Annotated in this window: 101 protein-coding genes (1 of these 101 only partly in view); 69 read left to right on the forward strand and 32 right to left on the reverse strand. The window is 31.1% G+C overall.

The genetic code is table 11. The features are described from left to right. From J8L88_RS18735 to J8L88_RS18750, 4 genes are all read left to right on the forward strand, one after another. Positions 1–839, forward strand: the 3' portion of a protein-coding gene (locus J8L88_RS18735) for a serine hydrolase (RefSeq protein WP_211061537.1). Its footprint begins 262 nt before the window's first position; 839 of the gene's 1,101 nt are visible here — the last part of the coding sequence; its start codon lies beyond the left edge, outside the window; it ends in the stop codon at positions 837–839. A 139-nt stretch (positions 840–978) separates the two neighbouring features. After that, positions 979–1,776 carry an alpha/beta hydrolase gene (locus tag J8L88_RS18740; protein ID WP_027395730.1) on the forward strand — a complete coding sequence of 266 codons (798 nt, stop codon included), beginning with the start codon at positions 979–981 and terminating at the stop codon, positions 1,774–1,776. 126 nt (positions 1,777–1,902) lie between these two features. Beyond that, a complete protein-coding gene (ubiE, locus tag J8L88_RS18745) occupies positions 1,903–2,631 on the forward strand; it encodes a bifunctional demethylmenaquinone methyltransferase/2-methoxy-6-polyprenyl-1,4-benzoquinol methylase UbiE (protein ID WP_027395731.1) in 729 nt (242 codons plus the stop codon). Between the two features lies 1 nt (position 2,632). Then, on the forward strand, positions 2,633–3,355 hold the full coding sequence (locus J8L88_RS18750; protein ID WP_027395732.1) for a porin family protein: 723 nt from the start codon (positions 2,633–2,635) through the stop codon (positions 3,353–3,355). A gap of 3 nt (positions 3,356–3,358) precedes the next feature. Here J8L88_RS18750 and J8L88_RS18755 read toward each other — a convergent pair whose 3' ends face one another. Further along, positions 3,359–4,090: an RNA methyltransferase gene (locus tag J8L88_RS18755; RefSeq protein WP_211061538.1), complete on the reverse strand. Its 732-nt coding sequence runs from the start codon at positions 4,088–4,090 to the stop codon at positions 3,359–3,361. Between the two features lie 115 nt (positions 4,091–4,205). On the opposite strand from J8L88_RS18755, the gene J8L88_RS18760 reads away from it, so the two are divergent. The 3 genes from J8L88_RS18760 (at position 4,206) to accD (ending at position 8,776) form a co-directional block, all read left to right on the forward strand. Further along, a complete protein-coding gene (locus J8L88_RS18760; RefSeq protein ID WP_371813701.1) occupies positions 4,206–6,692 on the forward strand; it encodes an outer membrane protein assembly factor in 2,487 nt (828 codons plus the stop codon). Between the two features lie 87 nt (positions 6,693–6,779). After that, positions 6,780–7,847, forward strand: a complete 1,068-nt coding sequence (gene fbaA / locus J8L88_RS18765) for a class II fructose-bisphosphate aldolase (RefSeq protein WP_027395735.1) — start codon at positions 6,780–6,782, stop codon at positions 7,845–7,847. Between the two features lie 68 nt (positions 7,848–7,915). After that, a complete protein-coding gene (gene accD / locus J8L88_RS18770; protein WP_027395736.1) occupies positions 7,916–8,776 on the forward strand; it encodes an acetyl-CoA carboxylase, carboxyltransferase subunit beta in 861 nt (286 codons plus the stop codon). Between the two features lie 136 nt (positions 8,777–8,912). Here the strand turns inward: accD and J8L88_RS18775 are convergent, their stop codons facing one another. Further along, positions 8,913–9,743 (reverse strand): hypothetical protein, encoded by an 831-nt coding sequence (locus J8L88_RS18775; RefSeq protein ID WP_051336380.1) that lies wholly within the window; start codon positions 9,741–9,743, stop codon positions 8,913–8,915. Between the two features lie 165 nt (positions 9,744–9,908). Between J8L88_RS18775 and rpsO the strand changes: the two genes are divergently transcribed. The 3 genes from rpsO to J8L88_RS18790 all read left to right on the forward strand — a co-directional run bounded on the left by rpsO (position 9,909) and on the right by J8L88_RS18790 (position 15,287). Beyond that, on the forward strand, positions 9,909–10,178 hold the full coding sequence (rpsO, locus tag J8L88_RS18780) for a 30S ribosomal protein S15 (RefSeq protein ID WP_027395738.1): 270 nt from the start codon (positions 9,909–9,911) through the stop codon (positions 10,176–10,178). Between the two features lie 249 nt (positions 10,179–10,427). Continuing rightward, positions 10,428–12,617, forward strand: a complete 2,190-nt coding sequence (locus J8L88_RS18785; protein ID WP_211061540.1) for a polyribonucleotide nucleotidyltransferase — start codon at positions 10,428–10,430, stop codon at positions 12,615–12,617. A 159-nt stretch (positions 12,618–12,776) separates the two neighbouring features. Continuing rightward, positions 12,777–15,287, forward strand: a complete 2,511-nt coding sequence (locus J8L88_RS18790; RefSeq protein ID WP_211061541.1) for a chondroitinase-B domain-containing protein — start codon at positions 12,777–12,779, stop codon at positions 15,285–15,287. Between the two features lie 74 nt (positions 15,288–15,361). Here J8L88_RS18790 and J8L88_RS18795 read toward each other — a convergent pair whose 3' ends face one another. The 6 genes from J8L88_RS18795 to J8L88_RS18820 form a co-directional block, all read right to left on the reverse strand. Then, positions 15,362–15,949: a hypothetical protein gene (locus tag J8L88_RS18795; protein ID WP_211061542.1), complete on the reverse strand. Its 588-nt coding sequence runs from the start codon at positions 15,947–15,949 to the stop codon at positions 15,362–15,364. 177 nt (positions 15,950–16,126) lie between these two features. Beyond that, positions 16,127–16,825, reverse strand: coding sequence for a hypothetical protein (locus J8L88_RS18800; RefSeq protein ID WP_211061543.1), 699 nt, complete (start codon positions 16,823–16,825; stop codon positions 16,127–16,129). A 430-nt stretch (positions 16,826–17,255) separates the two neighbouring features. After that, on the reverse strand, positions 17,256–18,311 hold the full coding sequence (locus J8L88_RS18805) for a fatty acid desaturase (RefSeq protein ID WP_211061544.1): 1,056 nt from the start codon (positions 18,309–18,311) through the stop codon (positions 17,256–17,258). Next, on the reverse strand, positions 18,301–19,398 hold the full coding sequence (locus J8L88_RS18810) for an acyl-CoA desaturase (RefSeq protein WP_211061545.1): 1,098 nt from the start codon (positions 19,396–19,398) through the stop codon (positions 18,301–18,303). Before J8L88_RS18810 ends, J8L88_RS18805 begins: the two co-directional genes overlap by 11 nt. A 154-nt stretch (positions 19,399–19,552) precedes the next feature. After that, a complete protein-coding gene (locus J8L88_RS18815; protein ID WP_211061546.1) occupies positions 19,553–19,939 on the reverse strand; it encodes a hypothetical protein in 387 nt (128 codons plus the stop codon). Between the two features lie 2 nt (positions 19,940–19,941). Further along, positions 19,942–20,733, reverse strand: coding sequence for an LA_2272 family surface repeat-containing protein (locus tag J8L88_RS18820; RefSeq protein ID WP_211061547.1), 792 nt, complete (start codon positions 20,731–20,733; stop codon positions 19,942–19,944). Between the two features lie 248 nt (positions 20,734–20,981). On the opposite strand from J8L88_RS18820, the gene J8L88_RS18825 reads away from it, so the two are divergent. The 8 genes from J8L88_RS18825 (at position 20,982) to J8L88_RS18860 (ending at position 26,855) form a co-directional block, all read left to right on the forward strand. Beyond that, positions 20,982–21,950 (forward strand): hypothetical protein, encoded by a 969-nt coding sequence (locus J8L88_RS18825; RefSeq protein WP_211061548.1) that lies wholly within the window; start codon positions 20,982–20,984, stop codon positions 21,948–21,950. A gap of 175 nt (positions 21,951–22,125) precedes the next feature. Continuing rightward, positions 22,126–22,989 (forward strand): RNA polymerase sigma factor RpoD/SigA, encoded by an 864-nt coding sequence (locus J8L88_RS18830; protein ID WP_027395748.1) that lies wholly within the window; start codon positions 22,126–22,128, stop codon positions 22,987–22,989. A 188-nt stretch (positions 22,990–23,177) separates the two neighbouring features. Beyond that, positions 23,178–23,585: a BLUF domain-containing protein gene (locus J8L88_RS18835; protein ID WP_211061549.1), complete on the forward strand. Its 408-nt coding sequence runs from the start codon at positions 23,178–23,180 to the stop codon at positions 23,583–23,585. 124 nt (positions 23,586–23,709) lie between these two features. Next, positions 23,710–24,114 (forward strand): BLUF domain-containing protein, encoded by a 405-nt coding sequence (locus J8L88_RS18840; RefSeq protein WP_211061550.1) that lies wholly within the window; start codon positions 23,710–23,712, stop codon positions 24,112–24,114. 81 nt (positions 24,115–24,195) lie between these two features. Next, positions 24,196–24,633 (forward strand): BLUF domain-containing protein, encoded by a 438-nt coding sequence (locus J8L88_RS18845; RefSeq protein WP_211061551.1) that lies wholly within the window; start codon positions 24,196–24,198, stop codon positions 24,631–24,633. A gap of 50 nt (positions 24,634–24,683) precedes the next feature. After that, positions 24,684–25,343: a ribulose-phosphate 3-epimerase gene (gene rpe / locus J8L88_RS18850; RefSeq protein ID WP_027395749.1), complete on the forward strand. Its 660-nt coding sequence runs from the start codon at positions 24,684–24,686 to the stop codon at positions 25,341–25,343. Then, a complete protein-coding gene (locus tag J8L88_RS18855; RefSeq protein WP_211061552.1) occupies positions 25,343–26,320 on the forward strand; it encodes a YpdA family putative bacillithiol disulfide reductase in 978 nt (325 codons plus the stop codon). The genes rpe and J8L88_RS18855 overlap by 1 nt, the downstream gene beginning before the upstream one ends. Next, a complete protein-coding gene (locus J8L88_RS18860; protein ID WP_211061553.1) occupies positions 26,310–26,855 on the forward strand; it encodes a hypothetical protein in 546 nt (181 codons plus the stop codon). Before J8L88_RS18855 ends, J8L88_RS18860 begins: the two co-directional genes overlap by 11 nt. A gap of 46 nt (positions 26,856–26,901) precedes the next feature. On the opposite strand, the gene J8L88_RS18865 is transcribed toward J8L88_RS18860, so the two are convergent. The 3 genes from J8L88_RS18865 to J8L88_RS18875 all read right to left on the reverse strand — a co-directional run bounded on the left by J8L88_RS18865 (position 26,902) and on the right by J8L88_RS18875 (position 30,184). After that, positions 26,902–27,606, reverse strand: coding sequence for a Bax inhibitor-1 family protein (locus tag J8L88_RS18865; RefSeq protein ID WP_027395752.1), 705 nt, complete (start codon positions 27,604–27,606; stop codon positions 26,902–26,904). A gap of 185 nt (positions 27,607–27,791) precedes the next feature. Next, entirely contained in the window at positions 27,792–28,529 is a 738-nt protein-coding gene (locus J8L88_RS18870; RefSeq protein WP_211061554.1) for a zinc-dependent peptidase, read from the reverse strand. 269 nt (positions 28,530–28,798) lie between these two features. Further along, positions 28,799–30,184, reverse strand: coding sequence for a rhodanese-like domain-containing protein (locus J8L88_RS18875; protein ID WP_211061555.1), 1,386 nt, complete (start codon positions 30,182–30,184; stop codon positions 28,799–28,801). Positions 30,185–30,373: 189 nt separating this feature from the next. Here J8L88_RS18875 and J8L88_RS18880 point away from each other — a divergent pair, with 189 nt between their 5' ends. Continuing rightward, a complete protein-coding gene (locus J8L88_RS18880) occupies positions 30,374–31,102 on the forward strand; it encodes a sulfite exporter TauE/SafE family protein (protein WP_211061556.1) in 729 nt (242 codons plus the stop codon). On the opposite strand, the gene J8L88_RS18885 is transcribed toward J8L88_RS18880, so the two are convergent. From J8L88_RS18885 to J8L88_RS18895, 3 genes are read right to left on the reverse strand one after another with little or no spacing between them, the layout of a single operon-like run. After that, entirely contained in the window at positions 31,097–31,852 is a 756-nt protein-coding gene (locus J8L88_RS18885; RefSeq protein ID WP_027395756.1) for a Bro-N domain-containing protein, read from the reverse strand. The genes J8L88_RS18880 and J8L88_RS18885 overlap by 6 nt on opposite strands. Before the next feature lie 27 nt (positions 31,853–31,879). Then, complete coding sequence (locus J8L88_RS18890) at positions 31,880–32,065, reverse strand: hypothetical protein (protein WP_027395757.1); 186 nt, start codon at positions 32,063–32,065, stop codon at positions 31,880–31,882. Between the two features lie 19 nt (positions 32,066–32,084). After that, complete coding sequence (locus J8L88_RS18895) at positions 32,085–32,357, reverse strand: heavy-metal-associated domain-containing protein (RefSeq protein WP_027395758.1); 273 nt, start codon at positions 32,355–32,357, stop codon at positions 32,085–32,087. Positions 32,358–32,503: 146 nt separating this feature from the next. Between J8L88_RS18895 and J8L88_RS18900 the strand changes: the two genes are divergently transcribed. Genes J8L88_RS18900 through J8L88_RS18915 form a run of 4 tightly spaced genes read left to right on the forward strand, consistent with a single transcriptional unit; the run spans position 32,504 to position 35,547 of the window. Next, positions 32,504–33,286 carry an ABC transporter permease gene (locus tag J8L88_RS18900; RefSeq protein ID WP_211061557.1) on the forward strand — a complete coding sequence of 261 codons (783 nt, stop codon included), beginning with the start codon at positions 32,504–32,506 and terminating at the stop codon, positions 33,284–33,286. A 4-nt stretch (positions 33,287–33,290) separates the two neighbouring features. After that, complete coding sequence (locus J8L88_RS18905) at positions 33,291–34,043, forward strand: ABC transporter ATP-binding protein (RefSeq protein ID WP_211061558.1); 753 nt, start codon at positions 33,291–33,293, stop codon at positions 34,041–34,043. 21 nt (positions 34,044–34,064) lie between these two features. Then, on the forward strand, positions 34,065–35,042 hold the full coding sequence (locus tag J8L88_RS18910; protein ID WP_211061559.1) for an MlaD family protein: 978 nt from the start codon (positions 34,065–34,067) through the stop codon (positions 35,040–35,042). Between the two features lie 16 nt (positions 35,043–35,058). Further along, positions 35,059–35,547, forward strand: a complete 489-nt coding sequence (locus J8L88_RS18915; RefSeq protein ID WP_027395762.1) for a hypothetical protein — start codon at positions 35,059–35,061, stop codon at positions 35,545–35,547. Positions 35,548–35,627: 80 nt separating this feature from the next. On the opposite strand, the gene J8L88_RS18920 is transcribed toward J8L88_RS18915, so the two are convergent. Further along, positions 35,628–36,425 carry a DUF6544 family protein gene (locus tag J8L88_RS18920; protein WP_211061560.1) on the reverse strand — a complete coding sequence of 266 codons (798 nt, stop codon included), beginning with the start codon at positions 36,423–36,425 and terminating at the stop codon, positions 35,628–35,630. A gap of 254 nt (positions 36,426–36,679) precedes the next feature. Between J8L88_RS18920 and J8L88_RS18925 the strand changes: the two genes are divergently transcribed. The 3 genes from J8L88_RS18925 to hpf all read left to right on the forward strand — a co-directional run bounded on the left by J8L88_RS18925 (position 36,680) and on the right by hpf (position 38,090). Beyond that, positions 36,680–37,066 (forward strand): hypothetical protein, encoded by a 387-nt coding sequence (locus J8L88_RS18925; RefSeq protein WP_211061561.1) that lies wholly within the window; start codon positions 36,680–36,682, stop codon positions 37,064–37,066. A gap of 112 nt (positions 37,067–37,178) precedes the next feature. Further along, on the forward strand, positions 37,179–37,775 hold the full coding sequence (locus J8L88_RS18930) for a hypothetical protein (protein ID WP_027395765.1): 597 nt from the start codon (positions 37,179–37,181) through the stop codon (positions 37,773–37,775). Between the two features lie 12 nt (positions 37,776–37,787). Beyond that, the gene (gene hpf / locus J8L88_RS18935; protein ID WP_027395766.1) at positions 37,788–38,090 is read left to right on the forward strand and encodes a ribosome hibernation-promoting factor, HPF/YfiA family; all 303 of its coding nucleotides are present in this window, start codon (positions 37,788–37,790) and stop codon (positions 38,088–38,090) included. 120 nt (positions 38,091–38,210) lie between these two features. Here the strand turns inward: hpf and J8L88_RS18940 are convergent, their stop codons facing one another. Beyond that, positions 38,211–39,089 carry a sterol desaturase family protein gene (locus J8L88_RS18940; RefSeq protein ID WP_027395767.1) on the reverse strand — a complete coding sequence of 293 codons (879 nt, stop codon included), beginning with the start codon at positions 39,087–39,089 and terminating at the stop codon, positions 38,211–38,213. A gap of 179 nt (positions 39,090–39,268) precedes the next feature. Continuing rightward, positions 39,269–39,541, reverse strand: a complete 273-nt coding sequence (locus J8L88_RS18945) for an acylphosphatase (protein WP_027395768.1) — start codon at positions 39,539–39,541, stop codon at positions 39,269–39,271. A gap of 182 nt (positions 39,542–39,723) precedes the next feature. On the opposite strand from J8L88_RS18945, the gene J8L88_RS18950 reads away from it, so the two are divergent. Next, entirely contained in the window at positions 39,724–40,560 is an 837-nt protein-coding gene (locus J8L88_RS18950; protein ID WP_027395769.1) for a universal stress protein, read from the forward strand. Between the two features lie 71 nt (positions 40,561–40,631). Here J8L88_RS18950 and deoD read toward each other — a convergent pair whose 3' ends face one another. From deoD to J8L88_RS18990, 8 genes are all read right to left on the reverse strand, one after another. Beyond that, on the reverse strand, positions 40,632–41,330 hold the full coding sequence (gene deoD, locus J8L88_RS18955; RefSeq protein WP_211061562.1) for a purine-nucleoside phosphorylase: 699 nt from the start codon (positions 41,328–41,330) through the stop codon (positions 40,632–40,634). 6 nt (positions 41,331–41,336) lie between these two features. Beyond that, a complete protein-coding gene (deoC, locus tag J8L88_RS18960) occupies positions 41,337–41,981 on the reverse strand; it encodes a deoxyribose-phosphate aldolase (protein WP_118389362.1) in 645 nt (214 codons plus the stop codon). Positions 41,982–41,984: 3 nt separating this feature from the next. Then, positions 41,985–42,284, reverse strand: a complete 300-nt coding sequence (trxA, locus tag J8L88_RS18965; protein ID WP_027395772.1) for a thioredoxin — start codon at positions 42,282–42,284, stop codon at positions 41,985–41,987. Next, complete coding sequence (locus J8L88_RS18970) at positions 42,281–42,916, reverse strand: DUF998 domain-containing protein (RefSeq protein ID WP_027395773.1); 636 nt, start codon at positions 42,914–42,916, stop codon at positions 42,281–42,283. Before J8L88_RS18970 ends, trxA begins: the two co-directional genes overlap by 4 nt. Next, a complete protein-coding gene (locus J8L88_RS18975) occupies positions 42,913–43,800 on the reverse strand; it encodes an RsiV family protein (protein WP_211061563.1) in 888 nt (295 codons plus the stop codon). The genes J8L88_RS18970 and J8L88_RS18975 overlap by 4 nt, the downstream gene beginning before the upstream one ends. 134 nt (positions 43,801–43,934) lie before the next feature. Further along, positions 43,935–44,219, reverse strand: coding sequence for a hypothetical protein (locus J8L88_RS18980; RefSeq protein WP_027395775.1), 285 nt, complete (start codon positions 44,217–44,219; stop codon positions 43,935–43,937). A gap of 65 nt (positions 44,220–44,284) precedes the next feature. Then, positions 44,285–44,689 carry a hypothetical protein gene (locus tag J8L88_RS18985; protein WP_027395776.1) on the reverse strand — a complete coding sequence of 135 codons (405 nt, stop codon included), beginning with the start codon at positions 44,687–44,689 and terminating at the stop codon, positions 44,285–44,287. A 75-nt stretch (positions 44,690–44,764) separates the two neighbouring features. Then, on the reverse strand, positions 44,765–45,856 hold the full coding sequence (locus J8L88_RS18990; RefSeq protein WP_118389358.1) for a site-2 protease family protein: 1,092 nt from the start codon (positions 45,854–45,856) through the stop codon (positions 44,765–44,767). Between the two features lie 168 nt (positions 45,857–46,024). On the opposite strand from J8L88_RS18990, the gene J8L88_RS18995 reads away from it, so the two are divergent. The 4 genes from J8L88_RS18995 to hemN all read left to right on the forward strand — a co-directional run bounded on the left by J8L88_RS18995 (position 46,025) and on the right by hemN (position 50,892). Continuing rightward, positions 46,025–47,530 carry a PAS domain-containing sensor histidine kinase gene (locus J8L88_RS18995; protein WP_118389356.1) on the forward strand — a complete coding sequence of 502 codons (1,506 nt, stop codon included), beginning with the start codon at positions 46,025–46,027 and terminating at the stop codon, positions 47,528–47,530. Positions 47,531–47,532: 2 nt separating this feature from the next. Further along, positions 47,533–48,588, forward strand: a complete 1,056-nt coding sequence (locus tag J8L88_RS19000) for a response regulator (protein ID WP_118389354.1) — start codon at positions 47,533–47,535, stop codon at positions 48,586–48,588. A gap of 78 nt (positions 48,589–48,666) precedes the next feature. Beyond that, on the forward strand, positions 48,667–49,506 hold the full coding sequence (locus J8L88_RS19005) for a universal stress protein (protein WP_118389352.1): 840 nt from the start codon (positions 48,667–48,669) through the stop codon (positions 49,504–49,506). A gap of 21 nt (positions 49,507–49,527) precedes the next feature. Beyond that, positions 49,528–50,892, forward strand: a complete 1,365-nt coding sequence (gene hemN / locus J8L88_RS19010) for an oxygen-independent coproporphyrinogen III oxidase (protein WP_211061564.1) — start codon at positions 49,528–49,530, stop codon at positions 50,890–50,892. Between the two features lie 40 nt (positions 50,893–50,932). On the opposite strand, the gene J8L88_RS19015 is transcribed toward hemN, so the two are convergent. The 7 genes from J8L88_RS19015 to ccoS all read right to left on the reverse strand — a co-directional run bounded on the left by J8L88_RS19015 (position 50,933) and on the right by ccoS (position 57,279). After that, positions 50,933–51,637: a sulfite exporter TauE/SafE family protein gene (locus J8L88_RS19015; protein WP_211061565.1), complete on the reverse strand. Its 705-nt coding sequence runs from the start codon at positions 51,635–51,637 to the stop codon at positions 50,933–50,935. Next, the gene (locus J8L88_RS19020) at positions 51,638–52,084 is read right to left on the reverse strand and encodes a FixH family protein (RefSeq protein ID WP_118389346.1); all 447 of its coding nucleotides are present in this window, start codon (positions 52,082–52,084) and stop codon (positions 51,638–51,640) included. Positions 52,085–52,243: 159 nt separating this feature from the next. Further along, positions 52,244–53,671, reverse strand: a complete 1,428-nt coding sequence (gene ccoG / locus J8L88_RS19025) for a cytochrome c oxidase accessory protein CcoG (protein ID WP_118389344.1) — start codon at positions 53,669–53,671, stop codon at positions 52,244–52,246. 54 nt (positions 53,672–53,725) lie between these two features. Then, positions 53,726–54,691 carry a cbb3-type cytochrome c oxidase N-terminal domain-containing protein gene (locus J8L88_RS19030; protein WP_211061566.1) on the reverse strand — a complete coding sequence of 322 codons (966 nt, stop codon included), beginning with the start codon at positions 54,689–54,691 and terminating at the stop codon, positions 53,726–53,728. Next, a complete protein-coding gene (locus tag J8L88_RS19035; protein WP_027395786.1) occupies positions 54,688–54,879 on the reverse strand; it encodes a cytochrome c oxidase subunit IV in 192 nt (63 codons plus the stop codon). Before J8L88_RS19035 ends, J8L88_RS19030 begins: the two co-directional genes overlap by 4 nt. An 11-nt stretch (positions 54,880–54,890) precedes the next feature. Further along, positions 54,891–57,083: a cytochrome-c oxidase, cbb3-type subunit I gene (gene ccoN, locus J8L88_RS19040; protein ID WP_211061567.1), complete on the reverse strand. Its 2,193-nt coding sequence runs from the start codon at positions 57,081–57,083 to the stop codon at positions 54,891–54,893. A gap of 1 nt (position 57,084) precedes the next feature. Then, positions 57,085–57,279 (reverse strand): cbb3-type cytochrome oxidase assembly protein CcoS, encoded by a 195-nt coding sequence (gene ccoS / locus J8L88_RS19045; protein ID WP_027395788.1) that lies wholly within the window; start codon positions 57,277–57,279, stop codon positions 57,085–57,087. Positions 57,280–57,579: 300 nt separating this feature from the next. On the opposite strand from ccoS, the gene J8L88_RS19050 reads away from it, so the two are divergent. From J8L88_RS19050 to J8L88_RS19225, 38 genes are all read left to right on the forward strand, one after another. Then, the gene (locus J8L88_RS19050; RefSeq protein WP_211061568.1) at positions 57,580–58,416 is read left to right on the forward strand and encodes a DUF1963 domain-containing protein; all 837 of its coding nucleotides are present in this window, start codon (positions 57,580–57,582) and stop codon (positions 58,414–58,416) included. 37 nt (positions 58,417–58,453) lie between these two features. Continuing rightward, positions 58,454–60,580: a hypothetical protein gene (locus tag J8L88_RS19055; protein ID WP_211061569.1), complete on the forward strand. Its 2,127-nt coding sequence runs from the start codon at positions 58,454–58,456 to the stop codon at positions 60,578–60,580. 132 nt (positions 60,581–60,712) lie between these two features. Beyond that, entirely contained in the window at positions 60,713–61,615 is a 903-nt protein-coding gene (locus tag J8L88_RS19060; RefSeq protein WP_211061570.1) for a helix-turn-helix domain-containing protein, read from the forward strand. Between the two features lie 137 nt (positions 61,616–61,752). Continuing rightward, positions 61,753–62,130, forward strand: a complete 378-nt coding sequence (locus tag J8L88_RS19065; RefSeq protein ID WP_027395797.1) for a VOC family protein — start codon at positions 61,753–61,755, stop codon at positions 62,128–62,130. A 241-nt stretch (positions 62,131–62,371) separates the two neighbouring features. After that, a complete protein-coding gene (locus J8L88_RS19070; RefSeq protein ID WP_211061571.1) occupies positions 62,372–63,007 on the forward strand; it encodes a transglutaminase family protein in 636 nt (211 codons plus the stop codon). A gap of 251 nt (positions 63,008–63,258) precedes the next feature. Next, complete coding sequence (amrB, locus tag J8L88_RS19075) at positions 63,259–64,338, forward strand: AmmeMemoRadiSam system protein B (protein ID WP_211061572.1); 1,080 nt, start codon at positions 63,259–63,261, stop codon at positions 64,336–64,338. Positions 64,339–64,858: 520 nt separating this feature from the next. Next, a complete protein-coding gene (locus tag J8L88_RS19080; protein WP_211061573.1) occupies positions 64,859–66,286 on the forward strand; it encodes a S41 family peptidase in 1,428 nt (475 codons plus the stop codon). A 160-nt stretch (positions 66,287–66,446) separates the two neighbouring features. Beyond that, positions 66,447–66,974 (forward strand): sigma-70 family RNA polymerase sigma factor, encoded by a 528-nt coding sequence (locus tag J8L88_RS19085; RefSeq protein ID WP_027395802.1) that lies wholly within the window; start codon positions 66,447–66,449, stop codon positions 66,972–66,974. A 67-nt stretch (positions 66,975–67,041) separates the two neighbouring features. After that, on the forward strand, positions 67,042–67,800 hold the full coding sequence (locus J8L88_RS19090; RefSeq protein WP_247666513.1) for a PhzF family phenazine biosynthesis protein: 759 nt from the start codon (positions 67,042–67,044) through the stop codon (positions 67,798–67,800). Continuing rightward, positions 67,797–67,922, forward strand: a complete 126-nt coding sequence (locus J8L88_RS23700) for a hypothetical protein (RefSeq protein WP_256439434.1) — start codon at positions 67,797–67,799, stop codon at positions 67,920–67,922. The genes J8L88_RS19090 and J8L88_RS23700 overlap by 4 nt, the downstream gene beginning before the upstream one ends. 44 nt (positions 67,923–67,966) lie before the next feature. Further along, positions 67,967–68,488 (forward strand): hypothetical protein, encoded by a 522-nt coding sequence (locus J8L88_RS19095; protein WP_211061574.1) that lies wholly within the window; start codon positions 67,967–67,969, stop codon positions 68,486–68,488. A gap of 333 nt (positions 68,489–68,821) precedes the next feature. Next, complete coding sequence (locus tag J8L88_RS19100; protein WP_211061575.1) at positions 68,822–69,295, forward strand: GNAT family N-acetyltransferase; 474 nt, start codon at positions 68,822–68,824, stop codon at positions 69,293–69,295. 292 nt (positions 69,296–69,587) lie between these two features. Then, on the forward strand, positions 69,588–70,004 hold the full coding sequence (locus J8L88_RS19105) for a DUF6326 family protein (protein ID WP_027395805.1): 417 nt from the start codon (positions 69,588–69,590) through the stop codon (positions 70,002–70,004). Positions 70,005–70,247: 243 nt separating this feature from the next. Next, a complete protein-coding gene (locus J8L88_RS19110) occupies positions 70,248–71,060 on the forward strand; it encodes a helix-turn-helix domain-containing protein (RefSeq protein WP_211061576.1) in 813 nt (270 codons plus the stop codon). A 63-nt stretch (positions 71,061–71,123) separates the two neighbouring features. Then, complete coding sequence (locus J8L88_RS19115; protein ID WP_211061577.1) at positions 71,124–71,624, forward strand: GNAT family N-acetyltransferase; 501 nt, start codon at positions 71,124–71,126, stop codon at positions 71,622–71,624. A gap of 208 nt (positions 71,625–71,832) precedes the next feature. Continuing rightward, on the forward strand, positions 71,833–72,531 hold the full coding sequence (locus J8L88_RS19120) for a hypothetical protein (RefSeq protein WP_211061578.1): 699 nt from the start codon (positions 71,833–71,835) through the stop codon (positions 72,529–72,531). A 35-nt stretch (positions 72,532–72,566) separates the two neighbouring features. Continuing rightward, positions 72,567–73,262: a cyclase family protein gene (locus J8L88_RS19125; RefSeq protein WP_027395809.1), complete on the forward strand. Its 696-nt coding sequence runs from the start codon at positions 72,567–72,569 to the stop codon at positions 73,260–73,262. 126 nt (positions 73,263–73,388) lie between these two features. After that, entirely contained in the window at positions 73,389–73,946 is a 558-nt protein-coding gene (locus J8L88_RS19130; protein ID WP_211061579.1) for a hypothetical protein, read from the forward strand. A gap of 223 nt (positions 73,947–74,169) precedes the next feature. Next, the gene (locus J8L88_RS19135) at positions 74,170–74,979 is read left to right on the forward strand and encodes a LytTR family DNA-binding domain-containing protein (protein ID WP_211061580.1); all 810 of its coding nucleotides are present in this window, start codon (positions 74,170–74,172) and stop codon (positions 74,977–74,979) included. A 123-nt stretch (positions 74,980–75,102) separates the two neighbouring features. Continuing rightward, on the forward strand, positions 75,103–75,762 hold the full coding sequence (locus tag J8L88_RS19140; RefSeq protein ID WP_211061581.1) for a CPBP family intramembrane glutamic endopeptidase: 660 nt from the start codon (positions 75,103–75,105) through the stop codon (positions 75,760–75,762). 88 nt (positions 75,763–75,850) lie between these two features. Continuing rightward, positions 75,851–76,825, forward strand: coding sequence for a polysaccharide deacetylase family protein (locus J8L88_RS19145; RefSeq protein ID WP_211061582.1), 975 nt, complete (start codon positions 75,851–75,853; stop codon positions 76,823–76,825). 138 nt (positions 76,826–76,963) lie between these two features. After that, the gene (locus J8L88_RS19150) at positions 76,964–77,635 is read left to right on the forward strand and encodes a hypothetical protein (protein ID WP_211061583.1); all 672 of its coding nucleotides are present in this window, start codon (positions 76,964–76,966) and stop codon (positions 77,633–77,635) included. A gap of 38 nt (positions 77,636–77,673) precedes the next feature. Further along, positions 77,674–77,901: a hypothetical protein gene (locus tag J8L88_RS19155; RefSeq protein ID WP_118389299.1), complete on the forward strand. Its 228-nt coding sequence runs from the start codon at positions 77,674–77,676 to the stop codon at positions 77,899–77,901. A 15-nt stretch (positions 77,902–77,916) separates the two neighbouring features. Next, positions 77,917–78,141 carry a hypothetical protein gene (locus J8L88_RS19160; protein WP_211061584.1) on the forward strand — a complete coding sequence of 75 codons (225 nt, stop codon included), beginning with the start codon at positions 77,917–77,919 and terminating at the stop codon, positions 78,139–78,141. 20 nt (positions 78,142–78,161) lie between these two features. Further along, positions 78,162–78,290, forward strand: a complete 129-nt coding sequence (locus J8L88_RS23705) for a hypothetical protein (RefSeq protein ID WP_256439435.1) — start codon at positions 78,162–78,164, stop codon at positions 78,288–78,290. A gap of 164 nt (positions 78,291–78,454) precedes the next feature. Then, positions 78,455–79,522 carry a polysaccharide lyase family 7 protein gene (locus J8L88_RS19165; RefSeq protein ID WP_211061585.1) on the forward strand — a complete coding sequence of 356 codons (1,068 nt, stop codon included), beginning with the start codon at positions 78,455–78,457 and terminating at the stop codon, positions 79,520–79,522. A gap of 7 nt (positions 79,523–79,529) precedes the next feature. Beyond that, positions 79,530–80,666, forward strand: a complete 1,137-nt coding sequence (locus tag J8L88_RS19170) for a helix-turn-helix domain-containing protein (RefSeq protein WP_211061586.1) — start codon at positions 79,530–79,532, stop codon at positions 80,664–80,666. Between the two features lie 102 nt (positions 80,667–80,768). Beyond that, on the forward strand, positions 80,769–81,359 hold the full coding sequence (locus J8L88_RS19175) for a hypothetical protein (protein ID WP_245591244.1): 591 nt from the start codon (positions 80,769–80,771) through the stop codon (positions 81,357–81,359). A gap of 94 nt (positions 81,360–81,453) precedes the next feature. Next, positions 81,454–82,182 carry an SDR family NAD(P)-dependent oxidoreductase gene (locus tag J8L88_RS19180; protein ID WP_211061587.1) on the forward strand — a complete coding sequence of 243 codons (729 nt, stop codon included), beginning with the start codon at positions 81,454–81,456 and terminating at the stop codon, positions 82,180–82,182. Positions 82,183–82,333: 151 nt separating this feature from the next. Then, a complete protein-coding gene (mog, locus tag J8L88_RS19185) occupies positions 82,334–82,867 on the forward strand; it encodes a molybdopterin adenylyltransferase (RefSeq protein ID WP_027395820.1) in 534 nt (177 codons plus the stop codon). A 134-nt stretch (positions 82,868–83,001) separates the two neighbouring features. Next, positions 83,002–83,577, forward strand: coding sequence for a sigma-70 family RNA polymerase sigma factor (locus tag J8L88_RS19190; RefSeq protein WP_118389284.1), 576 nt, complete (start codon positions 83,002–83,004; stop codon positions 83,575–83,577). Positions 83,578–83,627: 50 nt separating this feature from the next. Further along, positions 83,628–84,527: a sterol desaturase family protein gene (locus J8L88_RS19195; RefSeq protein WP_118389282.1), complete on the forward strand. Its 900-nt coding sequence runs from the start codon at positions 83,628–83,630 to the stop codon at positions 84,525–84,527. Between the two features lie 108 nt (positions 84,528–84,635). Beyond that, positions 84,636–85,199 (forward strand): TetR/AcrR family transcriptional regulator, encoded by a 564-nt coding sequence (locus J8L88_RS19200; RefSeq protein WP_027395823.1) that lies wholly within the window; start codon positions 84,636–84,638, stop codon positions 85,197–85,199. 75 nt (positions 85,200–85,274) lie between these two features. Continuing rightward, positions 85,275–85,832, forward strand: coding sequence for a carboxymuconolactone decarboxylase family protein (locus J8L88_RS19205; RefSeq protein WP_118389279.1), 558 nt, complete (start codon positions 85,275–85,277; stop codon positions 85,830–85,832). Between the two features lie 187 nt (positions 85,833–86,019). After that, the gene (locus tag J8L88_RS19210; protein ID WP_118389277.1) at positions 86,020–86,499 is read left to right on the forward strand and encodes a hypothetical protein; all 480 of its coding nucleotides are present in this window, start codon (positions 86,020–86,022) and stop codon (positions 86,497–86,499) included. 117 nt (positions 86,500–86,616) lie between these two features. Continuing rightward, on the forward strand, positions 86,617–87,486 hold the full coding sequence (locus J8L88_RS19215; protein ID WP_027395826.1) for an AraC family transcriptional regulator: 870 nt from the start codon (positions 86,617–86,619) through the stop codon (positions 87,484–87,486). Between the two features lie 138 nt (positions 87,487–87,624). Beyond that, on the forward strand, positions 87,625–88,617 hold the full coding sequence (locus tag J8L88_RS19220; protein ID WP_247666514.1) for a family 16 glycoside hydrolase: 993 nt from the start codon (positions 87,625–87,627) through the stop codon (positions 88,615–88,617). Positions 88,618–88,793: 176 nt separating this feature from the next. Next, positions 88,794–90,071 (forward strand): DoxX family protein, encoded by a 1,278-nt coding sequence (locus tag J8L88_RS19225; protein WP_211061589.1) that lies wholly within the window; start codon positions 88,794–88,796, stop codon positions 90,069–90,071. Positions 90,072–90,419: the final 348 nt, after the last annotated feature.

Raw genomic sequence — 90,419 nt, forward strand, 5'->3', positions numbered from 1 at the left:
AGACTGACAGATTTAATATTGGTTCTATTTACAAGGAAATTCCCGCAATTGCAATTATGCAATTAGAAGAAAAAGGTCTTTTACAATTAAACGACCCCATTAAAAAACACCTTAGTTACTTACCGGATTGGTCTAACAATATTAAGATTATTAATCTTTTACAATACACAAGCGGATTACCTAAAATTGATTGGAGAAAACATAAAATAATAAATGATCAAAACCTCATAAATGATTTATCAGAAATATCTAATTTAGAATTTACACCTGGAGAAGATTACATATACACAAATTTCAGCCCTTTCTTACTTTCTAAAATAGTAGAAAGTATCACAGATACAACCTTCTCTTCTTATGTAAACCAAAACATAATAAAACCTCTACATTTAGAACAAAGTACATTTAACACCTCATTTCCATACAAGAATAGGGATTCCACGGCCCTTCCATTTAACAACAAATTTGAAGAAGACAAACTTCCATTCATTATAAAATCTCCTATATTTCTATTTTCCACTACAACTAATGACCTTTTTCAACTTATAAAAAACCTGCATTCTGGTAATATCATCAATAAAAATTCATTACTCAAGATTAGCAAAACTGCAAATTTAGATAGGAATAACATGCAATCCGCGTTAGGAAATATCACCTATGAAAAAGAAAAAATAATAGAACACACACATCATGGAACTAGTGGTAACTATGAATCTATCATAAGTAAAAATAAACTAAACAGTACTACCATTATTATTTTAACAAACAACAAAAGTGGAAACATTCACGCTTTAAGAAATACTATTATTGAATTAATAAAAACTAATAACGAAGTAAAATAACAATTTCGTAATCTCCTTTTTTTTAAAAGAAATATTTCTAAACACAATTCATAAGCTAAAAACTACAACTCAGTAATTATTCTTTTTAGGATTTCTGCAATAGCAACATCTTAGCAGTATAAATACTAACTTTTTACTTATGAAAACGAAACTTATATTACTCGCATTATTTATTACTAAATTTATTTTTGTCCAAGCACAAATGGACGATAAATTCTATTTCCCAAAAAAAGATTTAAGCCAGATAACATGGAAAAATCATGAAGAATTAATGATCAAGACAGAAACTGATACAATTTCTGTATTAATTCTAAAACCAAAAGAAACACCAAAAGCAACTATATTTTATTTTCACGGAGCTGGGGGGAATATAACATACTACCTCCCCTTAACACAAATATTAGCAGAAAACAACTTTCAGGTAGTTATGATTGATTTTCGAGGGTACGGAAAATCAACAGGAACTCCTACACACAATAACATAGCTAAAGACGGTGAATTATTCTTCGAAACCCTTCTTAAGAAAAAAGGAATAAAAGAAACTCCAAAAATAATATATGGAGTCTCTATTGGAACTCAAATCGCTACTTTACTAGCCAAAAATCATCAAGATAAAATTGAAGGATTAGTGCTAGAAGGAACTATAGCATCCTTTACAGATATCGCTATGTATCATGTACCTGAGTACAAAGATTTTTTAGAAAAAAACTATATCTCTCCCTACGCGGCAAAAGAAGATATAAAAACCATTAATAAAATTTCTAAACTCTTCTTGCATAGCAAAGAAGATAAAGATGTACCATTTACACAAGGCGAAACCGTATACAACAATGCATCGGAGCCAAAAGAGTTTCTAGAATTTAAAGGAGAACACCTACACGCACTTAAATACAAAAAGGAACAAATACTACAAAAAATCAATGAAATGATAGAATAAATTTTATAAACAAACATTAATTACAAAATTGATAAATAGAAGTAAAACAATAAGCTAATAACAACTTAATGACATTCTTTTCCTACGATCCATATCAAAAATGTATATTTGCCTAAATTTTTTTGAATGTCAGAAAAAATAACGCCATACAAAGATAAAAACACGACCAAAAAACAACAGGTTACAGAAATGTTTGATACTATTTCTGGTAATTATGATGGTCTTAATAGAGTGATTTCTTTTGGAATTGATGTAAAGTGGCGTAAAAAGGTTGTAAAAATAGTTGCAGACACAAAACCGAATAGCATTCTAGATGTTGCGACCGGAACCGGAGATTTGGCTATAAACTTAGCTAAAACAGGTGCTTCAGAAATTATCGGATTAGACATCTCCGCAGGAATGCTGGAAGTTGGAAAAGATAAAATAAAGGCAAAAAAATTAGATAAGACAATCTCTATGGTCAAAGGAGATGGAGAGAGCTTACCGTATGATAATGATTATTTCGATGCAATTACTGTAGCTTTTGGCGTAAGAAATTTTGAAGATTTAGATCAAGGTCTATCAGAGATATACAGAGTTTTAAAACCTGGAGGAATTTTCGTTGTTTTAGAAACCTCTGTACCCACCAAAACACCTTATAAACAAGGATATAAACTACATACTTCTTTAATTTTACCATTAATTGGGAAGATCTTTTCTAAAGACAGATCTGCATATTCATATCTTAGCGAAAGTGCGGCAGCTTTTCCTTATGGAGATGCTTTCAACAATATTTTGAGAAAAATTGGGTTTATAGAAGTCGAGGATAATCCGCAAACTTTTGGTGTTGCCACAATTTATACAGCCACAAAATAATATGAAAAGAGTTTTTATAGCAATAGCTGTTATCGTTTGTACTCAGAATGTGAGTGCACAATTGTTTTCTAAAGAACGAGTTAGAAATCTTCAAAATTATGATAAACCTAGATTAAGTTGGGGGTATATCCTTGGGTTTAATAGTTATGATTTTAATTTTGATTATAAAGCTACGCCAGAAGGAGAAGAACCTTTATTGGATGGTGATATTCAGGTAGCAAAATCTATAGGTTTTAATGTAGGATTATTAGGTAATATGAGAATCAATGATTACCTAGATCTTAGACTAGAACCCCAGGTATCTTTTGTACGAAGAGACCTTACCTTTACCGGACCAGATTTTGAAGATTCTCAAAGGTTTAGAGAAGTAACATCAACCTATGTACACATTCCTCTTTTATTAAAAATATCTACCAAAAGACTTAATAATTTTAAACCTTTTATTGTTGGAGGAGTATCTACTTCTATAAACTTATCTAGTAATGAAGATAACCCCGACGATAATAGTGTAGGACAATTTAGAACTAAAACGAATACTAATTATTTCGAACTTGGATTTGGAATAGACTTTTACATGTTCTATTTCAAATTTACACCTTCTATTAGAGGAGTATTCGCTATGTCTGATGAGTTAGTAGCTGATAACGACCCTAATAGCCCTTACACTGCTGCTATTGATAAAATGTCGTCAAGAGGACTTTTTATTAATTTCACTTTCCAGTAGTTTTTAAATTCGTCTAAATTCATTTAGAATAATTGCAGTTGCAGTAGCTACATTAAGACTCTCTGTTACTGGAGTAGTTCCAAATCTCGGTATTGAAATCCTTTCGTTCACTAATTGTTCTATATCAGAAGAAATACCGTTCGCTTCATTTCCCATAACAATAATTCCTTTTTCAGGTAATTGTTGACTATAAATAGTATCGCCATCCATAAAAGTACCGTACACCGGTATTTCTCCTCTTCTAGAAATCAAAAAATGCTCCAGATTCGTATAAACAATATTAACTCTTGTTACAGATCCCATTGTTGCCTGAATGACCTTTGGATTAAAACAGTCAACTGTTTGCTCTGAACAAACTAAATCTGTTATACCAAACCAATCACACAGCCTTATAATTGTTCCTAAATTTCCTGGATCTCTAACATCATCTAATGCTAAAACTAGCCCATTGTTCGTCACCGATTGAGCTTCTGGAATATAAAATATAGCTACTGCAAATTGCGGAGTCGTCAGAAAGCTGATGCTTTTAAGCTCAGTTTCTGTAACTATGAAAACTTTTTCTGAATTTAATTTAAAATAAGAAGCATCTAAAGCAAAAAGCGAATGAAGCTTTAAATCAGCTTCTAACAACTCATTAATTACCTTTTTACCTTCTGCAACAAATAATCCATGTTGTTTTCGGTACTTTTTTTGATGTAAACTATTTATTAATTTCTTTTGGTTTTTGCTAACCATACAAATAATGTATTTTTGACACAATAATGAATCTCGATTGAAACACCTGCTCACAAAAATAGTATTTGTTGTAATATCTACAATTTTTTTAATTTCTTGTAATGCGATTAAAAGAGTGCCAGAGGAAGAATACCTGTTGACTAAAAATGAAATTTTTGTTGACAGCACTAAAACCAACGACTCTAAATTATACAATCAGCTTTATCAAAAACCTAATTCTAAACTTGCTTGGACTCCTTTTAGACTTCATCTTTATAATCTTGCCAAGGTAAACCCTGACTCTTCATATCAAAATTGGTTACATAATAAACCAAATAGAGAACGAAGATTAAATAACTTTTTATCTAAAAAACAAGTTAATCGACTGGGTGTGGCATATACAGGAATTAATAACTGGCTAAAAAAAGCAGGAGAGACTCCAACTATAATCGATGAATCTAAAGCAAAACGATCTGTAAAAAGACTACAATCTTATTACTGGAATAATGGTTGGTTTAATGTAAAAACAGACTACAAAATAAACTTGAACGAAGATCAAAGAGCCTCTGTATCATATTACATCCAACCTTCTAAGCCCTATTTTATTGATTCTCTAAACACTAAAATAGAGTCTAAAGCTGCTGATTCTATATATAAACTACATCAAAACAAATCTAACATAGTAACCGGAAAACAATACAGAACTTTAGACATCGAATCAGAAAGAGAAAGACTTACTAATTTATATAGAAATTCTGGATTGTATAATTTCGAAAAAGAATACATCAAATTCGATGCAGACACTGTCAATACTGACCAAAAAATACAACTTAATTTACTGATCAAAAACAGACAAATTAAAGAAGGCGAAGAAACTAAGAGACTGCCTTTTAAAGTTCACAAAATAAGCAAAGTAAACGTATTCACAGACTATTCTTATCAAAACAGAAACGCAATACCTAAAGACAGTGTTTCTTATAACGGATATAATATTTACAGTTATGACAAACTTAGATATACGCGTAAAGCAATAACAAATTCTATTTTAATTACACCTGGAGAGATTTTTAAAGATAAAGACAGAACTCTTACTTATAACCAGATCAACAATCTTAAAACTTTTAAATACCCAAATATAAGATACAGTATTGACCCCGATAACCCCGAAGGAACTGACCTTATCGCAAGTGTTTTACTTACACCAAGAAAAAAATATAGTACCAATGTAGAATTTGATGTATCTACTTCTAATATCCAAGTGTTTGGAATTGGATTTAGCGGTTCTTTCTTAATACGGAACGTATTTGGAGGAGCAGAAATTTTTGAAATCTCTGCAAGAGGTAGTGTCGGTTCTTCTAAGGATCCAGTAGATCCAAATGGGCAATTTTTTGATATCTCAGAGATTGGAGTAGATCTTAAACTATCATTTCCTAAAATAATTTTTCCTATCCAAACAAGAAAAATTATTCCAAAATACATGTCGCCGACTACGAACTTGATTTTTGGTATCAATTCACAACAAAACATTGGACTTGACAAACAAAATGCTTCTGGTATATTTAACTATCAATGGAAACCTAGCACCAAGCTTACTAATCAAATTGACTTAGTAAACGTTCAATATGTTCGTAACCTTAATACGGGTAATTATTTTAATGTATACTCTAATTCTTTTAACAGACTTAATAATATTGCAACAGAAGTATTAGATTCTAATTCACCCTTCTTCGATCCAGATAACACAAGTGAAAACATCTTATCAATTCCATCTGGGGCAAATAGTTTTATAGCACAATCGCTAGGAACAGCACCTGATAGTGATTTAACTACAGATCAATTACAAGAAATTAGTAATATTAATGAACGAAAAGAGCGATTAACCGAGGATAACCTAATTTTTGCATCTAGTTATACATATTTAAAAAATAACAGAGAAAATCTTTATGATGAAAACTTTTCAAGATTCAGAGCAAAAATAGAATTCGCTGGTAATGTCCTAAACACTGTTTCTAATCTAGCTGGTCTAAAAGAAAATTCACGTGATCGTTTTGAAGTATTTGGTGTTGAATTTTCACAGTATGCTAAGACAGAACTAGATTATATCAAACATTGGGATCTTGGAAGAAAAAGAGTATTAGCTTTTAGAGCATTCGGTGGAATTGCATTACCCTTTGGCAATGCAAATAGCATCCCTTTTGCTCGAAGTTTTTTTGGCGGTGGTCCTAATGATAATAGAGCTTGGCTTCCATATGACCTAGGCCCAGGAAGTAGTGGTGGCAGAAATGAGTTTAACGAAGCTAATATGAAAATTGCGTTAAATTTAGAATACAGATATAATATTTTAGGTTCTCTTAACGGAGCATTTTTTGTAGATGCTGGTAATATCTGGAATGTTTTAGACAGTGTAGAAGAAGAAGATGCTGTATTTTCTAGTTGGGATGATATTCAAGAAATCTCTGTGGGTAGTGGCTTAGGACTTCGATATGATTTTGACTTCTTTGTAGTTAGATTGGATTTAGGTTTCAAAACATTTAATCCTGCTAGAATAGAGGATCGACGATGGTTTAAAGGATATAATTTTTCGGAAGGTGTATACAATGTTGGAATCAATTATCCTTTCTAAAAACAATCATCGTTTTTCATTCTTAAATATAAAATTCATTCCGTATTATTTTACTATTTTTGTAGGCTTATTAACTAAAAGTAAATTATGAGTCACAACATCAAACCAGGAGTTGCAACAGGAGACGAAGTACAGGCTATTTTCAATTATGCCAAAGAAAAAGCATTTGCCTTACCAGCAGTAAACGTAATTGGATCCAATTCTATTAATGCAGTATTAGAAACTGCTGCAGAATTAAACTCGCCTGTAATTATTCAGTTCTCCAATGGAGGAGCTCAATTTAACGCAGGAAAAGGACTTTCTAATGAAGACCAAAAAGCTGCAATTGCAGGAGCAACTGCAGGAGCCAGACATGTGCACCTAATGGCAGAAGCTTATGGAGTACCTGTTATTTTGCATACTGACCACTGTGCAAAAAAACTACTTCCTTGGATAGACGGATTATTAGATGCCGGAGAAGCATTTTATAAAGAAACAGGAAAACCTCTTTATAGTTCTCATATGATAGATTTATCAGAAGAACCTATTGAAGAAAATATAGAAATCTGTAAGGAATACCTTGCTCGAATGAGTAAAATAGGTATGACTCTAGAAATAGAACTGGGTATTACAGGAGGAGAAGAAGATGGTGTTGACAATAGTGATGTAGATGATTCTAAATTATATACACAACCAGAAGAAGTTGCTTATGCTTATGAAGAATTAAGTAAAGTAAGTGATAAATTTACAGTGGCAGCAGCTTTTGGTAACGTACACGGAGTATACAAACCTGGTAATGTGAAATTAACTCCAAAAATCCTTAAAAATTCTCAAGAGTTTATTTCAGAAAAATATGGTGTAGAACATAACCACATTGACTTTGTATTTCACGGAGGAAGCGGTTCTACTCTAGAAGAAATTAGAGAATCTATAGGATATGGAGTTATCAAAATGAATATTGACACTGATCTTCAATTTGCATTTTGCGAAGGTATTAGAGATTATATGACTGGTAAGATCGATTATCTTAAGACTCAGATTGGTAATCCTGATGGAGCTGATGAGCCGAATAAGAAATATTATGATCCTAGAAAATGGTTAAGAGAAGGAGAAATCACTTTTAAAAACCGACTTAAAAAGGCTTTTGAAGATTTAAATAATGTAAACACATTATAATTAAGATAGAAAACCAAGCTGAAACTCTAAACAAGAAAGAGTTTCAGCTTTTTTAATACAAATAATTTATGGCTTGGTTTAAGAGAACTCAAAAAGGTATACAGACTGCTACTGAGGATAAAAAGGATGTTCCAAAAGGACTCTGGTATAAATCTCCTACAGGAAAAATAGTAGATGCAGAACAACTAGAGAAAAACTTTTATGTAAGTCCGGAAGACGGATATCACGTAAGAATAGGTAGTAAAGAATATTTCGAAATTCTATTTGACGACAACAAGTTTAAAGAATTAGACAAAAATCTAACCTCTAAAGACCCTCTTAAATTCGAAGACAAAAAGAAATACACCGATCGTCTTAAGGATGCTCAAGAAAAAACAAGTTTAAAAGATGCTGTAAGAACTGCCGTTGGAAAATCAAATGGTAATGATTTAGTAATCGCTTGTATGGATTTTTCATTCATCGGAGGTTCTATGGGTAGTGTAGTTGGAGAAAAAATAGCAAGAGCCGCTGATTATGCACTTAAGCATAAAATTCCGTTTATGATTATTTCTAAATCTGGAGGAGCTCGTATGATGGAAGCTGCATTATCATTAATGCAGTTAGCAAAGACTTCTGCTAGACTTGCCCAATTAGCTGATGCAGGAATCCCATACATATCACTGTGTACAGACCCAACAACTGGAGGTACTACCGCATCCTTTGCAATGCTTGGTGACATTAACATTGCAGAACCAGGTGCATTGATTGGTTTTGCAGGACCAAGAGTAGTTAGAGACACTACAGGAAAAGAACTTCCTGAAGGTTTCCAAACTGCAGAGTTCTTAAAAGAACACGGATTTCTAGATTTCATTAGTCCTAGACAAAATCTAAAAGAAAAAATCAACTTATATCTAGATTTAATTCTAAATAGACCTTTATCTTCTAATTAGATATCAGATTTTTAAAAAAAAGTATTAAAAAACCCGGTTATACCGGGTTTTTTAATACTTTTTTAGATTATAAGACAACATCAAAAAAAGCGTCTTCTAAATAGAAAACGCTTCTTTAACTGCCTAAAACAAATATTTACAATAATATTTCCCTTTCTTCACCTTCAGAATTTGTAAATACTGCAGCGTTATCACAAGATCCATCACCGTAATTCAAAGATCCATTATATGTAGTCCTTACCAATTCCACTACTCCACTTACCAAAAACCTACAACTAGCTTCTCTTCTTAACGGAGTAGAAATGGTTGTACTATGAACATTACCATTTGCTAAATTAGTCTGCCAATCACCAGTAATTAAGAAAACGTTATCTCCCCAGTTACCATTAAAAGCACCTTCGATCCATTCACGAGTTTTCGACCCGGTCCTAGATGCCTGAGTACCATCCACAAAAGTTACCGTAAAATCAAAACTCATTGTATATTGTGGATTACCATTCTCATTAGATTTAAGTCTAGTAATTGTTCTAGATCCTGCAAATTGCACATTATCAATGAAGAAATCCTCCAAGCTGTAATTAATCAATAAAGACATGGCATCTGTATCTAGTTCATATGACATCAAAATCTTTCCTTTTACAATATGACCACTTCTTACCTCACATCCTTCCGTTCCAAAATCTATTGTCACATTTTTTGTAGTATCCGTTAATTCTATGGTCACCGTAGCACAATCAGGTAAAAAACGATTTATATTACTTTTTGCTAAACTCTCCTCATCTTCAAAACCTTGTAATGTGAGATCACTAAGTACCTCAGAACCATCATCAATTGTTGCTGTTAATGTAGCCTCTTCACGATCGATTTCATCTACAGATAATTGATCCGTTGCTTCTTCATTATTACACCCTACTAAAACCACCGTAAAGAATGCAATAAAACCAAATTTTAAAATGTTGTTCTTCATTATCTTAATTTTTAATGTTACCCCTCTAGGACTTAATTATTTACAAAAGGTTTAATCAAACATGTTTTTTTTCATAAGAAGCAATTCTAATATAAAAAATACTATATTTGCACGCTGATAGCAGAATGCTATTTATACATAAAAATCATTTAAAATAATATTGGAATGTATTTAACAAAAGAAACAAAAGAAGAAATCTTCGCAAAACACGGAAAAGGTAAAAATGACACCGGTTCTGCAGAAGGACAAATTGCATTATTTACGCACAGAATTACTCATTTAACTGAGCACTTAAAAAACAACCGTAAGGATTTTAACACTGAACGTTCGTTAGTAAAGTTAGTAGGTAAGCGTAGAGATCTTTTAGACTATCTTGTTAAGAAAGATATTATGAGATATCGTGCAATTGTAAAAGAATTAGGATTAAGAAAATAATCAAAAAAGAGAGGCAGTACGCCTCTCTTTTTAATTATATTCATTTCTAATAGAATACGTTTAAATTAAAAAACGTTTTGATCAAGAGATGATCAAAACGATGCCTTAGTTTTTCATTGGTCGCGCAACTACACAACAACAACACAACCTTGTCCGTCCGAGTAAGACGGAAACCAATGTTTAATGAAACCTTTGATATTTGAAGTATCTAATTAACTGACGATATATAGGGTTAGAATCAAAAAAAATATGATTCCAAAAGTTTATAGAGAGGTCATTGATCTAGGAGATGGAAGAGAAATTAGCCTAGAGACCGGAAAATTAGCAAAACAGGCGCACGGATCTGTAGTTGTTCAATCAGGAAAATGTATGTTATTGTGTACTGTAGTTTCTAACTACAAAGCTGCAGATGTAGATTTCCTTCCTTTAACAGTAGATTATAGAGAAAAATTTGCTGCTGCAGGTCGTTATCCAGGTGGCTTTTTCAAAAGAGAAGCTAGACCAAGTGACGGAGAAGTGTTAACAATGAGATTAGTTGACCGTGTATTACGCCCTTTATTCCCTAAAGATTATCATTCTGAAACTCAGGTAATGATCCAATTAATGTCTCATGACGAAGATGTTATGCCAGATGCCATGGCAGGATTAGCAGCCTCTGCTGCAATACAGTTATCAGATTTTCCTTTTGAATGTGCTATTTCTGAAGCAAGAGTAGGACGTATTAACGGTGAGTTTATTATCAACCCAACAAGAGCTCAATTAGAAGAATCCGATATTGATATGATGATCGGTGCATCAGCTGACTCTGTAATGATGGTTGAAGGAGAGATGGATGAAATCTCTGAAGAAGAAATGACTGAGGCTATTAAATTTGCTCATGAAGCCATAAAAGTTCAATGTGCTGCTCAAGAAAGATTAGCAGAAGCTTTCGGAAAGAAAGAAGTTCGCGAATACGAGCCAGAAAGAAATGATGAAGATTTAGCTAAGAAAATTCATGATATGGCATATGATAAAGTATATGCTGTAGCAAAACAAGGTTCTTCTAAACATGAAAGAGGAGCTGCTTTTGCTGAAATCAAAGAAGAGATAAAAGCAACTTTCTCTGAAGAAGAGTTAGAAGATTTTGGAGATTTAGTATCCAAATATTATTCGAAAGCAGAAAAAGCTGCTGTTCGTGATTTAACACTTAATGAAGGATTACGTCTTGATGGTAGAAAAACTACTGAGATTAGACCTATTTGGTGTGAGGTAGATTATTTACCTTCTACACATGGATCGTCTATATTTACAAGAGGAGAAACTCAAGCACTGGCAACAGTAACTTTAGGAACATCTAGAGAAGCTAATCAAATAGATATGCCATCGTACGAAGGAGAAGAAACATTCTATCTTCATTATAACTTTCCTCCTTTCTCAACTGGTGAGGCAAGACCTATACGAGGTACTTCTAGAAGAGAAGTTGGACATGGTAATTTAGCGCAACGAGCTCTTAAAGGTATGATTCCTAATGATTGCCCTTATACAGTTCGAGTTGTTTCTGAAGTATTAGAATCTAACGGTTCTTCTTCTATGGCAACTGTGTGTTCTGGTACAATGGCATTAATGGATGCTGGTGTACAACTTAAAAAACCAGTTTCTGGTATTGCAATGGGACTAATATCTGATGCTGATTCAGGAAATTACGCAGTATTATCAGATATCTTAGGTGATGAAGATCATTTAGGGGATATGGACTTTAAAGTTACAGGAACAGCTGATGGTATTACGGCTTGTCAAATGGATATTAAAGTTAAAGGTTTAAGTTATGAAATCTTAGTAAATGCTTTAAATCAAGCACGTGATGGACGTCTTCATATACTTGAAAAACTTACCGATACGATCGAGACACCAAATAACGATGTTAAGGCACACGCACCAAAAATGGTTACCAGAACAATCCCTGGAGAATACATTGGAGCACTTATCGGACCTGGTGGAAAAGTAATTCAAGAATTACAAAAAACTACAGGTACTACTATTGTAATCAATGAAGATCCTGTTACAGAAGAAGGAATTGTAGAAATTCTAGGAACTGGACAAGAAGGAATTGAAGCAGTATTAGCTAAAATTGATTCTATTACTTTTAAGCCACAAGTTGGAAGTGTATACGAAGTAAAAGTAGTTAAAATGCTAGATTTTGGTGCTGTTGTAGAATATACAGAAGCTCCTGGTAACGAAGTATTACTTCATGTTTCTGAATTAGCTTGGGAACGAACTGAAAATGTAAGTGATGTAGTAAACATGGGGGACGTTATGGATGTAAAATACTTCGGTATTGATTCCAGAACGCGTAAAGAAAAAGTTTCTAGAAAAGCCCTATTACCTAGACCTCCTAGAAAAGAAGGTGACAAACCAAGAGGTGATAGAAAACCAAGAAATAATGACCAAAAAGAGAATTAATATACTCTCTTTATGATACTTAAAAAACGCCTTCATATTTTGAAGGCGTTTTTGTTTTCTTATAAAATATATTGATTTTACGAAAATGAACAGTATATTTGTACTGGTTGACCAAATTGGTTGACCAATTTTAAACAAAAAAAAGTAAAGCCCTAAATTATGAAAAACAATTATTTGAAGGTGTTTACCTTCTTATTAGTATTAGTCACTTCTTACAGTCATACCTACTCTCAGATTGTAAACAATAATTCAGAATTACAAACAGCTATTACCAATGCTAATGCCGGAACTACTATCACATTAGCAAATGGTACTTGGACTGATGTACAAATCAACATCAATAAAAACGGTACCGAAACAAATCCTGTTACCATCAAAGCACAAACTCCAGGATCAGTTTTTTTTGAAGGCAACTCACGAGTTAGTATGGGTGGTTCATATATCATTTTGGAAGGTGTAGTTTTTCAAAACCCATCCAACCTGGAGGTAAGTGGTAGTATTATTGAGCCTGTAATAGAGCTCCGAGATACTAGCAACAATGAATGTGATCATTGTACAATTACAAACATTAAAATAGACACTTACAATGGAACTGCAGCTCAAGAGCTATTGACGTTTAAATGGATCATTGTTTATGGGCAATACAATGAAATAAGCTTTTGCTCATTCGAAGGAAAATATGGTATAGGAAGTATAATAAATGATAATAGAAATGCCACTTCTACCGAATTTGCGGAGCCAGATTTTACAAAAATACATCATAATTACTTTGCTGATCGAACGCCTGTTGGTGTGGTAAATGATCTAAATGATCAGGATGCTATTAGAATAGGAAATAGTAGTACTTCATTACATCCTTCAAATACTGAAGTATATGATAATCTATTTTACAATTGGTCTGGAGAAGTCGAAATCATTTCTAATAAAAGTGGTGAGAATAAGTACTACAACAATACTTTTAGAGATTATCAGGGAACTCTAACACTACGACACGGCGATGATTGCGAAGTTTATAACAATTTCTTTTTTGCCGAAAACAATCTTTTTTCAGGTGGTATTCGTGTAATCGGAGAAGGACATAAAGTATACAACAATTATATTGAAGGAGTAAATTCCGAAAAACCTGACGGAGGGAATACCAAAACTGCAGGAGCTATTAATGTCAGTAATGGACAAGAAAATTCACCGCTTAATCGTTATTTCCAAGTTAAAGATGCAATTATAGTAAATAATACTTTTGTTAATTGTGATTATGGGTTTAGAATTGGGACTAGCGTAAGTAGCAATCCAGTGTTAACCTTAGCACCAGAAAATTTAGTGATTGCTAACAATATTATGATTAATACAGAAGAAAGTGCGGTTGATGAACAAACAGTCCCAATAGGTACTTCTATCTATCAAGGGAATATTACTCAAAATGGAGCTTGGGATCTTACTACAGGAACTAATAACAATCAAGTTGTTACTAATGGACTTTTAGAAAATGGGACTTTGTATTATGAATTAGGAAGTAATAGTCCAGCTATTGACGCTGCTGTTGGAAGCTATCCTTTTGTGACTACCGATATCTTAGGCGGAAATCGATCCGGAAATCTTGATGCAGGTGCTGAAGAATTCAATTCAGGTGGTTCTCGTATTCCATATACCACTGCCGATGTAGGTGTTTCAATTGGTTTTGGTGGAACCGGTATTGACACTCCTAGATTAACCACAAATACTACATCTATAAATGTAGCAAGAAGTTCAGGAAATACTTTGTTTGATATTGATGCTAATGTAGATTGGACAATTACCGATAATGTGGATTGGTTAACTCTTGACATAACCTCCGGAAGCAACTCGGCAATAATTACAGCTAATTTCACAGAAAACACCTCATCCTCTCAACGTACGGCTACTATTACTATTAGTGAGGTAGCTGGAGGAAGTGATTTAACTACTATGTTGACCATAACACAGTCTAATATATTTTCGGAAGAAATTACAATTGTTGATGCAACTGCTATAGGAACCGAACCAGGAAAACCAAATGTAGGACCTCAATTTGCTTGGGATGATAATGTAACCGACGTAGAATACTGGACAGGAGATGCCAATACTGAACCAGAGGTTTCTATAACGTTTGATCTATCTTGTATCAGAGTTTTAAGTGAAATAGGAATTCATGTACTTAAAGCTGATGAAAGAACTATTAATTTTGACATTGCAGTATCGGATGATCAAACAGGCCCTTTTACAGGCGTATTAACGGGTCAAGATAGTACGATTGAAACAGGTGCGGAAAATACAGAACAATTTTTTAACCTTAATAATGCAATAGGGAGATATGTAAAATTTACTTCTAATGGAAATAGCACCGGTTCTGGATTTGCAAGTATTGTAGAAGTTAACATCTATGGTGATACCACCTGTGATGCTACACTAGGAGTAGATGACAATCTTCTTTCTTCTAAAGGTATTTTATTATACCCTATTCCTGCAAAAAACCAACCTATTGTAATCGAATCCAACACGATAATTGGAAAAGTAGAAGTATTTGACTTACACGGAAGGTTAATGTTGAAAAAAGAAATTGACAGTAGTATTGGTCAATTAGAAATTAGTAATTTTAGCACAGGGACTTACATTGCTAAAATACAAGGAGCTTACGGTCGTTTTATAGTCCAGTAAACTACAAAATATTAGAAAAAAACGCTTATAACTAATGTTACTATAAGCGTTTTTTTTGATTAATAAAGTTAGGTTTAATTAAACCGATACTGAAATACCATACTTCCCATATATGTAGTATTTATAGTATTAAAATTCACCTCTGGATTGATCCCGAACGAAAATCCTCTGGAAGAATCAATCATTAACCTTAGATCTACGGGGATTCCAATGATCTCTTTTGTATCATATCTTCCATCAGAAGCTAACCAATCCTTATATAGATACACCCCTAAACCGGTATGAGCTTCTATTCTAAACCATTTAAAGATAGAAAACTCTCTACCATATAGTATATCATAACTATTAAAAAAAGTCTCTTCATTATCGCCTCCACCAATAGCTTCAAATATGATATCAGGATACAGGTCAAGCCCTAAATCTACATCTAGCGAAAAAATATGTTTTTTATACGCCAGAGATAACCCAACTGACAAAGTGGGACCATTTTGATTCGATCCAAAAGGATCATCAGTACCTCTAAGATCTGCATGGTAAACCCCAAAACCAGCAGTTATAGACTTAACCTTTAATTTATGCTCTTTTTTAAGGCTTTCTTGCCCAAATACATAATTCATAGTTAATAAAAGAATCATACCAAGTGTTACTAATCTGTTCATCATAATATTACTTTAAATTTGTTTAGTTATTCAAACATAAAAGCTATTTATCTACTACAGTTGTCAAAAACACAAGGGTAAAAACATATCTTTGTGATTAACACAACCAAAACATTACATCATAAAAAAACCTTCTAAAAATTATTAAAAGGTCTTTTAATACTAGTTAAATAGATTAATTCAAAAGAGTCTTCCCAAAACAACTCCAAACTGTAATCCATATACACTTTTTACTCCATTTAGATTACCATATGCAGAAAGTTCTACACCTACTACCCTAGTAAAGGTATATCTTAAAGATATTTTAGAAAATCCTCCAAAAATTATTTTCTTATTCTCCTTACTTCTCATATAATCCAGTGATGGACCTGACCCACCACCGGGAAAACAAAAACCAAAACCACAAGATGACGCTGGAGAATACTTAGCAGTATATTCATAATCCTCACTATATATAATAGAAGGACCACCCATTATAAATATGCTAAGGGATCTTGTTTTATTAAGGGCAAAAGACTTAAACACGTTAGGTGATAAAGAATATAATCTATTATCTCTTTTACTATTATAAGTAAATCTTTTTTCAATTCCGGAGGGTAATTCAGTACCTTCAAAATTTTCAATTTCTGTAACTGGAGGAATTCCTTTAGTACTTTCTGCTGTATAAGCTGATCTTGTAAAATCAAAGCCATAACCCCATCCATTGTTCCGCTCGAACAATACACCTGCATAAATATCTAATTCATTACTCTCGTCACTTACAATCGTACTGAACCCATTTGTGAAAGCAATCGGCTTTTTATCAGTTCTTATATCTTGACCATGGCAATATTTAGAGATACACAGTAGCAAAAGGAATAATTTAATTAATCTTTTCATTATAAAAATTTTATTGTTTAGTGATTCAAACATATTATTTATCAATCAACTGCTATTGTCAATAACACAAGCCCAAAATTTTGTTTTTGCGATAATCACAATGCAAGAGTCATTCACTCATCAGGACTAAGTAAAATTATGTATGCAAATGCAACATGCTTTTGAGGGGAAACAGTCTTATTTTGTGGATACAAGTCAAATCCATAAGGAGGAAGTGACTAAAAATTATATTTCATTCTAGCAATTTGTATTATTTCTGTATCCAAAATAGCTTCAAACATTTCAAGTAAGTCATTTTACAATCAATATCCAGTGGCTTAGATCATTAAAAAACACTAGTATTTTTGTGGTAATCGCAATAATACATCACTAAATAAAAACAAGCACCTTCTGTATGAAGGTGCCTGTTCTTTATTATAATTATCAGTTCCTATAAACTTCCCAAATACTTTAAATGAGACAAATGGGATTTTACACCTCCCAGATATGTTGTCTGATTAGGAATGATATTATTAGTAATCAAAATATTATATAAAACCTTATTTAGTTCTGGATAATAGACATGATGAATATGAGGAAATAGATGATGTGCAATATGATTATTAAATCCTCCAAATATGAAATTCGCTATTTTACTAAAAGGATAAAAGTCGTTAGAACTTTTTATCTGATTCATTAACCAAGATGTTTTTATAAAACCAAAGTTATCCGTTTTAGGATACATCACTCCTTTAATATGATGTGTCATAAAAAAGGTAAATAATAAAAATAAAGACTGTATCAAATGCATCATCATAAACCCCAAAAGAATCACATACCATTCGTGGTCAGCCAAAAACAATGGTAGTACAACTAAGTACGATATATAAAAAAGCTTTTGACACCAAAAAGAAATTTTATAGCGTTGAGTTCTTCTCTTTCCTGTGATAGTTTTTCTAAAAAATATTTTAAAATCTTTTATAAATATCCAGAATAATGAATAGGTAGTATATAAAATTGGAGCATACCAATGCTGATACTTATGAAACCATCTCAAAGAACTTCCGGGAACCACCCTAATAAGATCAGTTATCTCCAAATCTGTATCATATCCTTCTACATTTGGTGCATGATGATGCGAATGCACATGTCTATCTTTCCAAGCTTCTGCATGAGCACCAACCATTGTATAAAGCAATACAAAACAACTATGATTTAGTTTTTTACTTTTAAAAATTGTATTGTGAGAAAAATCATGAGCAAAATTAAAAGCGAATAACAATGCAACTAAACCAAATAACACATAAGTCGCTATTAATAGAGATGGATTACTTATAGCATAAAGACTTATATATACCATAATAGTTAGAATCATATAAACAAAACCTTTAAAGATGATCCTTTTTTTAAATCGATTCGGGCAGAAATTTAATTTCCTATCAATCTCCTTCTGAATGAAGAGAAATAGTTCTTTGTGAGACGGATTATATACATGTTTAGATTTCATAAGACATAGTTTTAAATTCTAATTGTGTTCCCATTTTCTTCAGGAATCTAAAATGTGATCGCAACGCTTGACTATATGACATTTCCATATATACGATACCATACTTCTTTGCAACCTCTCTAAATATTGGCAGTAATTTTATGTAATGTATGTGACATATATTAGGCAATAGATGATGTAATGCATGTGCATTAAAACCACCTAACGTCCAATTTAAAAAAGTACTATTTACATTATAATCAACAGAAGTACACATCTGTAACTTGGGCCAACTCATAGCAAGTCTCCCTTTAGAATCAGGTTGTGGATGTACTACATAATCCGACAAATGCGATACTCCTAACACTCCGGTAAATAGTATAGATACTAAGAAATGATTTAATAAAAAAGCTACAAAAATATATTCCCATGCAAACGGTAATACAATCCCTGGAATGATAATCATATACGTGATATAAGCAATCTTAAAAAATATAAGTTTAAAAATCTCCCAAGTAGGAATCTTGATCTTTATCGTTCTACTCGATCTATTAAAAATCATTAAGAATTCTCTAAACAAAAACCAATTCAAAGAATAAAACAGATACAAAAAAGGAACATATAAATACTGAAATCTATGATACCATTGTAAATTTTGCTCCGTTGTCATTCGTACTAAAGGATTATTGAGAACATCAATGTCGCTTCCTTCTATATTGGTATACAAATGATGAGACTCATTATGGTTTTTACCCCATACATATGCATTGTTCCCTTGCAGGTTAAAACTTAATTGAAATAGAAGTTTATTCCAGAATTTACTTTTTACAGCTACTCCGTGCGCAGCATCATGAGAGACATTAAATGCATTTAATAATACTGATATTCCCAAACCAATGTAAAACACAAAGAATGCCGCTAAATCAGATGAAATGAGCATCAAAAAATAAAACAAAAATACTAGCGAAAAATACATCACTATCTTAAAAACCATCTTTCTGTTTCCTGTTTTATCGATCTGGTTACTTTCAAAATAATTTCTAATTCGTTCATTGAGTTCCTTATAAAAATCAGAACCCTCATCTTTAGAAAACTTTATTTTTTTCATAATTATTTCTTTAAAAATTAGACATACCAATAGTAGCGTGATGGTCAAAGGCTATCGCTTTGATATCTCGATTATATTATAGATATGATATTAATTACTCAGAATTCACACAGAACTAAAGACTTGTCCTGTGCTCATATTATAAATTTAAATCTTACTTTTTCTTTCTAGAAGTAAGATCTTTAAAAACTCCTAGTTGTACTTTTCCTGTTTTTGACAAAAAAATTAATAATTGTTGCTTACTAGAACACACATTTATTTTTTGAGTTCGCCAATGCTTAATAAACGAAAATATTGAAGTAACTCTATTACAAGATGAAACACTAAAAATCCCATCTCTTTGCGTGCCTTTTATATACTTATTAATCTTTTGAGTTTCTGATTTCATTAAACTAATCTTCAGGGTTCTATCATCCAATAGTCTAATGCGTGTATATAATTTTTCTTTTACTGGAATAAGACCAACCAAGTCTCCAGTAAGTACATAAAAAGCTTCGAATCCATAATCCCCTTCGATGCTTAAGTTGCTAGTGATATTCATAATTAAGATGTTTTTGTTTTCACTTTTTTCTTAGAGAATTGCCAGTTGATAAAAGGTAGAGAACGTCTTTCATTTTTGTTCCACAATCCTATTTGAATTCCTCTTAAATTGTCTGCTTTATTTAAAATTCCGATCTGGATCCCTTCATATTTAGAATGAGTAGTAGTATCATGATTTGATAAACCAATCTGGATTCCCTTATAATCATTAGAAGTATTAAATATGCCTAATTGCATTCCTCTACCAAAACGCTCAATATCATTAAACGCTCCTATTTGAAGGCCTAAATAACTATAAGCATAGTTCCCTGATAAAGCTATCGATGCTCCTAATCCGTGATAAACTTCATTTCCTAATAACGCAATCGATATCCCATTTTGTTCTTCTATAGAATTTGCAATTCCACCAATTGCTATTCCATTCATAACCTGTAAATATTGACCTATAAAAGCGCCAGATATCCCATGAACGGCAATCTCTCCAAGACTGCCTCCAGAAAAATTAATCCCATATACCTTTTCTAAAAGATCGTCATCATTAGGTCCTCCAGAAAGATATGATTTTGGTGCAATTGGATAAAAAATTCCTAAACCAGGTGCTTCCAATTTCATACCATATGTTCTTGTTAAGGTAGTATCTCCTAGCAAGTCTTTTGGAGCAACTCCTAGTGAAAGTCCTATTATATCTGTGTTTTTAGAATGATAGGTCCAAGCTCCAACATATTTCTTACGTTGCTGACTAAAAGAAGACAGAGAAATCAATAATACTAATGTTATTACAATGCTATTCTTCATTTTTCTTGTTTTTAAAAATTCAACAAGTCAAAACTATTGTGATAATTACAAGACCAAAAGTGATAAATGCGAATAGAAATTTATTTTTTTGCGATTATCACAAAACATAAAGAGCTTATTTTCTTATTTGTGAAAAACGTAATAATCACAAGCAACTTTTTTATTATTTGCGAAAAACGCAAAATTAACTTATTTTTCTACGTTATTTTTCCACTTCGGAACATCATCAATCTTATTAAAATCAAAAAATGATACAGGAAAACTTCTTAGAACTTATAAAAAAACAAATCAATTCTAAAAATTCTCTTATTGATGAAGTAGCTACCGCATTAGACATTAGTTATGATGCTGCTCACAGAAGAATCAGTAAAAAAAGTAAATTATCATTAGAAGAAGGAGTTACATTAGCTAAATACTTTAGTTTATCAATAGATCAGCTATTCTCTAGTGAAGATGAACATATAGTCGCTGTAAAGAAGACAGCTCCCGTTCAGGATATGGAAAGTCTTCTTGCCTATTATGAAAATTCATATAACTCCTTATCACCTCTTATAAACAATAAGGATGTAGAAATGATTTATTCTGCTAAGGATTTGCCTATTTTTTATACATCTGACGACAATTTACTTTCTAAATTTAAAATGTACGTCTGGTTAAAAATAATGGATTCTGATCTTGGTGATGTTAGATTTACGGGGTTTAATCCGTCTTTATCACTTTTAGAAGCTGCAAAACGCTTAGGTAATATGTACAACGACCTAAACTCTGTAGAGATATGGGATATTACCACTATAAATAGTACATTAAAACAAATACACTTTTATTTTGAATCGAATTCACTTACTTCCAAGGATGCTTTAGAAATATGTGATGATCTTCAGAAATTGATTCAAAGAATTTCTAAAAAAATAATTGATCAAAAAGATAACTTTAAATTCTATTATAATGAGTTATTACTAATGAACAACCGTGTATTAGTAAAAACACCTACCGAAACATCATTATATGTTCCTTTCACTATCCTTTCATACTATAGAACCAATGATGTGATTACCTGTAATCAAGCAGAACATTTTTTGAATATACAAATGGATGGTTCTAAACTATTAAGCACGGCTGGCGAAAAGGAAAGAAATCTATTTTTTAATAAAATGTATAAAAAAATAGATGCACTCCGATCCCTTATAGCAGCTAAAAATGTATTAGAATTCGAATAAAACTGTAAATATTTAGATTCTCATACGACCAAAAATTAAAGTCATTTTATATAATACAAAAAGACTATGAAAAAATAATTTTACTTTTTTGTAACATTTTCGTAACAACTTACGTATAATAAATAAAAAGCAAAGCCCTAAAGTATTCACTAATAAAATTTCAAGGATAACATAGATGAGACAACTTAAGATTACGAAGCAGGTAACGAATCGTGAGACTGCATCGCTGGACAAGTATTTGCAAGAAATAGGAAAAGTAGATCTTATTACTGCAGATGAAGAGGTAGAATTAGCTCAGCGAATAAAAGCTGGAGATGAGAGAGCCCTTGAAAAATTAACTAAAGCGAATTTACGATTTGTTGTATCTGTTGCAAAACAATATCAAAATCAAGGACTTACTTTACCAGATTTAATTAATGAAGGTAATTTAGGATTGATTAAAGCGGCTAAACGTTTTGATGAAACAAGAGGTTTTAAGTTCATTTCGTATGCAGTATGGTGGATTCGTCAATCTATCTTACAAGCTTTAGCCGAACAGTCTCGTATCGTTCGTTTACCATTGAACAAGATTGGTTCTATTAACAAAATTAATAAAACATACGCTTTTCTAGAGCAATCTCACGAACGTCCGCCAAGTGCCGAAGAGATTGCCAAAGAACTTGATATGACTATTAATGACGTAAAAGAGTCTATGAAAAATTCTGGCCGTCATGTAAGTATGGATGCTCCTTTAGTAGAAGGAGAAGATTCTAATCTTTATGATGTATTAAATTCTGGAGAATCTCCAAATCCTGATAGATCACTATTACACGAATCACTTCGTACAGAGATTGAAAGAGCTCTAGAAACCCTTACACCAAGGGAAGCTGATGTAATCCGTTTATACTTCGGTCTTGGAGATCAACATCCTATGACACTAGAAGAAATTGGAGAAACTTTTGACCTAACACGTGAGCGTGTTCGTCAAATTAAAGAAAAAGCTATTCGTAGATTAAAACATACATCTCGTAGTAAAATATTAAAAACTTATTTAGGATAACTTTTTATTTCCTAAATTGCGATTACAAACAGTTTATAACATAACTGTTCGTTTTTTGATTGATGAATGACCTCCGGCTGATTACCGGAGGTTTTTTCATGTAAATATCTTATTGAAAATTTAAAAAAAATATTTCCCCACTTTCTTAAAATTAAAAAAAGAGTATCTTTAAGAAAGATTCGTAACAAATGTGGCAAACTATTAGTTATGTAAGTACTGTTGATCCTTCATTAAATGATGATGATATGGAAAAATTATTTGAGTTTGTTAAATTGAAAAACAATGATCTAAAAATTACTGGCATTCTAATGTATTCTGACGGAAATTTTCTACAAGTTCTAGAAGGAAAGAAAGATGTAATTGACTCTTTATTCAATAAAATAAAACAGGATTCTAGACATTATAATATCATAAAAATCTTTGATCGAGCTATTGTTAATCCTTGTTTTTCTAAGTATCATTCTAATTTCACAGTTGTAGGGGAATCCTATGATCACAGTGAACTTCAGACTTTTCTAAGAGTAGAGAAATCTTATAACCCAGATAATTATAAAAGTATTTCTTATCTAGCTAACAAATTTATGAAACTTTCTTAAACAATTTCTATTACTTAAGGATCGTATAAGAAAAATAGCAAGTTTTATAAACAAAAGTTAAAAAATAAATTTAACAGAAAAATTCCCTTTAAAAAATGTAACTTTAAGATATAACCCAATCATTATGTTGCATACCATTTCTTATGTAAGTACATCTGCAGAACTTTCCGATTTTCAAATCAATGAGCTATTGCACGTAACAAAATTAAAAAATGAAGACCTTGGTATCACCGGAATATTAATGTACTCTGATCAAAACTTTTTCCAAATTATTGAAGGGCAAAAAAAAGTAATCAAAAGTCTTTATCAAAAAATAGAAAAAGATATACGTCACTTCAATCTAATTAAAATATTAGATAGATCCATTAACATTCCATCATTTACCAGTTTTCAAAGTACATATACCATAGTAAGTCGAGAGAAGAATTATTCCGGTTTACAACAATTTTTAGAAGTAGAAAAAATTTACAACCCCAAAAACTTCAAAAATATATCATATCTAGTCAATAAATTTATGAAGCTTACCTGATAATATACTCTGGTAATCAACTTCACCCCATTGAAGTATTAAATATTTTTTTTAAAGATTAGGGATAACTCCCTATAATTAATGTTAAATTTAATAAACACTATTTCAATTATGTGGCAAACCATTAGTTATGTTAGTACCGCTAGCCGATTCTTAACCAACTCTGATATAAATGAATTATTCGAGTTTGTAAAAATTAACAACAATAGCCTAAATATAACAGGAATTCTGATGTATTCAGATGGTAATTTTTTTCAAATTCTTGAAGGCGAAAAAACACTCATAAAAGATTTGTTCCAAAATATACTTGCAGATTCTAGACATTATGATGTGATTAAAATATTTGATCATGAGATGATTCAACCCTCTTTTTCGAAGTACAATTCTAGCTTTACCACTATTAATAGAAAATCAGAACACTTAGAATTAAAAAGTTTTCTGGAAAAAGAAAGGACCAATAATCCAGAGACATTTAATAGCGTATCATATTTAACAAACAAATTTATGCAGCTTTCTTAGTCTAGATTTCAAAACTTTAATAGTACTTTTGCGGAAAACAATACAATTTTATGTCTTCAAAATTAATTGCCCCCTCCGTACTTGCTGCTGATTTTGCTAACTTACAGCGTGATGTAGAAATGATCAACAACAGTGATGCCGATTGGTTTCATATTGATATTATGGATGGAGTTTTTGTCCCGAACATCTCTTTTGGGATGCCAGTATTAAGAGATATTGCAAAACATGCAACAAAAACTATTGATGTACATTTAATGATTGTTGATCCAGACAGGTATATAAAAACCTTTGCGGATTTAGGAAGTAATATACTTACCGTTCATTATGAAGCTTGCACACACCTTCACAGAACGTTACAAGCTATAAAAGCTGAAGGAATGAAAGCCGGTGTCGCAATAAATCCACATACCAATGTAAGCTTACTAGAAGATACTATCAAAGATATTGATTTAGTATGTATTATGAGCGTAAACCCTGGTTTTGGTGGACAGTCATTTATAGAAAATACTTACAAAAAAGTAAAACAACTTAAAGAAATCATTGATCGTAATAATGCACAAACAATGATCGAAATAGATGGAGGTGTGACGAACAAAAATGCTAAACAACTTATAGAAGCAGGTGCTGATGTTCTTGTAGCTGGAAGTTATGTATTTAAAAGTGAAGATCCAATCCAAACCATTACAGGATTGAAAGAAATGATTGCTTAATGAAACATTATGATCTTATAGTAATTGGTGGTGGTCCAATAGGTATTGCCTGTGGACTAGAAGCGAAAAAAAATGGGTTAAATTATCTCATTATTGAAAAGGGGCCAATAGTAAATTCTCTTTTTAACTACCCAATTAATATGCAGTTTTTTTCTTCTTCAGAAAAACTAGAGATCGATGGAATTCCTTTTATAAGTAATGAAGCTAAACCTAAAAGAAATGAAGCTTTAGAATATTATCGAAGAATTGTAACTTCTAATGATATAAATATTCATCTTTTTGAAAAAGTAAATACCGTAAAGAAAGAGAATAAAACGTTTTTTATAGACACCGAAAAACAGAACTATACAGCAAATCAAGTTATTGTTGCAACTGGTTTTTATGACATTCCAAATATGATCAATGTACCAGGAGAAGAATTATCAAAAGTATCACACTATTATAAGGATCCTCACTTTTTTGCAAAACAAAAATTAGTCGTTGTTGGTGCTAGTAATTCTGCGGTGGATGCCGCTTTAGAGTGCTATCGGAAAGGTGCTGATGTAACCATGATTGTACGATCACCAGAAATCGGAAATAGAGTAAAATACTGGGTAAAACCTGATATTGAAAATAGGATTTCTGAAGGGAGTATTAATGTCTTTTTTAATAGTACGGTAAACGAAATATTGCCTCAACATATCATTATAAATACACCCGAAGAAAAAGTTCGTATCGAAAATGATTATGTCTTAGCATTAACAGGATATACTCCAAATTTTGATTTTCTACAGAAAATTGGAATCCAGCTTTCAGATGATGAGAAAAAACATCCTAAATATGATGACCAAACTATGGAATCAAACATTAGTGGATTATATTTAGCTGGTGTTATCTGTGGAGGAATGGATACTCATGTTTGGTTTATAGAAAACTCCAGAATACATGCAAAAACTATTATAAAACATATCATTTCTAATCAATCAAGTGTTTCATAAAGATCCTATAATCACTTTTAAAAGAAGGTCTGAAAAATGGTATAGTGACCTTCAAAGTTATAGTACTGAAAAATTGTATCACAAACCATTAACCAATCAATGGTGCCTTGCAGAATTATACGATCATATTATTCGCGTAGCAAAAACATATCAGCTCCCCAATTTTCAAAAATGTATTGAGGGCGATATTAAAAAAGGAAAAAGAAAAAACAGTATTGCCTACCTAATATTTGATTTAAGTATTGTTCCTTCTCGCACTATAAAAATGGAATCTTTTCCTGCCAAAATTGTATCAGATTTCACTCCTAAAGTTTTAGAAAGAGAAGCTTTAGAAAATAAATTCAAAGAATTCATCGCAGAAACGTTATCTAAAGAACCGTTAATCAAACATTCTGATAAATCTTTAAAACATCACCACCCATTCTTTGGGATGATCAATGCTTCAGAATGGTTTTCTCTTATAGAAATACATATGAGACATCATGAACGCCAAAAGAAGCGATTAGAGGCAATAACAAATAAAAAAGCTCTCTGATTTAGAGAGCTTTTTTATTTGTTATTACTTTAATTTATATAATAAATTAATCGTTTGATAGGATACTTAAGATATACCAAAACAATAGCATTAGAGAAGCAAACAATCCTAGAGAAGCACCCACATATTGATCTTCTGAGTATTTATGTACCATATTAGAAGTTTGATACAAGATGGAACCAGATGCCAATACTACCATCCCTACACTAAACCATAATCCAAGATTAAATCCAAATAATAATCCAGCAATAATAAGTCCTAATGCTATAAAGAAACCAATTGTCAACATAGATTTTAAGAAAGAAAAATCTTTTTTAGTTAACAATACCACTCCTGATAGTCCTGTAAACAATGCTAACGTTAATATCGCAGCTTGATTTAATATATTAGCTCCTCCATTCTCGGCAATCATCATTGCTATTCCTATTAAAGGAATAAAAATAAAAGCTTCTGCTACTACATAAAGAAGCAGTCCTAAATACTGCTTATTGATATCATGTGTTTTGTGAGCCATTTTCTCGGCATAATTTGTTGCCAACATAAAACCTCCTAACATGATCATCCATCTCCATCCTTGTGTCATTGAAAATGCAAAATTTACCAAAGGTTCAATCTGAAAAAACACCCATTCTACAATCACAAATAACAATACTGCCATTGCCAAATGCGTATACGTCTTTTTATAAAAAGCTACTCTTTTTTCATCAGTAAGTGAACTTACTACAGGTGCTACTTGCTGAAACTCTTCCATATTATTCATTTTAGATTTAACTGTTTAGTTAGATAAATATAGTTTTATCATTTAATATAAGTATCATAGTGTTGTAAAATGTTACCTTCATTTTCTGTGTTTTTTCAATAAAAACGAATAGACACCTGAAAAACAAATAATTACAAACCTATCTATAGGTGATTACACTAATTAAACACCAGCATTTAAACTTTAAAATATTTGAAATTTAGCATCCGACTTACATACGTATAAATATCAGGAAATTGCTTCTTTAGCTTTTCTGGAGATTCCATAAAAACTTCTACTAATACTGCAATAAATTCGAATTTATCGGTAAATGCATACTCTCTTAATATCTTAGAATCAATAATTTTATTACGTAATTCTACAGAAGACAAGTGTTTTTCTAGTTCTAAAAAAGTATCATGAAATATCTCTGAGCTAATATTGTTACTCTTTAATGAACAGTAATGAATCGCATGTGTAATTTCGTGTATTCCAAGATTAATTCCATCTTCCTGATGTAAGTTTCCAATAGTAAAATGTTCCCAAGATAATGCCAATGCCTTAGATCTTGGATTAAACTCACCATTGTTTTCTGTTTTATTAAGTATCGAATAATAACTAGATGGATATAAGATAATGGTCTCCACATATTCTAATAAATAATTACGCATCCCAAAGGTTAATTGAATAACCATTATCGCAATTTGCATACGCTTATCATCATCGACAATCAGTCCCTCTCTTCCAACAAACTTCGTTGTTTCCAAAAACCTCATTACACGATGCTCAAAATACTTTTTTCTTCGTTTATCTAATTGGTTATAAAACGTATTAGTAATTAAAAAAGATACTAGATTTGGAGGTAATTTTTTATAATTCAAATAAAAATGCACAAAAAAAGGCTTCTTATACCTCTTAGCATAAACTGTTTCCAAATATCGAGAGATATAATAAATACATATGGAGACAATACCAATTGTCAATAGGACTCCCAAAAATTTTGGAATCCCTGGTTGAGGCACCTCCTGAGGGGATATTATATATAATAAGTAAAAGTTCAAAAAAAGGATAAGTAGGTTTATTAGGTTACAAAATAGTGGTTTTGAAATAAAAACTCTGTTAAATCAACTACTAAAACGTTAATCTAGCCTACATAGTATTACAACCTACTAAGAAACAATCATTATATATTCAAAGAAAAGCCCTACATGATAGTTTGTATTCCTGCTTCCTTAATTGATTTAAAACCACCAGCGACATCCACCAAATTGTGTATTCCTCTACTCTTTAAAATAGAAGCGGCTATCACAGAACGATATCCTCCGGCACAATGAACATAAAAAGTTGTATCCCTTGGAAATTCATTAAAGTGATTATTTATCAAATCAAGCGGAGTATTGTTAGCTCCCTCTATATGAGCGGCAGAAAATTCATTCTGTTTTCTAACATCAAAAACAGGAGTAGTATCTGTTAGTAGGTTCTTAAAAGTATCTGCAGGAATAGAATCTAAAGTATCTATTTCTCTCCCTTCTTCTTGCCAAGCTTCAAAACTTCCTTTTAAATACCCTAAAGTATTATCAAATCCTACTCTAGAAAGTCTGGTTACTGTCTCCTCTTCTCTTCCTTTAGGTGTTATCAATAATATTGGTTCCTTTACATCTCCAATCAAAGCTCCGACCCAAGGCGCAAAACCTCCATCCAAACCTATAAAAATAGATCTTGGTACGTGACCATTTACATAATCATGTTGATGACGAACATCTAGAATAACCGCACCTGTCTCATTTGCTAACAATTCGAAATTTTCAGAAGTCAATTCACGTGTACCGCGCTCTAAAACTTCCTGGATATCTTCATATCCTTCTTTATTCATTTTTACATTTAAAGGAAAATACGAAGGTGGAGGAAGTAAACCATCCGTAACCTCTTTTACAAACTCTTCTTTAGTCATATCAGATCTCAAAGCGTAATTCGTTTGTTTTTGAACACCAAGAGTCCCTACTGTCTCTTTACTCATGTTTTTTCCACAAGCCGATCCCGCTCCGTGAGCTGGATATACAATGACATCATCAGATAAAGGCATAATCTTAGTTCGCAAACTATCAAATAACATCTCTGCCAATTGTTCCTGAGTCATATTCGCTCCTTTTTGAGCAAGATCTGGTCTTCCTACATCTCCTAAAAACAAAGTATCTCCACTAAAAATAGCATGATCCTTTCCCTTTTCATCTTTTAGTAAATATGTTGTGCTTTCTAGCGTATGACCTGGAGTATGTAATACTATAATGGTCACGTCTCCTACTTTAAATTCCTGTCCATCAGTTGCTATAATTGAATCAAAAGAGGTTTTAGCTTTAGGACCATACACAATAGGTGCTCCAGATTCTTTGGAAAGTGTGACATGGCCACTCACAAAATCTGCATGAAAATGAGTTTCGAAAATATACTTTATGTTCGCATTGTCTTCTTTGGATTTCTCTATATAAGGTTTTATCTCTCTTATTGGATCTATAATAGCTGCTTCGCCATTACTCTCAATATAATATGCTCCTTGCGCAAGGCAACCAGTATACATTTGTTCAATTCTCATTTTTCCTAGTAATAAAATATCAAATAATTTTTCAAAGGTATGATTAATTAAAAATACCGCATAATAGTCTTTTATTTATATAGGCAAATTGGAATTTTTCTAAGCAGTGTTATTTTGGTCTTAATGACATTTATCATAAAAATCTAATATAATTCATCATACTTTTATTTAAAATTTATTATCTCCTATATGCTCAATCGATACTTACCTATTTTTATTATACTCGCCATCATTTCGGAAATTTTGGGCACTGTAGGCGGATTCGGTTCCTCTGTTTTTTTTGTTCCGGTAGCAAATTTCTTCTTAGACTTTCAATCTGTACTTGGATTAACTGCTTTATTCCACCTATCAAGTAATGTAACCAAGATTGCTTTATTTAAAAAAGGATTGGATAAAAAGCTAGTTATATCAATAGGTATTCCGGCAGTTCTTTTTGTTTCTATTGGTGCATTATTAAGTAAATATGTTGATCCAAAAATCTTGACTTGGTTTCTTGGTTTCTTCTTAATTAGTTTGAGTTTACTATTCTTGATTTTTACACAGCTTAAAGTAAAATCTACCACAAAAAATGCTATAATTGGAGGGACATTATCAGGATTAAGTGCTGGGCTTTTAGGCACAGGAGGAGCGATCAGAGGTATTACCATGGCGGCATTTAAAATGAACAAAGATAAATTTATTGCCACTTCCGCAATGATTGACTTAGGAGTAGACTTTAGTAGAACTATAGTCTATTATTTTAATGGTTATATGAATAGAGAAGTTTTATATTTAACTCCCTTTCTGATAGTAGTGAGCATATTAGGTACTTGGATTGGAAAAAAAATATTAAATAAAATTTCCCAAGAACAATTTCGAAAATTTGTGTTATTCCTGATATTGGCAATAGGAATAGTAAGTATCATTGTTAATTTATGATTTTAAAAGTTTAGGAAGATACTCTAAAGCTTTACTATCACGTTTTTCAAAATACTCTTCAGCATATTCTTTTAACCAATAATTATCAATAAAATTAATAAATATTGGCAACAAATGATTCTTATACTGTTTCACCTCTACTTCCAAACCACTAGGCAGTCTATGCATATACATTTTATATTCGCGATTATATTGTGGAAACTTTTCTTCTAAATATTTATCGAAATGAATCGCCACACTAATATCTGGTCGTATCTCTTTTCCATCTAAAGCATAATTTGGTAAAATATACCCTTCTTTTTCAAAACGTCCATACAATCTTATAAAAAGCTCACTCAAAACAGAAAAATGACCAGGTGCTACTCGATCCCAATTGTCATTGAATCTAATTACAAAATTAGGGATTTCTAATCGTTTAGTATGATAGTAACCTCTAACTCTAATAAGTGGCAATACCTCATTAGTGACCCATTTTTTAAACTTTTTAGCACTTTTAGAGTCATTACTAAAAATTAACTCATATAAAGCACTTTCTGATATCAAATTTACCATTTGCATTTGCCCATCTTTATAAACCTCCGTAGCAAAACGATCTTCGGGATCCAAAGAATTCCAAGTATCTATTGGATCAAAAATGCCCATAAGAATGCTAACATCCTTCATAACAAACCAAACTTGACCATCAATTTCTATAGATCCGAGTTTCTGAAAGTAAGTCGTATTTCTTTTCTTGGTGATTTGCGTATTCATATCCAAATATTGTATAATTAATTTTTCTTAAGAGGCATTTACATATGAAAGTAATTCATAAACAAGAAAAGCTGGCCAAACAAATGCTTTAAGAACACCTATTATACCTACCCAAAAGCTTGTTGCCTGACTTACATAATATATTAATGCACCAATAATTCCTAAACCATAAACAGTATTAGATGAGGCATTTTTTTGTACTCTTTCTTTCATTATAATGTGTTTTATAATTTTAACTTTTTTGCATTCTCCCAATAGCACAACTCACATAAGATTTAGCTTTTCTACCTAAATTGTTGCTATCATTAACCAGTGGATATCCAAGTTTAGTTAGTTCTTTCTGTACAGTTTCTATACCATCATCAGTATCATAATTAAAAGACACTGTACAAGTATCAGTATTAACAGATATCTCTTTAATTCCTTCTAGAGTATGTAGTTTTTTTGCAATTGTACTCTCACAACCACTACACTTCAAATTTTGAATTTTTACTGTTGTTTTCATAATCAAATTTTAAAAACATAAAAATAAAGACACAGGTGTTTTTTTACTATGATAATTATCAGTCTTTAACGTAGATAAATCTGATTAATATCATTTTTAATCAAAAACTGCAAATCTATCTTTATAAAAAATTTAGTACTAACTCTATGACAAAATCCCTTAGAATAGTAGGAAGAGTAAAAGCTTTTTTTATAGAAATTGGTGACTTATCATATTTTTCATTTCGATTTTTTAAAGAAGTATTCAGTAAGCCGTTTGAATTTCAAGAATTACTGCGTCAATGTTATCATATAGGCAATCGGTCTTTATTATTGGTTGGTGTAACAGGGTTCATTCTAGGGTTAGTTTTTACATTACAATCTAGACCTACGCTAATGGAATTTGGGGCAGAATCTTGGATGCCTTCTATGGTTGGAATATCAATCGTTAGAGAAATTGGTCCTGTAATTACAGCTCTGATATGCGCAGGACGCATAGGTTCCGGAATGGGTGCGGAAATAGGATCCATGAAAGTTACTGAACAAATCGATGCAATGGAAGTATCTGGAACAAACCCTTTTAAATATTTAGTAGTAACACGTATAACCGCAACAACCTTAATGCTTCCGTTACTGATTATTTTTGGAGATGCTATTGCGTTATTTGGATCAGCTATAATAGAAAACATAAAAGGTGCTGTTTCTTATCAATTGTATTTTAATCAGGTTTTTGATGCGATAAAATTCGGTGATATCATCCCTGCTACGATAAAATCTTTCTTTTTCGGTTTTGTCATAGGACTTGTAGGGTGCTATAAAGGGTATCATTGTAAAAAAGGAACTGCTGGCGTTGGAGAGGCATCTAACTCAGCAGTGGTATACACTTCCATGCTGTTATTTATTATTGACTTTATAGCGGTATTTGTATCTGATATATTTTTTGAAATCTAATATGATGAAAAAACAAGTAAATAAATTCCCGATTTTAGAACTTAAAGAGTTACAGAAAAGTTTTGGCAGCAATAATGTTTTAAACGGATTCAGCTTACAGCTATTCGAAGAAGAGAATTTGGTAGTTATGGGTAAATCGGGTTCAGGTAAGTCTGTAATGATTAAATGCCTGGTCGGTTTAATGCAGGCAGATAAAGGAAGTATTAAAATTAAAAATCAGGATATCACCGTCTTGGGTCAAAATGAACTAGATCTACTCCGAACAGAAATAGGTTTTTTATTCCAAGGAAGCGCCTTATATGACTCAATGACTGTAAGAGAAAATTTGGAATTTCCATTACGTAGGCATAAAGAAAAATTAAAGATGAAAGAAACCACAGAAGATCTAATTACCGAAGCATTAGAAAACGTAGGTTTAGTAGAGGCTATAGATCTTATGCCTTCTGAACTTTCTGGTGGTATGCAAAGACGTATTGCTTTAGCAAGAGCTCTAATTTTAAAACCAAAAATTATTTTATATGATGAACCTACAACTGGATTAGATCCTATTACGGCAAAAGAAATTATTCAATTAATGAGAAACATTCAGAAGAAATATAAAACATCATCTCTGATAATAACACATGATGTAGACTGCGCTAGGGTAATTTCTAACAGGATAATTCTATTAGTAGATGGAATCAATTATGCAGAAGGAACATATCAAGAATTAATACAATCAAATGATCCTCAGGTAAAAGCTTTTTTTAAACATTAAGTACAAATCAAACCAAACGTTATGCAAAAATCAGTTTCACAAAAATTAAAACTAAGTGTTTTTATAGTACTAGGTACATTATTACTGGTAACTGCACTTTATTTTATAGGAAATAAACAACATCTCTTTAGTAGCAATATTAAGGTCCTATCCCAATTTGCCAATGTTAACGGTTTAGAGATAGGGAATAATGTTAGGTATTCTGGTATAAATGTCGGTACCGTAAGTAAAATTGAAATAATAAGTGATTATCAGATTATAGTTGAGATGATGATACAAGAGAATATTAAGAAACATATTAAAAAAGACGCTGTAGCTACTATTGGTTCCGACGGTTTAGTTGGTAATATGATCATAAATATTATTCCAAGAGAAAGTAAATTATCATCAATTACTTCTGGAGACACAATACAATCATATAGCAGAATTGGTTCAGATGATATGCTTACAACATTAAATGTTACCAATGAAAATGCTGCCCTATTAACCGCAGATTTATTAAAAATAACCACCGAGATTATCGATGGTAAAGGTACACTAGGCTTATTAATAAATGATTCGACAATGGCTCAAGACCTTAAACAAACAATTTTTCAATTAAAAAAAACCAGTTCTGGAGCTTCAAATGCAATTAGCGAGCTTAATCAAATAATTTCTTCTATCAACAAAAATGAAAGTGTAGCCGGTGTTTTATTATCCGATAGTATATCTGGAAAAAAAATGAAAACGATTGTTTCTAATTTAGAGCAATCAAGTTTTGACATTAATAAGGTTACTAAAAATCTTGATTCTGCCTTAACGAATGTAGTTTCCGGAAAAGGAGCTCTGCATTATTTAACAGAAGACGAATCTTTAGTTAAAAATATAGATACAACGATTAATAATATAAAAGAAGGAACAGATCTTTTTAACCAAAATATGGAGGCGCTAAAACACAATTTCTTTTTTAGAGGGTATTTTAAAAAACTCGAAAAGGAAGAAAAGAAAAAAGACAATTAAATCAAAAACTTGTATTATGAAAATTGAACATCTCGAAGAACACGTAAATGACTATAGAACCTCAATTAAAACTGTTGTAGACAAAAGGTTACTTTGGAAAACAAAGACAAAAGGTCTACTCATCAAAACACTAAAAACTATAGTAAAACTATACGATATTGGATGGAAAGTACAAGAATTAAGTTGGATTCATAATAATGAAGCTATCAACATTACTTTTGACTCCTTCCCTAATGAATTAATAGATTGTACTAATTTGATTCCTGCATATCAATTCTTACCAGGTGGAGCATTGATTTTTTCTCAATCATATAACGGCGATATTTATATTTTCATGTTATTTCCTGAAATTGAAAACCTACCCAAAGAAAACAATGTAGTAGAATTAGGTACCTATACCCCAGAAACAATATCCGAAAAATTGATTATCGAAAAGGTCGATGAATTTCTGAAAGAAATGATACGTTGGGAAGTACCTTCTGTTAAAAGCAAGGTTGGTTATTGATATCTTATAAAAAGAGGGTGATATAATAATTCAGTAAAAGCTATGAAATAAAGCGGGTTAAAACAATTTACCAATTAATCTTATGTTAAGATCTCATATCTTGAAATCTTTGCTTTAAAATATTCTAACTTCTGTCCATTAATATTCCAAATTCCTGTCATCGAATTAGGAAGTAAGAACCCATCATAACTTTTATACGCTCCTATTTCTCCTATAAAATTTTCTAGAATAGTATCTCTATATCTTTTAGTTTCGAAATGATCTATTAAACCGTTCTCAGCAAAAAAGAAAAACCCTTCAATAGTAAGATTTCCTTTTACCATAATAGCCTTTACACTACTAGTGCTTATAGTTTCCCATGAAATATCAGAATCCAAAAATCCAACAGGAAACCATATCAATTCTCCTAAGTACCTCGCTAAAGAACTCTGATCTACTTCTCGACCAAAGAACCGAGCTATATTTTTAAAACCAAAAAAACTAACTTTCACTTCTCCCTTATTATTTATGCTCTTATCTCTGATAAGTATTGGAAAACTTTTTGCTTTCCAGATAAACCCATAATTAACTGAAGACATATATTGAACAGCTGTAAAGCTTCTCCATTTCTTATCTATACCGGCTCTGATTTTACCAGCTTGATTGAATACGACATTGCAATATTTTGGTTTTCCCAACACTCCTACTTTAATCAAATAATTTTTTACCAAATCAGGAAGTCCATTCATATCCTCTAATGAAATCTTTACATTAGACTTATTATTAAGACCAAGGAGAACTGCTTTTTCTTGTTCTACATTATTATTAAATGACAAAAAACCAATTACACCTACTAATATTAATATTATCAAGAATCCACCTATTATCCATAAAACCATTTTTCCTATTTTTTAAATACTAACACAGTCTATTTTATGATTCGACCTGTCTGATTTGTAAAATTTAAATCAAGTATAACTTCCAATAAGGATAATCACTGTTCCTCATTTAATTATTTAAAATATTAAACTTATTATCCGAATTACAACTATCCAAATTTCATAGAAAACACAATGTTTTGGAATGACATTTATCATATTTAAAAACAAAGAGAGCCATTATTTTTGAAATAAATTTAAAGATCACTATAGTTATGGACGTATCAATTTTTTTAGCTAAATTCTGGGGATGGTATCTTCTCATATTCTTTCTTATACTAAGTTTTAATACCACTCGTATAAAACAAATTTTTGAAAATCTGAAAGATCAAAAATTCTTGATAACTACCTCTTTTGTAGCTATCATTATTGGATTACTCAATATTCTTTTTCATAACATATGGGAACCAAATTGGAAATTTATAATTACCGCTATAGGTTGGATTTCATTAGGGATAGGATTAGCACTATTTATTTTTCCTGAAGGAACTACAAAGTGGCTAGAATTCATTAATATAAAGCTAGTGCAAATATTATATGTTTTATTATTCTTAATTGGAATTTTCTTACTCAACATATCCTATCAATTAGTACCATATTAATAGTATAAAAACACAAGTACGCACATAAAAAGCTGAAGAAATCAAAAGATAAAGAAAAACTATAGCCTACTAAAAATCTTATACTTTGAGTGCCAACTAAAGCATCTTATTAATGAAAAGAAAAAAAATGAATAACTTATTATTGGTAATAGGATTGATATTAGCAATTTGGATGACTCTTTCCATTGTTGTAAGAAAAAAAGGGGCAAAAAGAATATCATTTATAGGCTCATCTACCAATGAATATAAAGCACTAATCATTTATGATCCTGATCCGATTTACAACCTAGACGAAAAGATTAGTCGGTCCTTTGCTAAAGGCCTAGCTGAAAATGGATGGTTATCAACATTATCAACTGTAACTTCTACATCAGAAATAAAGGAAAAAGAACAATTTGATCTTTACGTATTTTGCTCAAACACTTACAACTGGGCTCCTGATAAGGCTATAAAAGAATACATTAATAACAGTAATCATCTAAAAGAAAAAAAAGTGGTTGCAATTACTTTAGGGAGTGGTGCAACAAAAAGATCACAACGAATACTCGAAGAATTAATAAAAAAAAGAGGAGCAAAATTAATGGGATCCAGAGAATTTTGGCTAATGAAACCTAATAACGAATCAAAATCGAAAAGATCTAACATTAAGATTGCTGTAGAAATGGCAAATACTTTTGGAAAAGAAATTGCTAAAAAAATTAAAAACTAAAATTACTTACTTATGAAAACAAACATTCAGTTCGTACAAATGCCAACAAGTGAATATATGGAAGGTTATGTACAAGAAAAATTAGAAAAATTATATAAAAAATATGATTGGATCATTAAATCAGATGTATTTTTCAAAAAAGAAAACGATCCCAAAGGAAATGGAAAAATATGTGATGTTGAATTAAGTTTATCAGGTCCAAAAATATTCGCTACATCTAACGAGAAGAATTTTGAATTAGCTGTTAAAGAAACAATTAGCGATCTAGAAAAACAACTCAAAAAGAGAAAGCAAGAGATGAAACCATATATCTAAATATTTATTAGAAATTCATAGAGGGTATTAAGGAGAGCCTTAATACCCTTCTCTATATCTTGATACGATAAAGAAATTATAAATTCAAACTTAAAAAACCGATGGTATTTTTCACTTTCATTACTTCGGTTTTGATTTCCAAAAACCATATAAAAGTTGTCCAAAAAAGTTTTTAGGCACTTTTTCATCTCCGGGAAAACCTATTTCGATAGTACCACTATTCTCCGGTATGTAATTCGTTTTAAAAATATAATCCCATACACTCAAACTAATTCCAAAGTTAACACCATAGGAATCTTTTGGTAGTGCATAAGAGTGATGGTATAAATGCATAACTGGATTATTTAAAATATACTTCATAGGTCCCCAAGTAATTTTAATATTTGCGTGATTAAAATGCCCTATAGTAATAGCTACGAAATGTACAATATAGGCTTGCTCCGGTTCAAAACCTCCTAGAATCATTACTCCAATAGTTTTCAAAGGTTTATAAAATATATTTTCCATCCAATGATATCTAAGATGAGCCGCAAAACCCATTTCCTTGACTGAATGATGAATCTTATGAAATCTCCAAAGAAAGGGATATTTGTGAAGTAGTACATGGGTAAACCACTGAACAAAATCCAAGATGATAAAAAAGACAATTAATTGTCCCCACATTGGTAAATCAGAAATGTCTAAAAGTGTCAAACTTTTAGCTGATATTCCAACATCTGCGAAAAACACTGCAATAAGTTGATAGAACCCACTAATTACAATCGCAAAAACGAAAAAATTGAAGAACATATAAAACCCATCTAACCAAAAATCTTTTCTAAAAACAGATTGTTCTTTTCTCCAAGGAAATAGTACTTCCAAACTCCAAACCAGCAATGAAATTACTATCAGACCCCAAAAATAATTTGTATACCAAGGCACTTCTAATAGTATTGAATTCCAGGTCCACTGGATATTATTGATAAAAGCATCAATAAAGGCATTGATATACTTCTCCATAGCATAAAATTTTATAGAATAACGGATACTATTCTGTCGTCTAAAACATTAAAACATTTCTTTTCCTACCTCATCTAATCAACGAAATAATTTCACAGCTTAAAAGTATAAAAAGTGAATACTTCTTTCAGTAACTTATGTTACAATATATAAATACAGAAAAACCATCTTTATAAAAACTAATAACGAATTTCAAACATTGTATAAGGTAAAACATCACCTTCTTCTATAGAAACATCAGTAACTTCAGCCAATTCTGGTCCTTTACCACACCAATCTAAGAATGTTTTTAGTTGTGTCTTATTCCCTTCAACCTCTATATAAACATTACCATCAGACATATTCTTTACAATTCCTCTTACATCTAATTCCCACGCTTTTTCTAAGGTACTTTTTCTGTACCAAACTCCTTGTACTTTTCCTTTTACAACTATATTATAATGTTTGACCATATTACTTTGTCATTAAAACTTCAATATTATACAATATACCTAAAGTTCGAAACAACTATAAAACATTTAACTATTCTTATAAATATGCATGATAATAAAACTATCACGAATTGTAAGTATGAGAATTATCATATTAATTAATCTAAACATCTTCTACTTTTGATTTTGTAAAACAATTAGATATGAAAAAAATTCTTGTTCCAATAGACTTTTCTGAGAATTCAGAATATGCATTACGTGTTGCAGCTTCAATTGCAAAGCAACAACAAGCAGAAATTATTGTGCTACACATGCTTGGTTTATCCGAAGCAATCTTAACTAAAGACGAAGCACAAGAAACTGCTGAGGCCATTTATTATTTAAAACTTGCCGAAAAAAGATTTAGTACATTTTTAAATAAAGATTTCCTAAATGGAATTAAAGTAACAGAAACAGTACAAAACTATAAGATATTTAGCGAACTAAATGAAGTCGCAAAGGAAAACAATGTAGATCTTATCGTTATGGGCTCTCATGGAAGCAGCGGATTAAGTGAAGTATTCGTTGGATCGAATACCGAAAAAGTGGTTCGTACTTCCGATGTCCCTGTGCTAGTAATTAAACATAAAATTGATGAATTTATAATTAAGGAAGCTGTCTTTGCTTGTGATTTTAAAATAGAAAACATCAAAGCTTATAATAAAGCAAAAAGATTGTTTGAATTATTAGATGCTACATTACACTTAGTTTATGTAAACTTACCAGGTGATCGATTTAGGAATTCTAATCAAATTGAAAAACGCATTAAAGACTTTCTTTTTAAGGCGGATTCTGGAAATTTAGAGAATTTTGAAAATGTATATGTCCAAAATGATTATTCTGTCGAAAGTGGAATTTTTAACTACTGTAAAAAAGTAAATGCTGATATTATTGGAATACCAACTCACGGAAGACAAGGAATATCACACTTTTTTAATGGAAGTATTGGAGAGGATATTGCAAATCATGCTAATGAACCCGTTATTACGTTTAAGATTTAGGATTATATAAGTTTTTATAGTACTCTATCAAGTCTTCTGAAAAAAGCATTTTCAGAAGACTTGATTTTTTCTTATAAAATACCTAAAGCTATTTCAACCATTTTGCTAAAAGTAGTTTCTCTTTCTTCAGAGGAAGTTCTTTCTCCGGTAACTAAGGAATCAGAAATCGTTAAAATTGCTAATGCTTTTACATTAAATTTTGCTGCAATTGTATACAAACCTGCCGCTTCCATTTCGACACAAAGCACCCCATATTCTGCCCATTTTTTATAGGAATCAAAGTCATCTTCATAGAACTCATCTGCAGATAATACATTTCCTGCTTTTATGGGAATACTATGTTCATTGGCATACTTGACAGCTTTCATTAACAAATCAAAATTTGCTGTTGGAGAGTAATCCGAATTGATAAACCGAGAATTATTAATTCCAGAGGTAGAAGAAGCTGCCATGGCAATCACGATATCTCTTAGTTTAACTTCCTTCTGATAAGATCCCGAAGAGCCTACCCTAATTAAGTTCTTTACTCCAAAATCATTTATTAATTCATGACAATAGATTAATGAAGATGGAATGCCCATTCCAGTTCCTTGTACGGAGACTTTTTTGCCTTTATAAGTTCCTGTATATCCAAACATACCACGCACTTCATTATAACATACCGGGTTATCTAAAAATGTTTCTGCAATCCATTTTGCCCTCATAGGATCTCCTGGTAACAAAACAGTTTCTGCTACCTCACCTCTCTTTGCTGCGATATGTGTACTCATAAGCGATTATTTTGAAGTTACCAAAGCTACACTAGAAGAAGTACCTAATCGAGAAACTCCCATATTGATATATTGCACTGCGGTTTTGGCATCTCTAATTCCACCTGAAGCTTTTATCTGGATTGCATCCATCGCAATCTCCTTCATTAACCTTATATCTCCTAATGTTGCTCCTCCATCTCCAAAACCGGTAGATGTTTTTATAAAATCCGCACCTGCATCAATAGATAATTGGCAAGCGATTTTCTTTTCCTCTTCAGTAAGATAACTATTCTCCAAAATTACTTTTAGCACATTATCTCCAATGGCTTTTTTGATCAAAGCAATTTCATCCTGAACAATTTTATGATAACCGGATTTAAGTAATCCTATATTTAGCACCATATCTATTTCATTTGCTCCATCATCAATACACTGTTTAGCTTCAAATACCTTAGCTTTAGTAGTCATGGCTCCTAAGGGGAATCCAACTACAGCTGCAATTTTAATATCTGATTTCATTAATTCACTACAAGCTAAACCTACATAAGCACCATTAACACATACTGAATAAAAACCATATCGTTTAGCTTCCGTACATAATTTCTTAATATCCTCTACAGTAGCTGTCGGTTTTAAAAGGGTATGATCTATATATTGATTAAGTTTCATGGGCTATTTATTAGCATTTATAATACTAATTATCTCCGTTTTTTGTAAAACTCCTGATTGTCGCCAAAGTTGTTTCCCTTCTTTAAAAAGTAACATTGTGGGTACTCCTCTAACTTGATATCTAGCTGCTAATGGTTGATTTTTATCTACATCAATTTTCACAATTTTTATTGATGTTCCTAATTCTTCTTTCACCTCTTTTAAAATAGGAGCTAATGTTTTACAAGGACCACACCAATCTGCATAAAAATCTACCAGTACAGGTGTATTAGAATCTATAATATTACTAAAGCTATCTTTCATTTTTGATTTTCTTTTATTAATTTAAAATATTCTTTTTTTGCATAAACATATTCATAATATTTAAAAGAATATAATATCCACCCAAAAGTGATAATAAATATCCCTCGTTGATATATCCCTCTATAATCAGAATGAATAAACATCAAAAAAGATCCTATTAAAGTAATTATCCCAACAAACAACGCCATCAACTTTTGACTCTTCCATCTTGCAGCGAAACTAATGACTAAAGAATATGCACAAAATGAAATACCAGTAATGATCGAAAATACAGAATGCATTTCATTTTGAAAAGAATCAAAAACGAGCTTTCGATCTATAGGAGCAGATAAATATATTGCAGATAATACGAGAGAGAAACAAAAAACAAGTAATATTAATAACTGAACACGTTGCTTTTGTAATATTCTGAAACCATTAACAAAGCTTATCAAACCAAGTAAAATAAGAACAAAGTTCATGATCCAATTATAAGGAGTTTTTTGTGCTCCTAGTTCATATAAAGTGTGTTTTGATATCGAATATTGTGGATCAGAAAAAAAAGGCAATATAAATGCTATTACTATTAGGGTAATATATAACCCACATAAAAAAAGGTAATTCTTATACTGCTTTTTTCTATAACCTTTCATCCTATTAATGGTTTATTATTATACTTTTTTATAAGATGAATAACATCATTTATTGGAACCTCTATAGCATATGTCCCTGTATATGAAGGACAGATAATACAGTCGTCAAAATAAAATTTAATAACATCTTCCGTAATAACAAAATTGTTTTTATAAACCTTAAAATCTTCCTCAGACAATTGCCAACATTCATAATATAAGTCTCCAGAATTTATTCCGTCAGATATCACAGTATTGATAGTGGTTAGCAACTCACTTTCTGAATTATCAACAAAAAAATCGTTATAATATAGAAATCCATGATTCTCTAAATCGTAATTAAGGCACTCGAACATATAGGTGGAATGTTTCATCCCCGAATAATAATTTTCTTTATAAAGTAGCACACTGATAAGTTGTTGTTTTACCGTGTATATTTTATAATCAATAATTCGTTTATCCATGCACCTGCCAATTGCTAGAGAATCACAGAATAGGACTTTATCTTCCAAAATTTCATTTTCAGTAGCTTCAATATTTAAGTGATTTTCAGACAGAAATTCATTAAACACAGAATTATTTTCATCCATATTCTCATTTAGATAAGGATACTTATAATCCAAAACATACACATCTTCAGCTTTATAGAATTGCTTATCTATGACTAGTTTCTGTAATTTATGTTCGTCATCTTTTGTAGAGATAAGACGCTCTACTTTTGTTGATTTTGTTTTTTCCTGATGTAGTTCTTGTTGCTCTTCTAATAAATACTGTATACTATCTTCACTTAGAGTATTGTCTTTTTCTATCTGTGTAGTGTAGGTTTCAGGTTTTTCTTTGATCTGAGTTTTATTATTACAAGCGATTAAGCTTAACATCACAAAACTGGTAATTAGCGTTCTCATAGGATACTTTTTATTTTATATAAATGTAATAGGGCTACTTCTTAAAAAATATGATATCCATCAGTTATATGGACATAAAAAAACGAGTCTCATCATATGAAACTCGTTTCTCATTAAGTGTTATATGTAAAATATCAAAATAAACTATTCCCAATAATAAGTAAACTATTAACTAGTAGACTCACGATCAATAGGTCTAATACTAATTTAGGCTTCTGAACTGTTAATATCGCAGCATTATGGGCACTACAAACGGATACCGTTAAAAATACTAGAAGCATTTGTATAAAACCATTACCTCCTAATAAAGTGGTCATAATTGCAATTGAGCCTAAACAAGTAGATGCAATAATTGCTAAAGCAGAATATCCAATATAATTCTCAGAAAAATCAGCGTTAATTTTTGCGTATAATGTCATGATCGTTTAATTTTTAAATTCAGTGTAAAATTACAAGGCTCTTACTAGTTAAAATATGATAAAGATCAGTTCTCAAAAATTAACTGAAGTTTTCCGAGCATCATCAATTCTGATTTATTTTTACCAGAAAAAGCTCCTGCAATACTATTAGATGTATTCCATATCAATTTCTTTATGTTATCTGTAAAAAGTGATTTATTCTCGTGATAAAAATCTTTAAATTCAAGAAAGCTATCTTCTGCAATTAATGATTCATAATCTAACCAATCAAAAACAATTTCTATTTGAAATGCAGCGTCAACGCCAAATTCATCTTCTAGATCATCAACTGCTAACCATTCTGATTTAACTAAATTTCTCAACGAAGTATACTCTGATTTACGAACTACTTTGTCCGAAGCAGCAATAGCATAAAATAATTTACCTAAGCTTTGATAAAATGTAATTCCTATATTTTCTGTTGTATTCATTTTTCTAAAATTATTGGTTTAAAACATAAAATTAATATATGAAATTCACCTTTTCTATGATAAAAATCAGTTATACTATCTAGTAATTAAATTGGACTGAATCAATATAAATTCACTTATATTTGGAAGGTCAATTGCTCCAACAAGTTCATTATTACTGGTAACAGCAAAAAAATCTTTTTTCTTTGTGTTCATCAATACAAAAACTTCTTTTAGCTCTTCTGCGGCATCAATTGACGCAAAAGAAATATCCATAATATCTTTTATTCTAAGATCCTTATTTTTGGATTTAGAAAGGATATCTTGGTGATGAAGAATCCCTATAATCTTAGAATCTTCTACGACGATAAAATTTTTCTCAGTACTCTTAAGTAATATATCAATAACATCTCCGATAGTATTATCTGGTTTTAAAACAGTAATCTTAGTTAACATAGCTTCCTTTACGCTGTGCCCTTTTATTAGTGCCAACTGCTGAACCATTTTATTTTCTGAAGTTGCTCCAAAATATATAAACAATGCGATTAGTATTAAAAAAGGATTATAGAGCGCACCAATAAGCAAAAAAACAAAAGCAATAATTTCTCCTAGGCCAGTTGCTATACTTGTCGCTTTTACTCTATCCATTCTCAAAGCTAGTAACGCTCTAAAAATTCGACCTCCATCCATCGGAAATGCTGGAATAAAATTAAATAGTGCTAATATAACATTGGTTGAAAACAGATAAAGGACAAGATTTTCTATAGTAACATGACTTAAATTAGAATCCATATAACTAGAATCCTGACCAACCAACAATTCAAAAGGAATAAAAAGAACTAAAAGTAATGCTATTACTATATTTACTGCAGGCCCTGCCAATGAAATCAATAATTCTTCTTTAGGGTTTTCTGGAATGGTATCCATGGAAGCGATTCCCCCAATAGGCAATAAAGTGATTTTTTTAGTACTAACTCCAAATTTTCTAGCGGTAAGTATATGTCCAAATTCATGAAGAACAACACAAATAAAAACTAATAAAACGAAAAAAATACTCATTAGTACATTTTGCACATTCCCTCCCCGTTTAAGTTCTAAAAATGATACCCAGGCAATGATTAACAAAAATGTCCAATGTACTTTAATTGCTACATTAAATACTCTACCAAGAAAAAGTGATCCTTTCATAATTTATAATTTTTGGTTAAAGTATCTAGACAAGGATTAATAAGAAATGACCAATATCATAATTTCTGGTTTTTTATCTATATTTGTTAACCAGTTATCTTTAGTCGATCATCTTGTGTTTTTATAATAAAATTAGAACATCATACTTAAGTAATATCACAAAACTCCATGTTACCAACCGGTGAAAACACATTTGACATTCTTTCTGAAGCAATCTCGGAAGGTGTAATTATTGTTGATGAAAATCAGACAATTGTAGCAACTAACTCTGCTGCAGAAGAAATGTTTAATTATAAAAAAGGAGAGCTAAAACAACAACCACTTAATATTTTAATTCCACAAGAGTATCGTGGGAATCATGGAGGGCATTTCAAGAGTTTTTTAAAAAAGAGTGAAAAACGACAAATGGGAAGAGGTAGAGACATTTATGGAGTTCGTAAATGTGGAAGTTCTTTTCCTGTAGAAGCAGGATTAAGTCCTTTTGAAATCTATGGTAAGACCTTTGTAATGGCTTTAGTAATGGATATTACCGTTCGAAAGAAAGCTGAGCAAGAACTAAAACATTGGGCTACCATTTTTGATGAGTCACTTAATGAAATCTTCATTTTTGATACCGAGTCTCTAAAATTTATTGATGTAAATCAGGGAGCACTAAATAATATAGGCTATACTTTAGATGAGCTTAAAAGTCTTACTGCAATTGATATTAAACCAGATTATACCACATCAAAATTTTTAGAACTAATAGAACCTTTGCTTCAAAAAAGTAAAAAAAAGCTACAATTCGAAACTATACATAAACGCAAAGATGGTACAACGTATCCTGTAGAAGTACATTTACAGTTATCTACTTTAGGAAATCAACCTGTTTTTGTTGCTATTATTTTAGATATTACTGATAGAAAAAATTATACCGAAAAATTAGAAAAAACGGTTACAGAAAGAACACAACAACTTAGCGAAGCTCTTGCTAAAGAAAAAGATCTTAATGAATTGAAAACAAAATTTCTTTCACTGGTTTCTCATGAGTTCAAAACGCCGTTAAGTGGAATTCTTACTTCTACGACCTTGATCGGAAAATACACAAAAGCGGAGCAGCAGGAAAAAAGAGATAAGCATCTTGCTACCATAAAAAACAAAGTAAAATATCTCGACAATATCCTTAATGACTTTCTATCTGTAGAACGTCTAGAAAGTGGTAAAGTAAATTATAAGTTTACCTCTTTCCCATTAAGTAAAGTTATAAATGAAGTCGTCTATGATGCCAATATGTTACTTAAGGATGGACAAAGAATAAAATACCCTCAAGATATTGATGATTTTACATTAGAGTTCGATGAAAAAATATTGGAGTTAGTGCTAACCAATCTAATACGGAATGCCATAAAGTATTCTGGAGAGAACACCACTATCGACTTACAGGCTATTTTCGAGAATAATCTACTTACTTTTCATATAATAGACCAGGGAATTGGTATTCCTGAAAAAGAACAAAAATTTATTTTTAATCGATATTTTAGAGCAGAAAATGCGCTATTGGATCAAGGAACAGGAATCGGATTGAACATCGTAAAAAGTCATTTAGAAAACCTTGGAGGAAGCATTACTTTTATTAGTAAAGAAAATCAAGGGTCTACTTTTACAGTAAACATACCTATATCAAAATTATCATAACCATGAAAACAATTCTATTAATAGAAGACGATACTGCTCTAAGAGAAAATACGGCAGAACTTTTAGAATTATCCGATTATAATGTGATCACATCTCCAAATGGTAAAATAGGTATTACTAAAGCGAAAGAAGAAAAACCTGATATCATTGTTTGTGATATTATGATGCCAGAGATCGATGGTTATGGTGTTCTGGAAGCATTGTCTCACGATACTATTACTGATCAAATACCTTTTATCTTTTTATCCGCTAAAACAGAACATAAAGAGATCCGTAAAGGAATGGATTTAGGAGCGGATGATTATCTTACAAAACCTTTTGATGAAGACGATTTATTAAGTGCTATAGAGAGCCGTTTGGCAAAAGCCCATATTATTTCTAAAAGATTAAAAGAACAATCTCTAAAGCCAGAAGAAGATTCAGAAGATGGGTTGAGAAGCTTACACGAACTCAAAAACTTTTTTGATGATCACGGAGATATTTCAAGTCACACCAAAGGAGACGCTATTTTTAAAGAAGGAGACCATTCTAACAAAATATACTTGATTCTGAAAGGTGTTGTCAAAACTCATAAAATGGATGAAAGTGGTAAAGAATTGATTACAGCATTATTTAAAGAAGATGATTTTTTAGGTTTTACATCATTTACAGATCATACTCCATATCAAGAATCAGCAACAGCAGTAGAAGATGCAGAGTTGGCGGGTGTATCCAAAACAGATCTAAAAGATATACTAGAAAAAAGTAAAAACATTTCTTTAGAATTAATGGAATTGCTTAGTGATAATCTTTCTGAAATAAAAGAACAATTATTACAGATGGCATATAGTTCGGTTCGTAAAAAAACCGCTCAAACCATTTTACAATTCACTCAAGTGTTAAATAAAAAACCTGAAGAAAGTATTAAAATATCCCGAAACGATCTAGCTAGTGTGGCGGGTATTGCCACAGAAAGTTTAATACGCACATTATCCAGCTTTAAAAAAGATGGGCTTATCGAAATTGAAGGTCGTAATATTAAAATCTTAGATCTACCAAAACTTCAACTTATAGAGTAAAAAAATAGCTAAGCTGACTTTTGTCATATTTTTCATAGACACATCCTAATACATTTGTTGTATTAGAACATATTAAAAATGAAGAATATTCTTATTCCAACAGATTTTTCGGAAAACTCGTGGAATGCTATTACTTATGCTTTATCTTTTTTTGAGAAAGTACAATGTAATTTCTATTTTCTACATATTTCCCCATATAAACAAGTCATTGGGAATGAATCATTTTTTGAGTCAACTGATCAAGTTGTAGATAACATTACTCTTAGTGATCAGGAACAAATGCAATTATTGTTAAAGAGGATTCAAAAATTACCTCTTAATCCTAAACACTATTTTTTTACTATCCATGAATATATCTTTTTTATAGATACTATCAGAAAACAGGTCGAAGAGAAGAATATTGATTTCATCGTTATGGGGACTAAAGGAGCTTCTGGATTAAAAGAAAAAACAGTAGGCAGTAATACCGGAGATGTCATAACCAAAGTAAAATGCCCTATTCTGGTAATTCCCGAAAAAGCTAAATACTCTAAAATTAACGAAATCGCATTTCCGACGGACTATAATATCCTATATAAAAACAGAATATTACAAACCATAACTGAAGTTCTTACTATCAATAAAGCGGCGTTACGAGTACTACATATTGCAAAAAAGGAAAAACAGCTTACCGAACTACAAAAAAGGAATAAAAATATTCTCAACGTTTTTTTAGAAGAAGATATAGATCACAGTTTTCATTTTTTGTCCAATCCGAGTATCGAACAAGCAGTACAGTGCTTTGTAGAAAGTAGAGACATCAATATGATCACTATGGTTGCTAAGAATCTCAATTTTTTTCAAAGGATTTTATTTCATCCAACCGTAGAAAAAATAAGTTATCATATCAATATTCCATTTCTAGTATTACACGAGTAAAAATTATATAAAAACTAAATAATGCATACAAAATTAGTGGACAAATACAATGTTCCAGGACCCAGATATACCAGTTATCCAACCGTTCCATATTGGAATCATGAAACATTCTCATTAAATGAATGGAAAAAATCAGTGATAACATCTTTTGCAGAAAGCAATGATGCACAAGGAATAAGTATATATATCCACTTACCTTTTTGCGAAAGTATGTGTACTTTTTGTGGATGTAATAAACGCATCACTAAAAGACACACTGTAGAAATCCCATATATCAATTCAATTTTAAAAGAGTGGCAGTTATATCTAAACCTTTTAGAAACAAAACCAAAGATCAAAGAATTGCATTTGGGTGGAGGAACCCCTACATTCTTTTCGCCAGAAAACTTAGAATACTTAATCAAAGGATTGTTCTCTTCTGCGAAATCAGCTGAAGCTTGCGAATTTAGTTTTGAAGGACACCCTAATAATACAACTCGTGAACATTTACAAGCATTATATGATGTAGGTTTTAGAAGAGTGAGTTTTGGTGTTCAGGATTATAATGAAAAAGTCCAAAAAGCAATTCATCGCGTACAACCATTTGAAAAAGTAAAATATGTTACCGAAATAGCACGAGAAATAGGATACACTTCGATTGGTCATGATATCATTTTTGGATTGCCTTTTCAGACCGAAGAAGCTGTAATTCATACTATTCAAAAAACAAAAGAATTATTACCTGATCGATTAGCTTTTTATAGTTATGCTCATATTCCTTGGCAAAAAGGAAATGGACAACGAGGATTTAATGAAGAAGACCTTCCTACTGGAGAAGAAAAAAGACGACAATATGAAGTTGGTAAAAAATTATTATCCAAAGTCGGTTATGTAGAAATAGGAATGGATCATTTTGCACTTAAAAGCGATACATTATTCCTAGCTATGGAAGATCAAAACCTACATCGTAATTTTATGGGGTACACGGTATCAAAAACCAAAATGATGATCGGTTTAGGAGTATCTTCTATTAGTGATAGTTGGCATGGGTTTTCTCAAAACGTAAAAGGCATAGAATCCTATCAAAATTTAGTCAACCAAGGAATAATACCAGTTTATAGAGGTCATATATTGACCAAAAAGGATAAAATAATTAGACAACATATATTAAACCTTATGTGTCATTTTAAAACCGATTGGAGTAGTAAACAACTTTATTTAGATGAACTAATAGACATAACTATACGCTTAAAAGAAATGGAACAAGACGGATTGGTAATTATGACCGATCATAGTATTGAAGTTACCGAAAAAGGGAAAGCCTTTGTACGTAACATCTGCATGGCTTTTGATCTAAGACTACAGCATAATAAACCAGAAACACAGCTATTCTCTATGACAGTTTAGAACATTCGTTTTTTAGATCTTTAATCCGATATAATTAATACTAATGACATTCAAAACTAGAAGAAACCAATTCTGTAGATTGTTTAGGTGATATATATGGAATTCCTAATCCCATTCCTCGTAAAATAAACAACAAACCAATCATTACGATAAATACGGGGATCACTTTTTGAACATGTTTTCGTATCCACTTTGCTTTAAAAAAGTGACCTGCATATACTACCATGGTCATTAAAGGAATCGTACCTAAACCAAATAAAAGCACATACAGTGTGCTATTCATAACATTACCTAAAGCTACAGCAGCAAAAACTGCCATATATACCAATCCACAAGGAAGAAATCCGTTTAAAAAACCAATAGTTAAAAATGTATCTGGTGTTTTCTTTTTAAGTTCTTTTCCTAATGCATTCTTGATCTTAGAAATTATCCGATATATCGGTTTAGAAAAACTATATTTCATAAGTATTGATGAAGGTATCAAAACCACTAAGATCATTACAATCCCAATGCTAATAGAAAGTCCTTGCTGCATTCCAAAAATGTTTAGACTTTTTCCTATAATCCCAAAAAATAAACCAATAATACTATAAGCCAGCAAACGGCCCAAATGATATAAAGAGATCTGAAAAAACTTCTTTAAGTGATTATTATGATCTAACGGTAACATAAACGCAATTGGTCCACACATCCCAACACAGTGAAAACTTCCTAAAAGACCTAATATAAAAGCAGAAACTAACATTTAATACGTAAAGGATTCTCTAAAGAGATATGATGTGTTTTCATTTTCCCAATTCACTTTAATCTTCCATTTGCCTTCTATCAATTTATTTTTTGGAATTATAACTTCTGAAGTTGTAAGTGAGATCGGAACTTCGAAATCTAACTTTTTGTTAGATGGGCGGTATAGCGAAATAGTTCCGCTTAGTTTTTCGGAGTTTATATCCTCCGGAAATTTAATCAGTAATCCTTCGGATACCTTTTTAATCGTAATATTACTTTTTAGTGCCTTTGCATTTTTTTCGGCATTGATTTCTTCCTGAAAAGCTAATTCTTGTTTGTAGTAATCTTCTGTTACTAAATCATGTTCATATTTTTTATCGGTATTCATCCGTATCACAAAGAATAGTATAAAACTTATAAATCCTATAAATACCAATACAATCGCTGTACCCCAGTTTATTTTCATAACTCATTTTTTTAATTTGGATTCCAGCCTATGCTGGAATGACACGTACTTTACATATTTTTAGTTCCTGTTTGTCATCCCAGCGCAGGCTGTGATCTACTTCACATCTTTTAGAATTTTCTTTTCTCCAATACTCATAAAATCATAGACTCGTCTTCGTTACCTATAACTTCTTGGACCTAAAAATGCTGTGGTTGTTGTTTCAATCAATTCATTATCATTAGCGTATACTCCAATTTTTACTTTATCCTTATCACCACTTAAGGCAGATGCATTAATTTCTATGAACAATGTTCCCTCTGCTAATCCTTGCTTAGGCACCACAAAGTTTTTATGCGTTACCACTTCTATAGTTCCTGTATGTGATAGCAATTCGAAATGAACATTTTCGATATCATTAATCGTTTTATTCACTAGTTTAAATGTATATACATTACTAATCATATTATGCTCTTTTCGCTCATACAATTGACCTGGTAACCTTAAAATATTCGCTTCGACATCATTTCTCAAAAAAGACATTCCCAAAAAGACACCAATTAATATCACTAATACTGCTGTATATCCTTTTAACCTTGGTGTAAACTTAAATTTCTCTTTTTTAGCGATATCATCTTCACTAGCATATCGGATCAATCCTTTCGGAAGATTTACACTTTCCATCATATGATCACAGGCATCAATACAAGCAGTACAATTCACACATTCTAATTGTGTTCCATTGCGGATATCGATTCCTGTAGGACACACATGTACACATTGAAAACAATCAATACAATCTCCTTTTCCGCTAGTAGGTCTGTCCTCGTTCTTCTTAAACTTAGCGCGTCCTGCTTCTTTTTCTCCTCTTTTATAATCGTATGCAACTACAATTGATTTGGCATCTAACAATACCCCTTGTAATCGACCATATGGACAAGCAATTACACAAACCTGTTCTCTAAACCAGGCAAACACAAAATAAAATACAGCGGTAAATATTAATAAGGAAATTAAAGTCCCCACATGCTGAAAAGGGCCATCAATAAATATATATTGAATGAGCACATCACTACTAATCAAGTAAGCCAAAAACACATTCGCTATTAAAAATGAAATGATAAAAAATACCCCCCATTTAAGAACGCGTTTTTTGATTTTTTCGGCGTTCCAAGGTTGTTTATCCAATCGTATTTGTTTTCCTCTATCTCCTTCGATCCAATATTCTATTCGTCGAAAAACCATTTCCATAAATATGGTTTGTGGGCATATCCAACCACAGAATAATCGTCCAAAAGCTACTGTAAATAATATTACAAAGACTACCCCAATAATCATTGATATTACGAACAGATGAAAATCCTGTGGCCAGAAAGGAGCTCCGAAAATGTTGAAACGTCGCTCTAACACATTAAACAATAAAAACTGATTGCCATTGATTTTGATAAAAGGAGCGGCAAATAAAAAAATCAATAACCCATAACTTACCCATTTGCGGTATTCATAAAATACGCCACTTGGTTTTTTAGGGTACAACCAAGCACGTTTTCCTTCTTCGTTAATCGTACCGATAGAATCTCTAAATGTTTCGTTTTCTGGTGTTTCCAATGGTCAATGAATATTGATTATACGATTTATGTTATACTACTAACCTTTATAATCCTAATTACTTACTACAGAAGTAGAGTCTGCAATAGTTACGGGAACAGTTTCTGGAATTTCTTTTTCTAGAACCTCTTCTTTTACAGCATCTGGATCGATCCAGATCTCGCCTTGCGCCTCTTTAGGTTCTGCAGGCGTTGTACCGCCTAATGTGATTACATAACTAGCCACTTGTGCCATTTCTGCCGGTTTTAGAGTTTGCTTCCAAGCAACCATCCCTTTTCCATCACGACCACCTTCAGAAATAGTTTTGAATACATTTTTAATACCTCCGCCCAAAATCCAATTCGGATCCGTTAGATTGGGGCCAATACCCCCTCCTCCATCTGCTTTATGACAGGCTACACAATTGGTAGTAAAAATGGCTTTCCCTGCACTAATATCAGCAGCATCCGTTAGCAATACAACTGTATTTATATCCACAAGATCTTTTGCGGTTTTTTTATACGCTTCTATAGCGATCAAAGCCTCTGCAACTTCTGTTTCATACTCTTCTGTCTGATTGTAATCATTAAATACATGGAACCGCACTAAATAGATAACTCCAAACAAAATAGTCGCATAAAAACCATATACCCACCAAGGCGGAAGGTTATTATCCAGTTCCTTAATTCCATCATAATTATGATCCAAAATGATTTCATCTTCCTCTTCTACTGGTGTACTATCCACTAATTTTAGATAGGTAGCTTTGATCCATCGAAACTGTTTGTCTTTTTTAATCTTCTGGCTTAGTACATAGCGTTCTTGAGCTTCGGGTTTCAGGGATTTAAACAACACACTTCGTAATGCCTCTACACAAATCTCTATAGCGATCGCAAATAACAATACAATGCCTAACACTACCCAACTAATTGGTACTGCAATAAATGCCGATTCTTCTCCAGAATCCACTGCCCATTCTATTAAAAAATAAGTGATCAATAGTAATGCAATGACTCTGATATAGGATACTGTACTTCTCATAGTATTAATTCGTTTTCATTTTCAGATTCCAATGGAATCTCGCTTACTTCTTTTATATGTTCCTTTTTTGCTGAAATTACCCACCAGAATAAGGCAGTAAAAAAGATGAAAAATATCAGTAGTGATATGATAGGATATATCTCTACACCTTCGATACTTTCCATATGTCCTTTTATAAATTTAAACATGGTTTATTTCTTTAGTTTGAACTTGCAGTTTCGTTTTTAACTTTGATATCGGTTCCTAATCGCTGTATGTAGGCAATTAAGGCGATGACTTCTCTATCGCGCATTTCTATAAAATCCAATCCATTATCCTTGGCATATTTTTTATCTGCTTCATAGGTTTTGGCAAAATCTGGATCATCGTATAGGTTTTTCTCGATCTGTGTTGCTTGTTCATCCATCCATTTTTGTGCTTTAGCAATCTCTTCTGGAGTGTAAGGAACCCCAAGAGTAACCATAGCTTCCATTTTGGTTTCTGTATCCGATCGATCGAGTTCATTTTTTAGCAACCATTTATAACTTGGCATAATAGAACCCGACGATGTACTTTGCGGATCATAGAAATGATTAAGGTGCCAGTTATCCGAGTATTTACCTCCGATACGCATCAGATCAGGCCCAGTTCGTTTACTTCCCCAAAGAAATGGGTGATCATAGACATATTCACCAGCCTTAGAATATTCTCCATAGCGCTCTACTTCACTGCGGAAAGGACGAATCATCTGCGAATGACAAGACACACAACTCTCTCTTATGTAAAGATCTCTACCTTCTAATTCTAGCGGTGTATAAGGTTTTACACTAGTAATTGTAGGGATATTGGAATCGATCATTAGCGTTGGTACAATCTGTACGGCTCCTCCAATAAGTATCGCAATTGTAGCAAAAATCGTAAGCTTTACCGGTCTCCTTTCTAACCAAGTATGATATCCTTCTTTTGCAGTTCTTTTGTTAGTTACTTTTGTTAATGGAGCAGCTTCTGCCAATTCATCGGTAACCGTATTACCCGCTTTGATAGTTTTGATTACATTATATAGCATAATAAACATCCCTAAGATGAACATACTACCGCCAATTGCTCGCATCCAATACATCGGTATAATTTCGTTTACGGTTTCTAAAAAATTACCGTAAACTAAACTTCCGTCTGGATTAAACTGTTTCCACATAGAAGCTTGTACAAAACCTGCTACATACATTGGTAAAGCATACATAATAATACCTAAGGTACCTATCCAAAAATGAGCATTGGCCAATGCTGTAGACCATAATTTAGTTTTAAACAATTTAGGAATCAACCAATATGCCATTCCAAAGGTGAAGAAGCCGTTCCATGCTAATGCACCTACGTGCACGTGTGCAATCACCCAATCACTAAAATGTGCTATCGCATTTACATTTTTTAAGGAAAGCATAGGACCTTCGAACGTGGCCATCCCATATCCTGTAATTGCAACAACCATAAATTTTAGCACTGGATCCGTTCGTACTTTATCCCAAGCACCTCTTAACGTTAATAATCCATTGATCATACCACCCCAAGATGGTGCGATTAGCATAATAGAAAATGCCACTCCTAAGTTCTGTGCCCAATCTGGTAGCGAAGAATATAGCAAATGATGAGGTCCTGCCCAGATATAAATAAAAATCAATGACCAAAAGTGTACAATCGATAATCGATAGGAATATACCGGCCTATTCGCCGCTTTTGGTACAAAATAATACATCAATCCTAAAAAAGGAGTGGTAAGAAAAAAGGCGACGGCATTATGTCCGTACCACCATTGCACCAGTGCGTCTTGTACACCTGCATAGACCGAATAACTTTTTAGCGCACTTACGGGTAATTCTAAACTATTAAAAATATGAAGTACCGCCACAGTAACTACGGTTGCCAGATAAAACCAGATGGCAACATACAGATGGCGTTGTCTCCGTTTTAGAATGGTACCAATCAGATTCCAGCCAAAAACTACCCAAATTACTGCAATCGCAATATCAAAAGGCCACTCTAGCTCTGCATATTCCTTAGAAGTTGTATATCCTAGCGGCAATGTAATTGCAGCGCCAACGATGATCAATTGCCAACACCAAAAATTAATGTTACTAAGCGTATCATTAAACATTCTGGTTTTTAGTAATCGCTGGGTAGAATAATACACTCCGGCAAAGATGGCATTACCCACAAAGGCAAAAATCACTGCATTGGTATGTAGTGGTCGTAAACGCCCAAAGCTTAACCAAGGGATTCCATCGGTAAGGTTAGGAAATAAAAACAGAAATGCCAGCAGCAATCCGACCGACATCCCTACAATACCCCAAAGCATGGTGGCGTATAAGAATTTTTTTACGATTTTATTATCGTAATAGAATTGTTCTATGTTCATATTATACGTGATTGTTATTAGTTGTTACTGAAGATTTTTCTTTGGATTCTGTAATCACCTCATCATCAAACAGCATTCTGATCGCGGGTGTATAGGTATCATCGTATTGTCCTTTTTTTACAGAAAGAATAAAAGCCACAAAAAACACGATGGCAACGACAATACTAATGGTTAATAAAACATAAATAACACCCATAAGATTCTTATTAGGCTCCAAAAGTATGAGTGCACATTTTCTTAAAAAATGACATTTATCAGGTTTTAGAAAGGCAGTTTGTACTAAGAACTAGAACCGTTAATAGCATCTCTTAATTTGATACAACAAAACAGTTATATAAACTATCTGAATTAGAATTTTGAATTGGGGGAATTTTTACTTTATTTTAAAAGCGGAAAACAAATAATTACAAATGCGTGTAATTAATTACAAACGGATGTATGCACACCTTTTGTAACTATATTCGCATGTTGTGTACCATGAAAACTAATAACATAAATGAGTTTTTGGAAGAAAATATTTGGAAAAACTAATGAGAACAGTAATAACAAAACTGAATCTCATTTTGATAAATATAGACGTGAATTGAATGAACTAAATTTGAAATCAACATCAGATTTGGAAAATTTGGTTAAGCCTTTAATTAGACAAGCAACCAAACTTGAGATTTCACCTGCTTCAAGACCTCCAGAAAATTCGCAGATGAATTCTCACTTTGGAGGTAACCCGTATTTTGAAAAAGGAGAAAAATGGCCTGTAACGAAAAAAGGTAAAAGTTTAGATTTTATTTTTCAGGTATTTAATAAGCCAGAATCTCAGTTACCTGACAACATCGAGCTAATCCAATTTTACTATGATTGGGATGAATTTCCCTGGGACACTTCTGATGACGGATGGTTAGTGAAAGTCTACAAAAAAATTGATCCTAAAAATACTGAATTTATAGTTAAACCAATTGATTTAGAGAAATCTAAATATTGTGAAATAATATTTGAACCTTCAAATTCATTACCAGATTGGGAAGGAATCAGTGAATATGACTATAATGCCCAAAAATTGTCTTGTATTTTAAATGAAGATCAACCTTGGGATAATTATGGGAAAATAGTAGAAAAATTAGTTGGTGAACAAAATTATCAAAGTCAACTTGGTGGATACCCTAAATGGATTCAAGGAGAGTCAACTCCTAAAGATAAAAATGGAAACAATATGAAACTCCTATTTCAAATTGATTCCGAGGAAAATGCTAATTTAATGTGGGGTGATTCTGGTTTGATTTATGTTTTTTATGATCACGAATCTGAAAGGATTGATTTTAATTTACAATGTTATTAACTAAAATAAACGGTACACAACAATTTGTATATTGCATATGCCGCCTTCGGCAGGCAAACGCAACATACAAGAAACGTTGTATGCCATTTCTGAAAATCACACTAAAAATATGAATCCAAATAAAAAGAATCAACTTTTCAGACTTTCGGCAGTTCTATATGCTGACAATAATTACGATGTTTCTAGTAAAACAACATTAAAAAAAATTATAGAGACTGGACTTTTTGCAATGGAAAAGGACTCTGTTAATATTCACGAACTCATTGACTTTATTTTAGAAAATTATAATTTACACATTGACGAAGAAGAATTAAAAGAAATCGTTTCTGCACAAAAACAAGAGTCATTTTTAGTTGATTTAATTGATGAAAAACAAATTTTATCTTTAACGGAAAAAAGAAAAGTCCAAATTCAAGCTAAAATAGACGAACACACAATTGAATATTTTATTGACGTTTATTTTGCTAAAGACGATACACCTGATACTTCAACTGAACTTAAAGAACTTATATACAGATTCCTCTATGATATTTTATCATCAAATGTAGAAAGTTTTAAAAAATTAATTGATAAGGACAACACCATTGAAGCCCTCATAAACATTGACAATCATAATTATAGCCCAGAAGAAAGAGAACTAATTAATGGGTTTTTAAAATGGGATAATGTTGAGAAAAATAAATCAATATTTGATATTGCAAGTTTTGCAATAGAATATTGTCTAATATCTAATCACTCCAAACTAGGTCTTGATATAAATAACTTAAAAAATAAAACATTTTACTTGGACACTAATGTTTTATTCAGAGCATTAGGAATAAATGGAGAAGACAGGAAAAAACGTTCAATGACATTTTTAAAACGGTTTCAAGAATCAAAAACAGAACTATACATTTCAAAATATACAGATAAGGAGTTCAAAGATACTATAGATTACTATCTTCAACGTTTAACAAACAAACCTTTTAAGAATACTGTTAATCCATCATTATTCAAACATCGATACTTTTCAAGTTTAAAGGATATTTATAGCTTTTATTATAAATGGAGAATTGGTAAACAAAATGATTCTTTAACTCTATTTAAAGCTCACATAATAGCTAAATATCAATCATTTTGCTCTAGTCTCAATATTAAAATTGACTACAGTAACGTGATAAAAGAAGATGAAGAAGAAACTCAAGAAATATTAATGGATTACATTTCTTCAATTAGTACGCACAAATCATCAAATGGTACTAATGGAAATAGTACTGCCTATGAATTTGATGCAAAAAACATATTATTACTTGAAAAATTACGAAATACTAAAAACAATAGCATATTTGATACCAAGCAATTCTTTCTTTCGATGGACCAATCATTAAGAAGGTGGGATTTTCAGAGAGGTAATAAAGCACCTTTGGTCATTATTCCAAGTCAATGGATGAGTCTTTTATTACGCTATCAAACTAGGACTACTGATGATTTTAAAAGTTTTGTAAGTTTTCTAAATCTACCAATACCTGAAAAACAAATAAGTAGTGAAAACATTCACAATGTTTTAGCTGGTATCTCCGAAGTCACTTCAAATTTTGAACAGCAGTCATTCATAACCGAACAACTCATTGTACAAGGGTTTGACCGTATTATGCAGACTACGAATGATTCTGATGAATTATATCAAATTACTATCGAAACATCTAAAAGCATACTTGAACAGAAAATAGAAGAACTTGAGTCAAAACAAGAAAAACTAGCTGATTCTAGTGATAAAAGAATTCAAAAATTAGAAGAACACAATCAATCTAAAGAATCTGTAATTAATCAAAAAGATTCAAAGATTGAACAACTTGAAAAAGCAAACTACGCTCTGCACGAAAAAGAGGAACTAAGGAAATTTAAAAAACCAGCGAAAATTTATTGGATACCTTTGGCTATTATATTATCAATTATAGTTCTTCTATGCTTTGCATTTAAAACTCAAGATTGGAATTATATAAGTCATTTTATAGACAGTATAGATAAGGAAACGAGCTCGACTCGACAATGGATGTTTCGTCTTGGAATAAGTTTATTTATTTCAGCTGGAATTATTGGTTTAATTACGGCTTCTTACAACAGATTAAACAAAAACAAAGTGGACGATTATAAAGATAAAATAAAGAAGCGTTATGAAGAGTAAAACGGCATACAACAAAGGCTATAGTTAATACGGGGTTTTGGTATAAAGTTAAAAGTTTGTTCAAGTAACAAAGTCCGCCAAATCTTTTTGATTTGGCTTTACAACAAAAAAGATAAAACAAAATAAAAAGTTTTGGCTAAGTGCTTAATCGGAAATTCAGTAATTTCAATTCCCGTACTAACCATAGCCGTAGCCGTTGTGCATAATGCGAAAAAAAACGCAGTGAATAATCTGAAGACTATAAAAGAATATTACAGACCGATTCAGCCAACAGTTTCGGCTAATGATAATGAAATAAGTTATCAAGAGAGTAAACCAAATAAAGAAATTGAAGATTTTATCTATTGTTTTTGGCAACTTAAAACGCTGAAACCATTAAACAAAGATTATAATTACCGAGTAGTTTCAGACGGCTGTATCGACATATATTTTGACCATAAACAACCGACCGAAAACTTTATAATGGGATTTTCTAGAAAGTTCGTCCAATTTCCAATTGGAAAGGAATTTGATTACATAGGGATTCGTTTTTTACCTTCTGCATTTCCACACTTATTCGGAATAAACGCCAGAATTTTAAGTAATCAATCTCAAGAACTAAACAAAGTTTTACCTAATTTTTCCGAGTGGATAAATTCACAAATCACGACTACCGATTCATTTGAAAACATTGTAAAAATAATGAACGAAAAAATAATTGAATTTTCAAAAAACCAGGATATTCATTATGACCACCGTTTTTTAGATTCACTAAACCTAATTTTCCAAAAAAATGGATACTTGAACACAGAAAAAGACCTTAATACAGGTTTAAGTTCAAGACAACTTCGCAGAATTTTCAATTTTTATATAGGAACAACAGCTAAATCGTTTAGCAATGTTGTACGCTTTCAACATATTTTAAATGCAAAACCTTCCAAACAAAGTTTAAAAGAAAACAAGTTATACTTTGATGTTGGATTTTTTGACCAAGCTCATTTCGTTAAAAACTTCAAAACATATTACGGAGTTACACCCTCCGAAGCCTTCCATTAAGTTTGTCCGATTTTTACAATGTATAGGTTTCTTGCAAACCTAAATTTGTAGCAACAAAATTATTGACAATGAAAGTATTTATATTAACAGCATTTGTTCTTACAGCAGGTTGGGCAAATGCACAAACAACAAACAAGATGAAACTTAATGCAGGAATAATCACTGAAAAATTACAGGAAACCAAGAAATTCTATACAGAAGTATTGGGATTTGGAGTAAGTTTTGAAAACGAATTTTATTTATTACTTCACACCCCCAATAATTCGGCAGAAATCAGTTTTTTACAACCGAACCACCCAAGCCAAAAACCAATTTTCCAATCAGCATTTAATGGAAATGGAGCTTATTTGACTATTGAAGTTGAAAATGTAGATGTAATTTATAAGCAACTAAAAGAAAAGAGAGTCCAAATGGAAATCGAAATCCGAGACGAACCTTGGGGAGACAGACATTTTGCAATAAAAGACCCAAATGGAATTGGAATCGACATTGTAACTTATACAAAACCAGAATAATAAAATACTATACACAACAAGATATAAAAAAACATAGGGCTTTTGTGTTACCTCCAAAGTTCTGTGTTTTTTTACAAAGTCGCCAACTATGAAATTTGGCATTTTTCAACAAAAAAGATAAAAGCAAAATATTATATTTGACGTAATACCAAACCGAAATGTATTGCTTATAGCCTCCCCTACGTTTCTTATACTAACCGTTAGCAGCAAGAACAATAATGTGACCGCAAATAATGAAAAAATGGATTATTTAGAATCTACATATTATTTTGACTATGAAAGTGATGAAATTCAACAACTCATCTCTGAATTTAAAATAGAATCTTTATCCAAAAAAGAAAAGACTATAAGATTATATTTGAAAGTTCGTGATTCTTGGAGGTATGACCCCTATAATCTTAGCTTTTCAAAAGAGAATTTTAAGGCAAGTGTTATCGCTAAAAAGTCAAAAGGACATTGTGTAGAAAAATCTATAATATTGATCGCTTGTCTTCGAGCTTTAAGAATTCCTGCAAGATTACACTTAGGAAAAGTTAAGAATCATATCGGAGTAGAACGGTTAACGGAAAAATTTGGAACAAACGTGCTAACACCACATGGAATGGTGAATGTCTTTTTAAATAATAAATGGCTAAAATTATCCCCAGCTTTTAATAAATCTATGTGTAGAATGTGTAATGTTTCTCCGTTGGAATTTGATGGAGAAAACAATTCTTTTTTACAAGAATTTAATGCAGAGGGAAATCTTTTTATGGAATACCTAGATGATTATGGGCATTTTGAAGATGTACCATTAGAGTTTATGATAAATAATGCAAAAGAACATTATCCACACATATTTGATACTAAAGAAAATATTACTGAATTTAAATTATAAAAAGCCAGTGACTAATAATCTATAAAAAAATAGGGAGAATTAGTACTTAATCGAAAAATCTGCGTGTGTTTAGAAAGTCGCCAAATTTAAAAATTTGACTCGTTCTCAATCCGAAAATAATCATTAATTTAAACGCTAAAAACTATATCCAAGACTGTGAGTAGTAATCGAAAAATCGACAACATATCCAAAAATCGTGACCTCTATCAAAGATTATTTTGTAGTATACGTTATTTAAAATAAAACTTTATATGCGACTAATCATTGTTATGATAATGTGTATCTGTTGTTTCGGTTGTAAAAACCAAACAATAGTAAAAAACGAAGTACAAGACCAAGCATTAGAGAAAAGAGTTAGACCTGTGCATGATACAATTGGTTTCACAAAATATAATTGGCAATTAGACTCTATTTATAACCGTTTAGGCATTAAGGATTCTAAAAATAGTATGCAATGGAAAGCAGCTGTAAGTCCACATGACGATTACAAATACGCTGGGCGTTTGTATTACGAATCACTTAAAGGAATTAATGCCAACACTATTATTCTCATTGGTGTTGCTCATCGTGCTCGAAACTTTAATCTTCAAGACAAAATCATTTTTGGAGATTTTACACATTGGAAATCTCCTTATGGTGATTTAAAAGTGTCTGATATAAACTCTGAAATTATTGAGCAACTTCCAAAATATTCATACCTGGTTCATAACGATATGCAAGAACTAGAACATTCTTTAGAAGCGATTGTGCCCTTTTTACATCGGAAAAACAAAAATCTAGAAATTATCCCAATACTTGTACCCTATATAAATTATTCATTGATTGATGTCATAGGTAATGATCTTTCTATTGTGGTGTCAAAAATTTTAAAAGAAAAGAATCTTGCCTATGGAAAAGATGTAGCAGTTGTTATTTCTAACGATGCTGTTCATTATGGTAATGAAGAATGGGGTAGAGATTTAGCACCTTTTGGAGTTGATGATGAAGGCACTAAAAAAGCTAGAGCTCTAGATATAGAGATTATCGAGAAGTGTTTAGTAAGCGAAATTAGTAATGAAAAAATAAAAACGTTTACAGAATACACCGTGCAAACTAATGATTATAAAGAATACAAATGGGTTTGGTGTGGTCGTTATTCTGTACCTTTTGGAGTGAGTTTTGCAAATAAATTAAATCAGGCATTACATAATAAACCGTTACAAGGAACTTTTTTAGATTATCAATCGAGTATAGATCATGAGCTTATAACAGTAGAAGACTTAGGAATGGGAACTACAGCTATTGCAACTCAAAAACACTGGGTAGCTTATGCGAGTATCAAATATGAATAGATCTGTAATTCTTAATGGTCTTAAAATTAAAAAAGAAGCCTTAAAGAAAATTACTCAGTACAGTTTAATTACGACCATGAAAGAATCGTTTATTTGAGCAGACAAGTAATGCATATTAAATCGAAATAAACAATAAAAACAGCTGTATGATACTGTTGATAATCTAGTCAAAGGTAGAAATTCAGCAATTTTAATTGCCGTACTAACCATAGCCGAGAGCCACCTTCCATAATAACCAAAAGCCCAGCTACTACATTAAAAACTTATACTTTTTTGACATAGTTTTACATTTGATATGGCAAAAGAGCTATAAAAAGTATTTAATTTTGAATTTTTAGTTTAGGGAATTTTCAGTTTATACTAGAGACGGAAAACAACGAATTATCAATACACGAAATTAATTACTAATGCGTATATGCCTCCCTTTTATAATTATATCAATATGCTGTAGTGCATTTTAAGAAAAACTGTAACAATCATTAAAAATTGTAATCTTTAGAGTACGAAATCAATAAACAACATGATAACTAAAACTACTAGTTCTTCTCTATTACTAATTGTCATTTTATTAATTGGTTGTAAACCAAATGAAGATAAAAACCACTCAATCAAAGGTATTTGGAAATCCATCGGTTATGGGGAAATCCTGAAAATAGATGCTAATTCTTATGAATATTTTGACATAAGTGACATTTCTTGCTTACCAGTAAAAGAAGGTACTGTTTCGGAAGTCTCAAATTCAATGCAAGTTTCAAATGATACGCTAATCATAAATCGCGGATTTAACAGATATCGCTACCTCAGGATAAAAAAGCTTCCAGATTTTTGCAATCAAAACTCAAAAGATAAAAACAACATCTTGTATAATTTCGAGGTTTTTGCAAATACCTACAAAAATCACTACGCATATTTCAAACTGAATAAAATTGATTGGGACAATCTTTACATAAACTCAAAAAATAAAATCAATTCAAAAAGTACAGAGGTTGATTTATATATAGTTATGGAAGATATGATTGAAAAGTTGAAAGATAATCATGGTTCGATAACACCAACAGATGAAGTTTATAAATTAGCAGAAAATCAAATCCAACCAGAATTAGCAGAAGAAGAAACAAAAGAATTGAAAGAATATGGCGATTTTGAGATTGCTGGAATGGTTGCAAATTATTATCTTAAAGAGGATTTGACCAAAGATACGTGGCTTATGAAATGGGGCAAGATGGAAAACAATGTTGGTTATATCCAAATCAAAGCAATGTTTTTGTATGCAGATTTAAATTTAAACGATAGTCTTGTCAAAGAAAATGGATTTATTTCAACATATATGGATGCATTTGATAGTTTAAATTATCAACAGCAAATTTCAGAAGAAGTTGATGGAATAAGTAAATTAATGGATACAATAATGCAGGACCTTAAGGAAACAAATTATCTCATTATCGATGTTCGTTTTAATGGTGGTGGACATGATGTAGTATCATTAGAAATTTTGAGACGATTTAACTCCGTCAGAAAACAAATCGCTGTTAAAAAAGCAAGACACAATAACAAGTATACTATAAAAACACCGATTTATTTAGAGGCAGACAAAAATCCCTATACAAAACCAGTATATTTATTAACTTCCCAACAGTCTGCAAGTGCAGCTGATATGATGGCTTTGAGTTCAATGGAATTAGATAATTTGAAACGTATTGGCTCACATACAAATGGAGCAATTTCGGATGCTTTGCAAAAGACATTACCAAACGGTTGGTATTTTTCTCTTTCTAATGAAATTTACACAGATAATAATGATAAATGTTATGAAAATATAGGAGTTCCTGTTAATTATGAATTGAATTACCCCAATGATAGACAGACTTTTTTTAGAAGTGTTGCTGACGATTTAGAAAAAGATAAAAAAAATATTTTAAACGCAATTAACGAGTTACAAAACAAGTAAAAATACATCACGACAAAAAACTGAGGTAAAAAACGTAGGACGGTTTAAACTTTCAGAAAAGTCTGTGTTTATTTATAAAGTCGCCGAACCGAAACGTATCACTTATCACTTGCCCTACGTTTCTTTTACTAGACGTTATCAACAACCTAAAACCAAAACTATGAAAACTGAGATTAATACAATCTGGATTGACTTACACGAAGAACTTTATAAATTCATTTTAGGGAAAATAAAAGATGAGCAAGCATCAAAAGATATTCATCAGGAGGTGTTCTTGAAAGTTCAAACTAAAATCCATCAACTAAACCATTCTTCTAAACTTACATCTTGGGTTTATCAAATTACAAGAAATACTATTATTGATTATTTTCGAAAAGTAAAAAATGAAAATACATCTATAAGTGGGTTAGATTTTCCTGAAATAGACAAAAGTAATTTTGATTACTCAAATCTAACAAACTGTATCAATCAAAAAATAGAAAACCTTTCTTCTCAACATAAAGAAGCAATTATTTTAACTTCTTTTAAAAATTATTCACAAAAAGAACTGGCAGAACATTTAAAAATATCATATTCCGGAACAAAATCAAGGGTTCAAAAAGCTAAAGAAATTTTAAAAGAAAACATTTTAGATTGTCCAAATGTAGAATCTGATAGCACCGGTAAATTAATAGACTTCGAAAAATAATTAAAATAAACTACGTCTTTTTCTAACTAATTGCGTCTATCCTATATAACATCTAAAAAAAATCAAAATGGGTAGTTTAAAAAAAATAGTAATAGTACAAGTTCTTAATGCTTTTGCAGAAAATGGGAAAGGTGGTAATCCAGCAGGTGTAGTTTTAAACGCGGATGAATTATCTGATAAAAATAAACTGGAAGTTTCTAAAAAAGTAGGTCTATCCGAAACCGCTTTTGTTTCAAAATCTAAAACAGAAGACTATAAATTGGATTTCTTTACCCCAACTAAACAAATAGCACATTGTGGGCATGCCACGGTAGCAACATTTTCTTATTTAAAGCAAATTGGTTTATTGAAAAATGATAGTTCTTCAAAAGAAACTATAGATGGGAGACGAAAAATAGAAATAATTGGAGATTTAGCGTTTATGGAACAATTGGTTCCCAAATATACTGATGTAAACAACGAAGAAAGTATCATTTTAAAATCATTAGGGTTAAAGAAAAAAGACTTGATTCCAAATGCACCAATTAAATTAGTTAATACAGGGAATTCATTTATACTCATTCCTGTTAAAAACAATGAAATTTTAAAGAATATAATTCCCAAATTTGATTTGATTAGTGACGTTAGTGATAAGTTTGATTTAATTGGTTACTATGTATTCTCTACCGACACAAAATCTGACGCTACTTCAAGAATGTTTGCTCCTCGCTATGGAATATTAGAAGAGTCAGGAACAGGAATGGCTGCTGGACCACTTGCTTGCTATTTATTTGACATTTTAAAAATTAAAAAAAAACTTTTCACATTCAACAAGGAAAATATATGAAAGAGCCTTCATCAAGCATGATTATTGTTAAATTACAAATCAATGAAGGAGAAATAAAGAATTTAATGGCTGGTGGAAAAGGAATACTCAATAGACAATTAAAGATCGAAATTGACGATTAACAACTAGTTATCAACTTAGATGTTTATAACACCGAACAAACAATATGAAAAACAATCCACTTTTATACATTTTAATAGCTTTGATTATTATTAGTTGTACTAAAGAAGAAAAGAAAAGAATCGTTGAGGAATGGAAATTAGAATACAAAAATGATACTAATGGAAACAAAGTATTCGGTAACAAAGAGGCACTAATCTCATATGTAAGAAAAGGAAATCCTATTAGAATTGGTTGGGCTTCGCGAAGACGAAATGATTCGACAAAAACGGTTGAACATATTGTCGATGCAGAATTTATAACAATTGCAAATGGAGACGAAGTCTTTGCACAGATTAAACCATTCCTTGCTCAACGTCCTGATTTAACGAGTGACACGCTGAGCATGACCTTAATGCCATCACAATCCCATTGGATTTTGAGCACAAATGGACTAATTAGCACAATGAGTATTAATTACGGTAAGGATACTGTAAGTACATCGAAGCCAAAACCATTTAGACACGATATAAGTTGGTTTACAAAAAAATCTAATTCATCAAAAAAAGCAAAACCTCTATGGGACTAAATGAATAATCAACAACGGCTAACAACAAGTAAACTCAGAAATTCCTGTTACACCTTTAATGAAAGGAATTCATTAAAAAAACCCATAAAACTTAGTGAGGATCACAGTTAATATGTAATGAATTCGTTGTAACATTTTCATTAATTCTCATACCCATAACCTATAATCTTAAATTTAAATTATTTGCATTATTGACATATAATTAATTGCGGCAGAATTTCCCTATCAGAAATTCTCTTGCATTAATTATCTTTAGCAACGGCAGAAAGTACTCGCATACTTTCTTGCGAATAATCATACACAAAACATTAGATATTAATTAAGGAAACTGAATTGAAAATTAGAGAAACATATAGAAATGATTATACCATTTCAACCGACAAGGATAAATTAGATATTTTGAGCATTCATAAATTCCTTGCAAATGAGACTGATTGGGCTAACGGAATCCCAATCAATACTTTTAAAACATCCGTTGAAAACTCGTTGAATTTTGGGCTTTATTACGAAAACAAACAGATTGGCTTTGCCAGAATAATTTCAGACTATTCGACTATTGCATATTTAGGAGATGTTTATATCCTAAAAGAATATAGAGGAAAAGGATTAAGTAAATGGCTGATAGAGGAAATCATGGAACACCCTAACCTTCAGGGATTAAGGCGCTGGATTTTATTGACTGATACTGCTGAATGGCTTTATAAAAAGTTTGGGTTTACGGAAATACCAAATCCTGAATTTTATATGGAAAAACATAACCCAAATGTATATAACGGAATAGATAACACTAATGCCGACAATGCATAAAAAATTATAGAGAGGTTTCTGCTTTCCCGAAGGTTTGTGGTTATCTACAAAGTCGTCAACTATAAAATTTGGGGTAGTATCAATCCAAAACGTATTGCCTATCAACTGCCTTACGTTTCTTATACTGAATGTTAACTACAAACTGCACAAACACTCGAACTTAAAAAAACAGAATCAAGTGAAATTGAACACCCCAAAACTAGGGGCTACCCAAAAATGAAAAAACAATAAGCAACCATTTAGAAAAAAATTGCGTCTTTATAAATAGAAGTACTTTAAAAACCAAGCAAACATGTTAGAAAATCCAAAAATAAACATCAAAATCAAACTTTCTTCATTATGGGCTTCAGCAACTTTCTGTTATTTATATGGAGATTATTTTGAACTCTACACACCAGGTAAAATAGACAGCTTACTTACAGGCGAAAATATTTTAGACAGCCCTACCAAATTATTAATTGCAACAATAATTTTAGCAACTTCATCCATAATGGTTGCTGCTTCAATTATTCTTAAACCAAAAATAAATCGTATTCTGAATATTACATTTGGAATGTTATTTACAATAATGATGTTATTTATTGGATTCAATTCTAATACGGAATGGTATGGATTCTACGTGTTTTTAGCGTTTTTAGAAAGTATTATTACTGCTTTAATTGTTTGGTATGCTTGGAAATGGCCTAAAGAAAAAAGCATCTCATCATGAAAATTAGGACATAGAATAGAAAAAAAGTACTGGAATATTCTAGTATAGGACAACAATCAATTCTAATCACTAAAATGAGAAGAGCCCGTTGCCAACTATGTATAAAAATAATCCTAAATTAGTCGCTTAATCAAAGGTTAGTACCATTTTGTTACGCCTGATTTTCCTTCGAAAAATCCTCGCACACAAAACCGCACTATTCTTATACATTAAACGTTGGTAAACATTTGAAGAAATTAATTAATGAACATAGAAATTATTAAACCTTCAGATATTGAACTTCAAAAATACATTGAATGTTTTTATATTTTAACACATTCAAAAGAAGAAGGCAGAACAACTTATTTTACATTTCCCAGTATTTTTTCTATGGTGTCAATTTCTTCTAATACAAATGTAGTTAGAACAAATAGGTTTATAAAAACTACAGATTCTTCAATACTAAATTTTGATTCCAATTTAGACACTCGCTTCACAAATCCTCTTTTGATTCAATATGAGGGTTACGTTAAAGAAATTACAACTTATTTTAAACCATTAGGTTTGAATGCCTTTTTAAATAGGCCACTTAATTATTATTGTAACTCAGATAAAACACAATTTTTACCTTTTTTAGATTATATGGATGTTATGAGTTCAATTCTAAAAATAGCATCATCTGATAAAATAATGAAACTACTCGAAAATTACTGGTCTAGTAAACTAAAAAATGATAGGCCATTAAAGCTTGAAAAAGCCATTAAAGCCATAATTGAAAATCCTAATAGATCAATCTCTTCAATCGCAAATGATAGTAATTTAAGTCACAAGACTTTAATTTCACATTTTAATAAAAACATGTGTAAAACCCCTACTGAATTTAGAAAAATCGTTCGTTTTAGGAAAACGCTAAAAAACAAAAAAGAAAATAATTTAACACAGTTAAGTTACTTGTCAAATTATTTTGACCAAGCACATATGATTAAAGATTTTGATAAACTTACTGGTTACAAACCAAAAGATTTTTTTAAAAATTTAACCTCAATTGATGAAAAAATAAATTGGATTTTCACATAAGGGTAAAATCTGTACAATTCTACTTTACAATAATTGCTGATTTTTGGCTATCAAAATAAAAAGATGATAGAGATTACAAATGCAGTTTTATATGCTGATTTTGAAATTATTGAAAGTTTAGTTAGGCAAATTTTACATAAATTTTATGACCCAGTTATTCCAAAAGAACATACTAAATATTTCATAAATAAGTATCAAACAGCAAAAGCAATAGAGCAACAGGTTGAGAATGGAAGTAATTATTTTTTACTTAAATATAAAGGCTTGAATGTTGGTTATCTCGCCCTAAATAAAACGTCTGATTTTTTGTTATTAGATAAGTTATACCTACTAGAAGATTATAGAGGTAAAAAGATTGGTAAAAAGGCAATTGAATTTACTGATAGTTTCGCTAGAAAAATGAATATTTCAAGAATTGAATTAATCGTACACAAAGAAAACCTTAAAACAATAGAATTTTATAAAAAAATGGAGTTTAAATTACTAGATATAGTACCTAACCATTTCGAGACTGGTCAAATTATTGAAAATTATCAAATGGCAAAAATATTAGCAACAAAGTAAAACGATTTGTCTACAATGTAAAAAACACAGGGCAAAGACAATTTGAAAGATCAGTTCTTTTCTGTGATATCGCCACTATAAAATATGGCATTTAGAACAAAAAAGATAAAAGCAAAACATTTATATTTGGATTAGTACCAATCCGAAATGTACCGCTCATCACCTGCCCTACATTTCTTATACTAGACGGTTAACCATAATTATAAATATGAATATAACTATTAATACATTTCTACTTTCACTTTTATTCTACTACTCTTATTCTCAAACTAGTAAAATTACTGTTATTATACCTGATTGTGGAGTAGATTCTCAATGGAAAGAAATAAAAGCAGATGTAAACGAAGCATATTGGGGTGTTTATGAGAAAAAAAAGTATCATAACAGGGATAATTTTCTAATCAAAAAATATGATAATACTAAATCTACTATCCCAAAGTTTTTAATAAAGGGGTTAAATTTAAAAGATAGTATTTTTACAACAGGAAAATGGGTAAATAGAATGTTGTACCCAGGAGAATCAATTCCATTTTCTGTCTATAGCATAGAAGATGAGCAGAATAGCAAAAATTACTTTCTCTACGCTAAAGGGAATATAATTGAAACAGAAAAAGGTGAGTTTCCATATTTTAAGAAAATTAAAAATTATGAACTTGTTGTAGATTCATACAACGATAAAACTCGTCAAACAATTAGAAAAATGGATTTTTTTTCTTTTCCTTCTGGTGGTTTTGAAGGAGGAGTATTTATCCATTGGATTGGAGACTTGAATGGAGATAAGCTACTTGATATGTTAATTGGAACTTCTGAACATTATGCTGGATCAACGCTTTCAATATTTTTATCCAACAATATTTCTAAAGAGTTATTTAAAGAATATAACGTTGGAGGATGTTCCTGGGATTAACATTATATATAATAATATTAAAAACAAGTTACTGAATGATAGAAATCATTGATTTAAGTCAAGAAATTTACGAGGGAATGCCTGTTTATAAAGACCTTCCACAAGTTAAAATGACAGTTCATAATTCCCATGAAGAATGGAATGGAATAAAAAACCCAAAAATTAAAACACCAGCTGTTCATAAATTAGAATTAGGGGAACATACCGGAACACACGTTGATGCAATAAACCATATGGCAATTGAACATAAAGGAAAATCAATTGACAAAATGCCTTTATCCATGTTCTATACTCAAGGAATTTGTTTAGACTTTTCTCATAAAGGACTAAAAGAATTAATTGAACCTAATGAAATTGAAAATGCTTGTATAGAGGCTAATTTGAAAATAGAAAAAGGAGATACTGTATTGATTTATACTGATCATTATCGAAAAAACTTTAATGGAAAAGATTGGGGTAATGGACCTGGGATTTCTACAGAAACTGCTCGTTGGTTAGGAGAAAAAAAAATATCAGCTTTCGGAGTTGAAACGATGTCACCTGGAGTTCCGGGAATCTCAAATAAAAAAGTGCATCATATTTGTGGAGAATTGAATTTTACACATTACGAGAATATGATAAATCTACATCTGCTAATCGGTAGAGGAAGATTTCGATTTATTGGACTTCCACTGAAAATTAAAGGAGGAACAGGTTCACCTGTTAGAGCTATCGCAGTATTCGAAAAATAACAACTTTGGCTACACCCAATAAAGCTAATTATTTACTAAATTTAGTGCTCTAACCAGGCATTAAAATCATTTTATGTTAAACCCTATATACAATCAGGACTAATATGAAAAATAAATAACAGAAGAATGTCAGAATTAAATTCACTATTTGTTAAGGTAAAAATTAAAAAGAATAAACTTGATGATTTTCTAAAATCAAAACCAAAGCAATTAAAGATAGATGCCAATTGGGTTGCATGGTGGGATTCAAGAGAAATGTACGGAAAGAATGAACTTTCTCAAGACAACCTTTCTAGTTATGAACAACCGGATAATCAAAGTATCGTAGATACTTGGAAGAATAATAAACGAAGTGGAGGATTTTCTGAATATGATTCAGAAAATGGAATTTGGAACTTTGGAGTAGTTTTTTTTGGAGAGAACTATTATGAAATGATTCCAGGACTTGGATTTATAAAAAGTATTGCGGATTATATTGAACACGATATTGGTAATTTTGCTATAGTCTTCGACTTTTTCTGGGGTAGTAATGAGGTAAATGCTTTTATAGATTTTAATGAAGAGAAAGGGTGTTTTAAGCCTACGGCTAAAGTAAAATCAGATATCAATCCAGAAAATCTGAAGTATGCAGAAATTTATTTGAACAAAAAAACAGAAGAATTTTCTAAAGCGCATGAAGATTGATAGCTAAATTAACTACCCCTAACCTATCGTATACGTGCGTTTCCAAAAACACTCAAGAAATCTTTCTTTAAAGGAAATTTCACTTAATCAGTTAGTTACTTTTTTTAGAGTTTTACAATAAAATTAGATTGGATGTAATAAATGATTAGCATTATACTTAGTGAAAATTCTAAAGAGAAATTATTCTTTACTTTTGAAACTGACAAAAATGAGCTTCTAATTAATGAGTACCACACAACCAACAAAGAATATAGCAAAAACAGTATGGCCTTGGTTTAGAAAGGCGATTGTATTAATATTATTCTCTTTGGTTGTAAATCACTTAGCTGCAAGCGATAATTTTCTAGATAGTGAATCCTATAGATTCCCTTTAGTTGGTTTTTTGTTTACTATTATTTTATCCATTCTTGTTGTAGTTATAGCACATTTTAATTTTAAATTTTACGAGAAAAAACATTTTTCTAAAAAAATAGAAAGCGTTACAATCATAAGATTTATGGCTTCTACTCTAGGATATATTACAGTAATTTATGTTCCTGTAAATATCATTGTAGGAATAGTTGTAGATGGAGAAATACAATTTTATTACACTTTAATTGGTTTGCTAATTACCTTATTAATATGTTTTATTCTCATAGGTTTATTATATGCCCAAGACGTATACAATTTATATAAGTTATCTATAAAAGATGCAGAAATCACTATAGATAGCGGAGCGAAAATAAAGAAGCTTACCTATGAAAATATTGCGTGCTTTTATAGCGAAAACAAAATTGTGTATACTGTTCAGAATGATGGTACAACAATTAACACCGATTTTACATTAAATGAGCTCGAAGAAAAAATAAACGATCAATTATTTTTTAGAGCCAATCGACAAATTATCATCCATAAAGATACTGTAGACCTAATCGAAAAGATTGAAAATGGCAAGTTGCGTATTCGATTAAAAGGTTTCATTAAAAATGATGCAATCGCAGAAATCAATATCAGTCGTTACAAGCGAAAAATATTTATGGATTGGTTTCAATAAAAGATGTCAAAAACTACCGACTATTCAGTTGTAAATTTCGACCACTCAGTAAAAACATGAGTATTTAAAGGGGATTTCAGAGATTTTGTTCATTATTTCGTTTAGAATTTAAAATCAAAAACAATGAACAAAATCACCTTACGTCAAATATTAATTCCATTAATTACCATTACATTCATCTGCTTTTTTTGGTTTGGACCGTTTCGTATAACCATAGAAAACATCATTATTTCTATATTAATCATTATAGCAAATTATATAGAATATAAAGAAAAAGCATTTTCAGAACTTGGATTTCAACGTGAAAAATTTACATTCAAAAACATTTTAGTACTTGCTCCATTAGTCGCATTAGGGCTCTTTATTTTTTATGTCTTTATATTGGTTCCTGGGATAACAAAATTCACAGGAACTCCTATTGATTATTCTGCTTTTGATCAATTAAAAGGAAATCTTCCTGCCTTTTTAATTACTTTATTATTAGTGTGGGCCACCGCAGGGTTTGGAGAAGAAATTATCTTTCGTGGTTATTTTATGCGACAATTTGTAAAATTCTTTGGAGAAAGCAAAATCAGTATTGCGCTTAATATTATCCTAATTACTGGTTTTTTTGGCTTTATGCATAGTTATCAAGGAATTACCGGACAACTTGTTACTTGGATTGTGGGAGCGCTCTTGGCCTGGATATTCTACTTGCGTAAATACGATTTGTGGTTTCTGATTTCCGTACACGGTTTTTTTAACACCATCGCTTTAAGTTGTATTTACTTTGATTTGGTATAACGATTCCCAACAACAATACATAAATCTTTTTTGGAACTATAATTTATTATAATTTTACCTAGACTATTGAGAACTATAATCACAAAAAATGAAGCAAATTAAATCAATAATCTTATTTCTACTCTTCATCAATTTTGGATGCAAAAACTCAATAGCAGAAAAGCCGGAAAAAGCATTGGATCAATCTAAAAAAAATCTACAATCAAAACCGCTAGTAAGTTTTACATTCGACGATGGAAATACATCTGATATCGCAAATTTCAAATTTGAGGAATGGAACAAAATGATTTTAACACATCTTGAAGAAAAAAATCTAAAAGCCATATTCTTCGTTACAGGAAAAAATAAATCCAGTAAAAAAGGGCAATTTTTGCTTAAAAGTTGGAATGATAATGGGCATAAAATAGCGAATCACTCCTATTCTCACCCCAATTTTAATTCCGAAAAAAACGATTCACATCTTTTTGAGAATGAACTCAAAAAAACAGATGTAATTATCTCAAAACTTAGCAATCATATCAAGCTTTTTCGATTTCCCTACTTAAAAGAGGGACAAAACCAAACAAAAGTTGATAGCATTAGAAACATACTTAGCAAGCACAATTACTCGAATGGTTATGTAACTATAGACGCTTCGGATTGGTATGTAAATCAACGCTTAATCAAAAGAATAAAACAAGTAAGACTTGAAAAAGCAGATATCGACAGGTTTAAGGACTTCTACTTAGATCATATTTTAGAACGAGCGAATTTTTATGAAAAGCTTTCTTACGAAATGAACGGAAGACATATCAATCACACATTGTTGCTTCATCACAATCTAACATCTGCATTATTCTTAGGAGATCTTATTAAGAAATTTAAAGAACAAGGTTGGGAAGTTATTGATGCCGATAAAGCTTTTGAAGATGAAATATTTACAAAGATTCCTACATCCGATTTTGCAGGAGAGAGTTTAATTTATTCAATGGCTAAACAATCAGAAAAATACGATCAGATATTGCGATATCCTGCAGAAGATAGTCGATACGAAAAAAACAAAATGGATGCACTTGGTCTTTAACGTAGAAGGATTACTTAAATAATATTTTTAACTCCTTGTAACCAACAGAAAAACTAAAAAACGAGGTAACATTTTGCTCTGTGATGACACATACTTATAACCTCATAACATACTTCTGTAATAACATTAACTATTAAAATGCAAAAGCTAACAAAAACAATTTTATTCCTATTATTGATTTCTAATATGTTCGGACAAGAATATTTTGAAGGTCAAATAGAGTATAAAATTGAATATGAACCTATAAACCCAAATATTCCAAGGAGTTATTTATCTACCGAACTTGGAGATTCTTTTACAGCTTTTGTTCAAGAAGATAGATATACAATGATTTATAACGGAAAAGGAGAACTTGGATGGATGAAAATAATAGTTCGATTAGACGAAGGATATTCATATACTGAATACGAAAAAAAAGATACCATAACTAAGGCAAAATTTGGGCTTGAAAAAGACAAATTACTTGAATTTAGTCGCAATCCAGATGACAAAAAAATTGTAATGGATGAATTATGCGAATCTATCACCATTAACTATCAACCATCTGATCCAAAATCGTTTTTTAAAACTTTTCGTGGTAAATATTATTTCAATCCAAAATATAAACTTAATTCGAAGTTATATGAAAATTATACTAATGGATTTTGGAATCTATTTGTAAAAGAATCTAACTCAATAAGTATTAGAAATGAAACTGAGTTTTATCCTTTTTTTAAAGCCACCCAAGAAGCTATATCTATTGATGAAAAGAAAATACCATCAAAAATATTCGAGCCAAATAATTCAAAAGTGATATTTAAAAAAAAGTAGAACCGTAGCTAACGCAACATATAAAACACTTGAGGCAATTGAATACAGAAACCGATGGAAAATGGATTAATGTGAGCGAAATAAGACCTTTTCGTAGTATCGACATTATTACTTTCGGCAATGATAGAATTACAAATGCTGTTTTAGAAAATGTCGAAAATGAAGTAAATTTAAAGGAAAAAGAAGTAGAAAATTCTTCTAAAAATATAGCTGGCCTAAACTTTCAATTTATAAATCCCGACCGAATACGATTTTATAGAAAATGAAAAAAGGTAACCTTATTGAACGAAACGGAATCTAAAACCGAAGACCATATCTTTGAACAAGATTATGTTAGATTGACTCCAACAATATCAAAAATATCAGGAAGTAGGATTCAACTTTTGAAATATAATTTTGAATGGAATAACGAAAAGATGATCATTAAATTCAATAAAATTTTAGATCCTTCTGAAATAACCCAAGCTCTTAATACAATCGAACATACAGGACAAAAACACTGTTAGAAAAAATAGATAATACTTTATTGATTTCTTTCTTTTATAATAATCGTAGAGGATTGGTATTATTTATTAAAGAAATTGACGAAACTAAAGCTGTCTTGTATGGACTTCCTCTAGAATCTTTTGATATAGTAGCTAAAAGAATTGACTAAAAAATACTTAACACTGCAACATACATATAATACCAAGAGTCAATTAATCAACCGAATGGTTGTTGTATTTTTGGTAAAGTGTAAAACTTGCTCTGAATAATTAGTTAATCAACACCGAATATCCTCAGTAGAAAACAATAAAACCGTGTTAAATATCCTTTGAAATGAAAAAATTAAAAAAATCACTATTTCAAACGCCTGTACTAATCAGTATCCTTGCACTATGCTTAAATAGTTGCTTTCATACTAATGCAACTAAAAACGTTGAAAAAGAAAACACGAAAACTACTGTATACCCTAGTGATGTTATTCCTTTCATGAACGAATGGAGTATTCTAACAGGTGATGGCACACGTACCGAAGAATTAGCCAATTACGAGCAAAAAGATTTCTTTTATGTTTCTAATGATGGAGAAACGGATTGGGTAGTTTATAAAACACCAAACTCTGGTATTACGTCAAAAAATTCGAGCAATACAAGAACAGAATTAGGGCAAAAAAAACATTGGATACCCGAAACGGGAGGCAAATTAAATGGTACCTTAAAAGTAATGCATGTTTCCACATCTGGCGATGCTAGAGTGGCTGCATCATATTCTGTAGTCGTTGGACAAATTCATAGTGATGATGGACATGAAAACGAACCACTAAAAATATTTTACAAAAAATTCCCTGGACATACAAAAGGATCTGTTTTTTGGAACTACGAAATCAATACAGAAGGAGATAATTCAAAAAGATGGGATTACTCAACAGCTGTTTGGGGTAATGATATGTCTACTATTGGATCGAGTCCAACTACATATCCTGAAGAACCTAAGGAAGGAATCGAACTAGGAGAAGAATTTAGCTATGAAGTAAACGTATATAAAGGTATTATGTACATCACTTTTACAAGTAAAGGTCATCCAACAAAGACGTTTACAAAAAACTTATTAAAATCAGAATTTATCTCTAAGGAAACCATACCTAAACAAATACTAACATTATATGCGGCTATAGGTCGAGATGGTACAGAACGCCCAGATGCATATGCAGGCGAGTTGCAATTTTTTAAACAAGGTGCTTACAACCAAACCAACGGAAAGAATCCAGAAGACAATATCGTTTGGAATACTGGATCAAAAACTTATGATGGTGATATCGCTAAACAATATGCTAACGGATGCTATGCCGAAGTATGGTTTAAAGAAGCTGCTGCAGGTTCTGGTACGGTACCTAATAAAGAGTAGCGTATTCATGAAATTAATTTTAGATTTTTTTTTGGTGGGAGGCATTTTTATCATTGCCATAGTTCTGATCCAGCTATTAAAAATAAAAAACAGAAAACTACCTCAAAAAATATTAATTGTATTATTTCTTTTTCTTTTATGTGTTACAATCTATTTTTATGCGTTACTACACACTATTGATTGGCTAATACAGCTTCTATTTTTGCCTAATGATATCACCATTATAATTTTGGGTCCTTTATTATTTCTATATGTAAAATCATTATTTTTAAAGCAAAAAGAATTAGTAAAGAATACTTTAGTTCATTTTACTCCTGCTTTACTATTTGCGTGTAGCATTACAATACCAACAATACTATTCAACAACTTCAAAATAGACGAACTAGCTTATACACATACTAATTTTATTCGCTCAATTATCAAAATTGATAGTTTATATTTTTTATTGTACTTATTTTTTTCGCTACGGTTATTATCAACATACAGAAAACTAACCAAACATAAATATTCGAACCTAAACCACTATGATTTTAATTGGATTAAGATTATGCTACTTGCAGCACTAGGTATTATGAGTGTTGATATGGTGATTAAGATATATGAATATGTATTTAGTGATTTTCATTTGAATGCGGACTATTTTTCTGTTTTGACGATGATAGTTCTAGTGATGTTCTTGAGTTATTACGGTACAAATCAATCTAAAGTATTATTACCTTCTTTTTTATTAGATGATAAACCGCTCTATAATATTAAAAAGACAAAAAATGAAAAAATTTCACCTTCAAAAAAAGAAGCGTTCGAAATCTTAAAGAACAAACTCGAAGTTCTTCTACAAACAGATCAAACGTATTTAGATCAAGATTTAACATTAGGAAAATTGGCGCAAAAAACCTTTACAACGGATAAAATACTTTCTACTATGTTAAATCAACATATGAATACTACATTCTATGATTTAATAAACAAATATCGTGTACAAGCTGTAAAAGAAAAGATACTCCTAGAACAATATCAAAACTATAACCTCTTTGGAATTGCTTGCGAATGTGGTTTTAAATCAAGAACCAGTTTCAATAGAATTTTCAAAAAAGAGACTGGACTTTCGCCTTCTGATTATAAAAGAAGTATGTTAGAAAGATAGTTTTATCTTTTTTTAACATATTATAACATACCAATGCTTCCATTGGTCAATCCGAATCCCTTTTAATTCATTGATTTGTGATCAAATTTATAAACATTAAAAATGATGAAAAAAATCGCATTGACCTTATTTTTTTGTGTATTTACACTAATTGTAAAATCACAAAATCTAATTGAAAAACCACAGAATCCAAGTGTAGAAAAATCAATTTTAGGTATTCAAGTCGGATTTGCAGGATTATGGATTTATAATGAATTTAAACTATCAAATCAGTTTACATTGCGGACGGAATTAGGTCTTGATGCTTACGAAAATGATGATTTCTATCCAGATGCAGGTTTTCTGTTAACAACAGTTATTTCGTTAGAACCTCGATGGTATTATAATTTTGATAGACGATTAAGTAAATCAAAACGAATCGACAATAATAGTGGTAATTTCTTTGCGCTGAAAACAAGTTTTCATTGGGATGATTTACTAATTAAGTTTGGGGGCGATAGTAATGTTAATATCGTTAATAACTTATCAATAATTCCTACTTGGGGTATTAGAAGAAATATAGGAACGCATTTTAATTATGAAACTGGTATTGGGATTGGTTATATTCACTTCTTTTCTAAAAATTCTGGATTTACAAAAGATAAAGGTGAAGCTGCAATAAATCTACACTTTCGAATTGGGTATCACTTTTAGTAATATAAAAGCTGGTATTTTTAAGAAAAAAGAAAGCAAAATATTATATTTAGTGAGGTAACATTATAGTATATTTTAGAACGCAAATTAAGATTTGAAAGACACACAAGGAAAAGCTATTATTATTGGAGGAACTTCTGGTATTGGAAGAGGTTTAGCAGAAATACTGTTAGAAAATAGTTGGATGGTGGGTGTAACTGGTCGTAGGATTGAACTACTTAATCAAATAAAAGAAAAATCTAACAACCGAATCATAATCCAAGAACATGACATCACAGAAATAAATAGTTCAGATAAAAAAATGGAAGCTCTTTTTAACCAAATGGAAGCAGTTGATTTAGTGATTGTTTCTTCTGGTATTTCAGAATTAAATCAAGAATTGGATTGGGAAACTGAAAACAAAATAATACAAACGAATGTAAATGGGATTTCTAAAGTGTATGAATTCGTGTTTTCTAAGTTCAAAAAACAGGGCTACGGTCACCTTGTTGGAATTTCATCTATTGCCTCTTTAAGAGGTAATAGGTATTGTCCTTCGTATAGTGCATCAAAAGCTTTTCAAGCAAATTATCTCGAAGCGCTAAGATGTATTGCAAAAAATGAAAAATTAGATATACAGATTACCGATGTACAACCTGGTTTTGTAGACACACCAATGGCCAAAGGAGATGGACTATTTTGGGTAGCTTCTGTAAAAAAAGCTTCCGCTCAAATCTATGCGGCAATCCTAAAACAAAAAAGAAAAGTTTACGTCACCAAAAGGTGGAGATTAATCGCCTGGGTTATGAAGCTTGCTCCAAATTGGATCTTAGAAAAAATGTAAAGAACACACTACAAATAGAACTGCAATCCATCCGGAAAGTGAGTTAATAGTACTCTGCAAATCCTTGCAAATTTTGTATTCGGTTTCTGTTTGTTTAATTAAATGCTTCCAATATATTAGCAGAAAGGTATATATTAAGTAACATAATGACATGTCAATAGCTAAAATAGGAATAGTAACAGTGAGCGATCGAGCTAACGCAGGTATTTATGAAGATATCAGTGGAAAAGCAATTATAAATACATTGACTGATTATCTTACTTCTCAATGGACAGAAGTGTATAAAATAGTTCCCGATGAACAAGAAGTTATTGAACAAGCTCTTATCGAATTAGTAGATCAAGAGAAATGCTGTTTAGTAATTACTACTGGTGGTACAGGTCCCGCTAAAAGAGATGTTACCCCAGAAGCTACCGAAGCAGTTTGTGATAGGATGATGCCTGGTTTTGGGGAACTTATGAGGGCAGAGTCTTTAAAGTTCGTACCAACTGCGATTCTTTCCCGACAGACTGCCGGACTCAGAAGTAGTAGTTTAATTATTAATCTCCCTGGAAAACCAAAATCAATCAAAGAATGTTTGGACGCTGTTTTTCCTGCTGTCCCATATTGTATCGATCTCATGAATGGACCATTTTTAGAATGTAATGAGGATGTTATTAAACCATTTAGACCAAAGAAAAAATAGAGTTGAATTAAAAACATTATGAATAAACTATAAATACAATAATCATTCATGTTTTGACCGCATTTTTAATTAAAACCAAATATTTCATAAAATTATGCTTACCTTAAATATTATAAATTGATAAAAAAGAATGAATGATCTTTAATGAAATTTGGAACAAGCACGAAAGTCATTTGTTAAACTTTATCAAAACAAAAGTTAGTGATCAATGCATTGCGGAAGATATTTTACAAGAAGTTAGCATAAAACTGCTTGACAATATAAATCGAAAGACCGCAATCAAAAACTATAAAACTTGGCTCTTTCAAGTGTGTAGAAATACAATTGCAGATTATTATAGAAAAAACAAAAAGCATTTTGAATTATCTATAAATGATTCTGAAATCGAAATCAACTCAAATACTTGTGTCTGTGATTTATCTGAGTTTGTGATTCAAACTTATTTGCCAGAAAAGTATAGTAAACCTCTTTATTTAAGTGATATTAAACAAAAATCACAAAAAGAAATTGCTCAAATACTTAATTTAAGTTTGACAGCAACAAAGTCAAGAATACAAAGAGCACGTAAAAAACTAAAGGAAATAATCAATGAATGTGTTGATATTAACTATAACGATCGAGGTGAAATTTTCGATTTTCAATTAAAAAAAGGATGTGAACTTCCATCTGAATTAAGAGCAGAAATAGACAGAATAAATTTAATTCTATAATCTTGCATCTTTTTACTTTCTCTTTACGACTACAAGAGAAAAGTACTTAAATGAAACATAAAATAATATCCTTAACAGCAATCCCGCTATTATTAGTTATAATAAGTATAATAGGTTTTCTAACATTGGAGAATAATTGGAACTTTGAATTGACATCGTATTCAGTATTCCTTTTTACTCTCTTTTATATTTTAATTTTAGAACGTATTATACCTTTAAAAAAAGATTGGAAACCCAAAAAACGGCTTATCCTGACAGATATTAAACACTTAGTTTTTTCAATAGCAATTTTTGATGCTTTAGGAAAAATGTTTGCTCTATCATTAACTATTTACTTACAAGAAAAAAAATTTATAGCCTTTGATTTTTGGGATTCTTTACCCTTTATTGTTGTACTTATTATTGCTAATTTAATAGGAGATTTTCTTCCTTATTTATATCACAGGATTAGTCATAAAGGGAATCCTAATTCATACATAAGTATTTTGTTATGGAAAGTTCATTCCATACACCATCTACCTAAAAGCTTAAACTGGTTCAAGACTAATTGGATACATCCAATTAATATGTTTTTAAACACATTTCTTAAAATGACACCAATTTTATTGTTAGGCTTTAATAGCGAAATTATCTTTTTAGTTGGCATTATACACGCGGTAGTTGCGTACATATCTCACGCAAATATTAAAACAGCAAAAAGTTTTTGGGATTATTTAATAGTTACACCACAAATCCATCATTTTCATCATAGTGCCAACACAGAAGAGGCAAAAAACTTCGGTAACACCTTACCATTTTGGGATTTATTATTTGGCACTTATTTTAATAGAAAAGGAGCTGTTAATAAAGTTGGAGTTTTTGAAGAGGAGCATACAGACTACCCGTCAGATACTAATTATGTGAAACAACTTTTATACCCTATAAAGGTCACAAAAAAATGTTGCATATAAATACTTTCTTATTATGAAATGACCAAACACATCGAATTTCAAAAATAAAAGTTAAAAGATTTTTTATTACTAACCGATTGTTTAGTTTTGTTCTGTTTTAATAAAACAATGGCAAGAAAAAAACAATATATAGAATCAGAAGTTATTGATAAAGCTATGAACTTATTCTGGCGTAATGGATATGAGAGTACGTCCATGCAAATGCTAGAAAAGGAAATGGGTATTAATAAATTTTCTATCTATTCGAGTTTTGGTAGTAAACACGGGCTATTTCTGGAAAGCCTAAAAAGTTACAAAAGAAAGGTTAACAACATTTTTGAAAAATTCAGACAATCTTCTAATGGTGTAGATGATATTAAAGAATTCTTTTATGATTCCGTAAAAATCTGTAATCAACAAGGTAATGAAAAGGGATGTATGGTAACGAATACCTATAATGAATTCTCTGGAAAAGAAGATGAATTAATCAATGATGAGATGACTAAGTTTATGGAAGATCTTAAAAAATTGTTTATTACTAAGTTAAGTACCGATACGACCAAAAAGCAAAATGATATTTTAAAACAAGCCAACTTTTTATTATTAGCTAAGCACGGTCTAGCCGCTGCATCTAAAGTAAATAGTAAAAAAGAAATTGAAGACTATATTGAAATGACATTTAGTAGTCTATAGCATTTTTTTTTAATAATAACTAAACGATTGTTTAGTTATAAATGATAATTATATATAACAATAAAATTTAAAATCATGACAACATTAAAAGTAAACACAATCGAATCAGCACCAGAAGAGAGTAAAGCCTCTTTAGAACAATCTGTAAAATCTTTTGGCATGTTACCAGGATTACATGGTGTTTTAGCTTCTGCTCCAGAAGTATTGGAAGCTTATAAAACATTACACAGTGCTTTTCAAAATTCATCATTTAATGCTGAAGAACTTACGGTAGTTTGGCAAACAATTAATGTAGAACACGAATGTCATTATTGCGTTCCTGCTCATACAGGTATTGCTCACATGATGAAAGTAGACTCTGCATTAACTGAAGCTCTTAGAAATAGAACAACAATGCCTAACGAAAAACTACAAGTATTACACGATTTTACTCTAAAAGTAGTTCGTAACCGTGGACATGTAACACAAGAAGATTTAAATACATTTTATGCTGCTGGTTATGGAGAAAGACAAGTGTTAGAAGTTATTTTAGGACTATCACAGAAGGTAATTAGTAATTATACCAATCATATCGCCAACACACCGGTTGATGAAGCGTTTCAAAAATTTGCTTGGGAAGCACAAAAAGTGTAATGCCAAAAACAGATACGTCCAATCCTTATTACTTAAGGTTTGGACGTATCCTATTATAATATTAATTATCAATGTTATTTAAGTATCCAATCAAGAATTAAAAAATTAAAATGTAACAAATACTACTTTCTACATACCAATAAATAAAACATCTGTATATGAATATCTAGGTGTCCAAAAAAACTAAATGATAAGAATTAACTGGAAAAAAGATCTTTTTTCGTCTAAGTATAGACTGCAATCTCACAATCAAAACGTAGGAGAATTCGATCAGCATTCTTTTAGGAATTTTTCAATTGGAAAATTAAATGACACTAAACTCAAATTTGAAAAGAAGGGATTTTTTAATTCAGAAACGCACATCATAGACCTGAATTTAAATCAACCTATCGGGAGTATTAAATTTAGTAACTGGGGAAGCGGAACTACTATTTCACTTAACGGGAACAACTACAGGTGGAACTATGATAATTTCTGGCACTCTAAATGGAGTATCTCTCAAAATCAAAAAAGATTAATTCATTATAACAGCTCAACTACAAGTGGTCTAATTGAATCTTCAGTTGATAGTGAATCTTTAATGTTATGCGGACTTTTTGTTCATAATTATTATATACTAACATTAGTTATCATTTCTACATTCATCATCATAATATCAACAAGCTGATAAAATAATTATTGCATCCTAAACCATAAAGAATTTAGATTTTACACTAATATTTATTCTATTTTTATAGTGTTCTAAGATACTTGAGTTCTCAGTTTAGATAAAAAAAACAATAGTTTGCGAAAATTTATTTTTGAAAAAAGGAAGTATGGATTCGAATTACTGATGGATTTGCATAGGTTCGAAAATAATCCAAATGTATTTTTTGAACCCAAGCCTCAAACAACTGACTTTTTTGAAATCATGATTTTTGAAAAAGCAAGTGGAGCTATTGAATTAAATGGACATTTTATAGAAATTGCAGATAATAGCTTTTTCTTCATCTCCCCTTTTCAGACTAAAAGTTGTAAGATTTCTCTAAATCAACTAAAAGGATTTCATCTTGTATTTCAAAGTGATTTTTTATCTGATTTTTTTAATGATGCTCTGTTTACTTACCGATTACAGTATTTTTACAACACTCAATATCCTCAATATTTATGTTTAAAAGATGCTGATTTTAATATTATAAAAATCGCTTTTAACGAAATTATCACTGAGATAAATGATTATCAAAACGATAGTGCTCACATATTACGTTCTCTACTATATTTCTCATTATCCAAGCTAAACCGGTTATATTCTAATTTCTACCATATCTCTCCAGACACACAATCTAACACCGTAATTTATAGATTTAAGGCCTTACTAGAACAGAATATTAGAAATCTACATACGGTAGCAGATTATTGCAATCTACTTAATGTTACACGACATCAGCTTAATACATTAGCAAAAGAATATACTAAACATACTACAAGAGAAATAATTAACAATAGATTACTTCTAGAAATAAAAACAGAATTGCGTTATTCTAATAAAACCATTGCAGAAATTTCTGATGCTTTACACTTCAGTGAACCTAATAATTTGACTCGTTTTTTTCAAAAATTAACAGGAACAAGTCCAACAACATATAGGAAAAATTACCAAAACGATAGATTTTGATTGTAAATTGATACGGGATTTAAACAAATTCAATCAGATATTTGCAAATAAAAAATCATGGTAAAATTTTCTTCATCATTCATCTTATCCTTATGTTTTTTAGTCTCCTTCTCACAGAGCTCTAAAACAAAAATTGAAATGATCGCTTCCAACTGGAATACAACAAAAGAGGCAACTTTCGAAAAATTCGACAATAGAGAAACCCTAGTATTAAAAAAAGGAAGAATTACTGTAAAAAATCAGAAATTTACCAACGGTACTATTGAGGTTGATGTATATGCCAACACTATTAGAAGTTTTGCAGGAATTACCTTTAGAAAAAAAGATAATACCATGGAAGAAGTTTATATGAGACTTCACAAAACAAACCAAGCAGATGCGATACAATACACTCCTATTTTTAATAATGAATCTAACTGGCAGTTATATAGAGAACACCAAGCCAACGTATTATTTAAGAATAAAGGATGGAATACACTTCGTATAGAAGTAAATAATGACCAAGCTAAAGTTTTTGTGAACAATGAAGAAGTGATGAGCATTTCTAATTTAAGAACGGATAATATATCAGGTGAAATTGGTTTATTTGCCCTATTCACTAACAGATTTTCTAATTTTAGGATAACCCCAAAAGAATCTAGTGAAGTACCTGAAAAGACTAAAGAAACACCAACCGACCTCAACATTATAAAAAAATGGAAAATTACTGAGGCAAAACTATTCGATCGAAAAAATCTTAATTTCAAAAATTTTTTACAGGAAGAATACATTACTGTTACTACAGAAAAATCAGGGTTATTACCTATTTCCAAATACATTAAAAAAGCTTCTTCTGGAAACTTTGAACAAAATACCGAAGATTATACCATTGCATTTACAAATGTTTATTCAGAAAAAGAGGAAACAAAGCTTTTCTCATTTGATTATAGTGATACAATACTAGTTTATTTAAACGGTAAAATCATTTTTGAAGGTAAAAATGGATTTAGAACAAAAGGAATTCAATATATGGGACACTTAGATATTAATACCAATACATTATACATGCCACTTAAAAAAGGTAATAACACAATTCATTGTGTCGTTATAGATAAAGCAAATGGATGGGGGCTTATGGCAAAAATGCAATAAGATTTCTTACGATAAGTAAATAACAAACTAAATAAGGCAAACGTTCTAAAATCCTATAAATATGTAATGAATAAATATAGATCGCACTATTTAATGTGAAAAAGATCCGTTGCATATAGGATAATTATGGAGTAAGATTGTATTTTTATGATTTTCATCAATCAAACAATCAAACAATGACCCATATAGAAACACCTCATTGGAGTTTATCTAGCAAAATTTTTCTACGATTTATATTTCTATACCTTTTATTCTATATATATCCATATGGATTCGAATATATACGAGAACTAGATACCTCCGATATTTCTTTTTGGGAGGGGATCACTGTATGGTTTGGGGAAACTTTTCTTAGTTGGGAGTTTGATAAACAAAACCTTCTAAACGGTTTTGATTCTAAATACGATTATAGTAGGTTTCTATTAATTACAGTACTTTCTATAATTGGCACTATAGCTTGGATACTCATTGACACTAAATTTAAACTTAATTATAATCAAAAATTAAAAACTCTTACAAGGACTATTCTTAGATATCATATTGGATTAACTCTTATAATCTATGGATTAGCAAAGGTTTTTATGCTTCAGTTTGGTGAAATGGATCTGGATCGATTAGAAAACACTATTGGTAATCATAATGGTATGAGTTATCTATGGACATTTATGAGTTATTCTAAATTCTACACAATGACTACTGGTTGGGTAGAAGTAATAGGTGGTGTTCTCCTATTATTTAGAAGATCCACTTTTATTGGCGCTTTTATTTTATTTATAGCCATGATCAATGTTGTAATTATCGACATTGGTTATGATGTAAGAGTAAAAATGTTCGCTATTCATCTTTTAGTTATGACTGTTTTACTAATTAGTAATGACCTGAAAAGGATGATTAACTTTTTTATACTTAACAAGCCTACAGTACCGATTATCGAACTACCACTGTTTACTAATCCAAAGACAAAAAAGATCGGATATATCCTTAAAGCTTGTATATTACTATATTTCACTATTTCTAGTTCAATAAACTTCTCTAATAGAATTAAGAGTCAAACGGCAAATAGGTATCCTAGTATGACAGGGTTTCACCAAGTGGAAATTCAGATGGTAAATGGTGATACGATACCTAAGTCTACTAATATTCGATGGAAGAACATCTCCATTAATGGAAGTTCATATAGACCAGAAACTTTAAAAATAATTCAAGAAGATAAAAAACAACTGTATTTTCTCTTTGAAGCGGATACAATAAAAAGGACCATTGACTTTCATGAATATAATGATTCAGAAAAGAAAGCAAATTCATTTACTTATGATCGACTAGATGATAACGTATTCATTTTTAAAGGCTCTTATAAAGGTGATTCTATTTGGGTTAGAACTAAAGCTAAAACGTTTAAGAACTATCGATTGACAAAAAGTGGAATGCGATGGATAACTGATCTTACAAAATAAAACTCTTCAATATTAAAAAATACATAAGTACCAATTCCTCGAGAGATATAACTCGGAAGGAAGACTGTACTATATATTATAAAACGATACATATATATAAGTAAATAAATTTAGAGCAACCATTGTTAATTTAGCAAATATTATTACCAAATTCTTCTACCCTAGTTAAAAAAATAATAGTTGAATTTCTTTTATTTTTCTAAAAAACACCTCCAAACCCCAGTGTTTTCGTTAAAATATGTTAAAATAGTACCTTTTTATACATAGTACTGTAACAAAAATGAAACATCTGCGTCTAGTAAGTATATAACAATTTAAAACAATAGAAATTATGAGAACATTAGATAG

The sequence above is a fragment of the Aquimarina sp. MMG015 genome (assembly GCF_018100855.1).
Lineage (GTDB): Bacteria > Bacteroidota > Bacteroidia > Flavobacteriales > Flavobacteriaceae > Aquimarina > Aquimarina latercula.

What these genes read in the sequence shown, in the direction of transcription:
- J8L88_RS23700 (WP_256439434.1), top strand. Translation starts at nt 67,797, where the DNA reads ATGAAAGAGCCTTCATCAAGCATGATTATTGTTAAATTACAAATCAAT.
- J8L88_RS18845 (WP_211061551.1), top strand. Translation starts at nt 24,196, where the DNA reads ATGTTAAATTTAATAAACACTATTTCAATTATGTGGCAAACCATTAGT.
- J8L88_RS19130 (WP_211061579.1), top strand. Translation starts at nt 73,389, where the DNA reads ATGTCAGAATTAAATTCACTATTTGTTAAGGTAAAAATTAAAAAGAAT.
- J8L88_RS18885 (WP_027395756.1), bottom strand. Translation starts at nt 31,852, where the DNA reads ATGAATACGCAAATCACCAAGAAAAGAAATACGACTTACTTTCAGAAA.
- J8L88_RS18905 (WP_211061558.1), top strand. Translation starts at nt 33,291, where the DNA reads ATGAAAAAACAAGTAAATAAATTCCCGATTTTAGAACTTAAAGAGTTA.
- J8L88_RS19145 (WP_211061582.1), top strand. Translation starts at nt 75,851, where the DNA reads ATGAAGCAAATTAAATCAATAATCTTATTTCTACTCTTCATCAATTTT.
- J8L88_RS18900 (WP_211061557.1), top strand. Translation starts at nt 32,504, where the DNA reads ATGACAAAATCCCTTAGAATAGTAGGAAGAGTAAAAGCTTTTTTTATA.
- hpf (WP_027395766.1), top strand. Translation starts at nt 37,788, where the DNA reads ATGAAAACAAACATTCAGTTCGTACAAATGCCAACAAGTGAATATATG.
- J8L88_RS19065 (WP_027395797.1), top strand. Translation starts at nt 61,753, where the DNA reads ATGAAACTTAATGCAGGAATAATCACTGAAAAATTACAGGAAACCAAG.
- J8L88_RS19195 (WP_118389282.1), top strand. Translation starts at nt 83,628, where the DNA reads ATGAAACATAAAATAATATCCTTAACAGCAATCCCGCTATTATTAGTT.
- J8L88_RS19220 (WP_247666514.1), top strand. Translation starts at nt 87,625, where the DNA reads ATGATCGCTTCCAACTGGAATACAACAAAAGAGGCAACTTTCGAAAAA.
- J8L88_RS18865 (WP_027395752.1), bottom strand. Translation starts at nt 27,606, where the DNA reads ATGGAAGAGTTTCAGCAAGTAGCACCTGTAGTAAGTTCACTTACTGAT.
- J8L88_RS19205 (WP_118389279.1), top strand. Translation starts at nt 85,275, where the DNA reads ATGACAACATTAAAAGTAAACACAATCGAATCAGCACCAGAAGAGAGT.
- J8L88_RS19005 (WP_118389352.1), top strand. Translation starts at nt 48,667, where the DNA reads ATGAAGAATATTCTTATTCCAACAGATTTTTCGGAAAACTCGTGGAAT.
- J8L88_RS18890 (WP_027395757.1), bottom strand. Translation starts at nt 32,065, where the DNA reads ATGAAAGAAAGAGTACAAAAAAATGCCTCATCTAATACTGTTTATGGT.
- J8L88_RS19165 (WP_211061585.1), top strand. Translation starts at nt 78,455, where the DNA reads ATGAAAAAATTAAAAAAATCACTATTTCAAACGCCTGTACTAATCAGT.
- rpe (WP_027395749.1), top strand. Translation starts at nt 24,684, where the DNA reads ATGTCTTCAAAATTAATTGCCCCCTCCGTACTTGCTGCTGATTTTGCT.
- J8L88_RS19055 (WP_211061569.1), top strand. Translation starts at nt 58,454, where the DNA reads ATGCCGCCTTCGGCAGGCAAACGCAACATACAAGAAACGTTGTATGCC.
- J8L88_RS18970 (WP_027395773.1), bottom strand. Translation starts at nt 42,916, where the DNA reads ATGAAAGGTTATAGAAAAAAGCAGTATAAGAATTACCTTTTTTTATGT.
- J8L88_RS18980 (WP_027395775.1), bottom strand. Translation starts at nt 44,219, where the DNA reads ATGACATTATACGCAAAAATTAACGCTGATTTTTCTGAGAATTATATT.
- J8L88_RS18790 (WP_211061541.1), top strand. Translation starts at nt 12,777, where the DNA reads ATGAAAAACAATTATTTGAAGGTGTTTACCTTCTTATTAGTATTAGTC.
- fbaA (WP_027395735.1), top strand. Translation starts at nt 6,780, where the DNA reads ATGAGTCACAACATCAAACCAGGAGTTGCAACAGGAGACGAAGTACAG.
- J8L88_RS19115 (WP_211061577.1), top strand. Translation starts at nt 71,124, where the DNA reads ATGATAGAGATTACAAATGCAGTTTTATATGCTGATTTTGAAATTATT.
- J8L88_RS18920 (WP_211061560.1), bottom strand. Translation starts at nt 36,425, where the DNA reads ATGGTTTTATGGATAATAGGTGGATTCTTGATAATATTAATATTAGTA.
- trxA (WP_027395772.1), bottom strand. Translation starts at nt 42,284, where the DNA reads ATGAAAGATAGCTTTAGTAATATTATAGATTCTAATACACCTGTACTG.
- amrB (WP_211061572.1), top strand. Translation starts at nt 63,259, where the DNA reads ATGCGACTAATCATTGTTATGATAATGTGTATCTGTTGTTTCGGTTGT.
- J8L88_RS18990 (WP_118389358.1), bottom strand. Translation starts at nt 45,856, where the DNA reads ATGAAAGGATCACTTTTTCTTGGTAGAGTATTTAATGTAGCAATTAAA.
- J8L88_RS19200 (WP_027395823.1), top strand. Translation starts at nt 84,636, where the DNA reads ATGGCAAGAAAAAAACAATATATAGAATCAGAAGTTATTGATAAAGCT.
- J8L88_RS19170 (WP_211061586.1), top strand. Translation starts at nt 79,530, where the DNA reads ATGAAATTAATTTTAGATTTTTTTTTGGTGGGAGGCATTTTTATCATT.
- J8L88_RS19030 (WP_211061566.1), bottom strand. Translation starts at nt 54,691, where the DNA reads ATGAGAAGTACAGTATCCTATATCAGAGTCATTGCATTACTATTGATC.
- J8L88_RS19090 (WP_247666513.1), top strand. Translation starts at nt 67,042, where the DNA reads ATGGGTAGTTTAAAAAAAATAGTAATAGTACAAGTTCTTAATGCTTTT.
- J8L88_RS18875 (WP_211061555.1), bottom strand. Translation starts at nt 30,184, where the DNA reads ATGAGAATTGAACAAATGTATACTGGTTGCCTTGCGCAAGGAGCATAT.
- rpsO (WP_027395738.1), top strand. Translation starts at nt 9,909, where the DNA reads ATGTATTTAACAAAAGAAACAAAAGAAGAAATCTTCGCAAAACACGGA.
- J8L88_RS18830 (WP_027395748.1), top strand. Translation starts at nt 22,126, where the DNA reads ATGAGACAACTTAAGATTACGAAGCAGGTAACGAATCGTGAGACTGCA.
- J8L88_RS18940 (WP_027395767.1), bottom strand. Translation starts at nt 39,089, where the DNA reads ATGGAGAAGTATATCAATGCCTTTATTGATGCTTTTATCAATAATATC.
- J8L88_RS19050 (WP_211061568.1), top strand. Translation starts at nt 57,580, where the DNA reads ATGAGTTTTTGGAAGAAAATATTTGGAAAAACTAATGAGAACAGTAAT.
- J8L88_RS19210 (WP_118389277.1), top strand. Translation starts at nt 86,020, where the DNA reads ATGATAAGAATTAACTGGAAAAAAGATCTTTTTTCGTCTAAGTATAGA.
- J8L88_RS18795 (WP_211061542.1), bottom strand. Translation starts at nt 15,949, where the DNA reads ATGATGAACAGATTAGTAACACTTGGTATGATTCTTTTATTAACTATG.
- hemN (WP_211061564.1), top strand. Translation starts at nt 49,528, where the DNA reads ATGCATACAAAATTAGTGGACAAATACAATGTTCCAGGACCCAGATAT.
- J8L88_RS19035 (WP_027395786.1), bottom strand. Translation starts at nt 54,879, where the DNA reads ATGTTTAAATTTATAAAAGGACATATGGAAAGTATCGAAGGTGTAGAG.
- J8L88_RS19225 (WP_211061589.1), top strand. Translation starts at nt 88,794, where the DNA reads ATGACCCATATAGAAACACCTCATTGGAGTTTATCTAGCAAAATTTTT.
- J8L88_RS18805 (WP_211061544.1), bottom strand. Translation starts at nt 18,311, where the DNA reads ATGAAATCTAAACATGTATATAATCCGTCTCACAAAGAACTATTTCTC.
- J8L88_RS18950 (WP_027395769.1), top strand. Translation starts at nt 39,724, where the DNA reads ATGAAAAAAATTCTTGTTCCAATAGACTTTTCTGAGAATTCAGAATAT.
- J8L88_RS19125 (WP_027395809.1), top strand. Translation starts at nt 72,567, where the DNA reads ATGATAGAAATCATTGATTTAAGTCAAGAAATTTACGAGGGAATGCCT.
- ccoN (WP_211061567.1), bottom strand. Translation starts at nt 57,083, where the DNA reads ATGAACATAGAACAATTCTATTACGATAATAAAATCGTAAAAAAATTC.
- J8L88_RS19150 (WP_211061583.1), top strand. Translation starts at nt 76,964, where the DNA reads ATGCAAAAGCTAACAAAAACAATTTTATTCCTATTATTGATTTCTAAT.
- J8L88_RS18820 (WP_211061547.1), bottom strand. Translation starts at nt 20,733, where the DNA reads ATGAAGAATAGCATTGTAATAACATTAGTATTATTGATTTCTCTGTCT.
- J8L88_RS19190 (WP_118389284.1), top strand. Translation starts at nt 83,002, where the DNA reads ATGATCTTTAATGAAATTTGGAACAAGCACGAAAGTCATTTGTTAAAC.
- J8L88_RS18995 (WP_118389356.1), top strand. Translation starts at nt 46,025, where the DNA reads ATGTTACCAACCGGTGAAAACACATTTGACATTCTTTCTGAAGCAATC.
- J8L88_RS19080 (WP_211061573.1), top strand. Translation starts at nt 64,859, where the DNA reads ATGATAACTAAAACTACTAGTTCTTCTCTATTACTAATTGTCATTTTA.
- J8L88_RS18880 (WP_211061556.1), top strand. Translation starts at nt 30,374, where the DNA reads ATGCTCAATCGATACTTACCTATTTTTATTATACTCGCCATCATTTCG.
- J8L88_RS18985 (WP_027395776.1), bottom strand. Translation starts at nt 44,689, where the DNA reads ATGAATACAACAGAAAATATAGGAATTACATTTTATCAAAGCTTAGGT.
- J8L88_RS19020 (WP_118389346.1), bottom strand. Translation starts at nt 52,084, where the DNA reads ATGAAAATAAACTGGGGTACAGCGATTGTATTGGTATTTATAGGATTT.
- ubiE (WP_027395731.1), top strand. Translation starts at nt 1,903, where the DNA reads ATGTCAGAAAAAATAACGCCATACAAAGATAAAAACACGACCAAAAAA.
- ccoS (WP_027395788.1), bottom strand. Translation starts at nt 57,279, where the DNA reads ATGGGTGTTATTTATGTTTTATTAACCATTAGTATTGTCGTTGCCATC.
- J8L88_RS18925 (WP_211061561.1), top strand. Translation starts at nt 36,680, where the DNA reads ATGGACGTATCAATTTTTTTAGCTAAATTCTGGGGATGGTATCTTCTC.
- J8L88_RS18915 (WP_027395762.1), top strand. Translation starts at nt 35,059, where the DNA reads ATGAAAATTGAACATCTCGAAGAACACGTAAATGACTATAGAACCTCA.
- J8L88_RS18825 (WP_211061548.1), top strand. Translation starts at nt 20,982, where the DNA reads ATGATACAGGAAAACTTCTTAGAACTTATAAAAAAACAAATCAATTCT.
- J8L88_RS18895 (WP_027395758.1), bottom strand. Translation starts at nt 32,357, where the DNA reads ATGAAAACAACAGTAAAAATTCAAAATTTGAAGTGTAGTGGTTGTGAG.
- J8L88_RS19175 (WP_245591244.1), top strand. Translation starts at nt 80,769, where the DNA reads ATGATGAAAAAAATCGCATTGACCTTATTTTTTTGTGTATTTACACTA.
- J8L88_RS18945 (WP_027395768.1), bottom strand. Translation starts at nt 39,541, where the DNA reads ATGGTCAAACATTATAATATAGTTGTAAAAGGAAAAGTACAAGGAGTT.
- J8L88_RS19095 (WP_211061574.1), top strand. Translation starts at nt 67,967, where the DNA reads ATGAAAAACAATCCACTTTTATACATTTTAATAGCTTTGATTATTATT.
- J8L88_RS18930 (WP_027395765.1), top strand. Translation starts at nt 37,179, where the DNA reads ATGAAAAGAAAAAAAATGAATAACTTATTATTGGTAATAGGATTGATA.
- deoD (WP_211061562.1), bottom strand. Translation starts at nt 41,330, where the DNA reads ATGAGTACACATATCGCAGCAAAGAGAGGTGAGGTAGCAGAAACTGTT.
- J8L88_RS19110 (WP_211061576.1), top strand. Translation starts at nt 70,248, where the DNA reads ATGAACATAGAAATTATTAAACCTTCAGATATTGAACTTCAAAAATAC.
- J8L88_RS18975 (WP_211061563.1), bottom strand. Translation starts at nt 43,800, where the DNA reads ATGAGAACGCTAATTACCAGTTTTGTGATGTTAAGCTTAATCGCTTGT.
- deoC (WP_118389362.1), bottom strand. Translation starts at nt 41,981, where the DNA reads ATGAAACTTAATCAATATATAGATCATACCCTTTTAAAACCGACAGCT.
- J8L88_RS19105 (WP_027395805.1), top strand. Translation starts at nt 69,588, where the DNA reads ATGTTAGAAAATCCAAAAATAAACATCAAAATCAAACTTTCTTCATTA.
- mog (WP_027395820.1), top strand. Translation starts at nt 82,334, where the DNA reads ATGTCAATAGCTAAAATAGGAATAGTAACAGTGAGCGATCGAGCTAAC.
- J8L88_RS19015 (WP_211061565.1), bottom strand. Translation starts at nt 51,637, where the DNA reads ATGTTAGTTTCTGCTTTTATATTAGGTCTTTTAGGAAGTTTTCACTGT.
- J8L88_RS18815 (WP_211061546.1), bottom strand. Translation starts at nt 19,939, where the DNA reads ATGAATATCACTAGCAACTTAAGCATCGAAGGGGATTATGGATTCGAA.
- J8L88_RS18910 (WP_211061559.1), top strand. Translation starts at nt 34,065, where the DNA reads ATGCAAAAATCAGTTTCACAAAAATTAAAACTAAGTGTTTTTATAGTA.
- J8L88_RS19135 (WP_211061580.1), top strand. Translation starts at nt 74,170, where the DNA reads ATGAGTACCACACAACCAACAAAGAATATAGCAAAAACAGTATGGCCT.
- J8L88_RS18775 (WP_051336380.1), bottom strand. Translation starts at nt 9,743, where the DNA reads ATGAAGAACAACATTTTAAAATTTGGTTTTATTGCATTCTTTACGGTG.
- J8L88_RS18740 (WP_027395730.1), top strand. Translation starts at nt 979, where the DNA reads ATGAAAACGAAACTTATATTACTCGCATTATTTATTACTAAATTTATT.
- J8L88_RS19085 (WP_027395802.1), top strand. Translation starts at nt 66,447, where the DNA reads ATGAAAACTGAGATTAATACAATCTGGATTGACTTACACGAAGAACTT.
- J8L88_RS19000 (WP_118389354.1), top strand. Translation starts at nt 47,533, where the DNA reads ATGAAAACAATTCTATTAATAGAAGACGATACTGCTCTAAGAGAAAAT.
- J8L88_RS18755 (WP_211061538.1), bottom strand. Translation starts at nt 4,090, where the DNA reads ATGGTTAGCAAAAACCAAAAGAAATTAATAAATAGTTTACATCAAAAA.
- J8L88_RS19070 (WP_211061571.1), top strand. Translation starts at nt 62,372, where the DNA reads ATGGATTATTTAGAATCTACATATTATTTTGACTATGAAAGTGATGAA.
- J8L88_RS18855 (WP_211061552.1), top strand. Translation starts at nt 25,343, where the DNA reads ATGAAACATTATGATCTTATAGTAATTGGTGGTGGTCCAATAGGTATT.
- J8L88_RS18840 (WP_211061550.1), top strand. Translation starts at nt 23,710, where the DNA reads ATGTTGCATACCATTTCTTATGTAAGTACATCTGCAGAACTTTCCGAT.
- J8L88_RS19120 (WP_211061578.1), top strand. Translation starts at nt 71,833, where the DNA reads ATGAATATAACTATTAATACATTTCTACTTTCACTTTTATTCTACTAC.
- accD (WP_027395736.1), top strand. Translation starts at nt 7,916, where the DNA reads ATGGCTTGGTTTAAGAGAACTCAAAAAGGTATACAGACTGCTACTGAG.
- J8L88_RS18810 (WP_211061545.1), bottom strand. Translation starts at nt 19,398, where the DNA reads ATGAAAAAAATAAAGTTTTCTAAAGATGAGGGTTCTGATTTTTATAAG.
- J8L88_RS18835 (WP_211061549.1), top strand. Translation starts at nt 23,178, where the DNA reads ATGTGGCAAACTATTAGTTATGTAAGTACTGTTGATCCTTCATTAAAT.
- J8L88_RS19140 (WP_211061581.1), top strand. Translation starts at nt 75,103, where the DNA reads ATGAACAAAATCACCTTACGTCAAATATTAATTCCATTAATTACCATT.
- J8L88_RS18800 (WP_211061543.1), bottom strand. Translation starts at nt 16,825, where the DNA reads ATGAAAAGATTAATTAAATTATTCCTTTTGCTACTGTGTATCTCTAAA.
- J8L88_RS18750 (WP_027395732.1), top strand. Translation starts at nt 2,633, where the DNA reads ATGAAAAGAGTTTTTATAGCAATAGCTGTTATCGTTTGTACTCAGAAT.
- J8L88_RS18785 (WP_211061540.1), top strand. Translation starts at nt 10,428, where the DNA reads ATGATTCCAAAAGTTTATAGAGAGGTCATTGATCTAGGAGATGGAAGA.